Source organism: Mycobacterium sp. ZZG (assembly GCF_054786995.1).
Genome location: NZ_JBTBFV010000001.1, coordinates 1 through 110,457, shown reverse-complemented (window position 1 = coordinate 110,457; position 110,457 = coordinate 1). Strand labels below are relative to the sequence as shown.

At 68.2% G+C, this 110,457-nt stretch carries 116 protein-coding genes and 7 pseudogenes (1 of these 123 only partly in view); 58 read left to right on the top strand and 65 right to left on the bottom strand.

The annotated features are described in order from the left end of the window. Positions 1-369, bottom strand: partial view of an esterase family protein gene (locus ACXMYJ_RS00615; RefSeq protein WP_260752740.1) — the beginning only. 636 nt of this gene lie to the left of the window's left edge; 369 of the gene's 1,005 nt are visible here — the first part of the coding sequence; the start codon lies at positions 367-369; its stop codon lies off the left edge, out of view. 205 nt (positions 370-574) lie between these two features. Between ACXMYJ_RS00615 and ACXMYJ_RS00610 the strand changes: the two genes are divergently transcribed. After that, on the top strand, positions 575-1,003 hold the full coding sequence (locus ACXMYJ_RS00610; protein WP_443187269.1) for a DUF1810 domain-containing protein: 429 nt from the start codon (positions 575-577) through the stop codon (positions 1,001-1,003). Between the two features lie 3 nt (positions 1,004-1,006). Here the strand turns inward: ACXMYJ_RS00610 and ACXMYJ_RS00605 are convergent, their stop codons facing one another. From ACXMYJ_RS00605 to ACXMYJ_RS00580, 6 genes are all read right to left on the bottom strand, one after another. Continuing rightward, entirely contained in the window at positions 1,007-2,311 is a 1,305-nt protein-coding gene (locus ACXMYJ_RS00605) for an alpha-amylase family glycosyl hydrolase (protein WP_460353218.1), read from the bottom strand. Positions 2,312-2,339: 28 nt separating this feature from the next. Further along, positions 2,340-2,819, bottom strand: coding sequence for a nucleoside deaminase (locus ACXMYJ_RS00600; protein ID WP_460353215.1), 480 nt, complete (start codon positions 2,817-2,819; stop codon positions 2,340-2,342). 60 nt (positions 2,820-2,879) lie between these two features. Next, entirely contained in the window at positions 2,880-4,559 is a 1,680-nt protein-coding gene (locus ACXMYJ_RS00595) for a tetratricopeptide repeat protein (protein ID WP_460353212.1), read from the bottom strand. Further along, the gene (locus tag ACXMYJ_RS00590) at positions 4,495-5,556 is read right to left on the bottom strand and encodes a YhgE/Pip domain-containing protein (protein ID WP_260752746.1); all 1,062 of its coding nucleotides are present in this window, start codon (positions 5,554-5,556) and stop codon (positions 4,495-4,497) included. Before ACXMYJ_RS00590 ends, ACXMYJ_RS00595 begins: the two co-directional genes overlap by 65 nt. Next, positions 5,549-6,139 carry a TetR/AcrR family transcriptional regulator gene (locus ACXMYJ_RS00585; RefSeq protein WP_260752747.1) on the bottom strand — a complete coding sequence of 197 codons (591 nt, stop codon included), beginning with the start codon at positions 6,137-6,139 and terminating at the stop codon, positions 5,549-5,551. The genes ACXMYJ_RS00590 and ACXMYJ_RS00585 overlap by 8 nt, the downstream gene beginning before the upstream one ends. A gap of 136 nt (positions 6,140-6,275) precedes the next feature. Then, a complete protein-coding gene (locus ACXMYJ_RS00580) occupies positions 6,276-7,643 on the bottom strand; it encodes an HNH endonuclease signature motif containing protein (RefSeq protein WP_460353208.1) in 1,368 nt (455 codons plus the stop codon). A 186-nt stretch (positions 7,644-7,829) separates the two neighbouring features. On the opposite strand from ACXMYJ_RS00580, the gene ACXMYJ_RS00575 reads away from it, so the two are divergent. Continuing rightward, positions 7,830-8,456 (top strand): PaaI family thioesterase, encoded by a 627-nt coding sequence (locus ACXMYJ_RS00575; RefSeq protein WP_443188198.1) that lies wholly within the window; start codon positions 7,830-7,832, stop codon positions 8,454-8,456. Here ACXMYJ_RS00575 and ACXMYJ_RS00570 read toward each other — a convergent pair. Next, the gene (locus ACXMYJ_RS00570) at positions 8,428-10,431 is read right to left on the bottom strand and encodes an FUSC family protein (RefSeq protein ID WP_460353205.1); all 2,004 of its coding nucleotides are present in this window, start codon (positions 10,429-10,431) and stop codon (positions 8,428-8,430) included. The two genes, ACXMYJ_RS00575 and ACXMYJ_RS00570, sit on opposite strands and share 29 nt — an antisense overlap. A 31-nt stretch (positions 10,432-10,462) precedes the next feature. Between ACXMYJ_RS00570 and ACXMYJ_RS00565 the strand changes: the two genes are divergently transcribed. Both ACXMYJ_RS00565 and ACXMYJ_RS00560 read left to right on the top strand, forming a co-directional pair. Then, positions 10,463-11,182 (top strand): EthD domain-containing protein, encoded by a 720-nt coding sequence (locus tag ACXMYJ_RS00565; protein ID WP_260752754.1) that lies wholly within the window; start codon positions 10,463-10,465, stop codon positions 11,180-11,182. Continuing rightward, complete coding sequence (locus tag ACXMYJ_RS00560; RefSeq protein WP_460353203.1) at positions 11,179-11,937, top strand: enoyl-CoA hydratase/isomerase family protein; 759 nt, start codon at positions 11,179-11,181, stop codon at positions 11,935-11,937. Before ACXMYJ_RS00565 ends, ACXMYJ_RS00560 begins: the two co-directional genes overlap by 4 nt. Before the next feature lie 3 nt (positions 11,938-11,940). Here the strand turns inward: ACXMYJ_RS00560 and ACXMYJ_RS00555 are convergent, their stop codons facing one another. Next, positions 11,941-12,129 carry a (2Fe-2S)-binding protein gene (locus ACXMYJ_RS00555; RefSeq protein ID WP_260752756.1) on the bottom strand — a complete coding sequence of 63 codons (189 nt, stop codon included), beginning with the start codon at positions 12,127-12,129 and terminating at the stop codon, positions 11,941-11,943. A 5-nt stretch (positions 12,130-12,134) separates the two neighbouring features. Continuing rightward, positions 12,135-12,767: a fatty-acid--CoA ligase gene (locus tag ACXMYJ_RS00550; RefSeq protein WP_443188195.1), complete on the bottom strand. Its 633-nt coding sequence runs from the start codon at positions 12,765-12,767 to the stop codon at positions 12,135-12,137. A gap of 241 nt (positions 12,768-13,008) precedes the next feature. Between ACXMYJ_RS00550 and bfr the strand changes: the two genes are divergently transcribed. The 7 genes from bfr to ACXMYJ_RS00515 all read left to right on the top strand — a co-directional run bounded on the left by bfr (position 13,009) and on the right by ACXMYJ_RS00515 (position 19,510). Beyond that, positions 13,009-13,488, top strand: coding sequence for a bacterioferritin (gene bfr / locus ACXMYJ_RS00545; protein ID WP_260752758.1), 480 nt, complete (start codon positions 13,009-13,011; stop codon positions 13,486-13,488). Between the two features lie 109 nt (positions 13,489-13,597). Next, a complete protein-coding gene (locus tag ACXMYJ_RS00540; protein ID WP_460353199.1) occupies positions 13,598-15,652 on the top strand; it encodes an MDR family MFS transporter in 2,055 nt (684 codons plus the stop codon). Between the two features lie 19 nt (positions 15,653-15,671). Next, complete coding sequence (locus ACXMYJ_RS00535; protein WP_260752763.1) at positions 15,672-16,154, top strand: carboxymuconolactone decarboxylase family protein; 483 nt, start codon at positions 15,672-15,674, stop codon at positions 16,152-16,154. Positions 16,155-16,183: 29 nt separating this feature from the next. Next, positions 16,184-17,524, top strand: a complete 1,341-nt coding sequence (locus ACXMYJ_RS00530) for a type I glutamate--ammonia ligase (protein ID WP_460353196.1) — start codon at positions 16,184-16,186, stop codon at positions 17,522-17,524. Further along, complete coding sequence (locus ACXMYJ_RS00525; protein ID WP_460353194.1) at positions 17,525-18,637, top strand: amidohydrolase family protein; 1,113 nt, start codon at positions 17,525-17,527, stop codon at positions 18,635-18,637. Positions 18,638-18,677: 40 nt separating this feature from the next. Beyond that, a complete protein-coding gene (locus ACXMYJ_RS00520) occupies positions 18,678-19,034 on the top strand; it encodes an ArsR/SmtB family transcription factor (RefSeq protein ID WP_443188190.1) in 357 nt (118 codons plus the stop codon). Beyond that, positions 19,025-19,510 (top strand): SRPBCC family protein, encoded by a 486-nt coding sequence (locus tag ACXMYJ_RS00515; protein WP_443188189.1) that lies wholly within the window; start codon positions 19,025-19,027, stop codon positions 19,508-19,510. Before ACXMYJ_RS00520 ends, ACXMYJ_RS00515 begins: the two co-directional genes overlap by 10 nt. Before the next feature lie 75 nt (positions 19,511-19,585). Here ACXMYJ_RS00515 and ACXMYJ_RS00510 read toward each other — a convergent pair. From ACXMYJ_RS00510 to ACXMYJ_RS00500, 3 genes and pseudogenes are all read right to left on the bottom strand, one after another. Then, positions 19,586-21,339: pseudogene (locus ACXMYJ_RS00510) on the bottom strand (N-acyl-D-amino-acid deacylase family protein). Between the two features lie 10 nt (positions 21,340-21,349). Next, a complete protein-coding gene (locus ACXMYJ_RS00505; RefSeq protein WP_443188187.1) occupies positions 21,350-21,820 on the bottom strand; it encodes a nuclear transport factor 2 family protein in 471 nt (156 codons plus the stop codon). Continuing rightward, positions 21,810-23,609: an N-acyl-D-amino-acid deacylase family protein gene (locus ACXMYJ_RS00500; protein ID WP_460353191.1), complete on the bottom strand. Its 1,800-nt coding sequence runs from the start codon at positions 23,607-23,609 to the stop codon at positions 21,810-21,812. The genes ACXMYJ_RS00505 and ACXMYJ_RS00500 overlap by 11 nt, the downstream gene beginning before the upstream one ends. A 101-nt stretch (positions 23,610-23,710) precedes the next feature. Between ACXMYJ_RS00500 and ACXMYJ_RS00495 the strand changes: the two are divergent. From ACXMYJ_RS00495 to ACXMYJ_RS00480, 4 genes and pseudogenes are all read left to right on the top strand, one after another. Then, a pseudogene (locus ACXMYJ_RS00495) lies at positions 23,711-24,656 on the top strand (dienelactone hydrolase family protein). Positions 24,657-24,739: 83 nt separating this feature from the next. After that, positions 24,740-25,845: pseudogene (locus ACXMYJ_RS00490) on the top strand (glycosyltransferase). Between the two features lie 14 nt (positions 25,846-25,859). Then, positions 25,860-26,258 carry a hypothetical protein gene (locus tag ACXMYJ_RS00485; protein WP_260752781.1) on the top strand — a complete coding sequence of 133 codons (399 nt, stop codon included), beginning with the start codon at positions 25,860-25,862 and terminating at the stop codon, positions 26,256-26,258. A 92-nt stretch (positions 26,259-26,350) separates the two neighbouring features. Then, positions 26,351-26,788, top strand: a complete 438-nt coding sequence (locus ACXMYJ_RS00480) for a hypothetical protein (RefSeq protein ID WP_260752784.1) — start codon at positions 26,351-26,353, stop codon at positions 26,786-26,788. Here ACXMYJ_RS00480 and ACXMYJ_RS00475 read toward each other — a convergent pair. The 4 genes from ACXMYJ_RS00475 to ACXMYJ_RS00460 are packed head-to-tail and all read right to left on the bottom strand — an operon-like array spanning position 26,785 to position 29,949. Beyond that, positions 26,785-28,080, bottom strand: coding sequence for a cytochrome P450 (locus ACXMYJ_RS00475; RefSeq protein ID WP_443188183.1), 1,296 nt, complete (start codon positions 28,078-28,080; stop codon positions 26,785-26,787). The genes ACXMYJ_RS00480 and ACXMYJ_RS00475 overlap by 4 nt on opposite strands. Before the next feature lie 17 nt (positions 28,081-28,097). Next, positions 28,098-28,493: a hypothetical protein gene (locus tag ACXMYJ_RS00470; RefSeq protein WP_460353186.1), complete on the bottom strand. Its 396-nt coding sequence runs from the start codon at positions 28,491-28,493 to the stop codon at positions 28,098-28,100. A 39-nt stretch (positions 28,494-28,532) separates the two neighbouring features. Then, a complete protein-coding gene (locus ACXMYJ_RS00465) occupies positions 28,533-29,699 on the bottom strand; it encodes a serine hydrolase domain-containing protein (RefSeq protein ID WP_460353184.1) in 1,167 nt (388 codons plus the stop codon). Between the two features lie 40 nt (positions 29,700-29,739). Continuing rightward, a complete protein-coding gene (locus ACXMYJ_RS00460) occupies positions 29,740-29,949 on the bottom strand; it encodes a hypothetical protein (RefSeq protein WP_460353182.1) in 210 nt (69 codons plus the stop codon). A 316-nt stretch (positions 29,950-30,265) separates the two neighbouring features. Here ACXMYJ_RS00460 and ACXMYJ_RS00455 point away from each other — a divergent pair, with 316 nt between their 5' ends. Further along, complete coding sequence (locus ACXMYJ_RS00455; protein ID WP_460353179.1) at positions 30,266-31,153, top strand: cyclopropane mycolic acid synthase family methyltransferase; 888 nt, start codon at positions 30,266-30,268, stop codon at positions 31,151-31,153. On the opposite strand, the gene speB is transcribed toward ACXMYJ_RS00455, so the two are convergent. Both speB and ACXMYJ_RS00445 read right to left on the bottom strand, forming a co-directional pair. Further along, the gene (gene speB, locus ACXMYJ_RS00450) at positions 31,131-32,153 is read right to left on the bottom strand and encodes an agmatinase (RefSeq protein ID WP_396885497.1); all 1,023 of its coding nucleotides are present in this window, start codon (positions 32,151-32,153) and stop codon (positions 31,131-31,133) included. The two genes, ACXMYJ_RS00455 and speB, sit on opposite strands and share 23 nt — an antisense overlap. Positions 32,154-32,205: 52 nt before the next feature. Beyond that, complete coding sequence (locus tag ACXMYJ_RS00445; protein ID WP_443188179.1) at positions 32,206-32,634, bottom strand: acyl-CoA thioesterase; 429 nt, start codon at positions 32,632-32,634, stop codon at positions 32,206-32,208. A gap of 51 nt (positions 32,635-32,685) precedes the next feature. Here ACXMYJ_RS00445 and ACXMYJ_RS00440 point away from each other — a divergent pair, with 51 nt between their 5' ends. From ACXMYJ_RS00440 to ACXMYJ_RS00430, 3 genes are all read left to right on the top strand, one after another. Beyond that, a complete protein-coding gene (locus tag ACXMYJ_RS00440) occupies positions 32,686-33,639 on the top strand; it encodes a threonine ammonia-lyase (RefSeq protein ID WP_460353176.1) in 954 nt (317 codons plus the stop codon). 203 nt (positions 33,640-33,842) lie between these two features. After that, complete coding sequence (locus ACXMYJ_RS00435) at positions 33,843-34,457, top strand: Pr6Pr family membrane protein (RefSeq protein WP_260752808.1); 615 nt, start codon at positions 33,843-33,845, stop codon at positions 34,455-34,457. 123 nt (positions 34,458-34,580) lie between these two features. Further along, complete coding sequence (locus tag ACXMYJ_RS00430) at positions 34,581-35,327, top strand: L,D-transpeptidase (protein WP_443188204.1); 747 nt, start codon at positions 34,581-34,583, stop codon at positions 35,325-35,327. A 9-nt stretch (positions 35,328-35,336) separates the two neighbouring features. Here ACXMYJ_RS00430 and ACXMYJ_RS00425 read toward each other — a convergent pair whose 3' ends face one another. From ACXMYJ_RS00425 to ACXMYJ_RS00415, 3 genes and pseudogenes are all read right to left on the bottom strand, one after another. Next, positions 35,337-35,762: a lipoprotein LpqH gene (locus ACXMYJ_RS00425; protein WP_260752810.1), complete on the bottom strand. Its 426-nt coding sequence runs from the start codon at positions 35,760-35,762 to the stop codon at positions 35,337-35,339. A gap of 11 nt (positions 35,763-35,773) precedes the next feature. Next, positions 35,774-35,881: pseudogene (locus ACXMYJ_RS00420) on the bottom strand (peroxidase-related enzyme); the annotation flags it as partial. A 17-nt stretch (positions 35,882-35,898) separates the two neighbouring features. Next, positions 35,899-36,633: a helix-turn-helix domain-containing protein gene (locus ACXMYJ_RS00415; RefSeq protein WP_460353516.1), complete on the bottom strand. Its 735-nt coding sequence runs from the start codon at positions 36,631-36,633 to the stop codon at positions 35,899-35,901. A 148-nt stretch (positions 36,634-36,781) separates the two neighbouring features. On the opposite strand from ACXMYJ_RS00415, the gene ACXMYJ_RS00410 reads away from it, so the two are divergent. Then, positions 36,782-37,087: a hypothetical protein gene (locus tag ACXMYJ_RS00410; protein ID WP_443188177.1), complete on the top strand. Its 306-nt coding sequence runs from the start codon at positions 36,782-36,784 to the stop codon at positions 37,085-37,087. Here ACXMYJ_RS00410 and ACXMYJ_RS00405 read toward each other — a convergent pair. Continuing rightward, a complete protein-coding gene (locus ACXMYJ_RS00405) occupies positions 37,077-37,721 on the bottom strand; it encodes a TetR/AcrR family transcriptional regulator (protein WP_443188176.1) in 645 nt (214 codons plus the stop codon). The two genes, ACXMYJ_RS00410 and ACXMYJ_RS00405, sit on opposite strands and share 11 nt — an antisense overlap. A 55-nt stretch (positions 37,722-37,776) precedes the next feature. Between ACXMYJ_RS00405 and ACXMYJ_RS00400 the strand changes: the two genes are divergently transcribed. Beyond that, positions 37,777-39,105 carry an FAD-dependent oxidoreductase gene (locus ACXMYJ_RS00400; protein WP_460353172.1) on the top strand — a complete coding sequence of 443 codons (1,329 nt, stop codon included), beginning with the start codon at positions 37,777-37,779 and terminating at the stop codon, positions 39,103-39,105. Here the strand turns inward: ACXMYJ_RS00400 and ACXMYJ_RS00395 are convergent. After that, the gene (locus ACXMYJ_RS00395) at positions 39,102-40,355 is read right to left on the bottom strand and encodes a cytochrome P450 (RefSeq protein ID WP_460353169.1); all 1,254 of its coding nucleotides are present in this window, start codon (positions 40,353-40,355) and stop codon (positions 39,102-39,104) included. The genes ACXMYJ_RS00400 and ACXMYJ_RS00395 overlap by 4 nt on opposite strands. Positions 40,356-40,513: 158 nt before the next feature. Here ACXMYJ_RS00395 and ACXMYJ_RS00390 point away from each other — a divergent pair, with 158 nt between their 5' ends. Beyond that, a complete protein-coding gene (locus ACXMYJ_RS00390; protein WP_460353514.1) occupies positions 40,514-40,996 on the top strand; it encodes a hypothetical protein in 483 nt (160 codons plus the stop codon). Here ACXMYJ_RS00390 and ACXMYJ_RS00385 read toward each other — a convergent pair. Both ACXMYJ_RS00385 and ACXMYJ_RS00380 read right to left on the bottom strand, forming a co-directional pair. Further along, entirely contained in the window at positions 40,993-43,239 is a 2,247-nt protein-coding gene (locus ACXMYJ_RS00385; protein ID WP_460353166.1) for a molybdopterin-dependent oxidoreductase, read from the bottom strand. The two genes, ACXMYJ_RS00390 and ACXMYJ_RS00385, sit on opposite strands and share 4 nt — an antisense overlap. Next, entirely contained in the window at positions 43,236-43,817 is a 582-nt protein-coding gene (locus ACXMYJ_RS00380) for a TetR/AcrR family transcriptional regulator (protein ID WP_460353163.1), read from the bottom strand. Before ACXMYJ_RS00380 ends, ACXMYJ_RS00385 begins: the two co-directional genes overlap by 4 nt. Positions 43,818-44,037: 220 nt before the next feature. Here ACXMYJ_RS00380 and ACXMYJ_RS00375 point away from each other — a divergent pair, with 220 nt between their 5' ends. After that, complete coding sequence (locus tag ACXMYJ_RS00375) at positions 44,038-44,181, top strand: hypothetical protein (protein ID WP_443188171.1); 144 nt, start codon at positions 44,038-44,040, stop codon at positions 44,179-44,181. On the opposite strand, the gene ACXMYJ_RS00370 is transcribed toward ACXMYJ_RS00375, so the two are convergent. Further along, complete coding sequence (locus ACXMYJ_RS00370) at positions 44,178-45,308, bottom strand: nitronate monooxygenase (protein ID WP_460353160.1); 1,131 nt, start codon at positions 45,306-45,308, stop codon at positions 44,178-44,180. The genes ACXMYJ_RS00375 and ACXMYJ_RS00370 overlap by 4 nt on opposite strands. Before the next feature lie 53 nt (positions 45,309-45,361). Then, the gene (locus ACXMYJ_RS00365) at positions 45,362-46,126 is read right to left on the bottom strand and encodes an HAD family hydrolase (RefSeq protein WP_460353158.1); all 765 of its coding nucleotides are present in this window, start codon (positions 46,124-46,126) and stop codon (positions 45,362-45,364) included. A gap of 207 nt (positions 46,127-46,333) precedes the next feature. Here ACXMYJ_RS00365 and ACXMYJ_RS00360 point away from each other — a divergent pair, with 207 nt between their 5' ends. Further along, entirely contained in the window at positions 46,334-46,717 is a 384-nt protein-coding gene (locus ACXMYJ_RS00360; protein ID WP_460353155.1) for an STAS domain-containing protein, read from the top strand. 45 nt (positions 46,718-46,762) lie between these two features. Next, positions 46,763-47,209: an ATP-binding protein gene (locus ACXMYJ_RS00355; RefSeq protein WP_460353153.1), complete on the top strand. Its 447-nt coding sequence runs from the start codon at positions 46,763-46,765 to the stop codon at positions 47,207-47,209. Here ACXMYJ_RS00355 and ACXMYJ_RS00350 read toward each other — a convergent pair whose 3' ends face one another. After that, on the bottom strand, positions 47,210-48,286 hold the full coding sequence (locus ACXMYJ_RS00350; RefSeq protein ID WP_460353151.1) for an NAD(P)H-dependent amine dehydrogenase family protein: 1,077 nt from the start codon (positions 48,284-48,286) through the stop codon (positions 47,210-47,212). An 80-nt stretch (positions 48,287-48,366) separates the two neighbouring features. On the opposite strand from ACXMYJ_RS00350, the gene ACXMYJ_RS00345 reads away from it, so the two are divergent. Genes ACXMYJ_RS00345 through ACXMYJ_RS00335 form a run of 3 tightly spaced genes read left to right on the top strand, consistent with a single transcriptional unit; the run spans position 48,367 to position 50,700 of the window. After that, positions 48,367-49,113, top strand: coding sequence for a glucose 1-dehydrogenase (locus ACXMYJ_RS00345; RefSeq protein ID WP_460353148.1), 747 nt, complete (start codon positions 48,367-48,369; stop codon positions 49,111-49,113). A 43-nt stretch (positions 49,114-49,156) separates the two neighbouring features. Further along, on the top strand, positions 49,157-50,425 hold the full coding sequence (locus ACXMYJ_RS00340) for a competence/damage-inducible protein A (protein WP_460353146.1): 1,269 nt from the start codon (positions 49,157-49,159) through the stop codon (positions 50,423-50,425). Positions 50,426-50,475: 50 nt separating this feature from the next. Continuing rightward, on the top strand, positions 50,476-50,700 hold the full coding sequence (locus tag ACXMYJ_RS00335; protein WP_460353144.1) for a hypothetical protein: 225 nt from the start codon (positions 50,476-50,478) through the stop codon (positions 50,698-50,700). 19 nt (positions 50,701-50,719) lie between these two features. Here ACXMYJ_RS00335 and ACXMYJ_RS00330 read toward each other — a convergent pair whose 3' ends face one another. The 3 genes from ACXMYJ_RS00330 to ACXMYJ_RS00320 form a co-directional block, all read right to left on the bottom strand. Next, positions 50,720-51,637, bottom strand: coding sequence for an alpha/beta fold hydrolase (locus ACXMYJ_RS00330; protein WP_460353142.1), 918 nt, complete (start codon positions 51,635-51,637; stop codon positions 50,720-50,722). A 138-nt stretch (positions 51,638-51,775) separates the two neighbouring features. Next, positions 51,776-52,135, bottom strand: coding sequence for a hypothetical protein (locus ACXMYJ_RS00325; RefSeq protein WP_460353139.1), 360 nt, complete (start codon positions 52,133-52,135; stop codon positions 51,776-51,778). A gap of 10 nt (positions 52,136-52,145) precedes the next feature. After that, positions 52,146-52,388 (bottom strand): hypothetical protein, encoded by a 243-nt coding sequence (locus tag ACXMYJ_RS00320; protein WP_443188166.1) that lies wholly within the window; start codon positions 52,386-52,388, stop codon positions 52,146-52,148. An 88-nt stretch (positions 52,389-52,476) separates the two neighbouring features. Here ACXMYJ_RS00320 and ACXMYJ_RS00315 point away from each other — a divergent pair, with 88 nt between their 5' ends. After that, positions 52,477-52,989: a hypothetical protein gene (locus ACXMYJ_RS00315; RefSeq protein ID WP_443188165.1), complete on the top strand. Its 513-nt coding sequence runs from the start codon at positions 52,477-52,479 to the stop codon at positions 52,987-52,989. 21 nt (positions 52,990-53,010) lie between these two features. On the opposite strand, the gene yaaA is transcribed toward ACXMYJ_RS00315, so the two are convergent. The 6 genes from yaaA to ACXMYJ_RS00285 all read right to left on the bottom strand — a co-directional run bounded on the left by yaaA (position 53,011) and on the right by ACXMYJ_RS00285 (position 58,968). Continuing rightward, entirely contained in the window at positions 53,011-53,757 is a 747-nt protein-coding gene (yaaA, locus tag ACXMYJ_RS00310) for a peroxide stress protein YaaA (RefSeq protein ID WP_443188164.1), read from the bottom strand. 57 nt (positions 53,758-53,814) lie between these two features. Continuing rightward, the gene (locus ACXMYJ_RS00305; protein ID WP_443188163.1) at positions 53,815-54,354 is read right to left on the bottom strand and encodes an NlpC/P60 family protein; all 540 of its coding nucleotides are present in this window, start codon (positions 54,352-54,354) and stop codon (positions 53,815-53,817) included. Positions 54,355-54,622: 268 nt separating this feature from the next. After that, positions 54,623-55,756: an alkaline phosphatase family protein gene (locus tag ACXMYJ_RS00300; protein ID WP_460353135.1), complete on the bottom strand. Its 1,134-nt coding sequence runs from the start codon at positions 55,754-55,756 to the stop codon at positions 54,623-54,625. A gap of 1 nt (position 55,757) precedes the next feature. Next, positions 55,758-56,198: a response regulator gene (locus tag ACXMYJ_RS00295; RefSeq protein ID WP_011780199.1), complete on the bottom strand. Its 441-nt coding sequence runs from the start codon at positions 56,196-56,198 to the stop codon at positions 55,758-55,760. Continuing rightward, positions 56,195-57,796, bottom strand: coding sequence for a sensor histidine kinase (locus ACXMYJ_RS00290; RefSeq protein ID WP_443188161.1), 1,602 nt, complete (start codon positions 57,794-57,796; stop codon positions 56,195-56,197). Before ACXMYJ_RS00290 ends, ACXMYJ_RS00295 begins: the two co-directional genes overlap by 4 nt. After that, positions 57,793-58,968, bottom strand: coding sequence for a PP2C family protein-serine/threonine phosphatase (locus ACXMYJ_RS00285; RefSeq protein WP_260752850.1), 1,176 nt, complete (start codon positions 58,966-58,968; stop codon positions 57,793-57,795). The genes ACXMYJ_RS00290 and ACXMYJ_RS00285 overlap by 4 nt, the downstream gene beginning before the upstream one ends. A gap of 274 nt (positions 58,969-59,242) precedes the next feature. Between ACXMYJ_RS00285 and ACXMYJ_RS00280 the strand changes: the two genes are divergently transcribed. Then, positions 59,243-60,463, top strand: coding sequence for an acyltransferase family protein (locus ACXMYJ_RS00280; RefSeq protein ID WP_460353131.1), 1,221 nt, complete (start codon positions 59,243-59,245; stop codon positions 60,461-60,463). A 60-nt stretch (positions 60,464-60,523) separates the two neighbouring features. Further along, positions 60,524-61,207: an Rv0518 family GDSL lipase gene (locus ACXMYJ_RS00275; RefSeq protein ID WP_260752853.1), complete on the top strand. Its 684-nt coding sequence runs from the start codon at positions 60,524-60,526 to the stop codon at positions 61,205-61,207. Here the strand turns inward: ACXMYJ_RS00275 and ACXMYJ_RS00270 are convergent, their stop codons facing one another. Beyond that, positions 61,208-62,584, bottom strand: coding sequence for a hypothetical protein (locus ACXMYJ_RS00270; protein ID WP_443188159.1), 1,377 nt, complete (start codon positions 62,582-62,584; stop codon positions 61,208-61,210). Then, complete coding sequence (locus ACXMYJ_RS00265; RefSeq protein ID WP_443188158.1) at positions 62,581-63,171, bottom strand: TetR/AcrR family transcriptional regulator; 591 nt, start codon at positions 63,169-63,171, stop codon at positions 62,581-62,583. The genes ACXMYJ_RS00270 and ACXMYJ_RS00265 overlap by 4 nt, the downstream gene beginning before the upstream one ends. 220 nt (positions 63,172-63,391) lie before the next feature. Here ACXMYJ_RS00265 and ACXMYJ_RS00260 point away from each other — a divergent pair, with 220 nt between their 5' ends. Next, on the top strand, positions 63,392-63,685 hold the full coding sequence (locus ACXMYJ_RS00260) for a Dabb family protein (RefSeq protein ID WP_260752856.1): 294 nt from the start codon (positions 63,392-63,394) through the stop codon (positions 63,683-63,685). A gap of 24 nt (positions 63,686-63,709) precedes the next feature. Here ACXMYJ_RS00260 and ACXMYJ_RS00255 read toward each other — a convergent pair whose 3' ends face one another. Continuing rightward, complete coding sequence (locus tag ACXMYJ_RS00255; RefSeq protein WP_443188156.1) at positions 63,710-64,453, bottom strand: glutamine amidotransferase; 744 nt, start codon at positions 64,451-64,453, stop codon at positions 63,710-63,712. Between the two features lie 35 nt (positions 64,454-64,488). Here ACXMYJ_RS00255 and ACXMYJ_RS00250 point away from each other — a divergent pair, with 35 nt between their 5' ends. After that, complete coding sequence (locus ACXMYJ_RS00250) at positions 64,489-65,265, top strand: O-succinylbenzoate-CoA synthase (protein WP_460353127.1); 777 nt, start codon at positions 64,489-64,491, stop codon at positions 65,263-65,265. A gap of 16 nt (positions 65,266-65,281) precedes the next feature. Here ACXMYJ_RS00250 and ACXMYJ_RS00245 read toward each other — a convergent pair whose 3' ends face one another. Together ACXMYJ_RS00245 and ACXMYJ_RS00240 are read right to left on the bottom strand one after the other, a co-directional pair. Continuing rightward, positions 65,282-66,022 carry an enoyl-CoA hydratase/isomerase family protein gene (locus ACXMYJ_RS00245; protein ID WP_460353125.1) on the bottom strand — a complete coding sequence of 247 codons (741 nt, stop codon included), beginning with the start codon at positions 66,020-66,022 and terminating at the stop codon, positions 65,282-65,284. Between the two features lie 2 nt (positions 66,023-66,024). Continuing rightward, positions 66,025-67,005: an aldehyde dehydrogenase family protein gene (locus ACXMYJ_RS00240; RefSeq protein ID WP_443188153.1), complete on the bottom strand. Its 981-nt coding sequence runs from the start codon at positions 67,003-67,005 to the stop codon at positions 66,025-66,027. Between the two features lie 10 nt (positions 67,006-67,015). Here ACXMYJ_RS00240 and ACXMYJ_RS00235 point away from each other — a divergent pair, with 10 nt between their 5' ends. Then, the gene (locus tag ACXMYJ_RS00235; RefSeq protein WP_460353122.1) at positions 67,016-67,813 is read left to right on the top strand and encodes an SDR family NAD(P)-dependent oxidoreductase; all 798 of its coding nucleotides are present in this window, start codon (positions 67,016-67,018) and stop codon (positions 67,811-67,813) included. A gap of 117 nt (positions 67,814-67,930) precedes the next feature. On the opposite strand, the gene aceA is transcribed toward ACXMYJ_RS00235, so the two are convergent. The 5 genes from aceA to tenA all read right to left on the bottom strand — a co-directional run bounded on the left by aceA (position 67,931) and on the right by tenA (position 74,204). Beyond that, positions 67,931-70,219, bottom strand: coding sequence for an isocitrate lyase ICL2 (gene aceA, locus ACXMYJ_RS00230; RefSeq protein ID WP_460353119.1), 2,289 nt, complete (start codon positions 70,217-70,219; stop codon positions 67,931-67,933). A 45-nt stretch (positions 70,220-70,264) separates the two neighbouring features. Further along, positions 70,265-70,906, bottom strand: a complete 642-nt coding sequence (gene upp / locus ACXMYJ_RS00225; RefSeq protein ID WP_260752866.1) for a uracil phosphoribosyltransferase — start codon at positions 70,904-70,906, stop codon at positions 70,265-70,267. Beyond that, positions 70,906-72,159 (bottom strand): URC4/urg3 family protein, encoded by a 1,254-nt coding sequence (locus ACXMYJ_RS00220; protein ID WP_460353116.1) that lies wholly within the window; start codon positions 72,157-72,159, stop codon positions 70,906-70,908. Before ACXMYJ_RS00220 ends, upp begins: the two co-directional genes overlap by 1 nt. Then, the gene (locus ACXMYJ_RS00215; protein WP_460353113.1) at positions 72,156-73,427 is read right to left on the bottom strand and encodes a GTP cyclohydrolase II; all 1,272 of its coding nucleotides are present in this window, start codon (positions 73,425-73,427) and stop codon (positions 72,156-72,158) included. The genes ACXMYJ_RS00220 and ACXMYJ_RS00215 overlap by 4 nt, the downstream gene beginning before the upstream one ends. 78 nt (positions 73,428-73,505) lie before the next feature. After that, on the bottom strand, positions 73,506-74,204 hold the full coding sequence (gene tenA / locus ACXMYJ_RS00210; RefSeq protein WP_460353110.1) for a thiaminase II: 699 nt from the start codon (positions 74,202-74,204) through the stop codon (positions 73,506-73,508). Positions 74,205-74,292: 88 nt separating this feature from the next. On the opposite strand from tenA, the gene ACXMYJ_RS00205 reads away from it, so the two are divergent. The 6 genes from ACXMYJ_RS00205 (at position 74,293) to ACXMYJ_RS00180 (ending at position 79,809) form a co-directional block, all read left to right on the top strand. Continuing rightward, positions 74,293-74,979 carry a DUF899 domain-containing protein gene (locus tag ACXMYJ_RS00205; protein ID WP_460353107.1) on the top strand — a complete coding sequence of 229 codons (687 nt, stop codon included), beginning with the start codon at positions 74,293-74,295 and terminating at the stop codon, positions 74,977-74,979. Between the two features lie 48 nt (positions 74,980-75,027). Next, positions 75,028-75,525: a thiol peroxidase gene (gene tpx / locus ACXMYJ_RS00200; protein WP_460353105.1), complete on the top strand. Its 498-nt coding sequence runs from the start codon at positions 75,028-75,030 to the stop codon at positions 75,523-75,525. 197 nt (positions 75,526-75,722) lie between these two features. Then, the gene (gene ripD, locus ACXMYJ_RS00195; protein WP_460353103.1) at positions 75,723-76,346 is read left to right on the top strand and encodes an NlpC/P60 family peptidoglycan-binding protein RipD; all 624 of its coding nucleotides are present in this window, start codon (positions 75,723-75,725) and stop codon (positions 76,344-76,346) included. A 96-nt stretch (positions 76,347-76,442) separates the two neighbouring features. Continuing rightward, positions 76,443-76,583 (top strand): hypothetical protein, encoded by a 141-nt coding sequence (locus ACXMYJ_RS00190; RefSeq protein WP_260752875.1) that lies wholly within the window; start codon positions 76,443-76,445, stop codon positions 76,581-76,583. Positions 76,584-76,733: 150 nt separating this feature from the next. Further along, a complete protein-coding gene (locus ACXMYJ_RS00185; RefSeq protein ID WP_460353100.1) occupies positions 76,734-77,921 on the top strand; it encodes a PE-PPE domain-containing protein in 1,188 nt (395 codons plus the stop codon). Between the two features lie 73 nt (positions 77,922-77,994). Then, complete coding sequence (locus tag ACXMYJ_RS00180) at positions 77,995-79,809, top strand: fatty acyl-AMP ligase (RefSeq protein WP_460353097.1); 1,815 nt, start codon at positions 77,995-77,997, stop codon at positions 79,807-79,809. A 4-nt stretch (positions 79,810-79,813) separates the two neighbouring features. Here the strand turns inward: ACXMYJ_RS00180 and ACXMYJ_RS00175 are convergent, their stop codons facing one another. Both ACXMYJ_RS00175 and ACXMYJ_RS00170 read right to left on the bottom strand, forming a co-directional pair. Then, the gene (locus tag ACXMYJ_RS00175; protein WP_460353094.1) at positions 79,814-80,533 is read right to left on the bottom strand and encodes a lysostaphin resistance A-like protein; all 720 of its coding nucleotides are present in this window, start codon (positions 80,531-80,533) and stop codon (positions 79,814-79,816) included. A 21-nt stretch (positions 80,534-80,554) separates the two neighbouring features. Further along, positions 80,555-81,094, bottom strand: a complete 540-nt coding sequence (locus ACXMYJ_RS00170) for a YdcF family protein (RefSeq protein ID WP_460353512.1) — start codon at positions 81,092-81,094, stop codon at positions 80,555-80,557. A gap of 193 nt (positions 81,095-81,287) precedes the next feature. Between ACXMYJ_RS00170 and ACXMYJ_RS00165 the strand changes: the two genes are divergently transcribed. Both ACXMYJ_RS00165 and ACXMYJ_RS00160 read left to right on the top strand, forming a co-directional pair. Further along, positions 81,288-81,854 carry a hypothetical protein gene (locus tag ACXMYJ_RS00165; RefSeq protein ID WP_460353509.1) on the top strand — a complete coding sequence of 189 codons (567 nt, stop codon included), beginning with the start codon at positions 81,288-81,290 and terminating at the stop codon, positions 81,852-81,854. 293 nt (positions 81,855-82,147) lie between these two features. Further along, the gene (locus ACXMYJ_RS00160; protein ID WP_260752879.1) at positions 82,148-83,596 is read left to right on the top strand and encodes a hypothetical protein; all 1,449 of its coding nucleotides are present in this window, start codon (positions 82,148-82,150) and stop codon (positions 83,594-83,596) included. A 56-nt stretch (positions 83,597-83,652) separates the two neighbouring features. On the opposite strand, the gene ACXMYJ_RS00155 is transcribed toward ACXMYJ_RS00160, so the two are convergent. Further along, positions 83,653-84,405 (bottom strand): alpha/beta hydrolase family protein, encoded by a 753-nt coding sequence (locus ACXMYJ_RS00155; RefSeq protein ID WP_260752880.1) that lies wholly within the window; start codon positions 84,403-84,405, stop codon positions 83,653-83,655. Between the two features lie 101 nt (positions 84,406-84,506). On the opposite strand from ACXMYJ_RS00155, the gene ACXMYJ_RS00150 reads away from it, so the two are divergent. Then, positions 84,507-85,388, top strand: a complete 882-nt coding sequence (locus ACXMYJ_RS00150; protein ID WP_460353090.1) for a TIGR03854 family LLM class F420-dependent oxidoreductase — start codon at positions 84,507-84,509, stop codon at positions 85,386-85,388. Here ACXMYJ_RS00150 and ACXMYJ_RS00145 read toward each other — a convergent pair. Next, a complete protein-coding gene (locus ACXMYJ_RS00145; RefSeq protein WP_460353087.1) occupies positions 85,360-86,901 on the bottom strand; it encodes a class I adenylate-forming enzyme family protein in 1,542 nt (513 codons plus the stop codon). The genes ACXMYJ_RS00150 and ACXMYJ_RS00145 overlap by 29 nt on opposite strands. Positions 86,902-86,989: 88 nt before the next feature. On the opposite strand from ACXMYJ_RS00145, the gene ACXMYJ_RS00140 reads away from it, so the two are divergent. Genes ACXMYJ_RS00140 through ACXMYJ_RS00130 form a run of 3 tightly spaced genes read left to right on the top strand, consistent with a single transcriptional unit; the run spans position 86,990 to position 88,332 of the window. After that, positions 86,990-87,472, top strand: a complete 483-nt coding sequence (locus tag ACXMYJ_RS00140; RefSeq protein ID WP_260758132.1) for a DinB family protein — start codon at positions 86,990-86,992, stop codon at positions 87,470-87,472. 59 nt (positions 87,473-87,531) lie between these two features. Next, on the top strand, positions 87,532-87,900 hold the full coding sequence (locus ACXMYJ_RS00135; RefSeq protein WP_260752883.1) for a SpoIIAA family protein: 369 nt from the start codon (positions 87,532-87,534) through the stop codon (positions 87,898-87,900). A gap of 51 nt (positions 87,901-87,951) precedes the next feature. After that, on the top strand, positions 87,952-88,332 hold the full coding sequence (locus ACXMYJ_RS00130) for a DUF4267 domain-containing protein (protein WP_460353083.1): 381 nt from the start codon (positions 87,952-87,954) through the stop codon (positions 88,330-88,332). A gap of 10 nt (positions 88,333-88,342) precedes the next feature. Here ACXMYJ_RS00130 and ACXMYJ_RS00125 read toward each other — a convergent pair whose 3' ends face one another. Together ACXMYJ_RS00125 and ACXMYJ_RS00120 are read right to left on the bottom strand one after the other, a co-directional pair. Continuing rightward, positions 88,343-88,891 (bottom strand): class I SAM-dependent methyltransferase, encoded by a 549-nt coding sequence (locus ACXMYJ_RS00125; protein ID WP_260752885.1) that lies wholly within the window; start codon positions 88,889-88,891, stop codon positions 88,343-88,345. Beyond that, positions 88,888-89,226 (bottom strand): DUF3253 domain-containing protein, encoded by a 339-nt coding sequence (locus tag ACXMYJ_RS00120; RefSeq protein WP_260752886.1) that lies wholly within the window; start codon positions 89,224-89,226, stop codon positions 88,888-88,890. The genes ACXMYJ_RS00125 and ACXMYJ_RS00120 overlap by 4 nt, the downstream gene beginning before the upstream one ends. Before the next feature lie 165 nt (positions 89,227-89,391). Between ACXMYJ_RS00120 and ACXMYJ_RS00115 the strand changes: the two genes are divergently transcribed. Next, positions 89,392-89,658 (top strand): hypothetical protein, encoded by a 267-nt coding sequence (locus ACXMYJ_RS00115; protein WP_260752887.1) that lies wholly within the window; start codon positions 89,392-89,394, stop codon positions 89,656-89,658. Between the two features lie 85 nt (positions 89,659-89,743). Here ACXMYJ_RS00115 and ACXMYJ_RS00110 read toward each other — a convergent pair whose 3' ends face one another. Continuing rightward, positions 89,744-90,703, bottom strand: a complete 960-nt coding sequence (locus tag ACXMYJ_RS00110; RefSeq protein ID WP_260752888.1) for an alpha/beta hydrolase — start codon at positions 90,701-90,703, stop codon at positions 89,744-89,746. A gap of 181 nt (positions 90,704-90,884) precedes the next feature. On the opposite strand from ACXMYJ_RS00110, the pseudogene ACXMYJ_RS00105 reads away from it, so the two are divergent. Further along, positions 90,885-92,204 (top strand): annotated as a pseudogene (locus ACXMYJ_RS00105) (NAD(P)/FAD-dependent oxidoreductase); the annotation flags it as partial. Between the two features lie 292 nt (positions 92,205-92,496). On the opposite strand, the gene ACXMYJ_RS00100 reads toward ACXMYJ_RS00105, so the two are convergent. Both ACXMYJ_RS00100 and ACXMYJ_RS00095 read right to left on the bottom strand, forming a co-directional pair. Then, complete coding sequence (locus tag ACXMYJ_RS00100; protein WP_460353078.1) at positions 92,497-93,288, bottom strand: DUF6498-containing protein; 792 nt, start codon at positions 93,286-93,288, stop codon at positions 92,497-92,499. 10 nt (positions 93,289-93,298) lie between these two features. Further along, positions 93,299-93,664: an RNA-binding S4 domain-containing protein gene (locus tag ACXMYJ_RS00095; protein WP_260752891.1), complete on the bottom strand. Its 366-nt coding sequence runs from the start codon at positions 93,662-93,664 to the stop codon at positions 93,299-93,301. Between the two features lie 68 nt (positions 93,665-93,732). On the opposite strand from ACXMYJ_RS00095, the gene ACXMYJ_RS00090 reads away from it, so the two are divergent. Beyond that, positions 93,733-94,197 carry an SRPBCC family protein gene (locus ACXMYJ_RS00090; protein WP_260752892.1) on the top strand — a complete coding sequence of 155 codons (465 nt, stop codon included), beginning with the start codon at positions 93,733-93,735 and terminating at the stop codon, positions 94,195-94,197. 21 nt (positions 94,198-94,218) lie between these two features. Here ACXMYJ_RS00090 and ACXMYJ_RS00085 read toward each other — a convergent pair whose 3' ends face one another. Continuing rightward, on the bottom strand, positions 94,219-94,800 hold the full coding sequence (locus ACXMYJ_RS00085; RefSeq protein WP_260752893.1) for an FKBP-type peptidyl-prolyl cis-trans isomerase: 582 nt from the start codon (positions 94,798-94,800) through the stop codon (positions 94,219-94,221). 283 nt (positions 94,801-95,083) lie between these two features. On the opposite strand from ACXMYJ_RS00085, the gene ACXMYJ_RS00080 reads away from it, so the two are divergent. Together ACXMYJ_RS00080 and ACXMYJ_RS00075 are read left to right on the top strand one after the other, a co-directional pair. Continuing rightward, a complete protein-coding gene (locus tag ACXMYJ_RS00080; protein WP_460353074.1) occupies positions 95,084-95,425 on the top strand; it encodes an ArsR/SmtB family transcription factor in 342 nt (113 codons plus the stop codon). An 89-nt stretch (positions 95,426-95,514) separates the two neighbouring features. Then, positions 95,515-96,009: an SRPBCC family protein gene (locus ACXMYJ_RS00075; protein ID WP_260752895.1), complete on the top strand. Its 495-nt coding sequence runs from the start codon at positions 95,515-95,517 to the stop codon at positions 96,007-96,009. Here ACXMYJ_RS00075 and ACXMYJ_RS00070 read toward each other — a convergent pair. The 3 genes from ACXMYJ_RS00070 to ACXMYJ_RS00060 form a co-directional block, all read right to left on the bottom strand. Beyond that, complete coding sequence (locus ACXMYJ_RS00070; RefSeq protein WP_460353071.1) at positions 95,995-96,957, bottom strand: carbon-nitrogen hydrolase family protein; 963 nt, start codon at positions 96,955-96,957, stop codon at positions 95,995-95,997. The two genes, ACXMYJ_RS00075 and ACXMYJ_RS00070, sit on opposite strands and share 15 nt — an antisense overlap. Positions 96,958-97,019: 62 nt before the next feature. Then, entirely contained in the window at positions 97,020-97,685 is a 666-nt protein-coding gene (locus tag ACXMYJ_RS00065) for a sterol desaturase family protein (protein ID WP_460353068.1), read from the bottom strand. Next, positions 97,685-98,404, bottom strand: a complete 720-nt coding sequence (locus ACXMYJ_RS00060) for a FadR/GntR family transcriptional regulator (RefSeq protein WP_260752898.1) — start codon at positions 98,402-98,404, stop codon at positions 97,685-97,687. Before ACXMYJ_RS00060 ends, ACXMYJ_RS00065 begins: the two co-directional genes overlap by 1 nt. Before the next feature lie 275 nt (positions 98,405-98,679). Here ACXMYJ_RS00060 and ACXMYJ_RS00055 point away from each other — a divergent pair, with 275 nt between their 5' ends. The 5 genes and pseudogenes from ACXMYJ_RS00055 (at position 98,680) to ACXMYJ_RS00035 (ending at position 102,285) form a co-directional block, all read left to right on the top strand. Further along, positions 98,680-99,732 (top strand): S1C family serine protease, encoded by a 1,053-nt coding sequence (locus ACXMYJ_RS00055; protein WP_460353506.1) that lies wholly within the window; start codon positions 98,680-98,682, stop codon positions 99,730-99,732. A gap of 246 nt (positions 99,733-99,978) precedes the next feature. Beyond that, positions 99,979-100,565, top strand: a pseudogene (locus tag ACXMYJ_RS00050) (low temperature requirement protein A). A 23-nt stretch (positions 100,566-100,588) separates the two neighbouring features. Then, positions 100,589-101,185 (top strand): low temperature requirement protein A, encoded by a 597-nt coding sequence (locus ACXMYJ_RS00045; RefSeq protein ID WP_460353065.1) that lies wholly within the window; start codon positions 100,589-100,591, stop codon positions 101,183-101,185. Between the two features lie 131 nt (positions 101,186-101,316). Then, entirely contained in the window at positions 101,317-101,769 is a 453-nt protein-coding gene (locus tag ACXMYJ_RS00040; RefSeq protein ID WP_260752901.1) for a DUF1931 family protein, read from the top strand. 60 nt (positions 101,770-101,829) lie between these two features. Next, the gene (locus tag ACXMYJ_RS00035; protein WP_260752902.1) at positions 101,830-102,285 is read left to right on the top strand and encodes an Hsp20/alpha crystallin family protein; all 456 of its coding nucleotides are present in this window, start codon (positions 101,830-101,832) and stop codon (positions 102,283-102,285) included. A gap of 1 nt (position 102,286) precedes the next feature. Here ACXMYJ_RS00035 and ACXMYJ_RS00030 read toward each other — a convergent pair whose 3' ends face one another. The 4 genes from ACXMYJ_RS00030 to ACXMYJ_RS00015 form a co-directional block, all read right to left on the bottom strand. Next, entirely contained in the window at positions 102,287-103,618 is a 1,332-nt protein-coding gene (locus tag ACXMYJ_RS00030; RefSeq protein WP_460353061.1) for a PucR family transcriptional regulator, read from the bottom strand. A 726-nt stretch (positions 103,619-104,344) separates the two neighbouring features. After that, positions 104,345-104,533: a hypothetical protein gene (locus ACXMYJ_RS00025; RefSeq protein ID WP_460353057.1), complete on the bottom strand. Its 189-nt coding sequence runs from the start codon at positions 104,531-104,533 to the stop codon at positions 104,345-104,347. A 159-nt stretch (positions 104,534-104,692) separates the two neighbouring features. Beyond that, positions 104,693-105,352, bottom strand: coding sequence for a TetR/AcrR family transcriptional regulator (locus tag ACXMYJ_RS00020; protein WP_460353054.1), 660 nt, complete (start codon positions 105,350-105,352; stop codon positions 104,693-104,695). 96 nt (positions 105,353-105,448) lie between these two features. Beyond that, on the bottom strand, positions 105,449-106,678 hold the full coding sequence (locus tag ACXMYJ_RS00015; protein ID WP_460353050.1) for a cytochrome P450: 1,230 nt from the start codon (positions 106,676-106,678) through the stop codon (positions 105,449-105,451). Positions 106,679-106,826: 148 nt separating this feature from the next. Between ACXMYJ_RS00015 and ACXMYJ_RS00010 the strand changes: the two genes are divergently transcribed. Beyond that, the gene (locus tag ACXMYJ_RS00010; RefSeq protein ID WP_460353047.1) at positions 106,827-109,826 is read left to right on the top strand and encodes an MMPL/RND family transporter; all 3,000 of its coding nucleotides are present in this window, start codon (positions 106,827-106,829) and stop codon (positions 109,824-109,826) included. A 243-nt stretch (positions 109,827-110,069) separates the two neighbouring features. Then, a pseudogene (locus ACXMYJ_RS00005) lies at positions 110,070-110,390 on the top strand (transposase); the annotation flags it as partial. Positions 110,391-110,457 lie beyond the last annotated feature (67 nt).

Here is a 110,457-nt window from a genome sequence, read left to right as displayed (position 1 = left end):
CCAGTCGCTGTAGAAGCTGGACTGGCCACCGACGGGCATGACGGTCGACAGGCCGGACTGGTAGAACCACTCGAACGCGGGAGTGTTGATGTCCCAGCCGTTGTAGTCGTCCTGGGCGCGCAGGCCGTCGAGCAGGTAGACCGCGTGCGGCCCACCGCCCTGGAACTGGACGCGGATGTTGCGGTTCATCGACGGGGAGAACACGTCGAGATATTCGACGGGAAGACCAGGACGGGAGAATGCTCCTGCCGTTGCCGAACCCCCGGCGAAGCCGATCAGCCCGGGCATCGCAACGGCGGCCAGGGCGGCAACCGCCACCCTGCGCATCGCCGCTTTTGCGGTACCCCGCCACTTCTCTGTGAACTTCATAACGGCAACCAACCCACCTTTCTCATCAAGTCTCGTACAGCTCGCAAAATTGCCGTCGCTTTGCAGTCGTAATGAAACACGTTGGAACTGAGCCCATACCGCCCCGACACGGCGAACCCATATCGCGGTTGGGCAACGATTGCGACTCGGGCCGGACTCACCGCAGGTTGATGAGCGGACCCCGGCGTGCCAGCCTGAGAAGACGATGGCCGATTCCGATGACCCGTTCGATCTGGAACGTTTCGTGACCGCACAGCAGCGGGTCTACCCCGCGGTGCTGGCCGAACTCCGCGCCGGAAGCAAGCGCTCGCACTGGATCTGGTTCATCTTCCCGCAGCTGCGCGGCCTCGGCCGCAGCGCCACCGCGCAGCGATACGGTATCTCCTCGCTGGAGGAGGCCGGGGCTTACCTGAGCCATCCGGTGCTCGGTCCGCGCCTGCGCGAGTGCGCGACGCTACTGATGACTCACCAAGGGCGTTCGGCGACAACCATTCTCGGACATCCCGACGATCTCAAGGTGCGGTCGTCGATGACGCTGTTCGCCCGGGCCGGTGGGGACGGGGTGTTCCGCACCGTGCTCGACGCGTTCTACGACGGCCACGAAGATCCCGCGACGCTGGAGCTGCTCGGCTGACCTTTACCGTGGCGCCAGAATCAGCCAGCCGTGCGGCGGCACCGCGGTGTCGGTGACGATCTCGGCCGGCGGTGCGCCGGACCCTGCGACCACCTCGGCACGACCGATCCCGAAGTCCGCGAGCGGCACCGGCAGCGGATCGTCGGCGACATTGAGCGCGACGACGAGCTCGTCACCGCCGTGACGGGAGGAGTAGACGTATCCGGTGTTGGTGACGCGCAGCGCCGTGGTCCTGGCGGTGTGCAGCCACGCGTGCCGGCGTCGCAACCCGATCAGGTGCTGATGTGAACGGAACATCTGGTGCCCGTGCTCGCCGACTCCGTCGAACGGCGAACCGAATTCGGGACGGACGGCGTCGTCGCCGCCGAATCTCTCCTCCTTGTCCCCGCGGTAGGCGACCTCGTCGCCGGCATAGACGCTGGGGGTGCCGCCGGTGGTCAGCAGGAGCACCAGCGCCTGCTCGACATGCCGGGGGTCGGTGAGCCGGCTGGCGATGCGGGTGACGTCGTGGTTGCCGATGAACGTCATCGGCACGAAGCTGTCGAGGAACTCGTTGTGCCGGGTCAGTGCCCAGTCCAGCTCGTGGAAGTTGCCGTCGTTGAGGCTGCTCCAGATGGCCTTCCACAGCTCGTACTGGGTAACCGAATCGAACCCCGAGTCACGCACCCGCGCCTGGTAGTCGCCGTGGATGACCTCGCCGACGATCCACGCGTCGGGGTGCCGCTGCCGCACCCGCGGCAGCACCTGCGACCAGAACCGGTCCGGGGTGGCGTACGCGGCGTCGAGCCGCCATCCGTGCGCGCCGCGGTCCAGCCAGTGCTCCATCACCTCGACGGTGTAGTCGATGACCTCGGCGTTGCCGTGGTTCAGTGCGATCAGCCCGTCGTGCCCCTCGAACGTGGCGAACCCGTCGCCCCGAGCGCGGAACCACGACCGGTCACCGCCGGCCAGGGCCTCGCGGTAGCGCGGGAACTCGGTGCCCACGTGGTTGAAGACCCCGTCGAGCAGAATCCGCAGTCCGCGCTTGCCGGCCTCGGCCACCAGGTGGTCGAAATCCTCGTCGTCACCGAGCCTCGGGTCGATGCGGTAGTGGTCGGTGGTGTCATAACCATGGGTGCGCGACGCGAACACCGGGCCCAACGCCACCCCGGACGCACCGAGCTCGATCGCGTAGTCGAGCCAGTCGACGACCCGGCGCAACCGGTGCCCGTCCGGTCCCGGGGCAGGGTCGGCCGGATAGGCGCCGACGAACCCCAGCGGATAGATCTGCCACCAGATGACGTGTTCCACCCAGCCGGGATCGGTCACTTCGGCTCCTCGCGTGAGCGATGGTCGGTCACGGTCGAAACGCCCTCTGGTACAACGCCTTCATCTCCTCGGTCAACTCCTCGGCCGGTCCGTGCACGTCCACCCCCGGCGCCACGGCCGTGATCGGCAGCGCCGCGACCGGTGGCGCTGGCGCGGCCCATTCCTGCAGCCATCGGGTCAGTTGCGCCCCCGACGCGGCGTAGACGATGCGCCCGAGGCCTACCCAGGCATGCGCCGCGGCACACATCGGGCAGTGCTCGCCGGAGGTGTACACGGTGCAGCGGGCCCGCTCCTCGGGGGTGAGGTGCGCCACCGCCCAGCGGGCGATCGCGAACTCGGGATGACGGGTGGCGTCGCCGTCCTTGACCCGGTTGTGGTCTTCGAACCGGACCGAACCCTGAGGATCGACAAGCAGGGAACCGAAAGGTTCGTCCCCGTCGTCGAGCGCCTCGCGGGCGAGTTCGACACATCGGCGCAGGAATGCCAGGTCGTCGTCGGTGACCGCCACAGCCGGAGTCTACGGTCGGACTGGTGCACTTGCGGCCCGGACGTGTCGCGTTCGCCTGAGTCAGTCGCAGCAGTGCGCCTGCAGCCGGCAGGCGCAGGACGCTTCGATCGGCACGTCGGCGCGGGCGGAGGCCAGCTCGAGCTGTTTGCCGATGATGGCCGCTTCGGCTCCGCGGCCGAGCCGGGTCAGGCATTCGTGGTATCCGTGCAGGCTCCACACGTTGCCGGGGTGCTGGCAGGGGCGGCTCAGCGTGGGGTCCAGCCCGAGGTCGGCGGCGTACACCTGGGCGGCTTCCTCGACCCGGCCCCGCTCGAGGAGCAGGGCGCCCAGGGCGTGCCGGGTCGGCTGCATCCAGCCCCACGGTTCGTCGTAGGGCAGGTTGTCGTCGAGGTCGACCGCGCGTCGCAGATGCGCAAAGGCGTCATCGAATCGTCCTGCGCGGTAATCGATCTCGCCGTTCAGCATCGCCGCTGCGACGGCCAGGATATCGCGGCTGGTGTTGTTGAACAGATATCTGGTCTCCGGGATGCGGTCGTAGGCAGCGGCGAACAACTCCCGTTCGGCGGCGGCCCGGTCCGGGTGGCCGCTCGCGGCGTGCGCCACCCCGCGCCCGTAGTGGATGGTGGCCGTGGTGGTGCAGTACAGCGCGGGGTCGTCGGGCAGCGGCGTGGCGATCAGCTCGCTCCAGCGGCCGAACCGCACCAGCACGTGCACCCGCAACGGTACGAACGCTTCCAGCCAGTCCGCCATCGGCGGCGAGTCGATGGCCAGCAATTGGGGGGTCAGCTGGCCGGCGAGCTCGTCGGCGGCCTGCAGCGCCACCCTCGAATTGCCTTCGAACATCGCGGAATACACGATGAAGTGCAGGTTGTGCGCCCGGTACAGCGAGTAGAAGTTCAACGGGCCCCGGTGTTCGACGAAGCGCTGATCGACCGTCGTCGCAGCCACATTCGCCGTCACCGAGTCGTGGTAGTTGCCGCACAGCACGTCGATGTGACTTGGCATGTGCCGCAGGTGGCCGGCGTCGGGCACCAGTCCACGCAGCAGGTCCGCTGCGGGCAACGCGTCCTGGGGAGTCGCCGACATCTCCATGGTGTGCAGATAGAGGTGCAGAACGCCGGGATGGTCACGCCCGGCCGGGGTGGCCAGCGCGTCGTCGAGGATGCGTTTGGCCTCCACCACCCGCGACCCGGGTGCCGGTTGACCGGTCCGGCTGTCCCACAACGCCCACGCGGTCACGTTGACCAACGCGTCGGCCGCCAGCGTGGCCACGTCGATGTCGTCCGGATAGTCCTGGGCGAGAGCCGACATCGCGTCGGCGTAGGCGCTGTGCCCGGCCTGCAGCGCCTCGGCGTCAGCGGGGTCCTCGGTGGGGAAGCGGGCGGTCAGCGCGGCGATCAAGCGGCGTTCGACGGCGGTCGCCCGGCCGTGTGCGGCCAAGCCGAGTTCGGTCCGCGCCCGCTGCAGCGACGCCGCGAGATCCACCGGGTCGAAGGCTTCCCAGCCCTTGTTGTAGTTCGGGCCGACGGCGTAGGCGATGCCCCAGTGTGCGAGCGCAAAGTCGGGGTCGAGCTCGAGGGCGCGCTCGAAGCAGCGGATCGCCTCTTCATGGTTGAACGCATAGGACCAGACCATGCCGCGGTCGAACCAGACCTGGGCGGCGGGCGATGGGGTGTCAGTCGGCCGATGGAAGGAGCCGAGGTCGTAATACGGCTCGGCGGTGCCCGGCTCGGCGCTCATACCAGGCACGATAATTCAGCCGCGCGGCGATGGCGGCAACTGCGAGAAAACAGCCGGCGCCGGCCCAGATCCCCAGCGTGACCAGGGGAGTGGCCGCGCCGTTGCCGCCGAAATAGGAGATGCTGCGCAGCAGCGAGACACCGGAGCCCTGCGGCACCACGGCGGTCAACGTGGCGTAGAAACTCGACAGCAGCGGCCGGCCGACCGGACCGGCGGCGGCCGCGTTGCCGACGACCACCAGGAAGACTCCCAGCGCGATCGAAGCGGCGGACCCGAAGGCGGCCGCGACGCCGGTGATCGCACCACCGACTGCCATCGCATAGAGCCACAGCCCGCCGAATACCTGCCAGGTGTGCCCGGTGAGGGCACCGAGCACCGGCCCGACGTAGGCGGTGACGACACCGGCGAGCACCGTCGAGAACACGGCCAGCGACGCTGTGCGCAACGCGAAGGTGGCCGGTGTGCGGACGCTGCCCATCAGCCGGCCGAGCAGCGCCGCACCCAGCGATGCGCCGATCGACAGGAAGATCACCGCGTAGAACTCGACGGTGCCCGACGGGTCGGCGGCGGTGGTCGGGGCGACATCCTCGACGACGGTGGTGAGGCCGGCGCGTTCGGCGGCGGCGCGGCCGACGCTCTCGGCGGCGGCCGCGGTACTGCGGCCACCGCCGCCGGCGACGTAGACGGTCAGCTGGTGATCGGAGGTCACCGAAAACGCGGTGTCGGCAACGCGCTCGTACACCTGGGCTCTGGCTGCGGCGGCGTCGCCGACTTCGTTGACCGACAGCGCATCTTGGGCACGCAGTCCGTCGACGATCGGCTGGGGCGCCGACACGGCGACGGTCATGTGATGCAACGTCGGTTTCGCGAATGCCCCGGCATAACTGGCCACCATGGCGAGCACGAAAACCGTCAAGGCGGTCAGAGCCAGCACGGTGATGCGCAATGCGGAACGATCACGCACCGGCGGGATTTCGGGGACGTGATGTCTACCCATGGGTGGAGCCTTTCGTCGGTGAGGAGATGCCCAGCAGCGCGTCGACGGTGTCGAGAGCCGCGCTGACCCGGGCTCGGAGATCGGTGACGTGGTCGTCTTCCATCCAGGACCGCAGCACCTCCATGAGCCCGCCCACCAGGAACCGGGTGACCGACTCGGCAGGCACGTCAGACACGATGTCCAGGACTGTCATGCCCTGTTCGGAGATCTGGCGGCAAGGCGTCAAGAGCGCGTCGCGGTAGGCGGCCAGCACGTGCTGGTGCACGGTGCTGGAGGCGACGTGGCGGCACAACCGTTCATGCCGGGCCGCGAAGCCGAAGAGGTCCTGGATCCGTGCGCGGGCGTCGTCGTGCTCGACTTGGGCGATCGTGCCGAACGCATGCGAGAAAGCTTGCGCCACCGCGTCGTCGCGGTCACGGAAGTGCCGATAGAACACCTGACGGCTGACCCCGGCCCGGGCAACGAGATCGCCGACGGTGATCGCCTCGACGGGATACTCGTGCGCTAGCGCGAACGCGGCCTCACGCAGTCGGGTGTGGACCCGTTCGGCGCGTGGGTCGGCACTTCGGCCGCGTTCGGTCATTCCACGAGACTAAAGACTTCGTTTACAGTTGTCTACGACAACTTAGGTAATCTATGCCACCGCTCCGCGGCCGGTGTGATCCTGGTCGCTGGACCGCAGTTCACTTGGCTGTCAATGCATTTCACCGGCCAGCGCCTCAGGGTCCTTGGTCATCTTCTGGGAGTAGGTGGCGTTCGGGGTGGTGGTAGCCGTTGATCAGCTGCGTGCGGTGCTGGCCGGTATCGAGCTCTGGTGGTGGAATCCATTCGGTCTGGTTTTTGGCGTTTTTGCTTGTGGTCCAGCCGGTGGTTTCGATCATCCGGTTGTGCGGTCCGCAGGCCAGGGTGAGGTCGTCGATGTCGGTCTGGCCGTCGTTCTTCCAGTCGGCGACCGCGTGGTGGACCTGGCACCAGTAACCGGGCACGGTGCAGCCCGGGCGGGTGCAGCCGCGGTCACGAGCGTGCAGCACGATGCGTTGCGCGGCGTTGGCCAGCCGTCGGGCCCGGCCCAGGTACAGGCTTTGACCGGTGTGCTCGTCGAAGACATACAGATAGTGATGGGCCTGGGCGGCCATGCGGATCAGGTCGGGCATCGGTAGCAGTGAACCGCCGCCGGTGACCGCCACCCCGGCACGTTTTTCCAGCTCCTGCAGGGTGGTGGAGACGATCACGGTGACCGGTAACCCGTTCTGGCTGCCTAGTGCCCCGGATTCGAGGTTGCGGCGCACCAGGGCTTTGAGGCCATCGTGATTGCGCTGCCCTTCGGTGCGGGTATCCCGGCACGCGGTCTCCGGTGCCCCATCCTCGCCTGGCTCCTTGTCCTGGTCGGGCATGTTGGCTCCGGGGGCGGCTTCTTTGGCCAGGGTCGCCTCCAGGTAGGCGCGGGTTTCGGCGTCGAGGTAGCCCGAGATCGTGCTGAACCCGTCGCGTTGCTGCTTGCCGATCTTCAGCCAGCGTTTCCGGGCCAGGTCGGTGTCGGGGGGTTCGGGGCCGTCCTGATCGATCATCATCAACAACCGCCCCGCGGCCTCATCCAGCTCTTCCGGGCCCATCCCCGAGCCTTTGCGCGCCAACTGCGCGTCGGCGTGCGCGCGGGTGTCCGCATCCACCCAGGCGGGCAGCTTCTTGTGGAACTTGGCGATCACGGTGATGTGCTCTTCGTCCAACAGGCCAAGGGCCTGGGCGGCGGCGGTGGCTTCCCACCGCGGCGCCAACGGTTGCCCCGTCATCGCCCGCCGGGGCCCCAGCATTTCGGCCCGTCGCAACCGCCGCCCGGCTTCGGCGCCACTGACCCGCAGCGCGGTAGCCAGCACGCCCTTCCACGATCCTTCACCGAGTCGGTGGGGTTGGGTCTCCTCGATCAAGCGGGCCAACACCTTGTGCTCCAGGGCCGGCACGCTGCGCAGCACCGTGGTCAGCTCGACCAGCAGCCCGATCAACTCACGGTGCGAGAGCTCCTCGGCCGCCTTGGACAGCACAGCGATCTGCTCAGCGATCGCCCCCACCGCCTCCGACACCAACTCCATACATCGAACACTAGTTCGAAGGTCTGACAAGCGAATTCGAAAAAGTGACCAATGATGCCGTAGCGACCAAAGAAGTATCTGAGGCGCCGAACGCGACGCGCACGAACAGCACATCCGAGATCGGCGACCTGCTCACCGGACCACCCCCGGCGTGACCCGTTTCTTGACACATGTTCTAGTCGAGGGGTGCTGGAGTACACCCAAGTCGACGGTATGAGCGCCACCGACGTCGCGCGGCTGCGGGCCGTGTACGAACCCCTGACCGAATCGGTGCGCGCCCTGATCGACGCGACCATCCGCACCGAGGCCGATGCCGACGCCGTCGTCGCAGCGAAAGCCGAAATCGACTCGGCCACCGCGCGGTTGCGTGCGGCACAGCTCGACGGCGCGTTCGGGGTGCAGTACGCCGCCGACGGAACCATGATGCCGTGGGGCAACGCGGTGATCGGCGTGCGCAACCCGAGCGCCCCGCCGGTGGTGATCCGCAAGGATCCCGACGGTTCGGTGCGCAGCGACTTCTACCTCGGCGCCGCCTTCGAAGGCCCACCCGGGCACGTGCACGGCGGAGTGTCGGCGATGATCCTCGACCACGTGCTCGGAGACGCGGCCAGTGCGCCCGGCGTGCACCGGCTCACCGGCACCATCTCGGTACGCTACCGGCGGTTGACGCCGCTCGGACGGCTGCGCTGTGAAGCCCGGATCACCCACACCGACGGGTTCAAGACCTACGCGGTAGGCCACATCGCCGACGGCACGGGTGTCACGGTCGAGGCCGAGGCCGTGTTCATCGAACCGAAATGGGCACGGGGCTGACGCTGATCGACGACACGCTGCGGGTGATGGCGCCGATCTCGGCGACCAGCATGCGTGCCGGACCCTCGCCGGCGCCCTGACGCGGCACGGCGTCGCGCAGCCGCTGTTCGGCGACCGCCAGCTCCGCCCCGTCGACCGTCCACGGCGACGCAGCCGTCGGCGGGTCCCCACGCAGCGCCTCGACGTATTCGTCGACGGCGATCACGAAGTCGCGGTCGTCGGTGATCGGGTGCCCGGGCAGCTGTTCTTCCAAGGTTGCGCAGGAACTGGTCACGGTGTTCAACGCGGTGCGGTAGGCGCGCAGCCAGTGCCGCAGTTCGCGGGACTCCATCCGCATCGCGCCGGAGGTCGCCTCGAATGACGCGCGCGCGCGAAACGCTCGCTGCCAGGCGGCTGTCATCGCTTCTCGAGGATTACCGTCGTCGTGCACATAACCCTTGATCACCGTTGCGGCGTAATCGATCTCGGTTTTCAGCAATTCCCCGGCACGCTGTGAGAGCCGCGTCATGGCATCGTCGGGCACCACCACGTGGGCGACCAGTGCCAGCGCCCCGCCGAAGAGAGTGGCCAGCAGCGGGTCGCCCAGCGCCGGAGGCACGTCGGGCCGGCCGGCATCGACGAGGAACATCGCTGCCGCGGCCACCGCGGCGGCCAGCGCGATATAGCCCGAACCCGACAGCACGCAACCCACCCCGATCGCCACCACGGCCAGCGCGGTCCCCATCGCGACCCCGGGGTCGAGGATCAGCAGCACCGTCGACGCGGCGAGGATCCCCACGACCGCGCCCGCCAGCCGGCCCACGGCCCGTGTGTAGGTGTGCGCGGTCTCGGGCCGGAGCACCAGCAGCACGGTCAGCGGAATCCACACGCCGTAGGCACCCTCGGCGTACCGGTCGATCGCGCAGCCGACGGCGACCGCGGCGGACAACCGCACCGCGTGCCGCAACACCTGTGACTGGCGGTCGAAGTGATCGCGCACCGCGGCTACGGCAGAACGCACAGAGGTGCGCAACTCGGGACGACGCAGCCGCACCGCGTCCGGCGCGGACGGCACGAAATCGCCGAGTCGCATCGCCACCGCCTCGTGCAACAGCACCGACAACCGGTGCCCGACTGCCCGTTCGGTGCCGCCGACCGCGGACGCGACGGTGTCGAACCGGCCGATGGCCACATCGGCACGTACCCGACCCAATCTGTCGGTGTCGGCCACGGCGGCCAGCGTGTCCGCCGCCTCGGCGAGCGCGAGATTCAGCGCCTCGGACCGGTCCGGCATGTTCGCCGTGTCGGTCAACACCGCGGCGATGCGTTCGGGCAGGGCGTACCACCCGCGGTAGGACACGGGGCGGCGCTGATGACCGACGGCGGTGAACACGTCGCGCAACAGTGTCAGCGGTGCGGTGTCCACCACCGGCCCCTGCGCGCCGCCGCTGATCGTGCGGGCGTCGGCGGCCAGCGCACGATAGGCGCCGACCAGTGCGTCGCGCTGCCTGCGCCAGCGCACCGGCGGCCACAGCGCGATCACCCACACCTGGAGCAGTCCTCCGGCGACGGCCAGCAGCGTCGTGACGAGCGCCGAACCCGGCCCCGCGGCGACCGGCGAGGCCGCCACCACCAGCGCCACCGACGCTGCGCCGATCAGCCCCGCGTTGGCGCCCAGGGTCCACAGCATCGACGCGAAGAAGCACCACAGGGCCGCCACCGCGATGAAGACGGGCGAGAACCCGGCTGTCAGAGTGCCCAGGGCCACCGCCGTCCCCGTCACCGCAGAGACCAGCAGCAGCACCGTGACCCGTCCACGGGGACGGTCCTGCAGCGCGGTCGCGCATGTGACCGCGGCGGCGCCCACGACAGGGGTCACCGCCCCCGGCGGTCCCCACTGCACGGCCGCCACCGCCACCACCGCGACACACAGCAGGCTGCGCAGCACCGCTGCGAGGTCCGGCATCGCCCACCGCAGCACCAGCCCTCTGATCACGGATCCATTCTGACCCGGCTATGTTCGCCGGGTGGAGAAAGTCATGTTCGCCCTGCGTGGCGCGTCCGGCGACGACGACTGGTGCACCAGGCTCCGCACGGACGTCGCCGAGACCCTGCTCGGGACGGGGGTGCCGGGGCTGACGGTCCACGTCCGGGACGCATCGGTACGGGATTCGCTGATGACGCTGACCACGCTGGATCCGCCGGCGCTGGCATTCGTCACGCTGTGGACGCAGCAGTATTACGGCGATCAGATCCGCACCGCGACAACGCTGTTGAGTCAGCACTGCGATCTGCTCGCCGCATACCTGGTGACCGAGTCGGTGCCGCTGGCCGCTCCTGCCACCGAGCCGGGCGAGCGCACCCCGGGCCTGGCCAACATCGCGCTGCTGCGCCGGCCCGCCGAGATGGACGAGGCGACGTGGCTGCACCGGTGGCATCGCGATCACACCCAGGTCGCCATCGACACCCAGTCGACGTTCGGCTACACCCAGAACTCGGTGGTGCGGCCCCTCACCGACGGGGCGCCGGCGATTTCGGCGATCGTGGAGGAGCTGTTCCCGATCGAGGCGACCGCGGATCTGCATGCGTTCTTCGGCGCGGCCGACGACGCCGACCTCGACGACCGCATGCGCCGGATGGTGGCCAGCACCACGGCGTTCGGAGCCAACCGGAACGTCGACACGGTGCCGACGAGTCGCTACGTGCTCCGCGACCCGTTCACCGCGGCGGATAGGCTGCGGCCGTGACACTGCAGATCAGCGACGAGAACCGGGTTCGGACCCTGGTCCTGAACCGTCCTGAGGCGCTCAACGCGTTCAATCAGGAGCTCTATCTCGCCACCGCGACCGCACTGCGGGACGCCGACGCCGACCCCGACGTTGCGGTCGTGCTGCTCACCGGCGCCGGGCGGGCGTTCAGCGCGGGCAACGACCTCAAAGAGATGCAGGCGGGTATCGCCGACGGGTCGTTGACCAACGAGGGCAGCCACTTCACCACGATGATCGACGCGCTGACCGAACTGTCCAAACCGCTGATCTGCGCGGTCAACGGCGTCGGGCTGGGCATCGGTGCCACGATCCTCGGCTACGCCGACTTGGTGTTCATGTCGACGACCGCGCGGTTGAAGTGCCCGTTCACCAGCCTCGGCGTCGCACCGGAGGCCGCGTCGTCCTATCTCCTGCCGCAGCTGATCGGCCGGCAGAACGCCGCGTGGCTGCTGCTGTCCTCGGAGTGGGTGGACGCCGCCGAGGCGAAGCAGATGGGGATCGCGTGGAAGGTCTGCGAACCCGAGGAGCTGCTGGCTGACGCTAGCAGGCACGCGGAAATCCTTGCGTCCCGGTCGATTCCGAGTCTGGTCGCCGTCAAGAAGACGATCGTCGCACCGCTGCGCGCCGAGATCGCGGCCGCCACGCAGCGGGAGAACGCGCACTTTCAGGAGCTGCTCGGCGGAGCCGCCAACGCTGCGGCGCTCGCGGACTTCACCGGCCGGCGCAACAGCTGAAAGCTACTGCGCGACCCGCTCCGGCTTCCCGGCGAAATGCGCCTCGATGATGGCCCGCAGCGTGCGCCTGCAGCGCCCGCAGTCGCCTCCCGCGCCGCACGCCTCGGCGATCTCCTTGGATGTCCGGGCGCCGTTGGCCACGACCTCGCCGACCACGTGACTGGTGGCTCCGGTGCAGAGGCAGACGAACATGACGGCTAACCCGATTCGCCGACGCTCATCAGGTGGGCGAACCGGCCCACGAAGCGGGTCGGATAGGGCCCCATGCCTGCACTGGTCATCCATTCGGCGGCGGCGTCGGGATGCTCGATCCACTGCCTGGCACTGGCCTCGTCGGCGATCTCCTGCAGGATCAGCACCTCGTGACCGTCGTCGAGCGCGCGGTACACCCAGATCTTGCGCACGCCGCCGCTCTTGAAGCGCTCGAGGCCGTCGTGCACCTTGATCATGAGCTGCGAGACATCCTCGACGGAGGACATCACGCCGACGACCACCCGTCCGATCCGGCCCTCGGATTCGGTTCCGTCCATATCGATCTTCTCGACGACCTCACCCCCGAAGATCGGCGGGATGTCGTCGGCGCCGGAGATGTCGAACCATTCGAATATCGCGGTGGAGCGCAGCACATCGCGGATCGAATGAGCGTTTCGAATTCCGATCGTGACGAGCACGCGCCGCGGTTCCCAAATCGATTCATAGACCACCACGTGATGGGCGCCGATCGAGGAAAGTCCGTCGCGGTGCTTTTTCAGCCATTTCCACATACGGTCGAGGTCGTCCACGCGAAAATCACAGGCAAGGATGAATGAGTGCAGATCGTACTCACCCATGTGGTCACCCTTACCTCGGAACGGCCGCAGACACTTAGCGCAGTCTAACCTTACTTAGCGTAGGCAGTCCAGATCTCGGCCTCGATCCGAGGCCCGTTCCCGCGCCGGCACGCCGACAACACGTCTCCCACACCGAGGTTCGCGCTCACTCGAGGCGTGAAGTGGACTAAGTTGGAGGTGCTCGTACACAGCCCGTGCAGATATCGCACGCCTCACCCAGCTAGGCCTTTAGGAGCAAGTCATGCAAGGTGATCCCGAGGTTCTCAAATTGCTCAACGAGCAATTGACGAGCGAATTGACGGCGATCAACCAGTATTTTCTGCATTCCAAGATGCAGGACAATTGGGGCTTCACCGAATTGGCCGAACACACGCGGAAAGAATCATTCGAAGAAATGGTTCACGCCGAGGAGATCACCGACCGCATCCTGCTCCTGGACGGGCTGCCGAATTATCAGCGGCTGTTCTCCCTGCGGGTCGGACAGACGGTGCGGGAGCAGTTCGAGGCCGACCTGGCGATCGAGTACGAGGTGGTGGCCCGACTCAAGCCGGGCATCATCATGTGCCGGGAGAAGGGCGACTCGACCTCGGCGAACCTGTTCGAGAAGATCCTCGCCGACGAGGAACAGCACGTCGACTACCTCGAGACCCAGCTGGAGCTGATGAACAAGCTCGGCGAGGAGCTGTATCTGGCCCAGTGCGTGTCTCGCCCGCCGTCCTGACGGTTCGGCTCCCACACCCGCGGGAATGACACCTGCCGGACAAGCGTAACTTTCATAGCTCATCTAACGATGTCCTATGCGGAGTTCTCGCTCGACCAGAAAGGCAGGCATGGCGTCCCCTGCAGCGCACCCAGAGACCACCGAGCCGGCGGAACCGGCGCCGGTCAGCCCGCAGCGCCGCAACGTCATCTTCATCGCGGTGGCGCTCGGCATGCTGCTCGCGGCGCTGGATCAAACGATCGTGGCGACCGCGCTGCCGACCGTGGTCGCCGATCTGGGCGGTGCGGGACATCAGTCCTGGGTGGTCACCAGCTACCTGCTGGCCTCGACGATCGTCACCGCGATCGTCGGCAAGCTCGGTGACATGTTCGGCCGCAAGGTGATCTTCGCCGCGGCCATCCTGTTCTTCCTGGCCGGTTCGGTGCTGTGCGGCATCTCCTCGTCGATGGAGATGCTGGTGGCCTCGCGCGCGCTGCAAGGCGTCGGCGGCGGCGCGCTGATGGTCACCGCCGCGGCGCTCATCGGCGAGGTGATCCCGCTGCGCGACCGCGGTCGCTACCAGGGCGCGCTCGGCGCCGTCTTCGGCGTCACCACGGTCATCGGCCCGTTGCTCGGCGGCTACTTCACCGATCACCTGAGCTGGCGCTGGGCGTTCTGGATCAACGTGCCGATCGGGATCGTGGTGCTCCTGGTGGCGCTGACGGCGATCCCGGCGCTGGGCAGGCGCGGCAGGCCCGTCATCGACTACGCCGGCATCGTGCTGATCGGGCTGGGCGCCTCCGGCCTCACACTGGCCACCAGCTGGGGCGGCAGCACCTATGCCTGGTCCTCGCCGACGATCATCGGTCTGTTCGTCGGCTCCGCCGTCGCGCTGGCGTTCTTCGTGCGGGTCGAGATGCGCGCCACCGAGCCGATCCTGCCCATCCGGCTGTTCGCCAGCCCGGTGTTCACCGTGTGCTGCATCCTGTCGTTCATCGTGGGTTTCGCGATGCTCGGCGCGCTGACGTTCCTGCCGACGTTCATGCAGTTCGTCGACGGGGTGTCGGCGACCGAATCCGGCCTGCGCACCCTGCCGATGGTCGGCGGCCTGCTGCTGACCTCGATGGGCAGCGGTGTGCTGGTCAGCCGCACCGGCCGCTACAAGATCTTCCCGGTGGTCGGCACCGCGGTGATGGTGCTGGGCTTCGTGCTGCTGTCGCGGATGGACGCGACGACGCCGATGCTGCAGCAGAGCGCGTACCTGTTCATCCTGGGCACCGGCATCGGCATGTGCATGCAGGTGCTGGTCCTGATCGTGCAGAGCACCGCGAAATTCTCCGATCTCGGTGTCGCCACGTCCGGTGTGACGTTCTTCCGCACCATCGGAAGCTCGTTCGGCGCCGCCATTTTCGGCTCGCTGTTCGCCAACTTCCTGGACGCCCGCATCGCCCCGGCTCTGGCCGCGGGCGGAGCGCCGCCCGAAGCAGCGCAGTCGCCGCAGGTGTTGCACCGCCTTCCGGACGCCGTCGCCGCGCCGATCGTGACCGCCTACGCGGACTCGTTGGGCCTGGTCTTCCTGTGCGCGGCGCCCGTCGCGGCGATCGGTTTCTTCGTAGCGCTGACACTCAAGCAGGTGCCGCTGCAGGAGCTCGAGACGTCCGCGGCACTGGACATGGGAGAGGGCTTCGCGATGCCCTCGAGCGGCACTCCCGAAGAGATGCTGGAGACCGCCGTGGCCCGGATGGTGCGCCAGTCACCCGAGATCAGGTTGCGCAGCATCGCGGGCACCCGCGGATGCGAGTCCGACGTGGCGCTGTTATGGGCGCTGATCCAGATCTACCGGCAGAGCCAGGTGTTCGGCTCGGCGCGACTGAGCGAGATGGCCGAGCGGCTGCGCGTACCGCCGGAGGTGCTCGAGCCGACGTTCGACCGGCTGGCCGCGTCCGGGCACGCGCTGCGCACCGGCGACCAACTGTGGCTGACGCAGTCGGGCGCCCGTCAGGTCGACGCCGCGTCCACGGCACTGGTCAGCCGGATCGTGGCGAAGCTGGAAAGTTCACCGAGTTTCGAGGGCCGTCCGGACCGCGCCGAGGTGGAGGCCGCGCTGGAGAAGATCGCGCAGCGTCTGCTGGTGCAGCGCGACTGGGACGACGAGCGGACGCAACTCGCCACCGCGGCAAGGTGACCCGGCTACGATGCGGGCCATGAGCCGAATCGGAGATTTCGCCGACGACGATGTGACCGGCTTCGCGGTGAAGTCACCCGAGTTGGGCACCGCGATGGCGCAGTTCACCAACGCCGTCTACACCAAGAACCGGCTGCCCATGCGGGTGCGGGAGGCCGCGCGGATCGTGATCGCCTATGCCAACGAGTGCGTGGTGTGCCAGAACACCAGGGACTCCGAGGGCGAGGCCAACGGCATCAGCGAGGAGTTCTACGACTACGCCACGCAGTGGCGCACCTGGCCGGGCTACAGCGATCAGGAGCGCATCGCGATGGAGTATGCGCACCGCTTCGCCACCGATCACACCGGGCTGCGCGACGACGACGACTTCTGGGAGCGGGCCGCGGTCCACTTCGACGACGAGTTGCTCACCGACCTGGCGATCTCCTGCGCCATGTGGGTCGGCATGGGCCGGATGCTGCGCACCCTCGACATCGGTCAGGCCTGCAAGATCACCCTGTAAGGAACCCGGATCGGCTGCAGAATGGCGAGATGGCAGCCAAACCCCTGGCCGCTGCGGCCATCGCCCAGTTGGAGGCCGACGGCGTCGCCACCCTGATCGGCACCGTCGTCAATCCCGCCGGCCTGATCCACGCCAAGACGGTGCCTCTGCGGCGCATGGGATCGTTCGCCGACCCCGGTCTGGGCGCCAGTCCGGTGTGGCACGTGTTCGCCATCGACCAGACCGGCATCGTGTTCAGCGACGCCACCGGCGTCGTCGGCGATCAGCGGATCCGTATCGATCTCGCGGGGTTGCGCATCCTCGGGGACGGATTGGCCTGGGCCCCGGGCTCGTTCTTCGGTCAGGACGGCTCGCCCGATCCGTACTGCACCCGCGGCGCGCTCCACCGGGTGCAGGAGGCCCTTGCCTCGGCCGGGATCGAGGCACTGGTCGGGCATGAGATCGAGTTCGTCCTCGTCGGTCCCGACGGCGCACCGCTGCCCGGGCACCTCTGGGCGCAGTACGGCCTGGCGGGGGTCCTGGAGTTCGAGGGTTTCGTCCGGGACGTGACCGCCGCGGCGACGGCCTCCAGCGTCAGCATCGAGCAGTTCCATCCGGAGTACGGCGTCAACCAGTTCGAGATCTCACTGGCACCACAGCCGCCGGTCATCGCCGCCGATCAGGTCACGCTGATGCGCATCATCGTGGGCCGGATCGCCAGAAAGTACGGCATGCGCGCGAGCCTGTCCCCGGTGCCCTTCGCGGGTAGCGTGGGAAATGGTGCGCACCAGCACTTTTCGCTGAGTCGTGAAGATGGGCCGATGTTCTCCGGTGGCGACGGACCCGCCGGCATGACGGCCGAGGGCGCCTCGGCCGTGGCCGGTGTGCTCGCCGGGCTTACGGACGCCCAGGGTGTGCTGGGCGGCTCGGTGTTGTCCGGAATGCGGATGCAGCCCGGACACTGGGCGGGCGCCTACGCGTGCTGGGGAACCGAGAACCGGGAGGCCGCGGTGCGGTTCCTGACCGGCGGGGAGGCCAACCCGTACGGCGCCAACGTCGAGGTCAAGATCATCGATCCGTCGGCGAACCCGTACCTGGCTTCGGCGGCGATCCTGGGGCTGGCACTCGACGGCATCGAGCGCGGCCTCACCCTGCCCGGGGAGGTGACCGTCGACCCGTCCAGCCTGGCCGGTGACGCGGGTGTGGCCCTGCTGCCCACCGACCAGCCCGAGATCCTCGACGCGCTCGACGGTTCGGCGCGGATGCGCGCCATCCTGGGCGACGCGGTGGTCGATGCCGTCGTCGCGGTGCGGCGCTACGAACAGCGCAACTACGGGCAGCGCAGCGCCGACGAGCTCGCCGACAAGTTCCGGCTCGCCTGGAGCGTGTAGGTGACGGCACTGGTTGAGCACGCCGCGACCGTCCGGCTCGTCGACCACCATGTGCACGGCTGCCGGCTCCGATCCGGCGACCGGTCGTGGTTCGAGAACGCCCTCAACGAGGCGAACCCCGAGCCGGTGGCGGCGTTCGACTCCGCGTTCGACACCCAGCTCGGCTTCGCGGTGCGCGCGCACTGCGCGCCGTTGCTCGGGCTCGACCGGCACGCCGATGCCGACGTGTACTGGGCGGCGCGCTGCGCATTGCCTGAAGATGTTCTGGCGCAACGGTTCCTACGTGCGGCTGGGGTGTCGGATTGGCTGGTGGACACCGGGTTCGCCGGCGGGGTGGCCGATCTGTCAGAGCTGGGCGCCCTCGGCGCCGGGCGGGTGCACGAGATCGTGCGGTTGGAGACGGTCGCCGAGCAGGCCGCCGCAGCGCCGGGGGATTACGCCGCCGCGTTCGACGAGCTGCTCTGGCAGCAGACCGCAACCGCGGTGGGCACCAAGTCGATCCTGGCCTACCGCGGCGGCTTCCTGGGCGAGCTGTCCGACCCGCCCCCGGCGGAGGTGGCCGACGCGGCCGCCCGCTGGCGCGACGCGGGCGGGACCCGGCTGACCGATCGGGTGCTGTTGCGCTTCGGGCTGCACCGGGCGCTGCGACTGGGCAAGCCGCTGCAGTTCCACGTCGGGCTCGGCGACCGCGACTGTGATCTGCACGCCGCCAACCCCGTTCACCTGCTGGACTTTCTGCGAGTCAGCGGGGACACGCCGGTGATGTTGCTGCACTGCTACCCGTATGAACGGGAGGCCGGTTACCTGGCGCAGGCGTTCAACAACGTCTACCTCGACGGCGGATTGTCGATCAACCATCTCGGCGCCCGCTCGGCGGCGTTCGTGGCCCGGCTGCTGGAGCTGGCGCCGTTCCGCAAGATCCTGTACTCGTCGGACGGGTTCGGTCCGGCCGAACTGCACTTCCTCGGCGCCCGGCTGTGGCGCGACGGAATCGCCGCGGTCCTGCAGTCTTTCGTCGACGCCGACGAGTGGAGCCAGAGCGACGCGATCCGGGTGGTCGACTTGATCGCGCACCGCAACGCCGAGCGCGTGTACCACCTGGACCGGCGCTGACCCTTGACAACATACAACCAATTGGTTGTATGTTGTAGGCGTGATCGACCTGGACGACGACCGGACCGACGCGCTGTTCCACGCGCTGGCCGACCGCACCCGCCGCGACATCCTGCGCCGGGTGCTGACGGGGGAGCACTCGGTCTCGTCGCTGGCGTCCAACTACGACATGAGCTTCGCCGCGGTGCAGAAGCACGTCGCCGTACTGGGTAAGGCCGGTCTGATCACCAAGCGGCGCAACGGCCGTGAGCAGTTGGCCAGTGGGGACGTCACCGCCGTGCGGTCGGTGGCGTCTCTGCTGGCCGAGTTGGAACAGATCTGGCGCGGGCGCGTCGCACGCATCGACGAGCTCGTCGCCGCCGACCCGGAAAAGCAGGAGGAACCACCATGCCCGTGACCGACGTCCACCACGACCTCGACACCGCGACGCTGACCATCATCGCCGACTTCGCGGCGCCCGTGGAACGGATCTGGCAGATCTACGCCGATCCGCGTCAGCTCGAAAAGATCTGGGGTCCACCGGAATACCCCGCGACGGTGGTCGACCACGACCTGCGCCCCGGAGGTCGCGTCACCTACTTCATGACCGGCCCGGAGGGCGACAAGCACGCCGGGTACTGGCACGTCACGGCGGTCGACGCGCCTAACCGGTTCGAGTTCGACGACGGGTTCGCCGATCTGAACTTCGATCCGAACCCCGATCTGCCGGTGTCGAAAAACGTGTTCACCTTCACTGCCCATGACGGCGGGACCCGGTCGACGTTCGTGAGCACCTACGCGTCCGCCGAAGCGCTGCAGCAGGTGCTCGACATGGGCGTGATCGAGGGCGCCTCGTCGGCGATCAACCAGATCGACGGCCTGCTCGCCGGCTGACCGTTGCGCCGAAATCGCATTCCACGCGGTCTCATTCGAGAAAGCGCCACGTGGAATGCGATTTCGGCGCAGAACTCAGCGCACCCCGCGGATGAGCCTGCCCGGCCGGGCGCCGGTGTCGACGCCGTGGCGCCGGGTCACCACGCCGCTGACCACGGTCGCGTCGTACCCCGAGGCGCCCTGGATCAGGCGGCGTCCTCCGGCGGGCAGGTCGTAGACCATCCGCGGCACGTCCAGCCGCAGTGCGTCCATGTCGATGACGTTGAGGTCGGCCTTCTTACCGGTCGCGATCACCCCGCGGTCGGACAGCCCGAACAGCGTTGCAGTGTCCAAGGTCTGCTTGCGCACCACGTATTCGAGCGAGAACTTCGGGCCGCGGTGGCGGTCCCGGGCCCAGTGGGTGAGCAGGAACGTGGGGTAGGAGGCGTCGCAGATCAGGCCGCAGTGGGCGCCGCCGTCGGACAACCCCGAGACCGCAGCCGGGCTCTGCATCATCTGATGGATCGCGCTGTGGTCGCCCTCGGCGTAGTTGAAGAACGGCAGCATCAGCATCGCCCCGGCGTCGGCCTCGAGCATCAGGTCGTACATCGTCTCCAGCGGGTTCTGGCCGCGGGCCGCCGCGATGGCCGCCACTGTCCTGTCCGGCGTCGGTTCATAGTCCGGGGGATCGCCGATGGCGTAGATGCGGTCGGTGCTGTACTGCGCCAGCGCGAACAGACCGTCGAGCAGGGCACCGGGCGTCGGAGGCAGATCCTCCTCGGCGAGGATTGCCGCCTTGACCGCCGGGTCGGCCAGCCGCGCCGCGAGTTCGTCGCGGGCCGACCCTGCCGACACCGCACGGAACGTGGGCCGGTGGGTGAAGGCGTGGTAGCCGGGAAAGCCCAGCAGCATGCCGAACGGCCGCGCCGCGAACTGTGCATAGAGTTCGACGCCGTTCTCGTGAGCCTTCTCGGCCCGGTCGAGCTGCTGACGCCACAGATCCGGTGCGTGGGAGGCCTGGATCAGCGTGAACGACACCGGCCGGTCGATGTCCTCGGAAAGCTTTGCCATCCATTCCATCTCACGCATGCACGCGTCGGCCGGACTCTCGCCTGCGGTGCCACCTCGAAGACCGCCCGGCCACCGGCGGCCATGGCACGACCCAGCCCGAACAGCTCGGCCTCGGCGGCGTAGGTACCCGGCACGGCCTGGCCGTCGACCGCGCGGTGCGCCTCGGTGCGCGAGGTCGAGAAGCCCAGCGCGCCGGCCTCGATCGCGTCCTGCACGATGCGCGCCATCGCTGCGATGTCGTCGGCGGTGGCTTCCTCGTTGTTGGCCCCGCGCTCACCCATCGCGTAGCCGCGGACCGCGCCGTGCGCAATCTGGGTTCCGTAATCGACTGCCAAAGTGCGCTTCTCGATCGCGTCAAGGTATTCGGGAAAGCTCTCCCACCGCCAGGTGATGCCTTCGGCCAGCGCGGAGCCCGGGATGTCCTCCACACCTTCCATCAGTTCGATGAGCCACTGCTCGCGGCCGGGACGCACCGGCGCGAACCCGACGCCGCAGTTGCCGCTGACGACCGTGGTGACGCCGTGGCGGCTCGACGGCTCCAGCGTCTCGTCCCAGCTGACCTGCCCGTCGTAGTGGGTGTGCACGTCGACGAAGCCCGGTGCGACGATGCGTCCCGTCGCATCGATCTCGTGTGCTGCTCCGGTCTGCAACCCCGGGTCGTCACCGTCGCGGCGGCGCACCTCGACGATCACGCCGTCCTTGACGCCGATGTCGGCTCGGAACCGGTCGGCGCCCGTGCCGTCCACGACCGTGCCGCCGGTGATCTTCAGATCCAGCATCGATCGCCCCTCACACCAGTCCGGTCGCGTCGAAGACCCACGACATGTCCGCCTCGGCGAAGTCCGCCAACCAGCTCGGCGGGGCATGGTCGGCCAGCGCGGCCATGTCCCAGTAGTCCTTCCACAGCGTGATCGCACCGTCCTGCACGCGGTGCACGCTGACGAACTTCAACAGCGCGAATTCTCCTGTGGCCCAATGCCACTCTTCGCTGTGCTCGTACATCACGTCGACGCCGTCGCTGACCATCAGCCCGGGGAAGTTCCGGTAGGCCGCCAGCGGCTCGATGCCGATCTTCAGCCGTTTGACGATGTCCTCGGGGCCGCGGGCGGCCACGGCCGGGCCGACCGGCACGTCGAGATAGATACACCCGGGGGCGAGGAAGGTCTTGAGCGCATCCCAATCGCGATCCGACAGCGCGGCCCACATGCCGTGCACGGTGGCTTCGACCTCTGCGGTGCGCGCCGCCTGGTCAACCGGCATGCGCCAGCGCCTCTTCCTGTGCGGCCGGTGCGGGCGCCCTGTGCGCTGCGCGCAGGAACCGCCCCGTGCGCCGGGTACCGACCAGGGCGGTGGCTTCACTGTTGAGGAACACCGCGCGGCCCCCGACGAATACGGCGTTGACGGTGTCGTCGTTGCGGTTCACCATCCGCGAGAGCCCGCCGTACTGCGCGACCGGCTCCTCGGCATAACGGTTCAGCGTGTCGTCGAGCTTCGCGGGATCGACGATCACCACGTCGGCACGGTCCCCGAGGCGCAGGTGGCCGGCGTCGATGCGGTACCAGTCGGCGAGTTCACCGGTGAGCCGGTGCACCGCCTGCTCGACGGTCATGAACGGCCGTCCGGTCCGCTCGGCGTCGTGGACGTGACGGAGCAGTCGCAGTCCCATGTTGTAGAACGCCATGTTGCGCAGATGCGCGCCCGCGTCCGAGAAGCCCATCTGGATACCGCCGTCGGCGGCGAGCTTCTTGAGCATCTCCGGCCGGTGATTCGAGATCGTGGTGCGCCACCGCAGCGCCTTGCCGTGCTCGAGCACGAGGTCGAGAAACGCGTCCACCGGGTGCAGGCCGCCGCGGTCACGTCCCACGTCGCCGAACGACTTGCCGACCACCGACGCGTCGGGGCAGGCGACGATCTCGGCGTCGAAGAAGTCGCGGTGCCATACCCGCATGCCGAACTTCGCGTCGTAGTCCTTGCGGAACCGGCGGCGGTAGGCCTCGTCGCGCAGCAGCGCGTTGCGCTCCACCTCGTCGGCGAGGTGCAGCGCCGCCGCACCCGACCCGAACTCCTCGAAGATGACCAGGTCGATGCCGTCGGCATACACCTCGAACGGCACCGGCAGGTGTTGCCAACGGAAATTGCCGCCCAGCCGGTTCACCAGCCGGGCAAGGGGTCCGAGCGTCTTGACCGCCACCGGGTTGGACTTGATGTCGGCCGCCGAGAGCAGGCTCGTCTTGAGCGGGTTGCGGAACAGGCCGAGGGACTGGAAGACCTGCGAGCCCACGTTGACCGGGTTCGTGATGTCCGGTCCGGCCTGCAGCACCCGGCCGGACCGGCGCAGCAGCGATTTCAGCCGGCGCAGTTCGCGGGCGCTGGCATAGGTGGACGGAAGTGTGCGCGACCGGCACACCTGGCCGTCGAGCTTGTCGAAAAGCAGTTGCTGCGAAGACATCCCGACGAACCCCGCACGCAGCGCCTCGGTGAGCATCTGCTCCATCCGTAGCTGTTCACCACTGGTCGGCCGTTCGTCCTTGCGGGTGGCCCGGTCCAACCCCATGACCGCCGTGCGCATGTCGGAATGCCCGAGAAACGCCGCGACATTCGGGCCGAGCGGACGCGATTCCAGTGCCGCGATGTACTCCTCACCGCTCGACCAGTTCTTGTTGCGGTCCACCGCGTCGATCACGTGCTCGCGGGGGATCGCCTCGACCCGGCCGAAGATGTCGCCTGCGTCCACGCCGTCGACGTACACGGTGGACAGCGAGCACGATCCGAGCATCACGGTGGTGACACCGTGCCGCAGCGACTCTGACAGGGCCGGCCCGTCGAGCACCTCGATGTCGTAGTGGGTGTGGATGTCGATCAACCCGGGCAGCACCCACTTGCCGGCCGCATCGATCACCTGCGGGCACCCTGTCTCGTCGAGGTCGTCCTCGCTGATGGCGGCGACGTGCCCGGCCCGGATGCCGAGGGTGCGCACCGCCGAGGGCGCACCGGTGCCATCGAACCACCGGCCGTTGCGGATGATCGTGTCGTAAGTCACAACGCTCATCGAACAGCCCCCGCAGACGGGTGTCAACGAAATCGTGAACAGAATTTTCCGAGTGTCTACTCGCGGTCGCCGAGCTGGCCGAAAGCGCATAATCAGGGCTTGTGACGCCTCTGCAGCGCTACATCGCCGAAGAGATCGCGACCGACCACGTGGACGGTCTGATGTCCCGACGCGAGGCGATGCGCCGGCTGGCACTGCTGGGGGTGAAGCGCCGCGGCGGCCTCGGCGCTGATCGCGGCGTGCGGGGAGAACAGACAGGAGGCCGAGAGCGCGGCGGCGCCCCCCGAGTCCGGCACGCCCCCGGCCACCCCGCCGCCCGGCATGGACCGGGCCCTGCCCACCACGCCGGTCACCTGGGCCGGCCCGCGCGGGGAACTGCAAGGGGCCTGGGCGCCGGTCGGAGGGGACCAGGCGACGGCATCTGACACCACGCCCGGCGCCCGCGGCGGCATCCTGGTCATCCACGAGAACAAGGGGCTCAACGACTGGGTGCGCTCGGTGGCGGGTCGGCTCGCCGGGGCCGGCTATTCCAGCCTGGCCATCGACCTGCTCTCGGAGCAGGGTGGCACCGCGACCTTCGCCGATCCGGCCGAGGCCACCGCCGCGCTGGGCAACCGGCCACCCGAGGACATGGTGGCCGATCTGAAATCCGGGATCGCCGAGGTGGCGCGCCGCACCCCCGGGAAGAACACGGCCGTGATCGGCTTCTGCATGGGAGGTGGGCTGGTGTGGCGACTGCTCGCTGCCGGCTCACCCGAACTGGCGGCGGCCTTTCCGTTCTACGGGCCCACACCTGACAATCCGGACTTCGCCGGGTCGAAAGGCGTGGCCGTTCTGGGCTTCTACGGCGAACTCGACCAGCGCGTCAACGCCACCGAACCGGTCGCCGCTGCCGCGCTGCAGAAGGCCGGCCTGGTTCACGAGCTCGTCACCGAACCGGGCGCCAACCACGCCTTCTTCAACGACACCGGTGACCGCTACGATCCGGCCGCCGCAGCCGACGCCTGGTCACGCACCCTGGACTGGCTGGCCGCCCACGTCGGCTAGCGGCACCGGCACGACACCGCCTGTTCGGCCCGCGGCCGACCTGGCGTTGCTCCCCGAACACCCGTACACGCTCTGATGCAGCCATGCGGGTGGTCCAGGTGGCGAACTTCTACGGTCCACGATCCGGGGGGCTGCGCACCGCGGTGGATCGGCTCGGCGCCGAATACCGCGCGGCCGGGCACACGGTGTTCCTCGTGGTGCCCGGACCCCGGCCGGACCACACCGTCCTGCCCTCCGGTGTGGTCCGAATCGGCGTGCCCGCGCGACTGATCCCCGCCACCGGCGGCTACCGCGCGGTTCACCCGCGGCCGGTGGTCGAGCTGCTGGAGCGGCTGCGACCCGACGCTCTGGAGGTGTCGGACCGGTTGACCCTCAGGTCGCTGGGCACGTGGGGGCGCGGGCGCGGCGTGTCGACAGTGATGATCTCTCACGAACGCCTGGACCGTCTTGTCGGGCAGGCACTTCCGGGCGCTGTCGCGCGGGCGGTGGCCGATGTCGCCAACCGGCGCACCGCGGCCGGTTACGACGCCGTCGTCTGCACGACGGCGTTCGCGCGGGAGGAGTTCGACAGGATCGGCGCGACCAATGTGGTGACGGTGCCGCTGGGCGTCGACCTCGACCAGTTCCACCCGCGCCGGCGCTGCGCCCAGACCCGGCGTCGCTGGGCAGCGCCCGACGAGCTGCTGCTGGTGCACTGCGGACGGTTGTCGGTCGAGAAACAACCACACCGCAGCGTCGACGCTGTTGCCGCGCTGAGGAATCGGGCGTAAATGCCAGACTCGTGGTGGTCGGCGAGGGGCCGCTGCGCGCCCGGCTGCAGCGCAGGGCGGCTCGACTGCCGGTCGAGTTCGCCGGGTTCATCGGCTGCCGCGACACCGTTGCGACGATCATGGCCAGCGCCGACGTCGCCCTGGCTCCCGGGCCGCACGAGACGTTCGGCCTTGCCGCGCTCGAAGCGCTGGCGTGCGGCACGCCCGCAGTGGTGTCCCGCACCTCGGCGCTGGCCGAGATCCTCACCCACGACAGCGGCGCCACCGCCGACAACCACGCCGACGCGATCGCCGCCGCCGTGGGCACCGTGCTGACCCGCCCCGAGCACCTTCGCAGGCACAGCGCACGACGGCGCGCCGAACACTTCACCTGGCCCCGAGCAGCCGCCGGAATGCTGACCGCTCTCGGCGCCGGGTGACCTACGATCCATAGATGTTCCGGACGTTCGCAGCGCTGGCCGCCACCGCGTCGCTGCTTGGATCGACGGTGGCCTCCGCCGCCGCGCAACCCGCTCCCGTCTCTGCCTGCGCCTATGAGCTCAGCTCCCCGGCCGTGGTGAACGTCTCCGGCACCGACATGGTGGCCGCCGCCCTGACAATCGGGGCCTGCGACGGCGCAGTCACCTACGCCACCACCGTCTGTATCCAGATGCAGGGCGACGCCGGACCCGGGCAGTGCGCGCGGGGCTTCGGCCTCGTCCCCGCGCAGGTGTTCTTCCAGCCCTATCGACCGGGGCTCACCTACACCGCCACCGGCCGCGGGTGCGCGTCGAAGGGCAATCCGCCGCAGCAGCACTGCCAGGAGAGCGGTCCGCTCACCGCCACCCTCTGAGCCGGCCCCCGGTTTAGCGCCGGCACCGCCCGGGCACCCGACGAATCAACGGGGCCGTCAGTCGCGGCGTCCCGCGAGCTAAGGAGCCGGGCATGGACACCAACAACGTCGTCTGGATCGTGATTGCCGCCGTGATCGCGATCATCGTCATCGGGGTCATCGTCTTTCTGGCGCGCAAGACCCGAAACCGGCGCCGCGCCGAGGAAGCCGACCGCATCCGCGAGGAGGTCCACCACGACAGCAGGCGTGTGCAGCGGCAGGCCTCGATCGTGGAAGAGACGGAGGCCAAGGCCCGTGCTGCCAAGGCCGAGGCCGAGGCGAAGGCCGCCGAGGCGGCGCGTCTGGCCGACACGGCCGCCAGCCGACGCGACGCGTTGAGCCACTCGCAGGAGCACCTGGACGCTCGCCGCGAGCACGCCGACCAGCTGGACCCGCGGAACACCTCGAACGACAAACTCGACGACACCGCGCGCGATGGAAAGCACTCCGGGACCGCCCAGCAGATGCACCCGGACGTGCGCGGCCGCTAACGGCGCCAGGAAACCGGCAGCCGCTTGATGCCGTGGATGAAGGCCGAGTGCAACCGGTCCGGTTCCGCCACGGCGTGGATGTCGGGCACCATCCGGTGTAGTTCCTCGAATGCGACCGTGATCTCGCGGCGCGCGAGATTGGCGCCCAGACAGAAGTGGGCTCCGCCGCCGCCGAAACCCACATGCGGATTCGGGTTCCTGCCGACGTCGAACAGCCACGGATCCGCGAACTTGGCCTCGTCCCGGTTCGCGGATCCGTACCACAGCGAGACCTTGTCTCCCGCGGCGATTTTCACGTTCCCCATGTCGACGTCGCGGGTGGCGGTGCGCCGCATATAGGCCACGGGGGAGGCCCACCGGACGATCTCCTCTACGGCGGTGGGCGCCATACCGGCGTAATCGGACCACCACCGGTCGCGCTGCTCGGGATAGCGGCTCAGCGCGAGCACGCCGTGGCTGATCGCGTTGCGGGTGGTTTCGTTGCCGGCCACGACCAGCAGGATGAAGAACGACGCGACCTCGGCGGAGGTCAACCGCTCACCGTCGAGCTCGGCGCGGACCAGACTGGTGGTCAGGTCGTCGCCGGGACGGTCCCGGCGATCGTCGGCGAGGGCCGTCGCGTAAGCCCCGATATCCATTGCGACGGAGACGAACTCGTCGAAGTCGGTGGCGATGTCGGGGTCGCCGAACCCGAGGATCACGTTGGTCCAGTGGAAGACCTTCTGGTGGTCCTGCTCGGGGATGCCCATCATGTCGCAGATGATCTGCAGCGGTAGCGGCCCGGCCAGTTCGGCGACGATATCGCCCCGGCCGTCGGGATGGGCGGCCACCATGTCCTCGACGAGGCTGCGGGCCCGCTGCCGCACCGAGTCCTCGATCAGGGCCAGCACTCGCGGGGTGAACGCGCTGCGCACGATGTTGCGCAGCCGGGTGTGGCGGGGGTCATCCATCGCGATCATCGAGCCGAAATACTCGGCCAGCTCAGGGGTTTGATCGCCGACGGTGATCCCCAACGCGGAACTGAAGATCTCCGGATGCCTGCTGGCGAAGAAGACGTCCTCGTGTCGGGTCAGCGCCCAGTGTCCGGCGACTTCGGAGTCGGTGTCGACCACGTAGGCGGAGTGGAACGAGATCGGCGCCTCGCGGCGCAGCGTCGCGAACGCGCCGTCGCGGTAGTCGTCGTCAAGACCCCAGAAATCCCATGACCCCAGATCGATGTCGGCCAGCGGCACCGGGGGCGGTGCCACCCCGTTCGGCCGGATGACCGCCGCGTCGTCGATGCCCAGGCCCATACGGCCCCAGCGTAGCTTCAGGGCAGGCGTTCATGACCCTTTCTGCCGTGCGTGCGCCGTTGTTCCTTCATGCGCGCTTCGTGCGTATGCCGTTCGCCGCCCACCAGTTCGTCGCGGACCCGGCGCACGTGCTCGCCGAACAGCGACCAGTATTCGTCGTCGAACTCCTCGACGATCTGGAAGGTCCACCGCCCGTGGAGCACGTTGCGTCCCACCACGTCGGATTCAAGCCGCTCGGCGATCGCGTCGTGGCCGGCCGCACGCAGCGCCTCCGCACCTTCACCGAGCAGAAGATCGGCCCGGCCGATCAGCTGATGGAACGAGTACAGATGGCCCCGGGCCCGTTCCACGTACTCCAGAGCCTCGCTCACCTTGCCGACGGCATCGACCGTCTCGTCACTCGCGTCAGTCACCGAGGCGAGATACCCGCCGGGAGGCCCCGGCAACCGCGCTCAGTCCGTCCGGTACACGTGGTCGGGGGTCAGTTCGGCGGTGACCGCGGTGGCCAGCAGCGCGCTTGGCTGAGCGCCCCGGAACGCGATGTCGGTGTTGGTCATGATGACCAGTGTGGTCTGCCGTCCGGGCAGGTGCACCGACACGCACTGGTAGCCGGGCACGCTGCCTGCGTAACCCACCCACCCGGCGAAGTTGGACACTCCGAGCCCGTAGCCCTCTGGGGCGGGCCCTCCCGAACCGTCCACCAGCCGCTGCCGCTGCATCGCGGGGCTCAGGAGCGTCCCGTTCGCCAGCGCCGGGGCCCAGATCCGCATGTCGTGCAGTGTGGAGACCATATTGCCGGCGGCCCACGATCGGGACGGATTCCAGTCGGTGGCGGTGGTCTCTCCGTCATCGGGCGTCTGCACGGTGTAGCCGGCGGCATGAGGCCTGGGAAAACTGGCGTCGGTCGGGAAGCTGGTCGCCTCCATACCCAGTGGCGCACTGATGTGCTCGCGGATGTAGTCCGCCAGCGACTGTCCGCTGACCTTCTCCACCACGAGGCCGAGCAGCACGGTGTCGGTGTTGCTGTGGTGGTAGCCGGCACCGGTGGCGAACACCGTCGGTGGGAAGAACGCGAGCTCGAGCAGTTGCGCGGGTGTGAACGCCCGTGCAGGATCGGCGAACGCCGCGGACACGAACTCCGGGTTCGTCGTGTAGTCGGGCAACCCGCTTCGCATCCTGGCGAGCTGGCGCAGCGTGACGGCCTCCCCACCGGGGATGCCGTCGAGGTGTTCGGCGATCGGGTCGTCGAGTCCGAGCTTGCGCTGATCGGCCAGCAGCAGCACCGCGGTGACAGTGAAAGTACGTGTCAAGCTTCCGATCCGGCTGTAGAGATCGGTCTTCATCGGCGCCCGGGTCTTCTTGTCGGCCACTCCGAACGCGCGGACGTAGTCTCCGTCGGGGGTCCAGATCCCGATGATCGCCCCCGGTATGCCGGCCTCGGCCATCACCCGCTCGACCGCACCGTCGAGCCGGTCGGCGAGTGGGGCGGCCATCGTGGCCGCGGTCGCGGTGAGGCCGGGACGCTCCCGGTGCGCCGGGTGCGGCGCCTCTACCGGCTGTGCGCACCCCGCCGCGCCGAGGGCCACGGCGAGCGCAGCGGTGGCGACACGGGTGATCATCGGGCTCAGGGTAGTGGCCGCGACACCGTCGCCGTGCCGGTCAGCGATCGAATTCCGGCTCGTCCTCGGGCACGGGGATGGACTGCTCGATCAGATCCGCCTCGCTGGCCTGCCAGTCGCGCTCGGCGCCGACCCGCTCGGCGTCCGGCCAGGTCTCCTCGTCGACGTCGACGTCGACGGCCGGGGTGAGTTGTTCGACCACGTCGGCCTCGGCGGCGTCTATGAACTGGTCGTTGTCGGGGGTGGTCATCGGCGATCTCTCCCAAGAATGGTCGGGGACTTTCGGGGGACGTTGAGGACATGACGCGCTGCCTCCACGATAGGCGCGTCCGGGCGCCGGCGGATGCCGGACCCGACCCGATTACCCGCTTGCACCCGCCGCACACGGGGGCGGCCCGACAAGATCACCCGCTTTCGTTCCGGTCTTGCTCTGGGGGTGTGGCTGGTGATTCACGGGTCCGTGGGGCTCTCGGGTACGCTACGTAAACTGCGACAACGGGACAGGCCCTCAAGCCCGGTGGGGCCGCCCCACCCGATCAGCTTCTGAGAATCTAAGGGCCTGTATTTTGCCAGAAACCACGAGCGGCTCTTCGGAACTGCAGCCTCACTTCGAGGACGTCCAGTCCCATTACGACCTGTCGGACGATTTCTATCGGCTGTTCCTGGACCCCACCCAGACTTACAGCTGCGCCTACTTCGAGCGCGACGACATGACGCTCGAAGAGGCGCAGCTCGCCAAGATCGACCTGTCGTTGGGCAAGCTCGGCCTCGAACCCGGTATGACGCTTCTCGACATCGGATGCGGGTGGGGTGCGACGCTACTGCGCGCCATCGACAACTACGACGTCAACGTCATCGGCCTGACGCTGAGCCGCAATCAACAGGCGCACGTGCAGAAGCGACTCGATGCGCACCCGAGCCCGCGCAACAAGCGTGTCCTGCTGGCCGGTTGGGAGCAGTTCGACGAGCCCGTCGACCGGATCGTGTCGATCGGGGCGTTCGAGCATTTCGGCCGCGACCGCTACGACGAGTTCTTCAAGAAGGCCTGTCAGGTGCTTCCTGAGAACGGTGTGATGATGCTGCACACCATCATCAAGCCCAGCGACGAGGAGTTCGCCGCGAAAGCGCTGCCGGTGACCATGAAGCTGATCCGGTTCTCGAAGTTCATCATGGACGAGATCTTCCCGGGCGGTGATCTGCCCAAGCCAGAGACCGTCGAGGAGCACGCGACCAAGGCCGGGTTCACGCTGACGCGGCAGCAGCGTCTGCAGCCGCACTACGCCAAGACGCTCGACATCTGGGCCGAGGCGCTGAGCAAGCGGGAAGACGACGCGGTGGCCATCCAGTCCCGCGAGGTCTACGACCGGTACATGAAGTACCTGACCGGCTGCGCGGATCTGTTCCGTGACGGCTACACCGACGTCTGCCAGTTCACTCTGGAGAAGAAGGCCTGATTTCCCGGTAGGAACGCGCCGGCTGGCCCGGCTCGGCTCCCGCCACGTCGCGCCGCCGGGCCGCCATCCCGGCCAGCGCCTCGAACACCACGCGGTGCGCGGCATTGACGGTCAGTTCGGCGTGGTCGTAGGCGGGCGCCACCTCGACCACGTCCACTCCGACGACGTCGTGTTCGCGGCACAACTGCCGCACCATCCGGAGCAGGTCGGCGCTGGTGATGCCACCCGGTTCCGGGGTGCCCGTGCCGGGCGCGTGCGCCGGGTCGAGCACGTCGATGTCGACCGACACATACAACTTCTCGGCCTTGGCCAGCGCCTCGCCCACGGCGTCGGCCATCACCGCTTTGAACCCGCGCTCCCAGATCTCCTGCATCGTGTGCCAGGTCATCCGCTGTTCGAGCATCCACTCGAAGGTGTCCTGCGGCGGCCAGTAGCCGCGCAGACCGACCTGAACGAACTGCGATCCGGGCACCGCGCCCGATTCGATCAGCCGGCGCATCGGGGTGCCGTGGCTGGCCAGGTTGCCTTCGATCTCGTCGGCGGTGTCGGCGTGGGCGTCGAAATGCACGATGCCGACGTTGCCGTAACCGTGGACGTCGGCCACCGCGGTCGCCGCCGGCCAGGTGATCGAGTGATCACCGCCCAGGATCACCGGGACGATGCCGCGGCTGGCCACCGCGTGCACGCGCTCGCGGATGTTGCGGTGGGACACCTCGGTCTGGCCGTGCGGACAGTAGGCGTCACCGAAGTCCACAACCTCCAGCCAGTCAAAGATCTCCAGGCCCAGATCCAAGTGGTAGGTGCCCGGCTCGTAGGCCGTGGCCCGGATCGCCCGCGGCCCGAACCGCGCACCGGGACGGTTGGTGGTCCCGATGTCGAACGGCGCCCCGACGATGGCGGCGTCGGGCTGCCAAGCGTCGAGCTGTTCGGGCTCGGTCAAAAACGGGCGGTGCCCGAAAGAAGCCACGCCCGCGTAGGGCAGATCCAACTGCTCCGCCATCCCCGGCGGGAGCTCACGTCGAGGTCCGTGCTCGTGGCCCATGCGAACGACGCTACCGGTCACTCGCCGCGCTCACATCCAGCGCCGACCGCAGCCTGTCGGGGATCGTCCGCTTGGCCCAATCCGTCGTGGACACCAGCACATAGACGTTGTGTCCCCGCACCGCGACCCGCTCCGCGTCGGTGCCCGAGCGGGCCAGCACGGTGAAGCCGATGGTGAAGCTCGTCGTGCCCACCCGGGTGCAGCGTGCCTCGACCCGCACCTCGTCTCGCCAGCGCACCGGCGCCGCGAAGTCGATCTCGGCGTGCACCACCTGGAAGTCGTACCCGTCGGCGTTCAACGCGGGATAGCCGATGCCGAGCGAGTCGAGCAGCCCGGTGCACGCCTCGTCGAACCACGTCAGGTAATGGCCGTTGAACACCACGCCCTGCTGGTCGATCTCCGCGTAGCGCGGCGCGATCGCCAGCGAGAAGTCCGTCACCCGACTCACCCTAGAGATCGGGGACGGGCGGTATGCAGGACACTGGGATCCATGAAGCTGGTGACGATCGACGATGTCCGGGCGGCGGCTGACCGGGTCCGATCGCATGTGGTGCGTACGCCACTGCTCGCCGCCCGCTGGGGCGACCCGGACCGGCCGCTGTGGATCAAGCCGGAGAACTTGCAGCCCATCGGCGCGTTCAAGGTCCGTGGCGCCTTCAATGCCGTGGCGGCGTTGACGTCGGCCGGCGAAGGCGCCGTCACCGACGTCGTCGCCTATTCCAGCGGCAACCACGCGCAGGCCGTCGCGTACGCCGCGGCGGCGTTCGGGTTGCGGGCCCACATCGTGATGCCGGAGGAGACGCCGACGGTCAAGGTGCAGTCCACCCGTGATCTCGGCGCGCGGGTGGTGTTGTGCGCGGCAGGGCAACGCGAGGCGGTCGCCGAGCAGGTGCGCAGCGACACCGGCGGGGCGATGATCCCGCCGTTCGACCACCCGGATGTGATCGCCGGACAGGGCACGATCGGCCTGGAGATCGCCGAGGACCTGCCGTCGGTGCGCACCGTGCTCGTCCCCGTCAGTGGCGGGGGACTGGCTTCGGGCATCGGCACCGCGATGCGTGCGCTGTGCCCGGACGCCGCGGTCTTCGGGGTCGAGCCCGAGCTCGCCGCCGACACCACCGAGGCATTGCGCCTCGGCCACCGGGTCAACTGGTCGATCGAAGACCGTAACCGCACGATCGCCGACGGGCTGCGGTCGCAGCCCTCGGAGCTGACCTTTGCCCATCTGCAGCAGGTTCTCGACGGGATGCTGACGGTGTCCGAGGACGAGATCCGCGCGGCGGTGCGCGAGTACGCGTACCGCGCGCACCTGGTCAGCGAGCCGAGCGGTGCGGTGCCCCTGGCGGCCTACCGGCAGGGCATGACACCGCCGGGGCCGACCGTGTTGATCCTGTCCGGGGGCAACATCGACGCGCGCATGCTCGCGCAGATTCTCGGCGGGTAGGGTCCACCGGGTTTTCGACTCAGTGGTGTGTGGGCGCGGCGCTGGCGTGCTCCGGCAGCGAAGGACTCGACCCGTCCCGACCCTTCGAGCCCTTCGAGCACGACGAGCGCAGGGCGTACCGGGCAGGTCCGCCGGCCGGCCGTGGCCGGGTCGCGCTGCTCTCCGCGGCTGCTGCCGCTGCCGCAAGTCATATCCTGGCGGGAATGAGCCTCCCCGTCGCCCCCACGCACCCGTCGCTCGTGCGCACCGTTCTCAGGCTGGCGATCGTCGGCTGTGTCGCGGCCGCGCTGCTGCTGGTGGAACTGACCTCCACCCGGGGAGTGGGATGGCGGCTGATCACGTTCACCTACCAGGCCAATCTGCTGGCCGCCGGATACTACCTGTGGACTCTGTGCTCACCGCGGGCCGACAGTCGGATCGGGCTGCGGGGCGCGGTGGTGCTGTATGTCGTCATGGCCGGGGTGATCTGGAACCTCCTGTTGACCGAGCACAGCATGGGGTACACGCCGGCGAACTTCCTCCTGCACGTCGCGGTCCCGGTGCTGGTGCTCGGTGACTGGCTGCTCGTCGGTCGCGGCGCGATCCCGATGGCGTGGTGGCAGCCGGTGGCGTGGCTGACGTATCCGGCGGCATATCTCGCGCTGGCCCTGCTGGTGCTCAACGATGCCGGCCGGCGCCCGCCCTATTACTTCCTCGATCCGGACAGCGTGGGCACCGCCACGGTGGCGATGAACGTCGCCGCGCTGTCGGCGTGCGTGCTCGCACTGGGATACACGCTGCTGGCGCTCAACCGCGCGGCGTCCGAGGCCCGGGCCTGAAACATCGCCGCCTGCGGGACCGATAGAAGGGGAGACAGTTGTCGTTTGCCGAGCTCGTGTTCGGCCGCGGCACCCGCCACGACCAATTAGGATGGCAACGTGCTGAGACGTCGTCTGCAGCAAATGGTGAGCGCGCTCGGGTGCGCTGCGCTGCTCACGGGCGGCTCGCTGCTCGGGCCGCTTCCCGCGGGCAATGCCGGGTCAACCGCCGGAACGCGGGTCGCCGGGGTGACCCCCGCGCCCGGCCAGACCGTCGGCGTCGCGCATCCGGTCACCGTCAGGTTCGCCGGGGAGGTGCCGAACAGGTCGGCCGCGGAACGGTCTGTGGCCGTGGTCCCGGCCGGGTCGCCGGTCCCGGCGTCCGGATCCTTCACCTGGCTCGACGACCGAGTCTTGGAGTGGACACCCACTGACTTCTTCCCCGCCCATACGCCGATCTCGGTCACGGTGGGCGGCTTCACGACGAGCTTCCAGACCGGATCGTCGGTCGTCAGCGTGGCCGACATCGGCGACTACTCGTTCACGGTCAGCATCGACGGTGAGGTGGCGCGCCGGATGCCGGCATCGATGGGCAAATCGAAGTTCCCGACGCCCACCGGCCGGTTCACCGCGCTGGAGAAGCAGCGCAACGTCACCTTCGACTCCCGCACGATCGGCATCCCTCTCGACGATCCCGAGGGCTACCTGATCAAGGGGGAGTACGGCGTCCGGGTGACCTGGGGTGGCGTGTACGTCCACTCCGCACCGTGGTCGGTCGGATCCCAGGGCTATGCGAACGTCAGCCACGGCTGCATCAACCTCAGCCCCGACAACGCCGCGTGGTATTTCGACACCGTCCGGGTCGGCGACCCGATCATCGTGCAGGCCTGAGGATCCCGGTCAGCAGTTGGTCTGAATCCGGAAGTCTGCGGTGACGGCGTCGCTGGGCTTGTCGTCGAACGCCCCGTCGGCCTTTCCGGTGATCGTGTAACGCCCGTTGTTGCCGCTGACCTCCGCCTGGCCGATGTTGTCGCTCCAGAACGTGCCACTGAAACCGCCGACGCCGCGGAATTCGACGGACTCGGCGGTGAGATCGCCGTCGGTCGACAGCACCGCGGTGAAGCCGTTCTCTTCCCCCGGGGTCTCGATGTACCACGACCATCCGGTCTGCCGGCATTGCACGGCCTGCGCGCCGCCGGTGTCGTTGCCGTCGATCGTCACGGTCGCCGTGGTACCGCCCAGGGCCGGCTCGGGTGTCGCGCAGCCGGCCACGCCGAGTACCGCGACGCCGCCGACGACGGTCGCCATGAAGTGTCGAGTCCCCATGGCGCCCGACTCTATTCGCTCGACCGCCCGTTCCCGGCCGGAATGCCGGTGTATTCGGGATTGGGTGGTACCGACAGTGCGATCCCGATGCGGTTGGTGGCGCCGATGAACGCCGCGAGGCATGAACGGGGTGGAGTCAACGCAATGCGGCGGCGGTGGCGTCGTCGGCGGGCAGGAACGCTTCGATGCTCAGCTCGGCCGCCGTGAGGTCGAGGGCGGTGCCGAATGTGGTGACCGTGCTCAGAAACCTCAGCACCCGGCCGTCCGCGGCCTCCAGCTCCAGCGGCACGGCGACGCCGCCGAGGTCGAGGGAGTCCTCGAAACCTCCGGGATAGGACTCGATTTCACACAACAGCTCACCGAGTTCTGCATCTCCGGCGCTGCCGACCTCGCGGCGGAGCCGCTCGACGAGGTGGGTCCGCCACTGCCCGAGGTTGCTTATGCGGGGGGCCAGCCCGCCGGGGTGCAGCGCGATGCGCAGCGCATTGGGCCGCTCGAGCAGCTCCGGCGCCACGCCGTCGAGCAGCACGCCGGCCCCTGCGTTCGCCTGCAGGATCCACCAGCCACGGTCGACCACCACGCACGGGTACGGCTCGTAGGCGGTGAGCACCCTGCGCACCCCGTCCCGCACCGCGACCATCTCGGGCGCGTCCAGAGAGCGCTCGGCGTACACCGGGGCCAGGCCCGCGGCGACGAACAGCCGGTTCTGTTCTCGTTGCGGCACACCGAGAGCCGTGGCCAGCCGCAGCACCATCGCCCGGCTCGGTGAGGAGCGGCCTGTCTCGATGAAGCTGACGTGGCGCGCGGATACGCCGGCGGCCAGCGCGAGATCGAGCTGGCTGAGCCGGCGCCTACGCCGCCATTCACGCATCAGCGCCCCGAACGGAGCCGGCCGCTCGACAGTGGTCACTTCTTCAGTTTGACCGGTGCTGCGCGGCCGGGCCATGACCTCCGAGGTAATTGCGGTGGTTACCTCCCTGGGCGCACGGTGAAGGTAGGCACCCGAGGAGGCGAGCGACATGACAACCGCACACCCGAACGCCGACCCGATTCCCCGGTGGTTGCGCTTCGTGCTGATCTGCGACCGCGCCGGGTCGTCCTGGTACATCGGTACCGGATTCTTCTTCGCGCCGGTGCTGGCGCTGGTGTCTCCGTGGCCGGCACTGACCGCTGCGCTGTGGGTGTTCATCGCGCTGGCCGGGCTGTGGCTGGGCCTGCTCGGTGTCGCGATGGCCACGGGTCTGGCCATGGTGCTCCGCTCCGACGCCGAGATCCCGGAGGACTACTGGCGTTCGCTGCTGGATTACCCGAAGCTCACCCGGTGAGCAGTTGGTGGGCGAGTGTCGCGGCCAGCCAGCTCTCGAAGCGGCTCCCGGACCAGCCATGGCCGGCAACGAGATGACGGTGCATCGCGGGATCGCTGAACAGACACGCCAGATCGATTGCGGCCGAACGACTCAACCCGGCCTGTAGCGCATCCCGCGCGGTCAGCGCATCGACCACCGCACGGGCGCCGGCGCGACGCTGGGCGTGCAGCTTCTCCAACAGCTCCCGCGCGCTGTCGTCCTCCGACGCCGCGGCCTCCAGCGCGGCGAACAGCGCTGAGACCCGCGTGTCGATGTCGGCGATCATCCGTGCCCACGCGGTCAGCAGAGCACGGGCATCGTCCAGCTCCAGCAGCGCGGCCACCTCGGGCCGCTCGGCCAACGGCAGCGGCTCGTCGTCTCCGGCGATGGCGAAGTTCAGTGCCGCCGAGAGTAGTTCGGCTTTGCCGCCGACCGCGGAGAACACCGTCTTACGGCTCACCCCGGCCGCCGTAGCGATCGCGTCGACCGAGGTGCCTCCGTAGCCGGTGGCGACGAACAACTCGGCCGCCGAGGCGACGATCCGGCGCCGGGTGCCGCGCGCCTGCGCGGCGCGCAGATCCGACCGATACCTGCGCTTGACATCCTCACCCATTTGGAGTGACCCTCAGTGTATTCATTACATACGATGCTACCTGAAATGAGGCACGATGCGCATAGTCGTCGTCGGCGCGGGACCGGCCGGCCTGTTCACCGCAGTCGCACTGGCCCGTCGAGGTGGGCACGTCACCGTCGTCGAGCGCGACGCCGGCCCCGGCCGGGACGGCGGCTGGCCGCGCAGGGGGGTCATGCAGTTCGACCACCCCCACACGTTCCGCGGGCCGGTGGTCGACGCGCTGCAAGCGGAGATCCCCGATGCCCTGCAGGCAATGCTGCGCGTCGGGGCCTCGGTCGAGACCGACCCGGGCGGCGCCCCGGCTGCCCTGCGCATCCGGCGGGTGACGTTCGAACGGGCACTGCGCGACGTCGCGCTGGCCGAACCCGGGCTGACGCTGCTGCCCGGTTGTCACGTCGACGGGGTGTTGCGCGACTCCGGACGAGTGGCCGCTGTCGATGCGGGGGGCCGGCGCCTGACGGCCGACCTGGTCATCGACGCGTCCGGGCGGTCGAGCCGGGTGATGCGCGCGCTGTTCGGCGCCGGGGAGGTGCGACCGTGTGGCGCGACGTACGTCAGCAGGCAGTACCGGCTGGCCGACGGCGCCGCGCCGGGCCCGGTGAACTCGCCGGTCGGTCTGTCGCTGCAACTGGCCGGATATTTCGCGGTGGTGTTCCTCCACGAGGCCGGGATCTTCTCGGTCACGATCACCCACGCCGGCACCGATGACCGGCTGCGACTTCTGCGGCACCGTCGGGTCTATGACGCCGCGGCCGAGGCGATCCCGATGCTCGCCGATTGGATCGACCCGAGTCGCGCGCAGCCGCTGACCCCGGTGCTCGTCGGCGGCCGCGTGCACAACACCTTCCGTTCCCCACTCGGCGTGGACGGCCGTCCCGCCGTTCCCGGGCTGATCGCCGTCGGAGACTCCGTCTGTACCACGACGCCGTTGGCCGGCAGAGGCGTCACGCTGGCGTTCCGCCAGGCACAGGCGCTGGTGCGCGCGCTGGCTGCAGACGACGTCCCGGCCGCCACGGTGCAGTTCGCCCGGTGGTGCGCCGCCGAGGTGCGTCCGTGGTTCGTCGACCATGTGCACTGCGACGATGACCGGATGCGGCGGTGGGCCGGTGGCGATGTGGATCTGGGAAGGCCGCTGCCCTCGGACCTGGTGGTCGCTGCGGCCGTGGCCGACCCGGCGCTGCGGCCGGCCGTCCGCGGGTACGAGCAGATGACTGCGCTGCCGTCGAGTCTGGACGCGGTGCGGGAGGGGGCCCGCGCCGTCTACGCCGCCGGCTGGCGACCCCCGGTGGCCGAGGGTCCCGACCGACAACAACTGGCTCAGTTGTGCGTCACCGTCGGCAGCCGGACGCTGGCCACGGTCTAGTGCGCCACCGGGCAGCCGCCCGAGTAGTCGACCTGCCAGTGCTTGATCCCGTTGAGCCAACCGGACCGCAGCCGGTCGGGAGGGCCGGCCGAGGTGAGATCGGGCAAGTGGTCGGCGATCGCGTTGAACATCAGCTCGATGGTCATCCGCGCCAGGTTGGCGCCGATGCAGTAGTGCGCACCGGTGCCGCCGAAGCCGACGTGCGGGTTCGGATCGCGCAGGATGTCGAACCTGAACGGGTCGTCGAAGACCTCCTCGTCGAAGTTCGCCGACCGGTACGACATGACTACGCGCTGCCCCTTCTTGATCTGCACGCCGGACAGTTCGTAGTCCTGCAGCGCGGTGCGCTGGAACGAGGTGACCGGGGTGGCCCAGCGCACGATCTCGTCGACGGCGGTGGTGGGGCGCTCGCGTTTGAACAACTCCCACTGGTCGGGGTGCTCGGTGAACGCGATCATGCCGTGGGTGATCGAGTTGCGCGTGGTCTCGTTGCCTGCGACAGCCAGCAGCACCATGAAGAAGCCGAACTCGTCGTCGGTCAGCTTGTGTCCGTCGACGTCAGCCTCGATCAGCGTGGTGACGATGTCCTCGCCGGGATGCTCGGCCCGGGCCGCGGCCAGCTGCATCGCATACATGATCAATTCGGTTGCGGCATTGCGGTTGTCGTGATGGGCGAACTCAGGGTCGTCGTCGCTGACCATCTGATTGGACCAGTCGAAGAGCTTCTTGCGGTCTTCCAGAGGCACGCCCAGCAGACCGGCGATGGCCTGCAAGGGCAGCTCGCAGGACACCTGTTCGACGAAGTCGCCGACTCCGGCGGCCGCCGCGCCCTTGGCGATGCGCTGCGCGCGCTGGTCGAGGTCCTCGCGCAGACGTTCGACCGCACGGGGCGTGAATCCGCGCGAGATGATCTTGCGGAGGTGGGTGTGCCGTGGCGCATCCATGTTGAGCAGCACCAGACTTCCGGTCTCCACCTGCTCGCCGGTAGAACCCTCCGGGTAGCGCGGCAGTGCGGTCTTCTCCTGGCTGGAGAACACGTCGCTGCGCTTGGAGATCTCCTTGACGTCTTTGTGTTTGGTCACTACCCAGTAGCCGCCGTCGCCGAAGGGACCCGCGCCGCCGGAGGTCTGCGCGTTCCACCAGATCGGGGCGCAGCGGCGCAGTTCGGCGAGTTCCTCCACAGGCAGACGCTCGCGGTTCAGGTCGGGGTCGGTGAAGTCGAATCCGGGCGGGAGCGTGGGAGTCGCCATACATTGGCTCCTAAACGTCAATTGGCGGTACCTCATTGCTACACCACCGGTCGGTTACGGCGAGCGCAGATGAGCGAAGAAAATCCGTCCCTCCTGTAACGAATCCGCTGCGAAGGCGGATGGATCCTGTGACCATGAAGAAACCGGGAGGGTGCATCGTGAGGTTCGGTTTCCACGCAAAGACCGCGTCCATCATCGGGGCGGCAGCGGTTGCGACACTGCTCGCAGCCGCACCGTCGGCTGCCGCCGACCCGGCAGCACCACCGCCGGTTCCCGCGCCGGCGCCCGCACCCGCGCCTGCCCCGATGCCGTCACCCCCGCCGGCCGAAGCCGCGGTGGTTCCGCTCGCCGCCGCCCCCGCCGCTGAGGGCGTGCCCCACCTGGCCAGTCCGGAGAACCTGCCGCCGGGTACGTCGACCACTCCGACGCAGCAGTCGCGGCTGGGTTACCTGCGCGACCTCTGGCATGCGATGCAGACCCAGGAAGTCAGCGGGAGCAACGCGCTGCTGCTGCTGACGCAGCGTCCGTTGAGCTCGTCGGCGCCGATGGGCATGCCCGCGGGCCCGCAGCCTGCGGCGCCTCCCGCCGCGGCCCCCGCACCCGCCGCGGTACCGGTAGCGCCCGCACCGGTCGCCCCTTAGCCCGACAGCACTTTCTCCAGCCGCGCCGGCACATGCTTGTGCCACGGCGTCCCGGCGTACGTGTCACGCCAGCCGGTGGAGGTCAGCGCGTTCGGCGCGACACCCGGGGTCACCACGCCACCGTCCCCGTCGGCGAAGTCGACGCCGTAGCCATTGGGTAAGGACGCATGACCGGCCAGCATCGCGTCGCTGATCTCGACGGTGCCCTCCGCGCTGCCCGCGGCGGTGGTGATCCGCACGCGGTCGCCGTCTCGCAACCCCAGTGCCGACGCGTCGGCGACGCTGATCCGCAGAGCGCCGTCGGCATCGCGCTGGCGCCAGGCCGGGTCGCGCATGATGTCGTTGGCCGTGTCCGCCCGCCGTTCCCCGGCCGACAACACGATGGGGTAGTCGGGTGAGGTCAGCTCGGCCGGCGCCGCGGCCAGCGCCCGGACGTCGGCGAGCAGTTCCGGGATCTCGATCGCGATCTTGCGGTCGGGGTGGGTGATCAACGCGAAGTCGTCCTCGTAGTCGTGGACGGTGAACGTCACCCCCGACCGGCCTTCGAGAATCGCGTCGAACAGCGCGTTGCCGTCCGCGTGGCCGGCCCGCCGCACCGCGTCGGGATAGGTCATCGCGGCCTTCTGGGCCAGACCCCACAACGCGGCGGCGCCGGCCAGTCCGTCGGGCAGAGTCGGCCCGAGCGTCTCGTACAACACGAACGGCAGCACCTTGCCCAGCCCCGGGTTGGCCCCGACCGCGGCCAGGAACGCCTCGGTGAACGCCGGGCGTCCCTGTTCGGCGGCGCGGCGCAGCGGCGCCAATTCGGCATCGTCGACGACGCCCAGGGCCCGCGTCAGCCGGGCCCAGATCTCGGGTTCGGGCAGGGTGCCGGACATCGGCTCCATCAGCCGGTGCCGCAGATGGAAGGTGTTGTGCGGGAACTCGAGGTTGAAGAACGTCGCCTCCGGCTTCTCGAACTGAGTCGCCGCGGGAAGCACGTAGTGTGCCAGCCGTGCGGTCTCGGTCATCGCCACGTCGATGACCACGATCAGTTCCAGCCGGCCCAGAGCCGTTGCGACGGCGGCCGAGTCGGCGACCGAATGCGCCGGGTTACTGCTCTCGACGATCATCGCGCGGAACCGGTCCGGATGGTCGGTGACGATCTCCTCGGGAATGACGTTGCTGGGAATCAGCCCGCCGATGATCGGGGCGCCGGTTACCGGGGTGCGGCCTACCCCGCCGGGTCGGAACAATGGCGTGAACGACGAATGAAGGTGCTGCGCACCGCGTTTGGCGAAATTGCCGGTCAGGATCCACAGCATCTTGTTCAGGTACGAGCACAGGGTGCTGTTCGGTGACTGCTGGATTCCGAGGTCTTCGAACACCGCGACGCCGGCGGCTCCGGCTATCCGGCGTGCGGCCGAGCGCAGCAGTTCCTCGTCGACGCCGCAGCGCCGGGCGTAGTCGGAGACCGGCACCTCGGCGAGCACCTCGCGCACCGCGTCGCCGCCGGTGACGTGCGCGGCCAGGAAGGCTTCGTCGCACAGGTTCTCCTGCACCAGCACCGCGGCCAGCGCGGCCAGACACCACGCGTCGGTGCCGGGCCGGACCCGCAGGTGGTAATCGGCCAACTTCGCGGTTTCGGTGACCACCGGATCGATCACGATCATCGACCGAGCCGGGTCCTTGGCGATCTCGTGGAGCACCACGCGGGCCCGCGGAAAGCTCTGGGACATCCACGGGTTCTTGCCGACGAACACCGCGACCTCGGCGTGCTCGAATTCGCCGCGGGTGTGCCCGCCGTAGAACTGTGCGTCGACCCAGTGCTCCCCGGTCTTCTCCTGGGCCAGCGCGTTGGAGCGGTAGTGCGAGCCCAGTGCCTTGAGGAACGCGCCGCTGTAGGCGCCGCCCAGGTGGTTACCCTGCCCGCCGCCCCCGTAGTAGAGGATCTTGTCGCCGCCGTGCGTGTCAGCGATCGCGCGGAAGCCCGCGGCGACCTCGGAAATCGCGGTGTCCCAGTCGATCTCCTCATACGTGCCGTCCGGCCTGCGCCGCATCGGCGACGTAAGCCGGTTGCGGCTGTTCTGGTAGTGATCCAGCCGTAGCGCCTTGTTGCAGGTGTAGCCGCGCGAGGCCGGATGGCTCTTGTCGCCGCGGATGCGGACCAGCGACCGGTCCTCGACCTGAACCACGATGCCGCAGTTGCACTCGCACAGGATGCACGCGCTGGGATGCCATTCACCGTCCCGGCCGCTCGTCACTTCCGCCCACCCGTCTGCGCACCGATCACCTGGCGCAGTTGTTCCTGGACCAGAGTCAGCGGTTGCACATCGCGTGAGGCGCGCGCGACGACGAGGGCGCCCTCGAATGAGGCGAGCACGAGCATGGCCAGTGCGGCGGCATTCTCCTTGTCCACACCGTCGGCGATCAGACGCTGCCTGATCACCTCGCGCCAGCGGTCGAAAGCCGCCGCGGCACGCTCGATCACCGGCGCCGACTGGTCGGGCTTGCCCGGATCACCGGCCTCCACGGCGACAGCGACGACAGGACAACCTGCCCGGAAGTCGCTGTCGCGCAGTAGTTTCCGGTAATCGTCGAAAAGCCTGTCCAGCGCTTCACGGCCCGAAGACGCCTGCGCCAGTCGGTCCGCCATGAAGTCGGCCGCGTAGTCGACCGCCTCGCAGAGCAGCTGGGTGCGGCCGCCGGGAAAGTAGTGGTAGGCCGAACCGCGCGGCGCGCCGCTGTGCTCGAGCACGTCGGCGATGGCGGTCGGGTGCGCGCCGCGCTCCCTGATCAACAAAGCAGCGGAGATGATCATCCGCTCGCGGGGAGTCGTCACGACGCGGCCCCTTTCACCCGGCTATGTATGCAACTCTACATAATCCCGGGACGCCCGTATAGCCCGTCCGTAGATTCCCGGGTTGCCGTCACCGGCTCGGCCCGGGGGGCGATCAACGACATCGACCTGAACGCCCCCTACGACGGCACCAAATCGCTCAACGGCCGATCCTGGACCGGATGTCCGATGTCGGGCTGGGCTATCTCACGCTCGGCCGGCCATGGCCCACGCGGACTGGATCATCGAGCTGAGTCCAGGGGCGGGCCACGACGGTGGCCGCATCGTCTTCGCGGGCACCCCACGCGAATTGGCCGATTCGGCGTGCACTCTCACCGGCCAACACCTCGCGCCGGCGATCTGCTAAACGCTGGCGGCCTCGTTGAGCTCATTGAGCGTGTTGGTGGCCTCCAAATACTCCTGCACCCAGCGCTCGATCACTGTCGCGGTCTTCTCGACCTTGGTGAACTGACCGACGACCTGGCCGATCGGGTTGAACGCGACGTCGACGGTCTCGTTCGGGTACTTGTGCGTCGCGGCCACGGCCATCCCGGAAACCATGTACTGCAACGGCATTCCGAGCGGCTTCGGGTTGTTCGGATCTTCCCACGCCTCGGTCCAGTCGTTGCGCAGCATCCGTGCCGGTTTGCCGGTGAACGACCGGCTGCGGACGGTGTCGCGGCTGGTCGCCTTCGCGTAGGCGGCGTGCTGGACTGCGGTGTTCTCCGACTCCTCGACCATCACCCACTGCGAACCGGTCCATGCGCCCTTCGCGCCGAGCGCCAGCGCCGCGGCGATCTGCTGCCCACTGCCGATACCGCCGGCGGCGAGCACCGGAACCGGCGCCACCTCCTTCACGACCTGCGGCCACAGCACGATCGAGCCGACCTCACCGCTGTGCCCGCCGGCCTCACCGCCCTGGGCGATGATGATGTCCACCCCGGCGTCGGCATGCTTGCGGGCCTGCGACGGCGAGCCGCACAGCGCGGCGACTTTGCGGCCCTCGGCGTGGATGTGCTCGATCATGTCCTTGGGCGGCGTGCCGAGCGCGTTGGCGATCAGTGTCATCTTCGGGTGCCGCAGCGCGACCTCGACCTGAGGGGTGGCCGTGGCCTCGGTCCAACCGAGCAGCTGCAGGGCGTTGTCGTCGCTGTCGTCGGTGGGCACCCCGTGGTCGGCCAGGATCTTCTTGGCGAAGTCGAGGTGCTCTTGCGGGACGAGCGCGTTCAGCGTCGACTTCAGTTCCTCGGCGGACATGTTGGAATCCATGCCCTCGTACTTGTTAGGGATCACGATGTCGACGCCGTAGGGGTGGTCGCCGATGTTCTCGTCGATCCAGTTGAGCTCGATCTCCAGCTGCTCGGGCGTGAAGCCCACCGCGCCCAGCACGCCGAAGCCCCCCGCCTTGCTGACCGCGACGACCACATCTCGGCAGTGGGTGAACGCGAAGATCGGGAACTCGATGCCGAGCTGATCGCACAGGGGAGTATGCATAGTTGGCTCCTGTATGGCCATGGGGACACAAAAGGTCAAAACTGAAACGTGTTCTACTTTAGTACACCGAGCAGGCCGCCCGTGTTGCCCTTTCCCGGCGTGCTGACCCGCAGCACCGGCCAACCCCGCTCCACGGCCACCGCCGCGAGTTCCCGGCGCGGATTCACCGGCCGCGGGTGGCCCACCAGCGACATCAGCGCGATGTCCTCGTTGCCGTCGGCATAGAAGTAGCTTCGCGCCAGGTCGACCCCGCCGCTGGCGCAGAACCGCACCACCGCGGCTGCCTTCTGTCTGCCCCAGATCACCGGCCGGGCGATGCGGCCGGTGAGCCGGCCCTGCCCGTCGAGCTCGAAGTGATTGCACAGCACGTGATCGATCTCCAGATAGCGGGCGACCGGTTCGGCGTGGATGGTCAACGCCGAGGAGCTGAGCACCACCGTGTGGCCGCGGCGCTGATGGGCCAGCACGATCTCGTGCATCACCGGGAAGACCCGGGACCTGACCCGCTCGGAGAACAGACGCTCACCCACGACGTCGAGGTCGGCCAGCGGTTCACCCCGCAGGTACCCGGCGGCGCGCTCCAGCAGTTTCCCGAAGTTGACCCGACCGATCTTGTAGCGCATCGCGGCCTCGATGACTCCGGTGACCTCGCCGATACGGGCCTGACGGCGCCGGATCCGGTCGCCGGCATGCGCCGTGGCGGTGAACCCGTCGACAAGCGTGCCGTCGAGATCGAAGAACGCCCCGACCTGCGGCCCGGGCGCGGAAGCGGCGATGTCGGCGACCGGGTCCACCGGAGTCGCGGCGTCGGCGGTCACATTCCGCTCCTCATATCACGGGGTCGCACGGGTGCTGACAAGCCATGCTACGGGCGGCGCCCTCACTCCTGGTTTAATCTGTGGCCTGGTCGCTGCAGCAGCCGACCACGGTAGTTTGGTCTTGCCGGGTTCAGGATGCAGCCTGCGTGAGAAGCACTGATGTGCTCTCGCAGTATGCGAAGAGCGGCCTGACATGGAAGGTGAACCTTGGACGAACAAGCAGCCGAAGGCACGGGCGGCGCGGGAGCGTCGAATTGTGTCGTCACTGAACACTGGGTCGATCGAACGGCCGTCGTCGGTGTGTCCGGGGTCGTCGACATGCTCACCTCGCCCCAGTTGGAGACGGCTATCGATGCCGCCCTCAAGCAGCAGCCCGCCGCGGTGGTGATCGACTTCACCGAGGTCGAGTTCCTCGCCTCCGCAGGCATGGGCGTGCTCGTGGCCGCACACGACAAGGCCGGCTCCGACGTGACGATCAGCGTGGTCGCAGACGGTCCGGCGACGAGCCGGCCGCTCAAGCTGGTCGGCATCGCCGACATCGTCGCGCTCTACCCGAACCTCGACGAAGCCCTCGCCGCGCGCGACACGTAGGAAGCCCGCTTAAGAAGAAGCTTTGTGGGGTAGCCAGCGACTGCCATGATCGATTCCATGCCTCCGGCGCAGGTAGCCAATGCCGAACGTTTCGAGCGGTTCGGCCTCGACGCTGATGCTGGCGCGGTCGCGCGGGTGCGTCAGGAGTTCTCCGAATGGTTGCGCCAGTTCTTCGCGCTCGATGACGTCCGTACCAGCGACGTGGTGCTCGCGATCAACGAAGCACTGGCGAACGCCGCGGAGTTCGCCTACGTCCAGTCCGACCAGCCCGGCACCATCGACATCCGCGCAAGCCACGATCCGCAGGCACAGACGCTGACGGTGTGCATCGAAGACCGCGGCATCTGGCGGAAGCGCCAGACCGAGCCCGCCCCCCGCACCCGCGGCCGGGGCATTCCGCTGATGGAGACGCTGTCCGACTGCGCGACGATCGAACCCTCGGCCGGCGGAACCACCGTCCGGCTCGAGTGGCGCGACGTCAGCCGGAGCTGATCAGGACGCCCGGTAGGTGCCCTTGCCGGTGACCAGCGGAAGGTCCAGCGTGCTGCGGATCCCCGGCTCGGCGGCGACGACGTCCGGGATCGCGTTGACGATCCGGCCGGCCGCCGCGAGGATCGCTGCGTAGTTGTGGTCGCCGTTGCGGCTCGTCGGGCAGATGTCCATCACATAGGACGGTTCGCCGGTGATCTCGACGCGGTACGACCCGCCGGCCTGGGCGGGTTGCGCCCAGTCCGGACGCAGATCCCCGCGCAGCCGGGTGATGTGTTCGACGACCACCGCCGATCGCCCCTCGACCTTGCCTTCGATCAGGAACCGCACGGCGGCCACGGTGCCCTTCTTGATGGTGCCGACCGCGACGTCGAAGTCCTCCGGCGCCGGTTCCTGCTCGACCGAGTCGGTGATCTCGTCGACCTCGATACCCAGTCCGGCGGCCAGCTGACGGATGCCCACGCCCCACGCCAGGCTCAGCATGCCGGGCTGGTACAGGAAAGGCAGGTCGCCGATCTCGTTCCCGAAACCCATCACGTCGAACATCACCGTCGCGCCGTCGTAGGTGGCGTAGTCGGCGATCTCCATCGTCCGGATCTGTTCGATTCTCTGGCAGGTGCCTGCCAGCGCCAGCGGCAGCAGGTCGGTGACGAAGCCGGGGTCGACGCCGGTGATGAAGACGCTCGCATTGCCTTGGCGCGCAGAGGCTTCCACCCGTTCGATGGAGTGGTCGGGAATCACGCCCCACGGGTACTCCAGTACGCCGGGAGCGGAGCCTACGACGTTGATGCCCGCCTCGAGGAGGCGGCGGACGTCGGCGAGGGCCTCGCGGGTGCGGATGTCAGCCATCGCGCAGTACACGACGCAGTCCGGTGCGGCCGCGATGATCTCGTCGAGGTCGTTGACCGCGGACACACCGGTGGTGACGTCCAGCCGGGCCAGCTCGCCGGCGTCCTTGCCCACCTTGGCCTCCGAGGACACCCAGACCCCGGTCAGCTCGAACCGCGCATCCTCGATGAGCTGACGCAGGGCCAGGCTGCCGCAGTTGCCGGTTCCGATGAGCCCCACACGAATTGCCATGCGCAGCAGTATGCGGGCTCCGATGGAAAATTGGAACAGGTTCTAATTCATCTCCGCGGCGTGCGGTACCCTGACGCCCCATGGGACGCGTGGACGGAAAAGTGGCACTGATCAGTGGCGGCGCTCAGGGAATGGGCGCCGCCGACGCACGGGCGCTGATCGCCGAGGGTGCCAAGGTGGTGATCGGGGACATCCTCGACGACAAGGGGCAGGCGCTGGCCGACGAGATCAACGCCGAGACACCGGATTCGATTCGCTACGTCCATCTCGATGTGACCCAGGCCGACCAGTGGGAGGCAGCGGTCGCCACCGCCGTCAACGACTTCGGCAAGCTCAACGTGCTCGTCAACAACGCCGGCACGGTCGCTCTGGGGCAGATCGGCCAGTTCGACATGGCCAAGTGGCAGAAGGTCATCGACGTGAACCTGACCGGGACGTTCCTGGGGATGCAGGCGTCGGTGGAGGCGATGAAGACCGCCGACGGCGGGTCGATCATCAACATCTCCTCGATCGAGGGCCTGCGCGGGGCGGTGATGGTGCATCCCTACGTCGCCTCGAAGTGGGCGGTGCGCGGTCTGACGAAGTCTGCGGCCCTGGAGCTCGGCGCGCACAACATCCGCGTCAACTCGGTGCATCCCGGGTTCATCCGCACCCCGATGACCAAGCATTTCCCGGACAACATGCTGCGCATCCCGCTGGGCAGGCCCGGCCAGCCCGAAGAGGTCGCGACGTTCGTGGTGTTCCTGGCCAGCGACGAGTCGCGGTACTCGACCGGCGCCGAGTACGTCATAGACGGCGGCCTGACCAACGACGTCCCGCACAAGTAGCACGCCGCAGGCCCACACCCGGGCCTGCGTAAGGTCGTCTCTCGTGAGCGCACGCGCGGGAATCGTGGTGACGGGGACCGAGGTCCTCACTGGACGAGTACAGGACCGCAACGGTCCCTGGCTGGCCGACCGGCTGCTCGAACTCGGTGTCGAGCTGGGCCACATCACGCTGTGCGGCGACCGTCCCCCCGACATCGAAGCCCAGCTCAATTTCCTTGCCTCCCAAGGGGTGGACCTCATCATCACGAGCGGAGGCCTCGGGCCGACCGCCGACGACATGACGGTCGAGACCGTGTCCCGGTTCTGCGGTCGCGAGCTCGTGCTCGACGCCGGGCTGGAAACCACGATCGGCGGCATCGTCACGGGCATGATGGCCCGGTTCCCCGGTATCGACGCCGAGGCGGTGCTGGCCGCCAACCGCAAGCAGGCCCTCGTACCGCAGGGCGCGGTGATCCTGGACCCGGTGGGCACCGCGCCCGGAGTCGTCGTCCCCGGCTCCCCGACGGTCGTGGTGCTGCCCGGCCCGCCCCGCGAACTGCAGCCGATGTGGCAGGCGGCTGTCGCCACCGATGCTGTGCAGCACGCGATCGCCGGCCGCACCCGCTACCAGCAGCAGACGATCCGGATGTTCGGCCTGCCCGAGTCCGGGCTGGCCGACACACTGCGCGACGCCGAGAACGCGGTGCCCGGATTCGACCGGCTGGAGATCACGACCTGCCTGCGGCGCGGCGAACTGGAGATCGTGACCCGCTTCGAACCCCAGGATGCGACCGCCTACGCCGACCTGGTCGCGGTGCTGCGCGACCGGCACGCCCGCGAGATCTTCTCCACCGACGGTGCTCTCGTCGACGACCAGGTGGCCGCGCTGCTTGACGGGCGCAGCATCGCCACCGCCGAATCCTGCACCGCGGGACTGCTGGCGGCCCGGCTGACCGAACGTGCCGGCTCGTCGGCGTACGTCGCCGGCGGGGTGGTGGCGTACTCGAACACCGCCAAGATCGGACTGCTGGGGGTCGACGCCGCGCTGATCAACCAGCATGGCGCGGTGTCCGAGCCCGTCGCCGAGGCGATGGCCGCCGGCGCGCTGCGCCGGTTCGGGGCCGACACCGCCGTGGCGATCACGGGTATCGCCGGACCCGGCGGCGGAAGTGAGGCCAAACCCGTCGGCACCGTGTGTTTCTCGGTGGCTCTGGCCGACGGCGCACCGCTGACCAGGACCACCCGGCTACCCGGGAACCGTTCCGATGTCCGGGAGCGCTCGACGACGGTGGCGATGCATCTGCTCCGGAGGGTGCTCAGCGGTGAACGCTAGGGTGGTCGACAGCATGGACAACCCGCCCGAAACAGTTGGAGAACTCACCGATGGTTGACACCGACGAGCGGCAGGCGGTCTCGGCGCTCGCCGAGCAGGCCGGCTGGAATCACCGCGTAGCCGATCGCAGCGACTACTTCGACAAGGGCGTCGTGCGGATCCACGTGGTGTGGCAGGGCGACTCCGCGATCAGCGGCGGCACGCTGTACCACGACGACCTCATGCAGACCTACAGCAAGGATCTGCCGACGGTGCGGGGCTGGCTCAAGCGCTGAGCCGCGGCCGGCACCCACGCTAGGGCTTTTCGGCGTTGTCCCACAGGTCGCTCATCGCCTGCATGATCGCTTCTGCCTCGCCCAGGCCGCCGAGGTGGCTCTCGCCGGGCAACGGGTAGAACTCCGCGTCGGGCAGCAGCGACACGACGTGCTTGCCGTGGGCGAACGGCACGATGTGGTCGCAGTCGCCGTGCCACCAGCGCACCGGCACCTTGACCTCGTCGAGCCGGAAGCCCCAGTCGCGCGCGAACACCACGACGTCGGCGAACGGCGCGGCCAGCTGACGTCGGCTTCCGTTGAGCAGATCGTCGAGGAACATCGCTTTGAACTCGGGGCGCACCAGCAGCCGGCGGTCACCTTCGGGCGAGATGCTGGCGTACAGGTACAACGCGGGCTCGGCGACGGGCTTGATCAACCGGATCAGCCCGGTGGCGACGACGCTGAGCGGGGTGCCGACGTGTTCGAGCACCGGCGCCACGGGCAGACCGACATTGCCCATGATGCCGCCGCCGATGGCGTCGGAACCCTGTGTCGGGGCCACCCCGCCGAGCACACCGACCGCGACCACCCGGTCCGGCATCGCGGCGGCGCATCCCAGCGTGTAGGGGCCGCCGCCGGACAGGCCGATGATCTCCATCTTGTCGATGCCCAGGGTGTCGGCGACGGTGCGCAGATCGTCGGCGAAGTCGATGACCCGGTGGTACTCGTACGGGGTGGACGACCCGATGCCCGGGCGGTCGACGCCGATCAGCCGGATGCCGTTGCGTTCGGCGAACACCCGCGCCTCGACCGGGATCTGGCGGCGGGCGCCGGGAGTGCCGTGCAGCCAGAAGATCGCCCGGCCCTGCGGGTCGCCGAACTCGGCGAATCCGAGCTGGCGATCCGAACCGACGAGGACCTTGCCTTCGAGTTTGGGGCGAGCGATGTCGACAGCCATGCGCGAAAGTGTCGCACGCCTCAGTCAGCCGCCTGATCGGCTCTGGCGAACAGGTATGACCCGACTGTGGTGGGTCTGTCCTCGGCGCCCTTGTCGTTCCCGGATGTCTCGCAGCGTCCGTGTCCTCTCTGTCACGGGTCAGCCCACTGCCGAGGAGTAGCCGACGACGCCCAGGCCGACCGCCAGCACGCACAGCACGAACGTCCCGACGGCGAACGGCCAGGCGGTCTTGCGGCGCAGCAACGCCACCAGGGTCGCCACGAGTCCGGTCACACCAACGGCGGCGGCGCCCAGCAGAGAGGTGAACACGGCGTTCACCGCACCGTCGATGCTGCAGGCCGGCGGTGGGCAGTGGTCGAGGAAGGCCAGTGAGAACAGGCCGAAGAACGCGGCGACGGCGCCGAAGAGCACCGTGAGAACCAGCAGCACGATCGAGATCGCGATGTCGGCGCCCGATCTCCGCGCAGCGGCGGGCACCGGGTATCCGGGGTATCCCATCGCGTCAGTATCACCGGGACGACGACGGCGCGGCGGAATTCGCGGCGAGGTCGCGAGGACGACTGACCATCGAGTCGGTGATGGCAAGCGCGATCAGCACGTCGGCGGCGGTGATGAGCAAACCCCACCAGTACATCCAGCGCACGGTGGGATCAGGCTGGAGCACGAAATACACGACGAGAAAGATGGGCCCGACGATCCCGAAGACCAGGGTCATTCCCTGGATCCGCGCGTAGAGCCACAATGTCGACATCGGGGCGAAGTCTCCCGTGTCGGCATTCGGACGTCAACGGTTGGGCCGAGGTGGTCCGCTCCCGCGGGTGGGGTGAGAGAATCCACGGATGCGCCGTCTGGACAGAATCTCCCTCACCGTCGCCGCCGTCGTCGCCGCCTCCGGGTTGGGTGTGATTCCGGGCGGGTCCGGAACCGCCGGGGCCCGGCCGGACATGTCGGCGGGCACCATCACGGCGCCGTTCAGTCAGACGTGGCGGCGGTGCGACTTCAGCAAGTTCGCCTACACCGGGCCCACCTCCTACGGTCGGCTCGTCGGCCAGTTCCGGACCGAGGGCGGCACTGTGGTGGCCGACCTGCAGATGGCGACCGGTGCGCCGAACGCGCAGTACGAGGTCCGAGTGGTGCAAATGCCGCGAGCCTCCGCGGAAGGCTGCGGTGCCGGTGACCCGGGGGTGATCGCCGCGACGCTGTTCACCGACGCCGCAGGAGGGGGAGCGGTCAGCGTGCGCGGGCCGATCGCGTCCGGCGCCACCGGGGTGTGGGCTTCGGTGAGCCGGCCGAGCCCGATGTCGCAGACCCCCGCGGAGTTCTATACCACCGACTTCGTGATCTCGATCTAACCTCTGCCGCAACGACTCTCGTCAGGCGGGCACCACGACCGTCAGATGGTCGCCGTGACGCTCGACACGCATGTCGGCCCGTCGGGCCACCGCGGCGACGGCCGCGGCATCGGCAGGCTCGGAACGGGTGCTCGCCAATACGCGGGCCAGCCGTCCCTTGTGTGCCTTGTTGAAGTGGCTGACGGTCGTGCGCCGGCCGTCGTCGTGTTCGGCCACCACGTCCACTGATACGGCGTGGGGCAGCTTGCCCAGCGCGGCGTAGGACCCCGACCGCAGGTCGACGACCAACTCATTTGCGGCGATCTCGGCGAGCACGGGTTCGAGCACCGGTTTCCAGCGGGCCGCCAGCGTCGGGCGTCCCGGTAGCTTCGAACCGGCCGACAGCCGGTAGGCCGGGATGTGGTCTCCGGCCCGCAGCAGCCCGAACAACGCAGATCCGACGGCCAGCCTCGCCTCGGCGCGGGCTGCGGCCGCCCCCTTCAGCGATTCGGCATCCAGTGCGTCGTAGAGCACGCCGGTGTATCGCCGGATGGCCGGCAGCGTCGGCGCGGTCCGCAGCGCGGCGTTGCGGTCGATCTCGCCGTCCTGGGACGGCGAGATCGAGAGGGCCTTGCGGCTGGCAGGCCGATCGGCGGCCAGGTCGACCAGTTCGTCGACGAGCTCGGCGCGGAGGCCACGCAGCTCTGGTGAGCTCATCGACTCCAGCGACAGCGGCGGTCCGTCCCCGCCGGAACGCTTGGTCTCCGAAGGCGGCAGCAGCACGATCACCGCACAGAGGCTAGTGCCCGTGCCGTCGGTCCCGGCTCAGGGTGTCGGTGCGCTGACTCACGGTGCCGGCGGCGCCGCGATCTCCTGGCCGGCCAGCATCACCGGTTGCGCCGGCGGGGGCGGGGGCGGCACGGCGCCCGGCGGGGCCATCGGCGGGGGCGGCACGGCGGCCGGCGGCGGGGCCATCGGCGGGGCGAGCATCGGGTCCGGAACCGGCGGCACCTCGGCCGGCATCGGCAGGAACATGTGATTGGTGAACTGGTCCTGGTAGGCGCCGCCGCCGCCGACCTTCACGCCGCCGCCCTCGCCCGAGGACACCGGCGTGCCGTCGGGCAGCGTCACCGCGGTGTGCCCACCATTCCAACCCACCACCAGCGCGCCGGGCTGGCTGCCGTACTGGAAGCCGCGGGCCAGCAGAGCGCTCTCGATGTTGCCGGTGTGGAACCTGTCTCCATAGACCGGCCTGCCGGTGGCGGCATTGGTCACCCAGGACACCAGGCCCGAACAGTCGGTGCCCGCGGGGGAGTCCCCGCCGGACACGTACGGCGTGCCCGACACCTGGCTGACAAGCGTCAAGAGTGTTGCGATGGCAAACATGCGGACGCACGTTAACAGAGGGTCTCTAATACACCCAAAATCTGTGACGGCAGGCACAATACACGTTCAATCGGCCCACATCTCACGAAAAACGTTGTGCAGCGCCCGTAGTCGCAGGACATCTCGGTAGCACTTTTCGGTTCTCAATCCCATTGCAGTTCAGGGCATTACGCGAATTTCCAGGGAATGCGAGAGCACTCGCGCATTCTCCGGCGCGGATGGTGTGCGGGTTTGCTGCAGGATGGACCGCGAGGTGCTGTGCGGCCGCTCAGCGATGCGCCAGCAACAGCGGGATCCGCTGCTCGGCGTCCGTCAGCGACCCATGCTGTCCCACCAGCGACGACTCTAGGGGTTCGGCACTGCGGCGCAGCAGACCCGAGCAGCCCCGGGCGGCGGCCACCACGTCACCGATCCGCGGTCGGACCTCATCGGTGACGCGTTCGCCGAACCAGCCCGCCGCCACCGCCTCGTCGCGGGTGACGACCCACGCCCTGTCACCGAGAGCGGTGCGCCAGGTCGCCAGCACCTCGTCGGTGGCACCGGGCCGGGTATAGATGTGGCGGGCCCGCACCTCGCCGCCGAGCGCGTCCACCCCGTCGGAGAGTTCGGAGACTGCGTCGAGATCCACTGCGCTGTCGTCGAGCTCGACCATGCCGTGGTCGGCCACCACCGCGAGCAGACCCCCGACGGGCAGATTCTCGACGATCGATTCGACCATGGTGTCCACCTGCCGCAACTGCAGGCGCCACGCCGGCGAACCGGGCCCGTGCAGATGTCCGACCAGGTCGAGGTCGGCGTGGTACCCGTAGCAGAAGCCCCGACCGGTGATCACCGCACCGATGGTGTCCGCCAGGTCGCCCATCGCGTGCACACCTCGGTAGGTGCCACCACGCAGCACCGCGCGGGTCAGTCCCGAACCGGCGAACTGGGCGCCCGAGATCACCGAGACCGCAGCACCGGCCGATGAGGCCCGTTCGAACACCGTGGCCTGCGGTTGCACGGCCTCCGGAACGGCCTTCTCACGCAGGTCACCGCCCCAGGGATGCGGCCGCCATCGCAGCGCGTTGATCACCCCGATGTCGGGCAGACGGAAGGACATCCCTACCATGCCGTGCTGCCCGGAGCGGCACCCGGTCCCCACCGCGGCCAGCCCGGCCGCGGTGGTCGAGGGGAAACCGACCTGCAGGGTGGCACCGCGCAGTCCGGCGAGCACCGGTGCGTCGGCAGCGTAGGTATCGAGCAGTTCGGCGCCCAGCCCGTCGATCAGCAGCACACACGCGCCGGCCACATCGTAGGGCAGCGCGATACGCGGTTCGAACCCCGTCACGCCCATCGCCGCCAGCACCGAGGGCGCGACGTCGGCCAGGTGCGGTAGCGCCGGATCCGGACGGGGCAGCTCCACGTCAGAACTGTGGAAGCCGGACCACCTGCACGAAGAACTCGTCGATCTGGCGTACCGCGTTCATGAACTGGTCCAGGTCGACCGGCTTGGTGACGTAGGCGTTGGCGTGCAGCTTGTAGCTGCGCAAAATGTCCTCTTCGGCCGACGAGGTGGTCAGCACCACCACCGGGATGTGGCTCAGGTCAGGGTCGGACTTGATCTGCTCGAGCAGCTGGCGACCGTCGTACTTCGGCAGGTTCAGGTCTAGCAGGACCAGGTCCGGACGAGGCGCATCGGTGTAGGCGCCGCGCCGGTACAGAAAGTCCAGGCCTTCCTCGCCGTCGTGGGCGACGTGCAAGGTGTTCTTGATCTTGTTGTGCTCGAACGCTTCCCGCGTGATCAGCTCGTCCCCGGGGTCGTCCTCGATGAGCAGGACGTCGATGGCGCGTTCAGCCGGAGTCATGTGGTCGATCCTTCCAGGAGTCTGGGTGCCGTGTCATCCGCGGTGATCGGCAACGTGAAATGGAACCGGGTGCCACCGGTGTGCGCCGTGTCGATCCAGATGGCGCCGCCGTGGTGTTCGACGATCTTCTTGCACAGGGCGAGCCCGATGCCCGTGCCGGTGTACGCGTCGCGGCCGTGCAGGCGCTGGAAGATCACGAATACCTTGTCGGCGAACTCGGGCGCGATGCCGATGCCGTTGTCGGTCACGGTGAACGACCAGTTGTCCGCCTGGTTCCCGTCGCCGTCGGCGACCTCCCGGACCACGTCGATGACGACGCGCGGGGCCACCCCCTCGCGGCGGAACTTCACCGCGTTGCCGACCAGGTTCTGCCACAGCATGGTCAGCAGCGTGGGGTCGCCCTTGACCGTCGGCAGCCCGCCCGCCGGCCGCTGGATGACCGCTCCGGACTCCTCGACCGCGGTGGACAGGTTGCCCAGCGCGGTGTCGAGCACGGTGCCGAGGTCGACGTCGGCTTCGGTGGCGTTGAGCCGTCCCACCCGCGAGAAGGTCAGCAGATCGTTGATGAGGACCTGCATGCGTTTGGCGCCGTCAACCGCGAACCCGATGTACTCGACACCGCGTTCGTCGAGCTTGTCGCCGTAGCGCTTCTCCAGCAGCTGGCAGAACGAGGCGACCTTGCGCAACGGCTCCTGCAGGTCGTGGGAGGCCACATAGGCGAACTGTTCCAGCTCGGCGTTGGACCGGCGCAATTCCTCGGCGTGGATGTCGAGGGTCTCGTTGGCCTCGCGCGACGCCTCGAGTTCGGCGACAATCCGTTGGCGCATGTGCTCGACATCAAGACTGATAAGCCGGATATCGCGCGGCCCCTGCGCGACGATCCGCTCACCGAAGTTACCCTCGGCGATGCGCCGGCACGCGGCGGCCAGCCGGGACAGCGGCCGCACCAGCGCGACGCGCAGCAGCACCGCCAGCGCCACGATGGTCACCACGAATGTCACCGCTATCGCCAGCAGCACCGCGTTGCGCAGGGTCCGCACCCGCTCGAGCTCGGCGACACCGTCGGTGCGGGCCTGTGCCAGGTGCTCGTTCTGCGTGGCGAAAAGCGCGCGCAGCGTGTCGAAATCGTTCTTGCCGATCTCGGTCAGGGCGGGGTTGACCGGGCCGGGGGCGCCCGGGCGAACCTCGGCGATCACCGGCTCGGCGTACTCGACGCGCCACGCGCCAGAGGCCTGCTCGATCGCGTCGAGATCGTCGAGCAGGTCGGGACGATCCTGCTCGAGTTGGCGGATGTCGGCCGCGGCCTGTTGTTCGAGGGCGCGGCCCTCGTCGTAGGGCACCAGAAACTGACGGTCCGCGGTGATCAGGTAGCCGCGCACCGCGGTCTCCTGGTCGCGCAGCGCGGCCTGCAGCTGGTAGGCGGCCACCCGCGCCGGCTGGATCTGGTTGATGACCTGACCGGACAGGTGATCGGTGCGGTTGAGCAGCACCGCCACCGTCACACCGCCGAGCAGCACCACCAGGCCCATCACCGACAGCACCAGGTACTGCCAGCCCTGCACCGTGAGGGCGCGCACGCCGCGCTGGTCGGGGCTCATGCGCGTGCCGTCCGTTCCACCCGCACCACCGCGATGTCGTCGGCGATCCCGCCGTGCGACGCCGCCCGCTCCTCGACGGCGTCGATGAGCGCGTCGACGAATGCGCGTCCGGGTAGCGCGGCCAGCGAGCGCGCCAACTCGAGCAGGCCGTGTTCACCGAGACGCTCGTTGCCACGGCCGATGTGTCCCTCGAACAGGCCGTCGGTCAGCAACACCAGCCCCTTGCCCGGCGGCAACTCGATCTGCTGGGGCTCCCAGTCGCGTCCGTGCAGGCCCAGCGCCGGGCCGCCCGGCGGTTCGACCCAGTCGACGGTGCCCTGGCCGTGCAACAGCATGCCCGGATGGCCGGCCCGCACCGCGGTGATCATCGGACCCTCCGGCGGGATCGCGAGGCTGAGCACCGTCGCGAAGATGCCGCGACCAGCGCGCTCGGCGCGCAGGATCCGCTCCAGCTGTTTCATCCGGTCCGCGCCGCGCAGCCCGGCGAAGGTCAGCGCCCGCCACGCGATGCGCAGCGCCACCCCGAGCGCGGCCTCATCGGCGCCGTGACCGGCCACGTCGCCGATCATCACGTGCACCGTGCGGTCCGGCGTCTGGACGAAATCGTAGAAGTCGCCGCCGAGCAGCGCGTTCTCCCGGCTGGGCCGATACTGGGTGACGATCTCGACGCCTGGATCGTCGAGCAGCAGCGGCGAGGGCAGCAACCCGCGTTCGAGCCGGGCGTTTTCGCGGGCCCGCAGCTGGCTGGCGTGCAGGTCGACCGCGGTGAGCTCGGCCCGCTTGCGTTCGATCGCGTACAGCACCGCGCGGCGCAGCACCTCGGGATCGACCCGGTCCTTGACCAGATAGTCCTGCGCGCCCGCCGAAACCGCCGACACGCCGACGTGTTCGTCGTTGAGTCCGGTGAGCACGACGATCGGGATGGCCGGGTCGTGTTTGGCGATGCGGTTGACCCCGTCGATCCCGTGGGTGTCGTGCAGGTGCAGGTCCAGCAGGATGCAGTCGGGCCGGGCGATCGAGATCTCCTGCTCGGCCCGCGCCATCGATTCGGCCCAGACCACGCAGATGTCGGCCCCGGCGTCGGCGATCAACTCTTCGACCAGGATCGCGTCTGCGCGATCGTCCTCCACGAGGAGCAGCGACAGCGTGTCGCCGTTACTCGGGGCGAGCATGTGAACCGACACCCCCGTTGACCCGCGCCGCACGGACGCGGGGATCTGTTTGATTGACAATTTCTGGAGAATACCCGGGCGCGTCCCACGCGAAGGACAAGGCGTGCCGCGGCGTTGCGTCCCCTGTGCGCGGGACGGTCGCTGGTAACCTGCGACCGGTCGCCGGTATGAGATCACGGGGTGGGCGGCCCTGCCGCGTTCGCCGTCTCCCGAGTCACGGCCGGGACCGTCACCGACGACGCTGACCGCGAAAAGCTGCCTGGAATCTTACGAAATGAGTCGTGTGCGCACCGGAGAGATCAGAGCCTTGTCCGGCTTGCGCATCGTCGCCGCGCTCTGGGTGGTGCTGTTCCATTTCCGGCCGATGCTCGCCGAGGCGGCGCCCGGCGCCACCACCGCGCTGGCGCCGATCCTGAACGCGGGCGCCCAGGGCGTCGACCTGTTCTTCATCCTCAGCGGGTTCGTGCTGACGTGGAACTACCTGGATCGCATGGGGGAGAGTTGGTCGACACGGTCGACCCTGCGGTTCCTGTGGCTGCGGCTGGCCCGGGTGTGGCCGGTGTATCTGGTGACGATGCACCTGGCCGCCGCGTTCGCGGTCTTCACGCTCTACGTCGGCGGATACCCGCTGCCGCCGCCGGTGATCGAGTCGCTGAACGCGTTGAGCTGGCTCAAACAGGTGCTGCTGACCCAGCTGTGGTTCCAGCCGTATTTCGACGGGTCGAGCTGGAACGGGCCCGCCTGGTCGATCAGCGCGGAATGGTTGGCCTACCTGTTGTTCGGCGGACTGGTGCTGGTCATCTTCCGGATCGCGGCCGCGTCGCGGGCCCGCGGGCTGATCTGGCTGGCCGTGGCCGCCGCGATGGCGCCGACCCTGCTGCTGCTGGCGCACGGGGTGTTCTACACGCCGTGGAGCTGGCTGCCACGCATCGTCATGCAGTTCACCGCCGGGGCGCTGGCGTGCGCGGCCGTGCGCAAACTCGTACTCACCGACCGGATGCGCCGGACCGCGGGCGTGGCATCGCTGCTGCTGGGCGCCGCGATCGTCGGCGGGTTGTACCTGCTGGACGCGAACCCGCCCGGCGACATGCTCGACGGCGGCGCCCTGGTGGACGTGCTGTTCGTGCCGCTGGTGATCGCATTGTCGATCGGCGCGGGCACGCTGCCGGCCCTGCTGTCCACCCGGGTGATGGTCTACCTCGGGCACATCTCGTTCGGCCTCTACATGATTCACGAGATCGTGCACACGGTGTGGAACTGGACTGTCCTGCAATTCGACATCCATCTCGTCCCGAGCTGGTGGGCCAAACTCGTCGTCGTCGGGCTCATCCTGGTGTCGGGTGTCGCGTCGGCCATGCTCTACCACCTGGTCGAGGAACCGGCCCGGCGGTGGATGCGCCGCATGGTCGAAGCGAAGGAGCCGCGTTCCGCGCAACCGGCTGAGCGCACCGAGCCGGCAGCGGTACGGCTGCAATCAGTCGCGCGGGCCGGATAGCGGTGCCCCCGACGGCGAGTCGAACGGCGGTCGCGGCGCCGGTGAAATTAGGCTGGTCCGGTGAGTCGCCTTCTGACAGTGGTGCTTTCCTTCGCGGTGCTGCTCGCCTGCGGGTATGCCCACGCTCCGCAGCAGCGCGAGGTGCGCCTCACCGAGTTCGCCGGAAACCGCGTCTCGGTGATCGGTGATTCGTACACCACCGGTAGCGACCAGGGCGGCAACGGTTCGAAAGGCTGGTCGCCCCAGGTGTGGAGGATGCTGACCGAGCACGGGATCGCGGTGACGCCGACGGTGGCCGCCGAGGGCGGCGCCGGGTACTGCACGCGCGGCAACCGCGGCAGCGTGTACGAGGACCTGACCGTGCGCGCGGTCAAACCCAGCGACGTGCTGGTGGTGTTCTTCGGTTCCCGCAACGACATGAAGGCCGACCCGACGCGGCTGTCGATCGCGATGTATGGCACGTTCTCCCTGGCTCGCCGGATCGCGCGCACTGCCGACCTGCTGGTGATCGGACCCCCTTGGCCGACAGCGGATCCGCCGCCGGAGATCGTGCGCGTGCGCGATGTGCTGAAATATCAGGCCGAGTTGGCCGGGGCGACGTTCTTCGACCCGATCGCCGCGCGCTGGTTCGTCGGGCGCCCCGAGCTGATCGGCGCGGACGGCGTGCACCCCACCGACGCCGGGCACGCCTACATGGCCGGGAAGATCGCGCCGCTCATCAGCGCCAAATTGCATCCCTTCTGATCAGAGAGTGAGCACCTGCACGGCGTACGCGTCGAGGCACAGCGAGCCGGGGCCCGACGGTGGGGATATCTCCACGGGTGCCGCGGTCTTGTTGATCAGCAGAAGTCTGCGTGTGCCGTCTGGGCTCACGAAGCCCTGTGCGCACACCCGGGGGTCGGGCATCTGCGGTTCGCCGGTGGCGGTGGCGGTGGACACCACGGAATCACCCGGTCCGAAGTGCTGCATCAACAGTTCGAGGGCGCGGTAGCGCGCATTGGGCTCGCCGGTGGCCCAGTCGAGCAGCGTGACACCGGGGATCATACCGGGGTAACCGACGAACTCGGCGACACCGACGAGATCGACGCCCAGCCTGACCAGTTGCGCCCAGAGGTAGGACTGCACGGCCGCGCTGAGCTCCCAGTACTCGTCCGGGATGTCGGGTGCCGGGTCCATCACCTCAGGGGTGAAGGTGCCGATCTCGTTGACGAAGGTCTGGGTGGCCGGGGCGATCCGCCGGCGGATCGATTCGATGAAGCGTGCCTGCTCGACGAATGCGTCGGCCTGTGCGAAGAACACGTCACGCCACTGTTTGAACGGTGGATTCCCTTCGCGGGAGTAGGGATTCACGATCTCCGGGTGGGCGTAGAAGTGGTAGGAGATGGCATCGGGCGCTGCGCCGTCGTCGTGATTGGCCGGATCGAGGAACTGCCAGAAGTATTCGGGATCCCGGTGCAGGTGCGTCAACGACAACCCGACGAACTTCATCTCGGGATCCAACGGGCGGAGCCGGGTCACCACCGCGTCGTACAGCTTGGTGTAGGTCTGCGGTGACATGCCGCGCATATCCGGCTCGCACAACACCTCCCAATAGTCGAAGCGGTAGCGGTGGCCGGATTCGTGCCACTGCCCGAGTTCATCGGTGAATCCGCCGGCGATGTACCAGCTGGCGATCCGGAAGAAGTAGTCGGCCACCTCAGCGCAGGTGGGATCGCGCAGTTCGGCACCTGCCTCGTAGTTCCAGACGATCTCATCGGGGTCCTCGGGGAGATTTGGGACATCTGCGGTGAACATCCATGCCGGGATGGTGGCGAAGTTCATCACCACCTGCCGCCCCTGCGTGGCCTCCATGAAGTCGGCCACGAAGGGATCGAGAAGCTCGAAGTTCCACGATGTTTCGGTCGTCGTCGGCGGGTTCAGCGCCGGGACCGAGATCCGCGGATGTGAGAACCAGGGCAGGAATCGGGCCAGGTCGGCGTTGAGGTCGCGTAACGCCCGGAAGGCCTTGTCGTGGATCGGCGAGCTCCGCCGCAGCGGGGGAGCAGTCCACAGGTGTGTGGTGAGGGTGGTCTGCGATATGCGCTCGACAGTGTCCCAGTCCACGTCGATCCGGATCGTCACCGCGTTCCTTTCCTGGGGCTGAACCCGACTGCGGGCAGGATCGCCTGGTCGACAATGGCGGCCCGGACGGCGTCGTCGGGCAGGTCGCCGGTGTCGATCTGGTGCTTGATCACCAGCGCCTCACCTATGTCGCAGACCACCGGTGTCACCAGCCGGCCGTCGATCTCGCCGAGGGCGGCGTAGTGCTCGAGGACCACACGCGTGAAGCGTCCACCGTGTGAGTGGAAGACGCGGCTGTACAACGCCTCGGCGAGATCAGGCCGTCGTCGACGGTCGGCGAGGACGGCGGCCACCGCAGGTGCCGACGGCCCGCTCAGCCACGCCGTGAGCAGGTCAAGCGACCGCAACAGGTCGGCCCGTAGATCGCCGCCCGTCGGGGAGGGCTGCTCGACGGGGTAAGCGTCGTCTAACGCGTCGAGGAGCAGGTCCTCGACCGTGGGCCAGTGCCGGTAGATCGACGTCTTCGCCACTCCGGCGCGCCGGGCGACGCCCTCAACGGAGAGCCGGCCGATCCCTGACTCGGCAGCCTCCGTCAGGACCGCGGCTCGGCAGTCGCCGATCAGCTGATCCAGCGTCCGTCTGTGCACGCCCCTCACTATAGAAACTATGGTGTAGCTACACAACCGTTTCTATCTGACAAATAGCGCCAAGTGCCGGGCGCCCCTTGTCGGCGTCCATCACCTTGGGCCCACGCGACTTGGCGATGTGGATGCGCCGTAACCGCCTGCAGTACAGCAGGTCTCGGACCGTCACACGCAGCTGCGCAAGAAACTAGGTAGGTGCGTGTGGCCCTGTTAGGGTTCGGCCGTGATCCGAAACGTGGTTCTGGCGAAGTTGACGACCGGCTACGACGCCGCCGAAGTGGAACGCATCCAGAACGGCCTGCGGGCGTTGAACTGCCCCGGCACCGTGCGCTACACCGTGGGCTCCGACGCCGGCCTGCGCGACGGCAACTGGGACTTCGTGATCGTCGCCGACTTCGAGGACGTCGCCGCCTACCGCGGTTACGACGAGGATCCCGCGCACAACGAATTACGGTCGCGGCTGGCGCCTTTCATCGAACAGATCGCCCGCGCGCAATTCGAGATCCCGTCGAGCTGAGACCGGACGGGCCGGCGCAACCCGCTAGCCCGCCCGCCGGTACCGCTGCACGAACCGCCGCAGGACCGTCATCGGGTGCATCACGGACCGTTGCCGCGCATCGTCTTTGAGCGCCTGCGCCGTCTCGGGGGCGAAGTAGCCGTGGTTCTTGTAGACCTCGATGCGGGTGCACAGGCCGTCGACGTCGAGCTCGGGATGGAACTGCGTGGCATAGACGTTGGCCCCGACCCGGAACGCCTGCACGGGGCAGTCCACCGAGCGCGCGAGCCGGACGACATGAGCCGGCAGCCGCGTCGCGGCCTCCTTGTGTCCGCCGAACGCGTCGAAGGTGTGCGGCAATCCGGCGAACAGCGGGTCTCGGTGGCCGTCGTCGGTCAGATGGACGGTCATCCCGCCGACCGGCTCGCTGTAGGACCGGTCGATCACCGCGCCGACCGCCGCGCCGACGGTGCCGATGCCGTAACAGCAGCCCAGGAACGGAAAGTCCGTCGCGATCACCTCGGCGAGCAACGCGGCCAACTCTGCCTCCACCCGGCGCTGCGTCGCAGATTTCGCACCGGGCTCGTCGCTGACGTTGTAGGGCCCGCCGCCGAGGATGATGCCCGACCACCTCGCGAGGTCGACCGCACCGAGTTCCTCGTGGGTCAGCCGGACGCGGCGCAGTCCAGCCTCGTCCAATCCGGAGAACCGCATCATCGCCGCATACTCGTCGTCCGCGGCTTCGTCCTCCCCGCGGATCGACAACAGCAGAAACGCGGCGTCGGCCACGGCGTAAGCGTATCGACGGGCTACGTTGTCGGTCAGTGAGAACCTTCATCGATTTCGACGACGCCCCGGTGTTCGCCGTCCCCACCGCCGCCGGCACGCGGGAGGGAGTGCTGCTCGACGGACCCCAGGGCTGGGGCGAGTTCAGCCCGCCCGCCGGTGCCGACGACGCGCTCGCGGCACGCTGGCTGACCGCGGCCATGGAGCCGAGCACGGTCGGCTGGCCGGACGCCGTTCGGGGCCGGGTGCCGGTCGGTGACGGCGCTGGGCGGGCCGTGGTCGAGGTCGACGACGTCGACGCCGCCCTTTCCCAAATCGCGCGGCACGCCCATGTCGGGCTCGTGGAGCTGGTCTGCCGCGACGCCGCCGACGCCGGCCTGATCCGGCGGCGCGTCGACGTGCGCCTCGCCGTCGATGCGGAGCTGCTGGCGGTGGATCCCACGTGCGCCGACGTCGCGATCCTGCGGTGCGGGGCGCTCGGGGGAGTGCGGCGCGCGCTGCGACGGGCCGAGCGGCTGGGCATGCCGTGCGCGGTGGCGTTCACCGGCGTGACGAGCATCGGGCTGGCCGCCGACCTCGCGCTGGCCGCCGCGCTGCCCGAGGCACCGATGCTCCTCGGGCCGGTGCCGCAATGGCTGGCCGATCACGATGTCGTCTCCGTGTCACGCTCCCTCGTGCCGACAGACGGTTTTCTGCCTGCGGCGCCGATGCCGGCAGGGCCGGACCCGCAACGGCTGGCCCGCGTCGCGGTCAGCGACCCTGCCACGCTGGGGCGGTGGCGCGCCCTGCTGCACCGCGCCGCCGCGCTGCTATAGCGGTGGCCAGGCCGCGTCAGCCGGCCGAGGTGTGCAACCTACGCAGCGAGCCCAGCACCAGCCGATCGGCGGCCAGTTCGTAGGACTGGCGTTCGGACAACGATTCCACCGAACGCAGCATCGCCCGGATCTCGGTGTGCACTCGCGGCGCAGCCGCCAGCAGCACGTCGACCTTCTGGGCGATCACCGCGTCGAGCGTGTCCACGTCGCCGACCGCCTCGTTGATCAGGCCGATGCTGACAGCCTCCTCACCGCTGACCGGTGCGCCACTGGCGGTCAGCCAGAATGCGGCACGACGGCCCACCATGTGGGGGAGCCAGGCCAGCACCAGAGCCGGCGCCAGGTTGATCCGCACCTCGGGGAAGCTGAAGCGGGCGGCACGGGTCGCGACGGCGACGTCGCACAGCGCCGCCAGGCCCACCCCGAACCCGGCAGCGTCACCGTGGACCCGGGCCACGGTCACCAGGGGTGTCGCCGCCAGCGCGTCGTTGACTGCAATCAGTCGGCGAACCTCGCCCGGGAGATCGTCGGGTGTCGCTGCGGTTCGCTCCCGCCCGAGGCAGAAGCTGTCCCCGGCGGCAGACAGCACCAACACGTGCACCCCGTCAGGTGGCGTGGTGAGGATACCGGCCAAGGCATCGCACATGTCCATCGTCATCAGATTGCCGCCGGGACTGTCCAGACGGACCGTCAGCACGGCGCCGTCCCGCTCGACCTTAAGCCCCGGAACGGTCCAGACATCTTGGGTGACAGTCATTTTCAGTTCAGCCTTTCCAACGCTACGCCGCCGTACCAGTCGACGTCGTCCGGGGCGGTCCGCACCGTCACCGCGCGCACATGGGTGAAGTCGTCGAACGACTCGGTACCGCCTTCGCGGCCGTGGCCGCTTTCACGCACACCGCCCCACGGTGAACACGGGTCAAGCCGGTGGTGGTCGTTGACCCATACGATGCCGTGCTCCAACTTCGAGGCGACGCGGTGCGCCCGCGCCACGTCGCGAGTCCAGATCGACGAACCGAGACCGTACGGGGAGTCGTTGGCGATGGCGATGGCATCGGCCTCGTCCTTGAACGGGATCACCACCAGGACGGGGCCGAAGATCTCCTCCCGCGCGACGCGCATCTGGTTGGTGACGTCGGCGAGCACGGTCGGCGCAACGAAGAAGCCGTCGAGACCCGGCACGTCGACGGCCACACCGCCGGTGGCCAGCCTCGCCCCTTCGGAAACGCCGATCTCGACGTAGTTCAGGATGCGCTGGCGGGCACGTTCGGAGATGACCGGGCCAAGCTGGGTCTGCGCTTCACTCGGATCACCGATCCGGATTCGTTCGGCCTGGGCCGCCAGCGCGGCCACGAAATCGTCGTATACGGTTTCCTGCACCAGGATTCGGGTTCCTGCGATGCAGGTCTGTCCGGCGCCGACGAAACCGCCGAACGCGGCGCCCCGCGCCGAAACCTCGGTGGGCACGTCATCGAACACCAGGACCGGGGTCTTGCCGCCCAATTCCACCGTCGACTTCGCGAAACGCGACGCGGTGGCCACCGAGATGATCCGGCCGACCTCCGTCCCGCCTGTGAACACGACTTTGTCGACCATCGGATGCTCGGCCAGACCCGCGCCGGCCACCGGCCCCAGACCGGGGATGACGTTCAACACGCCGGGCGGGATCCCCGCCTCCAGCGCAAGCTCGCCGATCAGCAGCGCGGTCAGCGGGGTCTGCTCAGATGGCTTGAGTACCACGCTGTTTCCCGTGGCCAACGCCGGGGCGACGCTCTTGAGCGACGCCGCGGTCGATGCCCTCGTCGGCGGGGCGTCCCTGACCGGTCGGCATGCGTGGGTGACCGGCGCGGGGTCGGGCATCGGCCGCGCCTCGGCGGTGGCGCTGTCGCGACTGGGCGCAACACTGCACCTGGTCGGCCGCACGGCCAAGTCGCTGGACGAAACAGCCGAGCTCGCAACCGAATACGGCGGCGCGGCGAACGTCCACGTCGGCGACGTCACCGACATCTCGTTCGTGAGGTCGGTGATGGCCGGTCACCGCGTCGACGTATTGGTCAACAGCGCCGGACGCAACATCCCCCAGCGCCTGGACGAGATCACCCGGCACACCTATTCGGCGGTGATGGCGGTGAACGTCGAAGCCGCGCTGTTCGTCACGCAGCAGGCCGTCGCGCGCATGCGCGAGCACGGCCAGGGCGGATCGATCGTGTCGATCAGCTCACAGATGGGACATGTCGGAGGACCGCAGCGCACGCTGTACTGCGGCTCGAAGTGGGCTCTCGAGGGCATGACCAAGGCGCTGGCACTGGAACTGGCCGGCGAGCGGATCCGGGTGAACACCGTCGCGCCGACGTTCATCGAGACCGAGTTGACCGCGCGCAGCCTCGCAGAGCCGCAGTTCCGGGACTGGGTGCTCGGCGAGATCCCGCTGCGCCGGCTCGGCACGGTGGACGAGGTCGCGGCGGCGGTGGCCTACCTGGCCAGTCCGGCGTCGTCGCTGACCACCGGTACGTCGTTGCTGGTCGACGGCGGTTGGACCGCGCACTGACCCACCTTCCAGGCTGCAGGACACAGCAGCCACAGGTATCCACCTTTTTCAGACGGCTACTCGCACTTTCCCTGCAGAACGTGGATACCTGTGATTCGCCGGGCCTGGAACCCCCGCTCAGTCCTGCTTGCTGATCAGCCGCAGCAGCGCCTTGCGGTCGGGGGCCAGCAGTTCGTCGATGCGCGGCTGGTTCACGTCGGCGACGATGATCTCGCCGACCTCCTGGTAGACGTCGCTGAAGATGCCGTGCGACTTCATCTTCTCGGTCTGATAGATGTTGTCCTCGGTCGGCGTCACGTAGTAGACGATCTCGGCCTTGAAGCGGTGGATCAGCCACAGATGGATCAGGTCCATCAACCGCTTCTTCCGCATCTGCTCGGCGAACGTGTTCTGGTCTCGGACGGTCAGAATGCTGCGGCCGTGCCGGTCCTTGATCGGGTCGACGACGACGTTGGCCAGCGGATCCTCGCTGTCACCGAGGATCTGCAGGTCCAGCACGTCCGAACCGGCACGCCGCGGCCGTAACTGCACATGCAACCGTTCCGGCAGCTCGTAGTGCTCACTCCACAGTCCCAGCCACTCCTCAAGCAGCTTCTTGGGCACCTCGGTCTGCACCAGATGCTGGTGCTGGGTCGAACCCTTGCCCATCGCCTTGGTGGTCGCCGTCCGTCCCGACGACGCAGCCAGCGCCGCATCGCTGCGCGGCCCGCCGACGAGTGTCTGCGGTGTGCGGTACGGAGATTCGACGAGCCGCATCTTGCGCTGCAGCCGGGCCAGCGCGAGCATGCCCTCCTGGCGCAGCGACGTCGCGAACTCCTCGGAGGCCACGCCGTCGACCTGATGGCCGCCGTAGGTGATGAAGTTGAAGACGAACCCCATCTTGCCGATCTCCTCGGGAAACGCCCGCATCTCCTCGTCGGACATGCCGGTGGTGTCCCAGTTGAACGACGGCGACAGGTTGTAGGCGAGCATCTTGTCGGGGTAGACGGCGTGGATGGCGTCGGCGAACTGCTTGGCGTCGGCCAGATCCGCGGTCTTGGTCTCCATCCACAGGACGTCGGCGAACGGGGCGGCCGCCAACGACTTCGCGATCGCGTACGGGATGCCGCCGCGGACCTGGTAGTAGCCCTCGGGCGTCTTGACCCGCTCGCAGTCCCAGGCCACGTCGGCGCCCAGTTCCTTGGCTTTCTCCCTGGCCGTGTACAGCGGCGCCCGCTCGGCAAAGGCCCGCCATTCGGCCACGCTCATCGCCGAGGGCTCACCTTCGCGTTCCCGGAATTCCAGCAGCTCGGCCACGGCGCCGCCGTAGGTGTTGAGTCCGGCGTCGTCCTGCCACGCGTCGACGAAGCGCGACTCCACCTCGTCGAACACCGCGTCCAGTGACGGCTCGGTGCCGTCCTGCCATCCCGCGGCAGCATCGTCGATGACCGCCAGCAGCCCCTGGCGCTCCAGCCACGCCTCGGCAGTGGCGTACTCACCGTCGGGCAACGCGTAGAGCAGATGGCCGTTGAGCTCGGTGACGCCCTTGTCGTAGAACCTGCGCATCATCGCCAGGTAGCACGACTTGTACGACGGGGTCTTCAGGTTGGTCGCGCCGAGCAGGAACGGCTGGTCGCGTTCGTCGGCGCGACTGTCGATCAGGTTGGCCGCCTCGGCGTCGGTGCGGGCGACGATGATGCCCGGCACTCGCATGACGTCGAGCTGGAACCGCGCGGCATTGAGCCGCTTGATCTGCTCGTCCGACGGCACCAGCACCTTGCCGCCCTGATGTCCGCATTTCTTGGTGCCGGGACGCTGGTCTTCGATGTGGTAGCCCGGAACCCCGGCCTCGACGAAACGCCGGATCAGGTTGCGTACGTGCGGGTCCCCGCCGTGTCCGGTGTCGGCGTCGGCGATGATGAACGGCCGGTAATCGTAGGCCGGTGTCGTCTTCCGCTGTTCCTCGCTCATCTGCAGACGCAGGTACTGCTGGTTGCGGTCCGCGGTCAGCAGTGCCCGCACGATGCCGGCGGCCTCCTCCGGCACCTGGCTGAGCGGATAGCTGGCCAGGTCGGGGCCCGGGTCCTCGGAGATGGAGCCTTTGGCCGAGGTCGCCCAGCCGCCGAGGTAGATGCCCTCGATGCCCATCCGCTTCATCACCACGGCCTGGCCGGGGGAGTAGGGGCCGAACGTGGTGATGCTCCTGCCGTTGGCGAACAGTTCGCGCAGGTGCGGGTAGAACGCGGTCGCCGCCTCACGGGCGGTCGGATAGTCGGCAGGGATCGTGCCGCGCTGTTCGGCGACCTGCCGCGCCGTATAGAGACGGATGATGCCGTCGAATCGCGGGCTGTCGAAGTATCGCTGCGTCTCGGCGACATCGTGCTCGAACGGTGTCTGGGGCTGAAGGTCAGCTTCGATGATGGCCATGACACACCCTACGGCGCAAGACGGCGCGGGTGAACACTACTGGCGTCATTTGGTACCGAAGATCCGGTCGGCGACATCGCCGAGGCCCGGCAGGATGTAGCCATCGGGGTCAAGCTCGCGGTCGACGGCCGCGGTGAAGATCGGCACGTCCGGATGCGCGCCGGCCAGCGCGGCGACGCCCTCCGGGCAGGCGAGCAGGCACATGAACTTGATCGACTTCGGGTGGTACTCGCGAAGCCGCTCGACGGCCGCGATCGCGGAGTTCCCGGTGGCCAGCAGCGGGTCCAGCACGATCACGTCGCGTTCGTGCAGATCGCCCGGCATCTTGAAGTAATACTCCACCGCGACAAGGGTTTTCGGGTCCCGGTAGAGGCCGATGTGGCCGACCCGGGCTGACGGCACCACCTCCAGCATCCCGTCGAGGATTCCGGTGCCCGCGCGCAGCACCGAGACCAGGACCAGTTTCTTCCCGTCGATCACGCTGCCGGTGGTGATCTCCATCGGCGTCTGGACCTCCACCTCGTGCAGTGCGACGTCGCGCAGCACCTCGTAGGCCATCAGCGCCGAAACCTCGTGCGCCAAGCGGCGGAAACTGTTGGTGGACAGATCTTTCCGGCGCATCAGCGTCATCTTGTGCTGCACCAGAGGATGGTCGACGACACGCACCCCGCCCGGACCCGCCGCCATCAGAACACCGTCCCGTCACTGGTCACCGGCAGCGGCGGCAGCCCGCCGCGTAGCCGCTGCGCCGACGCGCGCCCGGCTGCCCATGTCCCACCCTCGAGCACACTTCCCAGCGGCATCCGCTGCGCGTCGACCCCGAGCCGGTCGCGCACCCGCGGCGCGATCTCGTCGAGCAGCGCCACCGTCAGCGCCCGCCACTCGACCACCAGCTCGTCAGCCGGCTCCCAGGTCCGCGCCGACGCCTCGCGGTCTCGCAGCCGCAGCACCCCGTGATCGAGCAGCAGCCCGCCGTTGCGGTACTCCGGCAGTCCGGTCAGGGTGTCCGCGCCGGTCACCGCGACGCCGCCCCACTCGAACGGTTCCAGCAGCGAATAGGTCAACCACTGCGACAGTTTGTGCAGCGGCAGCCAGCCGGCGGTCAGGCCCGGCCCGCAGACCGCGCCGTGACGCCAGCAGTCACCCACCGGTTCGTCGCCGATCACATTGCCGGACAACCAGATCCGGGACAATGACGACAGTAGGCAGGCCAGGATGTCGTGGGCGTGCACCCCGCCCGCTGCGGCCGGTCTGTCGTACAGCCCGCCGGGGCGGCTCTGTTCGCCGAACACCTCGGGTTGCGCGGCCAGCGCGTCGCCGAGGCGGTGCAACAGCGCGACTCTGCCGGCCAGCCCGACCAGCGGGTTGGCCTGGCTGACCTGGAACGCGGCGGCCAGCCGGTCCTCGGTGACCGAGCGCAGCCCGGTGGCATCGGCCTGCAGCGGCCGCGTCGGATCCCCGGAGAACATGCCGGAGACGAAGGCGTGCCAGCTGGCCACCGCCAGCCCCTCCGACCGGGTGAACTCCGCCCGGGCATCACCGTGCGACTCGGTGTAACTCCATCGGGGGCCCGCGCCGGCGTCGAGCAGCACGCTCACCACGGTCAGGTCGATCATCGCGCGTGCCCGTTCGTCGGCTCCTTCGTCACCGAGGAGCACGAGCAGTTCGGCCCGCCGGTCCACCCCGCCGGCCTCGAAGTGGCGCCACCTGCTGTGCAGCGGAACCCGCAGGTCCGGGAACCGCGCGCGGGTGACGGCGGCGACCTCGGCGGCGGCGCCGTCGAGTGCGACGTCGTCGACGGTGAACCACCGGGAATCCCCCGAACGGGCCCGGGCCAGCAGCTGCGCGGACCGGGTCCGCACCGCATCCGTGGACCGCAGCAGCGCGGCGGCGCCGGCGGGCCGGGCCGGGTCCGGCGGCGCGGTCACCGGGACCGTCATCCGTCGAGCCCCCGGCCCTTGGCCTTGCGCAACTCGTCGGCGTCGGGCACCTGCCCCGGGGTGAAGTAGCCGGCCGCCATCTTCGCGTCGATCTCGACCCGGGCGTCGGCGGGGATGAGCTCGTCCGGAATCGACACCCGCTCACCGACGTCGATGCCCGACCCGGTGATCGCGTCGTACTTCATGTTGCTCATCGACACCAGGCGGTGGATCTTGCGGATCCCGAGCCAGTGCAGGACATCGGGCATCAACTCCTGGAAGCGCATGTCCTGCACGCCGGCCACGCATTCGGTGCGGGCGAAGTACTGATCGGCCGTGTCGCCGCCGGCCTGGCGTTTCCGGGCGTTGTAGACCAGGAACTTGGTCACCTCACCGAGCGCCCGGCCTTCCTTGCGGGAGTAGGCGACCAGGCCCACGCCGCCGCGCTGCGCGCCCAGGATGCACTCCTCGATCGCGTGCGTGAGATACGGCCGGCAGGTGCAGATGTCCGAACCGAACACATCCGAGCCGTTGCACTCGTCGTGGACGCGTGCGGTCAACTCGACCGACGGGTCGGCCAGGTCCCGCGGATCACCGAAGATGTAGACCGTCTGCCCGCCGATCGGCGGCAGGAATACGTCGAGATCCGACCGGGTGACCAGTTCCGGGTACATCCCGCCGGTCTCTTCGAAAAGCACTCGGCGCAGGTCGGTTTCGCTGCAGCCGAATCGCTGCGCCACCCCGGGCAGATACCAGACCGGCTCGACCGCGGCCTTCGTGACCTGCGCGGCGCCGGTGCCCAGCAGCACCCGGCCATCGGGGTGCAACCGCCCCTTGAGGAGCGCGTCGTGCACCTCCGGCAGGATCACCTGCGCCTTGGTCACCGCGATCGTCGGGCGGATGTCGACACCCGCGGCGATCTCGCCGGCGAAGACGTCGGCGACCATCGCACCCCACGGGTCGAGGCTCACGATCGCGGCGGGATCGGCCCACTGCGGATGCGGCCCGATCACGTCCGTCGGCGCGGTGTCGGTCAGATCGGCACGGTGCTCGCGCGAGAGCTTGCCCGCGGCGACCGCCAGTGCCCGGTACACGCCGTAGGCGCCGCTGTGGGTTCCCACGACGTTGCGGTGCCCGCGGCTGGTGGTGGTGCCGACCACGGGGCCGCGCTCGGCGGCGGTGGGAGCGCCCCAGCGCAGTCGCGGCGCATCAGCGCCCGCGCTGTGTGACGTCAGCCTGATGTGGCCGCCCGGAGACTTGGCGGGTGGCGGCGCGGCATCGGCGGACATCGGCCTCCTCGGCGAACGGCACGCTCAACAGGAAGCCGCCAGCTTAATCACTGCGAGCCTGTCACGCCGGTCATCCGCTCAGACCGGCCACTGCTCGCGCCGGTACCCGGCATCGAAAAACATCCACTCGTAGCGCGACGTCGTGACGAAATGCGCACGCGCACATGCCTCCTCGGCGGGAGTGAGCGCCGGGCCGATGTGGTCGGCGAGGGTGAGCACCTCGGTGACCGTGGCGGCGAACTCGTCCCCGCCGTAGCTGTCGATCCAGCGCTGATAGCGGGGATCGGTGGAGCCGCGCTCGAGCAGTTCGGCCCCGACCTCGGCGTAGATCCAGTAACAGGGCAGCACCGCGGCCAGTCCGTCGGCGAAGCTACCGTCGTACACGGTCGCCAGCAGATAGCTGTTGTAGGCCTGCGTGGTCGGGGACACCGGCACGCGGTCGACGCTGTCGGGGGACAGCCCGAGGGCGGGCAGCAGTTCGGCGTGCAGCGCCAGTTCCACGTCGAACACCTCGGCGGCGTGCCGGGCGAACATCGCCGTGTCGGCGAGCGTCGGCGCCTTGCCGCCGACCAGCGCCAGGGCTCGGGCGTAGGTCCGCAGGTAGTGCACGTCCTGGGCGACATAGCCGGCGAACGCGTCCGGCTCCAGGCTGCCGTCGGTCAGACCGGTGACGAACGGGTGGGCCACGATCGCATCGAAGATCGGTGCGATGTCGGTCCACAACCTCGTCGTCCACGAGTCAGGATGGTGGGAACCGATGCGCGGGGCGACGCTCATTGCGGTGTTCCTTTCCAACGATGAGTTCTGCGCAGCCGCTGAGTCGATATGGGTGTCATACCGACCGATCTGCCGGAGGCCGACTGTAATGACCGACACCCACGCCCTGCCGCCCGTGGTCGACGCCCAGACGTGGCGGGCGGCCCTCGACGAGCTCCGCAAGCGCGAGAAGGCCGCCACCCGCGAGCTCGACGCGATTGCCGCCCAACGCCGGCGCCTGCCGATGGTGCAGCTGCCGGACTACACCCTGACCGGTGCCGACGGCCCCGTCCGGCTGGTTGACATCTTCGAGGGTCGCGCGCAGCTGATCGTCTACAACCACATGTGGTCCGACGGAGCGGAATGGCAGTGCGGCGGCTGCACCGGATACACCTCGCAGTTCACCCGGCTGGACTTCCTGGCCAACTACGACGCGAAATTCGTGATCGTGACATCCGGGCCGATCGAGGAGGCCCTGGCCTATCGGACGAAGGTCGGCAACACGATGGAGTGGTACTCGTCGGCGCACAGCGGGTTCGCCACCGATGTCGACGCCGCGCCGAACACCGGATTCGCGGTCAACGTGTTCCTGCGGCACGGCGACACCGTGTACCGCACCTGGCACACCAACGGCCGGGGCACCGAGCAGCTGAGCTACACGTTCCCGCTGATCGACGTGCTGCCGTGGGGACGACAGGAAGAGTGGCAGGATTCGCCCGAGGGCTGGCCGCAGCGCCCCACCTATTCCGGCTGGCTGGATTCCCCTGACGTCGCCCGCCTCTACGGTCACCGCTGAACCAACCCCGTCGCGACCGACCGCGTCAAGCTTGGCAGACTGTGCGGCATGGCACAGATAACTTTGCGTGGAAACCCGATCAACACCGTCGGCGACCTGCCCGCCGTCGGATCTGCGGCACCCGGCTTCACCCTCACCGGAACGGATCTCGGCACCGTCGAGGCCGGTCAGTTCAGCGGCAAACCCCTGCTGCTCAACATCTTCCCGTCGGTCGACACCCCGGTCTGCGCCGCCAGTGTGCGCAAATTCAACGAGAGCGCGGCCGGCGAGGGTGTGACGGTGCTGTGCGTCTCGAAGGATCTGCCGTTCGCGCAGAAGCGGTTCTGCGGCGCGGAGGGCATCGAGAACGTCACGACCGCCTCGGCGTTCCGCGACAGCTTCGGTGACGACTTCGGCATCACGATCGCAGATGGACCGATGGCCGGACTGCTGGCCCGCGCCGTGGTGGTGGTCGGAGCCGACGGCAACGTCGCCTACACCGAACTGGTGCCCGAGATCGGCCAGGAGCCGGATTACGACGCCGCACTCGCGGCGCTGCGGTCCTGAGACGCGCGCCACACCATAGAGGGCGACGCGCCGCGATAGGTCACCGTTCGGTTCCAGTCCCGCATCTTCTTGATCGACCGTCCTGCGACGACATCAAAACACCATGTCACGTGGTGTAGAAGTGGTTGTAGTGACTGTTGTTAATCGATGAGACCAGCGCCCGCGACGGTGCTGGCAGCGGAAAGCGGTGGACTGCAATGCGACGCGTCTTCGTCTTCATGATCGGTATCGCCCTGGTACTGGCGACACCGGGCCTCGCGTCGGCACAGCCCGCGCGATCGGCGACCAACCAGAAAGCGGTCGAGGTCGTGATCGCGCGGGCTCTGTCCCAGCGCGGCGTGCCGTTCGCCTACGGCGGCGGCGGCGCGTCCGGCCCCAGCAAGGGCACGGTGGCGGCGCCCCTGCCGGAGTCGGCCACACCCGCTGCCCCGGACCAGGCCGAGATCGACGCGCAGTCCCTGGACCTGACCCCCGGACTGAACCTGCCGAGCGTCACTCCCAACTTGGCCGTCCCCGCTCCGGCGCCGGCCCCCCGCATCGAGGTGGTCGGGTTCGATGCCTCCGGCCTGATGGTCTATGCCTACGCCGGCGTCGGGGTGAAGCTGCCGCGGTCCTCCGGCGAGATGTACAAGGTGGGCCAGAAAGTCCTTCCCGCACAAGCACTGCCGGGCGACCTGATCTTCTACGGACCCGAGGGGACGCAGAGCGTGGCCCTGTTCGTCGGCAACGGTCAGATGGTCGAGACCACCGATTCCGGGGTCGCCGTCTCGCCGGTGCGCACCAACGGCATGACTCCCTACCTGGTGCGCATCATCGCGTAGAACCGCAGCGCGCGACGGCTCATCGCCCTAAGGGGCGACGGCTCCCGGCACCCGGTAGGCGAACGATCGCCAATCGGTGCCTGGCTGTGCTTCAACATGGCCGTTTCGACCACACTGCGCTACATCGAGTCCGACGACCCGATCAGCCTCGAAGAGCTCCGCGCCGGCCTGAAGTTCGCGTCAGCCGGCCTGTTGGTGGGCGATCCAGGTGCAGCAAACACATTTCCGGCGGGTTAACCCCCCGGTACATATTGGTGACGGTGTTCGCTGACAGCGTCTCGCGCGTCCCGCGGACCTGTTGTGGGATCGACCCCTGTCGATTAGGGTCGTCTCGCCTGACTACCTTTATTTCGTTCTGGTAGCCCACTCCATGCGAAGGAACCACACGTGCGCGGAATCATCGCCGCGGCCGGTTTTGCATCGGTTGCTGCATTGGCCGGTTCCTGCCCACCGCCGTATGCGCTCGCAGCAAACGTCCTGACGGTGACGGGATATACCGCGGCCGGGACGCTCGAGTGGGACATGAGCAAGGTTTTCCAGGGCGGCTACTGCGACGCCGACTCGGGAAACACCTGCACCCCGGTCCCGTACCTGTCCGGGCTGCCGCAGGTCGGAGAGTACGACGGGTTGCGAGCGCTGCGATCGGCGATCAGATCATCGACGGGCGAGACGATCGTGATGGGGTACTCCCAGGGGGCGCTGATCGCCGCGGACTGGATCGAGCAGCACAGGGGCAGGGCGGGCAGCCCGTCGCCGGAGAACCTGTCCTTCGTTCTCCTTGGGAATGCGCTGCGCAAGTACGGCGGGGTCCGCCCGATCTACGACATCGATCCGCCGACGCCGCACAGCGATTACCACGTCACCGACATCGCGCTCGAATACGACGGCGCAGCCGACTTCCCGGACAATCCGTTCAACCTGCTGGCGCTCGCCAACGCGTTCGCGGGCTTCCAGTACGTCCACATCTACGGATACGACGACGTCGATCTGGACGTTGCCGACAAGCTCGTCTGGATCGACGGCAACACCACTTATGTGCTGATCCGCAGCCAGAACCTTCCCTTGCTGGAGCCGTTGCGCCGGCTGGGCCTCGACGACCTGGCCGACAGACTCAACGGGCCGCTCAAGGAGATCGTCGACTCCGCCTACGACCGGGACTATCCCGGTCTGGTCGACCCAGAAACCGTTACACTGCACAGCATTTCGGATACCTCGGGCGATGACGCCGAGGTCGAGATCGCCGACACGAGCGGCACCAACCCCGCGCCGACCGCCCGGTGGGTGCCGGAATCCGACGCCGCACTCCACGACTCCGTCGACCACAAGGACGAGAACCTCTTGCAGACAGTCGAAGTCGACGACCGAGGGCAGGACGGGGATGAGGAGCCAACCGACGCGACCGTCGAGGAGGACACACCCGAGGAACCGTCCGGCGCTACCGAACCTGCCGACGCCGACGAAACCTCCGAAGCCGAGGACGCTCCTGAGCCCGGATCCGGCCACGCGTTTCAGGGCGCCGCAACCGAACCGGACGGCTCGCCCAGCTCGGACCAGCCGGACAGCTCGGAGCAGTAGCTTTCGTCACTTCACAAGTCCTGCTGCACAAGGAGATTCCGGCGGGGTCCGCCACCCTGCCTAGACTGCAGACATGCACCGCGACACGACGCGAGAGGCCGTCCCAGAGGGGCTGCTGCGGATCGAGGACTGTCTCGACGACGCCGGCGAGATCGTGTTGCCGCCCGGAGTCACCCTGATCTCGCTGATCGAGCGCAACATCGCCCACGTCGGAGACACCGTGGCCTACCGGTTCCTGGACTATTCGGGCGGGGACGACGCACACACCGTCGAGATGACCTGGAAGCAGCTCGGTGTCCGGATGCAGGCGATCGGCGCGCACCTGCAGCAAGTGGCCGGCCGGGGCGACCGGGTGGCGATTCTTGCGCCGCAGGGGCTGGAGTACGTGGCGGGTTTCTTCGCCGCGGTGAAGGCGGGGACCATCGCCGTGCCGCTGTTCGCCCCCGAATTGCCCGGGCACGCCGAGCGCCTCGATGTCGCGCTCCGTGACTCGCGCCCGGCCGCCGTGTTGACGACGGCTGCCGCGCGCGGACCCGTCGAGGACTTCCTGGCGGCGATGGGCGATGCCGAGCGGCCCGCGGTCGTCGTGATCGACGACGTCGCCGACTCCGCTGCCCGCGATTTCGCCCCGGTGATCATCGACGTCGACGACGTGTCACACCTGCAGTACACCGGCGGCGCGACGCGCCCACCTGTCGGTGTGGAGATCACTCACCGCGCCGTGGGCACCAACCTGCTGCAGATGATCCTGTCGATCGACCTCCTGGACCGGAACACCCACGGCGTCAGCTGGTTACCGCTCTACCACGACATGGGGTTGTCCATGATCGGCTTTCCCGCGGTGTACGGCGGGCACTCCACGCTGATGTCGCCGACGGCGTTCATCCGCCGGCCGCTCCGGTGGATCGAGGCGTTGTCGGCCGCCGCACGCAGCGGACGGGTGGTGACGGCGGCCCCGAACTTCGCCTACGAGTGGGCCGCCCGGCGCGGAGTGCCCGACCCCGACGCCGGTGTCGATCTTCGCGACGTCGTGCTGATCGTCGGCTCCGAGCCGGTCAGCATCGACGCGATCAACGCCTTCAACGCCGCCTTCGCACCGTTCGGCCTACCCGGCACCGCCTTCAAACCGTCCTACGGCCTGGCCGAGGCGACCCTGTTCGTCTCTACGATCGCGCCGGATGCGGAAGTCACCGTCCGATATGTCGACCGGCAGCAGCTGATCGAGGGCCGCGCGGTGCCGGTACGACCGGACCACGAGCGGGCCGTCGCCCAGGTGTCCTGCGGTCAGGTTGCGCGTAGCCAGCGGTGCGTGATCGTCGACGGCGACGGCATTGAACGCCCCGATGGCGTGGTCGGGGAGATCTGGCTGCACGGTGACAACGTCGGCCGCGGCTATTGGGGACTGCCCCAGCAGACTGCAGCCACGTTCGGGGCGCGGCTGGCCGGCACGCAGCCCCACGGCAGCCACGCCCTCGGCGTCGGCGTCGATGAGAACTGGCTGCGCACCGGCGATCTCGGGTTCTATCTGGACGGCGAGCTGTACGTGAGCGGGCGGATCGCCGATCAGCTCTTCGTGGACGGGCTCAGTCACTATCCGCAACACATCGAGGCCACCGCGGCCGATGCCTCGCCGGTGGTGCGGCGCGGGTATGTCACGGCGTTCACCGTCGACGGGGACGTGGTCGTCGTCGCCGAACGCGCGGCGGGCACCGCGCATGTGGACACCGCACAGGCCGTCGAGGCGGTGCGATCGGCGGTGCGGCGCCGGCACGGGCTCCCCGTCGCCGACGTGCGGGTGGTGCCGGCGGGCGCGATCCCGCGCACCACCAGCGGCAAGCTCGCCCGGCGGGCATGCCGCGCCGAGTATCTCGGCGGCGGCTTCGGCTGACCGGTCACGCCGCGGGCAGCACTCCTGCGACGGTGAACATCAGCACAAGGCCCGGCAGCAGGTTCGTCACCTGGTGCGCGACGATGCTCGCCGTGAGGTTCCCGGTGTAGAGACGGGCCAGGCCGATCGGGATCGCGATGACCAGCAGCAGCGGGACGCGGCTCCATTCGAGGTGCGCGACGGCGAACACCACGGTGCTGACCCCGAACGCGGCCCAGCGCCCCCAGCGCTGCTGCACCGCACCCCACAGCAGTCCGCGGTAGACGATCTCCTCGAAAACGGGCGCGATGATCGCGATCAGCAGGAACACCGCGATCGCCCACGCCCAGTCGCTCCGGATTTCGCCGAACACCTGGCCGGCCGCCGAATTCGCGTCCTCGCCGACGATCTGGATCCACAGCACCGAGGCCGGGATCGTGACCAGTAGGCCGCAGACCCCGAACAGCAGCCCGGCGCCGGCGCTGCGCCAGGACCATCGGAGGGCCAAATCTGCGCGAGGCCCGTTTCCGCGCAGTCGGGTGATGACGACCGCCACCGCCGCCGCGCACGCGCTGGGCACCCCGACCGCCAGCAGGATCACCGCGACGTGCACCGTGCCGGCCCCGGAACGGCCTCCGAACAGATAGCCCAGCAGCAGCGATGTCGCAAGATAGACCGCTTCGACGAGCACGAAGGCTCCCAGTCCCCAGCGGTGCCGGATCTCGGTCCGGTGTGCGTCGACCACGGTCGAACGCTAGTTCACGTCTCAGGTGATGGTGATGAACGGGCTGAGGACGTCACGCACGAACTGCGCGACATTGATCGACGGGTTGCCGTCGGGGAAGCTCACCGTCGCCAGCACGTTCCCACCGGCGGCGGCGAAATTGCCGTCTGCGCGGTCCTGATGGGACGACGAGGTCACCAGGATGATCCCTGACGTGCTCGCTTGTTCGGCAAGCGGCACCGAGAACGCGGCGTTCTGCACCGTGCTGTTGGCTCTGTCCTCGACGATGATGCGGTGGTCGGGGATGCCGTAGAGGCGCAGCATCTTGCGCATCTGACCGGCTTCGGTGTTGCCGTTGCGTGGGTTGCCGCCGGTGACGATGATGGGCGACTGCGGGAACATGTGTCCGATGGCCATTCCCGCGAGCACACGGGTGTGCAGGATCGTGCGCATGGTGCCGTCGGGTTTGAGCCCGTACCCCAGAATGACGATCGCCGGCTTCGAGAAGTCCTTGACCACGAAGGTCGGGGGAGCCGCCACGGCGGTGCCGACGGGCCCCAGGCTCAGCAGCCCGATCGCCATCGCCAGCGCGACGATCACCACGTTGCACCGGGCCACCAGCCGGCGACGTGTCACTGCCAATCGCGGAGTCATCAACCGGTTCATCGCCGTGGCGGCCGATGTCATTACGGTCGGGTCTCGAACCGTCAACAATGCGTGATCATCGGCGATGCGGGTTCGCACGGCCGGCCGAGGCGTGGTCTGGTGGATGGTGATGTCTGTCCACCGCTGTGCCTTCCGCCGTGCGGCGCTCGCCGCGACCGCCTCGCTGGCGTGCGTCCCGTGGGCGCTCGCCGCCGCCCCGACCGCCACCTCGGCGCCTCCGCCCTACGACGGTCAGGGGTACCTCGAGTCGACGGCTCGGTGCACCGCACCGGCCACCCTGGTCGTGTTCGGCAGCACCGCGGGGTCGCGGGTGGCGATCTGCCGCGACACCGACGGCGATTACCAGTACCGGGGTGTGCGCATACGCGACGGGGCCAGGTTGATCACCTCGGCGACGCAGTCGCCGGACGGCGCGTTCACCGCCACCAATGACGGCGTGGACTACATGGTGACCTCGGAGGCATTGGTGATCAGCGTGGGGGAGAAGGTGATCCGCGACGAGCCGATGGTGGACTTCCACCGGGCGGGTTCATCGGCGCCGTCGACGACCTCCCCCCGGACACCGTCGAGCACCTCGACCCCAGCACCGTCGTCGACCGCGAAGCCCACCCCGCTGCCGCCGCCGTTGCCCGCGGAGGTCGGCGGGGCCGAAGCCGACGGGTCAACCGGCGGGTAGCACCTCCACGTCGTCTCCGACGCGGAGCGCGACGACCTGCACGATGAACCGGTGAATTGCGAGCTGGAATCGCGTTTTCGCTCGAATCCCAGCGGCGCGTCCAGCGAAACGATTCGAAATTCGTCGCGAAGCCCCGGCAGAGTTTGCTGCATATCACACCTCAATTAACTGACGCACACGTCAGCAAATGACCAAATGGTGAGAATTTGTCTCATCCAGCTAGACAGAAGGTTCCATTCTGGATACTTTTCTTGCGGTCGGGGCCGATCACAGCAACATAGGAGGGGCGCGTCATGCCCGCAGTCGCACGTACCTACGTCACCGCCGGGGTCGCCCTGGTGGGGGCGGGTGTCATCTCCGCGGCACCGATCACCACACCACAGCCGCTGCACCGCACAGCAAGCTTTGAGGTCGGCCTGGTCGCTGCCACCGCAAGTTGCGAGCCCGGCGACTCCAGCGCCGTGTGCAGCAGCCCATCGGGGCTTCCTTCGGCGACCCCTTTCACCCCGACCGCCGACAGCACGAATGTATTCAACATTCCGGCCAACCTGTTTATCGCGCTGGCGAATACGCCGTACAACTTCTTCACCGCACTCGGCCCGGGAAATGTGCAGCTCGGATCCGAACCCGATGGTGGCCCGAGCTTCCAGCCGACCTACGAGGGCGTCACCCTGAACCAACCCGACGGCAACGTCGTCGGCCTGGGCGCAAACTTGCACTACGGCGGTAGCTGGTGGGTGTACAGCCCCACCAACATCCTCGGAACCGACGCCGCCGACGTTCCGAGGTATCAGGCCATCACCAACCTGCTGGTGCCCTTCCCCGCCTTGTCCGTGCCGCTGGGAAACATGGTCGCCGCCATCGCCGCATCCCAGCTTCCGATGGACGAAGGCTGCACCGGAACCGGTTCCGGCGCCTGCGAGAATCCCTCCGGCATCACCAGCAAAATGTTCGATGTTCGTGCTATCGCGGCGCTGTTTTCGCCCGAGGGATATACCTATCCCGAGGCGCGTGAAGGCATCACCTGCAGCGAAGACGGCCAGTGCTACGTCAAGGATCCCGACGGCCGGGAGGTCCCGTGGTCCGGCCAGACCGTCAAGCTGGATCCCACCACGCCGTTCACCAGCTTCTACAACAGCCTGACCGGCACCCCTGACGTCTCGTCGATCAAGTTCGTGACACCCGAGCTCGTGTTGGCGAGCCTGGCCAGCATCTCCCGCGGGCTGAACACCGCCTACAACCCGTTCGTGCCGGGCACCCAGTGCGCGATCTGCGCGCCGTTCGTCCCGAATCCCGACAACGAGCCGGTGCCCGGACCGGTGTTCGAGGATCCCGACACCACGCCAGCTCCGGAGGCGCTCGTGGCCGGTCCGGCCACGGACAGCGCCGTCGACGCCCTGGCGGCTTCCACCCCGGCCACGGACAGCGCTGTGGTCGCCCAGGAGGCGCCCGCAGCCGCGGTCGCCCAGGACGAGGACCTCGACGCGCCGGAGCAGGCCACCGGTCCGAAGCACCGCAAGCCGACGGCCACCGGCGTGGCGGTGAAGAACGTGCGCGATTCGATCAACTCGACGATCTCCAAGCTGACCGACGGATTCAAGAAGCCCAGCTCGAAGAGCAGCGAGACGGACGGCAAGAAGGCCGAAGAGAGCACCTCGTCGAAGCAGCGCGAGTCCGGATCAGGTTCGGGTAGCAGCGATTCCGGCAGCAGCGATTCCGGCTCGGGCGGCTCGCAGGACTAGCACCTCGGTCCCGAGGACCGGCCCTTCTGCGCTCGTGACGGCGCCGACCGGCCTGCTCACAGGTACGGGTCAGCCCACGCACTGATGATGCGGGCCGCCCGTGCCGCCTGGTTCTTCCCGGTGAGCAGGTGGTCGGCGCCCTCGAGCGAGACGAAGCTGCGCGGGTGCCGCGCGGCGCGGAAGATGTCGCTGGCGTTCGCGATCCCGACCGTGTTGTCGGTCGGGGAGTGCATCACCAACAGCGCCCGGCGCAACGTCTTGATCCGCCCGTGCAGGTCCGCTTCGCGGACGTCCTCGACGAAGTCGCGGCGCAGCGTGAGCGCCTTGCCGCCGATGTGCAGAGGCGCTTCCCCCTCTGCCTCGACACGGGCCACCAGCGCGTCGTAGATGTGTTCGACGTGGGCAGGCCGGAACGGCGCGCCCACACTGGCCACGGCCGCGACCGACGGGCAGTGGTGCGCGGCCGCGATGGCGGCCGCACCGCCGAAGGAGTGCCCCACGAGCAGTCGCACCCCGTGACCGCGCTCGTTCATGAACTCGACGGCACGCGCGGTGTCGGCGACCTTGTGGGAGAACGACCCGTCGCCCCAGTCGCCTTCGGAGTCGCCCAGGCCGAGATTGTCGAACCGCAGCATGCCGATGCCCTCCCGGGCCAGCTCCTTACAGATCCTGCTGGCCGCCGGGCTGTCCTTGCCCAGGGTGAAGCCGTGGGAAAACACCCCCCACCCACGGGTCGGTCCTTCCGGCGCGTCGATCAGCCCGGCAAGCGTGGGGCCGCTGCTGCTGAGGAACGTCACGCGTTCTGCCACGGGCTCATCCTGTCACCCGGTGCGTGCCGGTGACGGGCACAAACCCGCCCCCCACTGCGTTGCCTGACGGGAAAGCAGCGACGACAGACGAGGAGTCAGCGGTGAAGGTCCGGTTCGGAGTCAGCCTCGGCGTCGATGTGGAACACGAGCAACTGCCCGCTGTCGTCGACCATCTGGAGAGCACCGGGGTCGACTCGCTGTGGTTCTCCGAACTGGTGTACGCGCCTGCGGTGGAGCCCTTCGTCGGCATGACCTACGCGTTGGCCCGCACCACGCGGCTGAAGGTCGGCACCTCAGTGGCAGTGCTGCCCGGCCGGCATCCGGTGCTGGTCGCCAAGCAACTGGCGTCGCTGGCCGCGCTGGCCCCGAAAAGGGTGCTGCCGGTTTTCGGTCTGCGTTCGGCCCTGCCGGCCGAGCGGGATGCGTTCGTGGTGCCGCACAACCAGCGGGCAGCGGTGTTCGACGAGTCGCTGCGGCTGCTCCGCGCGGCGCTCACCGAGGACCTCGTCACATTCCGCGGCGAGTTCTTTTCTGTCCGCGATGTCGACATCTACCCCAAACCGGCTCCCGGCCTCGATATCTGGCTGGGCGGATCGTCCCCGGCCGGATACCGGCGCATCGGCGAGCTCGCGGACGGCTGGCTGGGCAGTTTCGTCACCCCGGCCGAGGCAGGCCGGGCCGTCGAAACGATCCGGGCGACCGCCGAGGCGGCCGGCCGGGAGGTGCCCGAGGACCACTTCGGCATCAACCTCGCGGTCGGTGACGGCGACCTGCCCGAGCCGGTCCTCGCCGCGATCCGCCGGCGACGCCCCGACCTGGACCCCACCGAGTTGGTCGCGGCCGACTGGGCGCAGCTGCACCGCCGGATCGACGCCTACGTCGGGGCCGGGCTGACCAAGTTCGTGATCCGTCCCGCGGCCCGGATGCCTACGTCCGATTTCCTCGATAGCTTCGTCAAAGAGCTTCTGCCGCGGCAGAACTGACAAACCAAGAGCCGAGTGCACGCCGATTCAGCTTGCCGCTGGGCAGGATCGGTAACTGGTCGTCGGTGGCGGTGAGCCAGCGGGTGGGAACCTTGCAGGACGACAGGGCATCCCGCGCGCGTCGCGCGACCGACTCCACGTCCACCTCGCCCCGCGCGGGTACCAGCACCGCGCAGACCTCTTCACCACGCTCGGGATGAGCGGTGCCGACGACCACACACTGCGCCACGTCGTGGAAGCTCTCGATGACCGCTTCCACCTCCAGCGGTGAAACGTTGGCCCCGGCAGTCTTGATCAGTTCGCTGGTGCGGCCGACGTAGAACAGCCGGGGATCGTCAGACCGGCGGTAGACGCGGTCGCCGGTGTGGTACCAGCCGTCGGCGTCGAACGTCTCATGGCGTTCGCGCTTGTTGTATCCCGCCATCACCCCGATGCCCCGGACGAGGAGTTCACCGACATCACCGTCGGGAACCGGTGTTCCGGTCTCGTCGACGATCTTGATGTCGGTGTAGCCGAATCCGCCCGCGGTCTCGGACATGGTGCGGTGCACCGGGAATCCATCCGGGACATCGGTCATCGCGATGTCGAGCGGGCCCTCACGCAGCATCGGGGCCGAACTGAGGTCCCGCCCCGCGAAAGTGGGGTGTTGACGCAGCTGCTGGGTGAACGCGGGCCAACCGACGAGGCCGGTGGCCCGTTCGTTCTCCGCGAGGTCGAGCGCGGCGCCGGCATCGAGCCTCGGCAGCACCAGTAGCGTGACCGGTTCGTGCAGCGCACCGGTCACGGCGAGCACCCCGCCGATCCAGAAGAACGGCATCGCCGACAGGATCACCGGGTCGGCCTCCGATCCCGTGATCGCGCGGATCGCCGCGGGCCAGGTGGAGGTCTGACGCACCAGCGTGCCGTGAGTGTGTAGGACGCCTTTGGGATCTGCTGTCGACCCGGAGGTGTGCACCATGATCGCGAGGTCGGCGGGGGACACCGCGGTCTCGGCGGCCGTCAGGATCTCCGACGACACGGAGCCGGCACCGTCCAACGCTGTCGCCCACCCGAGGTCGCTGTCTCCGGTGAGCACGATGCGCCGGAGAAAAGGCGCTTCGGGCAACATGATTCGGGGGCCGTGCGCCCCGCTCAGTCCGGGTAACGCCTCCTGCAACCGGTCGGCGACGTCGAAGTCGAGAACCCGGGTGGGGGCGATCAGCATCGCGGCGTCGGACAGCCGCAGCACCTTCGCCAGCTCGACGGGCCGATACATCGTGCTCAGCGGGACTGCGACGGCACCCACGCGTGACACCGCCAGCCACCAGAGGACCCACTCGGCGCTGTTGGGAAAGAACAGGCCGACCCGGGTGCCCTTGCCCACGCCCTGACCGAGCAGCCAGCGCGCCAACGCAGCCGAACGCCGGTCCGCGTCGGCATAGGTGAGTCGTTCGGTCGGGGTCACCACATACGGGCGTTCGCCGCAGGTGCGCGCCGCAGCCACCAGGAGGGCCGGAACGGTGAGAGCTTCCACCCGATGATCTTCCCCAACGGCTCCGCAGACCCGTTGTCGGGTGCCGGTGGCAGGATCGGCGACCGTGACCGAACGCACGACACCGCCGATGAACAGCGACGAGCGCGCGCAACTGGAGGGCTGGCTGGACTTCCAGCGGCACACGCTGCTGCTGAAATGCGAAGGGCCGGCCGAGGCGCAGTTGCGCACCGCGTCGGTGCCGCCGTCGCCGCTGACGCTGCAGGGTCTGGTCCAGCACATGGCCGAGGTGGAGCGCAACTGGTTCCGCCGCATCCTGGGCGGTGAGACGGCGCCGCCGATCTACGCCGCCGGGGCCGGCACCGACGGCCACGACGGGGGGTTCGAGCTTCGCGACGCGGTGTCGTTCGCGGATGCGACCGCGACGTGGCGTGCCGAGGTCGCGGCGGCTCAAGCCATCTGCGCGGCCCGGCGCCTGGATGACACCGCTCCGTTCATGGGCACCGACGTATCGCTGCGCTGGGTCTATCTGCACATGATCGGGGAGTACGCGCGCCACATCGGGCACGCCGACCTCATCCGTGAACGGATCGACGGTGTGACGGGCGTCTGAGTGGGACACTGCGTCTGAGTGGCACCGAGGCACGCAGCCTGCGAGATCCGGAGGTTCCGATGATCGAAATCCTCGATGACATGCCCGACGGTGTCGCGGGTTTCCGCGTATCGGGTCAGGTGAGCGGTGACGAACTGCGCGACTTCGGCACCACGCTGGCGACCATGCTCGGCGGCGACGAGATCAGGCTGGTCGAGGTGGTGGCCGACGATTACCGGGGTTTCGGCCCCGGCGGATTCCTTCAGGATCTGAAGATGGGGCTGGGCACCCTGGTGCACCGTCACTCGGCCTTCCGCCGGGTCGCCGTCGTAACGGACAAGGACTGGGTCGCGCACGCGCTGCATGCCGTCGGCTGGATGGTCCCCGGCGATCTGAAGCTGTTCGGGATCGATCAGCTCGCCGACGCCAAGACGTGGGCAGCGGGCTGACCTCGGCGAAACCGCCACTGCTGCTGGCGAAGTCCGCGTAGGGTGCCCGGCATGGCCGCAGACCGCGCAGCCGTGATCGCCGGCGGTATCCGGCTGGCGTCAGGCATCTCCTTCCTCGTGGATCCGCTTCGGGCGAACAAGCTGTGGGGTGACCCTTCCGAACCACCGCCCACGGCCAGGCTCCTACTGCGCTCGATGGGGTACCGGGACGCGTTGATCGGCGGGCTACTGCTCGCGGCCGGGCTGCGGGGCCAGGACACCCGGGGCTGGTTCCTCGCTTCCGGTGGCGCCGACGCGTCCGACCTCCTGGGCGGCATCGGCGTTCACGATCAGATGCGCCGGTCCCAACGGGTGATCGGCCTCGGGGGCGCGCTCGTCGGCATCGGAGTCGGGGTGTGGGGTGCCGCCCGCCCGCGGCGCCGGGCGCGCTGAACGCGCGCTGTCACCGCCGCCGGGCCAGCAACCACGCCTCGCCACCGGCTTCGCCGTACGCAATCGTGTCCAGGGCGGCGAACGCGACCCTCAACTCTTTGGGCCGAGCCCGGAACCGGCCGGGCGCCGCGCCCACCTCACTGAGCGCGCTGACCGCGAGCAGACCCCCTGGCGCGAGCCGGTCCACGATCGGCCCGTCGAGCCGAGGATCGCGGAACATGTTGCACAACACCATGTCTGGACGCCCGCCCGGGGGTAGTCCGGCATCGAGGTCGATCACCTCGAACCGGCAACGGGCTGCCACGCCGCAACGCTGCGCCAGGTCGCGGGCCTGGTCGACCGCCACCTCAGAGGCGTCGCAGGCCCACACGCTCAGTCCCCGCCGGGCCAGCCACACGGCGGCGGCGCCGGACCCGCAGGCCAGTTCCACGGCGTGGCCACGGGTGGGGAACAGGTCGGCGAACGGCCGGAACCGCTCCGGCAGCGCGACGTCGGTGACCGCGACGGGTCCGCGCGCGGCGTAGCGGCGGTTCCAGCGAATCGCGTCGTCGGCGGTCATGGACGGATCCGGATCCTGATCGGGCCGCGCCACTCGCCGTCGGGGTCGAGCACCTCGCCGCGCTGGGTGATCTCCACTTTCCCCGCCCGGGCCAGTTCGCGGGCGAGGTCCCGGGCGTCGACCATGACGTCGCGCCAGCGCGCGCCACCGACCGCTCGCGCGGCGTCCGACGGGCAGGTGCTGCTGCCGGGTCCGCGATGCGCGGCCAGTGCGAGGATGCCTGCGCGTAGGCGCTGCCTGATCGGAGCGTCCCCCAGCGCCAACCTGGCCCTGGCCGCCCCCGGACCGCCGCCGCCGGCAATCCGCTCCAGCTCTGCCCGCCGTTGCTCAGCCATCCGCCTCAGTGTGCACTAGGCCACACCGCGGGCCGGTGATCAGGGCGGACTGACGAACCTGTGAACCTCCCAGAGGCAGATGTGTTTACCAGCGTGCGGTTGCGGCTAGTTGTCAGCTGTTTTCCGAAGGACTGCGGGTCGTCACCCGGGATTGGAGTTCTCACGATGAAGTTGAACCACGTCCTTGCCAGTGCAGCTGTTCTCGGTGGGCTCACCGCGGGCGCGATGGGCGTTGCGGCCACGGCCGCCGCCCAGCCCGGCTGGACGCCGCCGCCGGCTCCGCCTGCCGGGCCCAACGAGGGCACCGCGCCCGCCTGGGCACCGCCTAAGCCGATCGATCCGCTGTGGGCTAACGGCCAGCCACAGGTTTGGGATGAGGGCTGGCAGCACTGGGGCGTGTGGCTGAACGGCGTGTTCATCCCCACGTACTGATCTTCGAACCGACACACCGGCAGCCGCCGACCCCCCGGTCAGCGACGGCCGGTGCCGTCTGTCGGGCTCCGGACACCGGAGTCTGTCAGGTCCCCAGCACCCGCTGGATGTCGGGCCTCATCGCGTTGAGCTGCGAACCCCAGTAGCCCCACCCGTGGGTGCCATTGGGCGGGAAGTTGAACACGCCGTTCCCGCCGCCGGCCGCCCGGTACTGCCGCTGGAACTCCTTGTTGCTGTCCAGCGTGATCGCTTCGAGCACCTGCCCCGGCACGTCGCCGCCGCCACCGAGCTCACCGGGCCGGCCGGTGCCGCAGTACACCCAGAGACGGGTGCCGTTGGCCACCAGTCGTCCGACGTTGACCGTCGGGTCGTTGCGCTTCCACGCCGGGCCACCGCCGAATCCCCACATCGCCGTCGAGCTGAAGCCACCGGCGTCGCGCATCGCGATGCTGACCAGCAGCGGCCACACGCCTTCGGAGAGGTTGAGATAGCCCGACAGCGATCCCGCGTAACTGAACTGCCCCGGGTGGTAGGCCGCCAGGATCAGCGCCGCACTGCCTGACATCGACAGTCCGACAACGGCATTGCCGCTCGGCGAGATGCCCTTGTTGGCGGCCAGGTAGGCCGGCAGCTCCGAGGTCAGGAACGTCTCCCACTGGTAGTTGTACGTGGCGCCGTTGCCGACGGCCGGGCCCTGCCAGTTGGTGTAGAAGCTCGACATGCCTCCCACCGGCATGACCACCGACACGCCGGACTCGAAGAACGTCTCGAACGCCGCCGTCTCGATGTCCCATCCGCTGTTGTCGTCGCGGGCCCGCAATCCGTCGAGCAGGTAGACCGCTTTCGGACCGCCGCCCTGGAACCGGACGGGAATGTCGCGGCCCATCGCCGCCGATGGCACCATCAGCGTCTCGACGGGCAGTCCCGGTCGCGAGTACGCCGCCGCCGTCGCCGACCCGCCGGCCACCGCGATCAGACCTGACAAAAGAAGAGTGATCACTGCGCTCACCGACAACCGTCGTGCCACGCCTCGTATCGGGTCCATTCGTTACCGCCGTCCTCTCGGCGCGCCAGAGGCGCGCATGCCTGGAAATGCACGGCCCCTGCAGACCGTTGGTTTGGCCTGCATTGCCCGTGCCGCATCCGTTACTTCGTCATGTGACGATTCGGTGTTACGGTCGGCGGGCGCTTCGGCTGGAAGACGGGCGGGTACTAGCCTCGGCGTGATGAGCCAGAGTCGTCCCAAGGTGTTGATCATCGGCGGCGGGTTCGGGGGGCTGTTCTGCGCGCGCCGACTGGCCCGGGCCGCGGTGGATGTGACCGTATTGGATCGGTCGGCCGGGCACCTTTTCCAGCCGTTGCTTTACCAGTGCGCGACCGGAACTCTGAGCATCGCGCACATCAGCAGGCCGCTGCGCGAGGAGTTCGCCCGGCACGCCAACATCCAGACGCTGCTCGGGGAGGCGATCGGAATCGACCCCGACCGGCGCGTCGTGACGGCTCTGCGCCCCGACGAGACCTCCTTCACGGTGGACTATGACGTGCTGGTCGTCGCGTCCGGAATGCAGCAGTCTTACTTCGGCAAACCTGAGTTCGCGCAGTGGGCGCCGGGGATGAAGACCCTCGACGACGCACTGGGCATCCGGCAGCGCATCTTCACCGCGTTCGAGATCGCCGAGACCCTGCCCCCTGGACCGGAGCGCGACGCTTGGTTGACCTTTGCCGTCGCCGGCGGCGGACCGACCGGGGTCGAGCTGGCCGGCCAGATCCGTGAGATGGCCACCCGGACGCTGGCCAACGAGTTCCACAGCATCGAGCCGGGGGAGTCCCGGGTGCTGCTGTTCGACGGCGGGGACCGATTGCTGAAGAGTTTCGCACCGGACCTGTCGAGCAAGGCGGCCCAGACCCTGCAGAGGCTCGGGGTGGAGATGCATCTAAGCGTCCACGTCACCGATGTGCGGCAGGACGGAGTGACCGTGACCCCGAAGTCGGGCGGGCCCGGGGAGCAGTACGCGCCGCGCACGGTGTTCTGGACCGCCGGTGTCGAGGCGGTGCCGTTCGCGCGGCATCTGGCCGAGGTGCTCGGTGTGCCGACCGACCGCGCCGGCCGCCTGGCTGTCGGGCCCGACCTGTCGGTGCCCGATCGCCCCGAGATCTTCGTCGTCGGCGACCTGGTGGGCCGCGACGACCTGCCCGGCGTCGCCGAGAACGCGATGCAGGGCGGCCTGCACGCGGCCAACTGCATCCGCCGCGACCTGGCCGGCCGGCCCCGGCGCCGGTACAAATACCGCGACCTCGGATCGGCGGCCTACATCAGCCGCGGCCACGCACTGCTGCAGGTCGGCCCGGTCAGGATGTCGGGGTTGCTGGGCTGGATCGCATGGGGCCTGTTGCACATCGCGTTCCTCACCGGGATGAGCAACCGCATCAGCACCCTGACAACGTGGTTGGCCGCCATTGCCCGCGGAGGCCGCTACCACCGGGCGTTCATGTTGGGCAGTGCCACCACTCCCGAACACCGCTACACGTGGTCGAGCTGGGATCTGCCGACCTCGCCGACGCAAGCAGGTGTGAACAACGGCGCACCGGGCATACGTTCGGCCATGACGATTTCACCGGACGACGTGCGGCGCCTTCTCGACTCCGACGACGACGGTGCGACGCTCGTCCTGATCGAGGGCCGTGCCGAAGTGATCAGCGGCGAACAGAAGGCCGGCGACGCCTACCGCGGCGCGCTCGAAGTGATCTCCCGCCGGGAACTGCTTGACCGCACCGGCGGCGCGAGCCGGCTGACCGATGACCAACTGACCGCGCAGGCCGCATCGCTCGACACCGCGGTCAACGAACTGGGCGGTTAGCCCGCCCCGGCCAGGGTTGCTCGTTGCGTTCCCACCTGGCGCGCTCCTCGGCCTGGCTGTCGGTCCAGAAGTCCTCGAAGCGTTGTCCTGGTCGGGTGTTCGGCACGCGGTTCATGGCGCGGCGCAGCCACTCCGGCGGCCGGGATGGCTCCCATTGGGGCACAACGAAACTCAGTGAGGCCATGGTCTTCAGTGTGACGAAGACCCCGAAGAACGTGCTCGGGGCATCGGTGAGCGCCACCGCGAGGAGGCCTAAGATCAGCGTCAGGTGTACGACGATGACGCGGCTGAACCCGCGCTGGGCGAGCGTTTCGAGCTGACGGAACGACCACGCACGTAATCCGGCCAGGTCGACCACGAAATCGACGCACAGGAACGCCATCACGAACAGGCATCCGTATCCGACACTGCGCCAGTCGATTTCGGCGAGACCCTGCTGCCCGTTGCGGCTGAGCAGGAACAGGATGACCGCCATGAACACGCCGTGCGCCGCGGTGAAGCTGAGATTGGCGACCAGGAAACCGGACAGGAAGGATGCTGAACTCTTCGACCGTTGCCGGTTGGTGGTCGCCGCGATGTACTCGTGGTGACCGCGCCGAGGCGCCCACCGTTGATGAAGAAGGATGCGCCCGGCGATGAACAGGGAACCGGCGAGCGTCTCGAACCAGTAGACCACCAGCGTGGTCGCCCCTGACCAGCCCTCGACGAACCAGCCGACCGCAGGCACCGCGACGACGCCCAGCACCGCGAGCACATGAGCCAGACGCGTCATGACGGCGCGCTCAGCCGTGCCCTGCGCGCCACTTGTCCAACATCCGGCGATCCCGTTTGGTCGGGCGGCCGGCGCCCCTGTCCCGGACCGCGAGCGGCACCGACAGCGCGGGAGGCGGCGGGGGAGTCCGGTCGAGGTAACACGTCACGGCGTCCGCAGCGCCGACGCGCTTCTGGATGATCCTGGCGACCTCGACGATGCGGGTGGTCTCCCCGACACGGGCACGGACTTCGTCGCCGGGGGACACCGGGGTGGACGGCTTGGCCGGCCGGCCGTTGACTTTGACCTGGCCGCCACGGCATGCCGACGCGGCGTCCGGTCGGGTCTTGGTGAGCCGGACCGCCCACAGCCAGCGGTCCACGCGAGTGGACTCCATGGGATTCATCATCGCCTACCGGCTCTGCCAGGTTTGGGCGACAGGCGTTTGTGGGCAGTGTGACGGGTATGAGCGACGACAAGAAGGTCACGGTGGAGCGGACCATCGACGCACCCGCCGACGCGGTGTTCGATGTCCTGTCCAACCCGCAGCGGCACCAGGTACTCGATGGCTCCGGCTTCGTCCGCGGCGTGGATCACGCCGACCGGATACAAAAGGTGGGCGACGTGTTCACGATGAACATGCAGGGCGACCACATGGGCGGCGAGTACAAGACCGACAACCACGTCTGCGGGTATGTGAAGGACAAGCTGCTGGCGTGGCAGACCGCTCCTGCGGGCACCGAACCTCCGGGATGGGAATGGCTGTGGGAGTTGGAGGCCCACGGACCCAACGAGACGCTGGTCCGTCACACCTACGACTGGTCGAAGGTCACCGACAAGCGGCTGCTGGAAAAGGTCAAGTTCCCGCTGGTCACCGAGGACCAGCTCAGCGATACGCTGGCTCGGCTCGCAGCCGAGACCTCGTCATAACCCAACCCGTCACGACATCGCTCAACCGGTGACTTCGAGGATCTTGATCGCGAAGATCAGCGAGTCACCGGGCAGGATGCCCGCGCCGGGCTGGCCCTCGGGGTAGCCGTCGGCGGAGGTCATCGCCACCGCGACGGTGGAGCCGACGTTCTGACCGGCGATGGCCTTCTGGAACCCGGGCACGACCCCATCGAGCGGGAACTCCACCGGCGCACCGCGCTCATAGCTGCTGTCGAACACCGAACCGTCGCGACCGTTCACACCCATGTAGCAGACGGACACGGTGGCGGTGTCGGCCACGACAGGCCCTTCGCCGGCCTGCAGCGTCTGCACCTGGGTCTCCGCGACGCTGAACGGTGGCGTCACGGTGATCAGCGGAGCTGTCGTATCGGTCGAACCGGTCACCGCGACGTCGCCGGCGGTGCCGGGCAGCGTCCACTCCGGCGAGCCGGTGCCGTCGGGGGTCGCGGTCGGGCAATCCGGCGCCTGGGCGTCCGACGAGGGCACCAGAGTCGAACCGCAGGAGGTGAGGGTCATGGCCGAGACAGCGCCGGCGGCGAGCGCGACGGCGGAACGCAGACGAAGGGATTTCACCGGCGCCACGCTACCGGCATGCCACGGGTGCGCCTGCACGCCGGCGTCATCGGCGACGAGCTGACCGGGCTGTTCTGCACGGCCGACGTGGTGGTCGCGCCGGCGGTGGCAGCGAGCGATCTTCGGTGGTGACGCCAATGGCGTTGCTGCTGAACGGTGATCGCGGTGTTGACGATCAGCCGAGCGGACGTCGCGCATCTACGGAAACCCCGCAATACACGCCTGACGCTCTCCCAACCGGCCCCTGAAATATTCCTTGACAGGAATATCTCACGACCTTAGGGTTGGCGCCATGCAGCCCACCGTCTTCGCGGCACTCGGCGAGCCGAGCCGCCTCCGGATGGTCGAACTGCTGCGCACCGGACCGATGTCGGTGGGGGAGATCGCCGAGAAATTGGACATCCGCCAGCCGCAGGTGAGTAAACACCTTCGGGTTCTTGGGGAATCGGGGATCGTCTCTGGTGAGGCTGTGGCCCGCCGGCGGATCTATCACCTCACCGCCGAGCCCTTCGAGCAGATCGCCGAGTGGATCGAATCCTTCGAAACGTTGTGGGAGACCCGTCTCGATTCGCTGGGCAGCTACCTCGATTCCATCACCGATCAAGGGAATGGCCCTGCCCCGGAAGACCTTTGACACGGCAGCCACCGCCGGCACGCCCACCGGAACGCTTCATCGAGAGATCGTCACACGAGCCGTCGGCGGACGGCAGATCGGAGATCACCATGCTCTTGCAGCTCCTGAAACCGAAGAACCTCAGCTTCGAGCGCACCTACCGCGCTCCAATGGAGACGGTCTGGCGGGCCTGGACCGATCCCGACATTTTGCGGCAGTGGTGGGGACCGGAGAAGACGGTCGTTCCCGAGTGCCGTGTCGACCTGCAGGTCGGCGGTGAGCTCTACATCGTCATGGAGGCCGGCGAGGCGATGGGCAAATACCAGGGCACCCGGTGGCCCATGGCGGGCACGTTCACCCGGATCGATGCGGGCGCCGGCCTGACCTACGACGCCCGGTCATGGACCGAGGGAGAGGAGGAGGGGACCACCATCCACCACACCAACGACGTCACACTGTCCGCGGGTGACGGCACCACCACGGTGCGCCTTCAGGTCACGATCACCAAGATCGGTCCTAAGGCCAAGCTGGCGGCGTTCGGCATGAAGTGGGGATACAAGGCGCAATTCGACAAGCTGGAGAAGTACCTTTCAGCCCACGCTTGAACCCGGTTGGTCAGCGCGGCGACCCGCTCCTGGCCGCACCACGTGACGGCGGTACCAGCGCCGCCCGTGCCAGCGCTGATAGTGCCAGGCCGCCGCGGGGAGCGGACCACGCCGGTGCAGCCAATACCGCTGGGGCAGGTCGAGCTCCGGTGTGCGACGGCCGATCTCGATCTCTGCGAGCACCACGCCGGGGCCCTCGTCGGCGCGGCGTTCGGCGATAACCTGACCGCGGGCGTCGGCGATCAGGGTGGAGCCCTCGAAGTGGCCGCGATACGTGACCGGCAGCCAGGGCATGCGGCATGTCAGACCGCCGGAGTGCGCCGCGTGCAGGATGGGTGCGCCCACATACCGGGCGAACATCGGCGCGACAGTTCTCGCCGTCGTGGAGTTGTCGTGTTCCCAGCGGTCGAACACGGCGCGGGGGTGCCACCCGGGGATCGACCACCACCCCGAACCTGTCATGAGCAGATCGACTCTCGAGCGCAGGCGCGCGGCGGTACGCGTGCGCATCAGCTCCCAGCACACCGCGGCGCCCACCTGATAGCCATCTGCTGTGAACACGCCGTCGTCGCGTCCACCGGTGTAGAACGCGTTCTCCCACATCGTCGGGAGGTCTTTGTCATGCCGTCCTACAAGTCCGTTCGGCCCGACCGCCAAGTAAGCATTGCGCACGTGCCCGTCGGCGTCTCGACAGAGAAAGGAACCGCCGACCAGAGCCTGATGCCGACCGGCGAGCGTGATGAGCAACTCGGTCGCCGCACCGTCCGCAGGGAGCGCGGCGTCCTTGAGTGAATCGACGAAGCCGATACCCGTTGAGAAGAACTCGGGAAGCGCGATGATCCGGGCGCCGGCGCGGCCCGCCTGGTCGGCGAGTTGTTCGCATGCGGCCAGGTTGGCGGACACGTCGCCGAGAACCGCCTCCAATTGGACTGCCGCTACCCGCACCATGACTGGACATAGTAGAGAACACACGCAGCGGGCCGCCTGGCAGAACCCGCGACGGGTAAGACCTACCGCTGCCCGTGCAGGTACTTCGCCGTGGGGGACGTGGGGACCGTGACCGGATCGGGGTAGGTGCCCAGCACCCGGTCGGCTGTGCCGGTGCTGGTGACCGTGTACCAGTAATGCTCGTTCTTGAAGTGGTGCTGGCGGTGGTTGCGCCAGATCGCCCGATAGACGGCGGTCTTGGGCTTGTAATCGGTGTGGACGAGGAAGTGACACCACTCGTAGCACAGGCCCAGCACTGTCAGGAAGGTGAGGAAGGTGAGGCCGAGCGCTGTGCGCGGAAACGCCAGCAAAGCGATCCCCAGTGCGACGGGCAGCACCCAGACCACGGCTTGCCATGGGATGAAGATGAGCGCGATGTCCCTCGGATCGACGTGGTGTTCCCGATGTTTGCGTGCCAGCAGAGGGTCGATACGCAGCATGCCGAGCTGGCGTGGTCGCCAATGCAGGATGCACACGTGCACAAGCCATTCGAAGAACGGGAAGGCTGCGAGCATGACTGCGGGCACGAGGACGTCGGTGATCTGCCAATCTCCGAGGGCGATGCGGACGCCGGCCGCCACGACGAGCGTCGCGCCGATCATCCAGGGTGAGGGATGACGCCAGAATTCGCGCCCCGCGTCCAACAGCGTGAATCGTCTGCGGGCTGATCGGGCCGGGGTGGTCGTCATCAGCGTTCCTCCAGGGTGTGCAGTGCATCCAGCAGAGCGTTCGTCGCAGGTTCGAGGAGTTGGTGAGCCTCGGCGTGGGCCGCGGCGGAGTCGCCGGCCAGGACCGCGTCGGCAACCGCTCGGTAGGCGTCCACACGGCCGACTTCGGCGGCCATCATCGTGGCTAGGGCGGACAGCGCGGGTTCGTAGGTGGCGCGCAGCGTGTTGAACATGAGCCGGAATGCGATGGAGTCGGCTCCGTCGACGAGGTGGTCCCAGAAGTCCAGCGCGTGTCGTTGCGCGGCAACGGGATCGGTTTCGTCGTTGAGCGCACGTACGGTGGCATTCAACTCGTCCGACAGCTCGGGGCCGCGGCGCTGCGCCGCGAGCTCGGCCACTTTGGGTCCGTTGTGCAACCTGGTCTCGAGGATGCTGCCGACGACGGCAAGGTCGAGTTCACCGGCCCGGATCAGCAGCCGGGGGAGTAAATCGAGCCCTGCGGTGCGCCGGAAGTCGCGCACTGTGGTGGCGTCGCCCTGGCGAACCTCGATCAGTCCCGCGGCGGCCAGCCGCTTGAGCGCCTCGCGAATCGCGGGCCGCGAGACCCCCAACACCTCGGCGAGCCGCCGCTCGCTCGGCAGCGTCTCACCCGGCCGCATCTCACCACTGAGGACATCGTCGATGATCTGCTCGAAAACGTCCTCCGGGACCGAGCGACGGTTCACCGGTCGCAGTGCCATGCCACCGAGGATTGCAGGACCGACGGTCAGACGTCAACTGGTCAGGCCAATCCGCAGGGCGTTGTCACCGCTGCCTGGCCTCTACTATGTCGATCTCCTGCTGCCCCGGTGCTGGGTTTTTTCGGCCTGACAGGCCAACTGTGTGCATCGGGCTTGGGACCGGCAGGACCATGTCGATCGCGCGTCGAGGTGGGAAGGTTCTTTTGCAAACGGTGGGCGCCGGTGATTGCCCCACGGGACACACGACCCCAATAAGGTTGGGAGGCGCGGAGTTGCTGCACTCATCGTCGACCGTACGCCCCTGGGTCTGGATGCTGCGACTGCTCGCCGTCACGGCCACCCTTCTCGCCGGATGCAGTAGCTCGACCAACTCCGCCGAGACCGGTACCCCCGCCCCACCCAACGGCTCGCCGGCCCCAGCCCCGGCAGCCGGCACTGACATACCGGCACTCGTTCGACAGGTTGAGCCATCGGTCGTCACGGTGCTCACCGAGACCGGTGTGGGCAGCGGCATTGTGTACAGAGCCGACGGCACAATCGTCACCAATGCGCACGTGGTCGCGGGCGCGCAGGACGTCACGATAGCCCTCGCCGATGGGCAACAGGTTCAGGGAAAGGTTCGTGGCGTCGACGAGGTTTCCGACGTCGCCGTCATTCAAGCCGACCGAAAGAGCCTGCCCGCCGCGAAATTTCAGAATCCGCTGCCCCAGGTCGGCGAACTCGCCGTCGTCATCGGCAGCCCACTGGGATTCGAGGCGACAGTGACATCCGGCATCATCTCGGGATTGCACCGCCAGATCCCCGGGTCGGCGTCCACCGGCGCGTCGCTCGTCGACCTGATCCAGACCGACGCCGCCATCTCCCCGGGCAACTCAGGGGGTGCGGTTCTCGATGCGCAAGGAGAAGTTGTCGGCATGAGCGTGGCCTACATTCCGCCGACGGCGGGTGCGGTGGCCCTTGGGTTCGCAATCCCGACGGCGACCGTCGTCGACGTCGCCGATCAGCTGCTGACCACCGGTACCGTCCGCCACTCGTATATTGGCATTCAGCCCGCTACCCTCACCCCCGAGATCGCACGCCTGCTGGGAGTCAACCGCACGAGCGGAGTGGTGGTCATGCGGGTCTCCACCCCGAGTCCCGCTGCGGAGGCAGGCATCCGACCGGGCGACATCGTCATCGCATTCAACGGTGAGGAAACCGCGACAGCGGAGGAACTCATAGCAGCGCTTCGCGGCACCAAGCCAGGCGACCGCGTCCGGTTGACGGTCCTGCGCGGAACCGAGACCCGAGAGATCACAGTGGTAGTGGCGGAGCGTCCCGCCGCGTAGAGCGATCGTGCCGTATTCGGAGTCGGCCTTGTGCTGAGGGGGCGAACTCGGCGCCGAAAATTCGGCTCGTCGGCCCCACTCCGTGGCTCCCCTCGGCATCGCACACTACGGGGAGGACGCAGACACTCGAAAAGGAAGCAGTTGTGAACGACGGACCGCGGAGATGCTGCTGACTCGGATCACCCTCGAGAACGTCATGCCGGAGAACGACATTGCACGGGCAATGATCATGACCGCCGGTCGACGATGACGGTCGACGACGGCAACGCTCTTGGGGGACCGGCTGGGCGCGAACCCAACACCGACGAATTGCGGGGGCCGCAGGAGGTTGAGGGGCGGTCGGTCGGCTACCTGGAGTTGTTCTTCGACCTCACATTCGTATTCGCGATGTCGCAGGTCACTCACCTAATGCTCAGCGACATGTCCTGGCAGGGTTTCGCCGGGGCATGCTTGCGCTCTTCGCCCTCTGGTGGGCGTGGGTCTGCTACGCCTGGCTGACCAACATGTTCCCAACCGCGCGGGTGATCTACACCGCCCTGATCGTCCTCTCGATGGCGGCGATGATGATCGCGGTGATCGTGCTGCCCATTGCATTCACCACGGGGACCCTCATTTTCGGGCTCGCGTTGCTTGCTGTCCGGCTCATCAACGCCGGGCTGTTCATCACCTCGGCATCCCGAGGCGAGGCTGAATTGATGTCGACGATCCGGCGGCTGAGTGTGGGCCTGCTTGTCGGGCCGACCCTGATCGTCGCCGCCGCGTTTGTGGACTCCCCTTACCGCGAGCTGCTGTGGGTAGCGGCGGCCGCAGCCGATTTCGGCAGTCCCTTGTAGCGGGAACCAACGGACTTCTGGTCGTGCCTTCGTATTTCGTCCATCGCCACGGTTTGGTCATCATCATCGCGCTGGGCGAGGCGATCATCGCGCTGGGAGGCGGTGCATCCGAACACCATCACCATCCCGGTGTCCTGAGCGCTGCGGTTCTCGGAGTGCTGATCACGGCCACCCTGTGGTGGACCTACTTCGGCCTCGCCGCGGGCGCCGAAGAACGTCTTCGACGAACACCCCCTTCCGAGCGGGCGGCGTTGGCCCGCGACGCCTACAGCTATCTGCACCTGCCGCTCGTCGCGGGGATCATCTTCTTCGCCCTCGGGGCACGGGTTTCGGTGGAACACCTCGACAAGCCGCTGGCGCCGCTGGCCGCCCTCGCCCTCACTGGTGGATTGGCGCTGTTCTACGTCGGCGAGGTCGCCTACCGATGGCGTGATCACCACCAGTTGGTAGTCGATCGGCTCCTCACCGCGGCCGCCTACCTCATGGTGTTTCCGGTGGCGACCGAAGTCCCCGCGCTGGTATCGCTGACCCTCCTTACCACGATCGGAGCCTTACGACTCGCATGGGAGCTGTGGCGGCGCCCCCAGATCGGAACCGTCAGAGCGGGAACAGTGCATTGACATGACCTGCCGGGCCGAACCGGCTCGGCGAGATTGCGCCTGCGGGTCCGGTTCGGTGTCGCCGACGACAATGCCAAAGTTGAGCGTTGGCCTGCTCGGGCCGGTCTGGATCTTTGGAGCGGAGGTATCGAGTGACCCATCCCTCAGGTATTCCGGTGTTGGAAAGGTTCTTCCGCTCGGTGGGCGGCATCAAGATCGACAAGAACGATGTGCGCCGCTTCCGCGAGTTCATCGACGAGAAGATCGATGACATTGCCATCGCCGGGCGTAATTCGGCCAAATGGAACGGGCGTGACGTGATCGTGCCGCAGGACCTTCCGATCACCAAGGGCGTTCAGGAGCGAATGCGCGAGTTCGACAAGCTCGAGGAGGCCGAGGAAATCCGTGAGCTGCTGCGCCAGGCGGTGAGGAATCCACCCGGGGACGTCATGTTTGCCGAGGATACCGAGCAGCTGCTGCCAGAGTTGTTCGGCGGGTTGAGTATTGCGGTGGCCCGCTCGTTTCGCGTGGTGGACGCCACCGTGTCCAACCCGTCGACCGAAGATTGGGATCGGGTGTATGAGCTCTTTCGGCTGGTGTTCTGATGTTCGCCGTGTCTCGCCCGTCGTGACGGACTTACCGCTGATTCGTAAAGGGGAAATGACATGACTTCGGCACTGCAACGTTCCGCCGGCCAGGCGGAGAGGCGCCCATGGCGCGAGCTCGAGAATCTTTATGCCGAGATGGGTCGGCTCGCGCAGTCGGTGTTCGGTGGATCCACGAGTGAGGGTGCGTGGATGCCCGCGGCCGATATCGTTGAGACCGACAGCGCCTACATCATCGAGCTTGAGCTTCCGGGGGTGCGGAGCGAAGACGTGGACGTCACGATGAACGGCAACGAGTTGGTGGTCACCGGCGAGGTGAAGGAGCGCAAGCGCGAGGGCCTGTTCCGTCGCCGGACACGAAAGGTCGGTCGATTCGAATTTCGGGTAACGCTGCCGGGCTACCTGCGCAACGGCGACGTCGAAGCAACGTTGGCGTATGGCGTCCTCAAGGTTTATGTGCCCAAAGAAAGCACACAGTCGAACAAGATCACAGTGAGTGAGTCAGTCGAAGGCTGACCTAGAGACCCGTGGGACCGGGCCGCTGGTCAGCCTCAGGATTGAGGAACCGCCACGCCCGTGTCGCCGCATGGAGGTTGAACCGGGTATCGACTTTGCGGAGGTCGTGGCCGGTGAGTTCGGCGATGCGCGCCAGCCGGTAACGCAGCGTGCTGCGATGGATGTGCAGTGCGGCTGCGGACTCGTCATAGTTTCCACCGCATTCCAGGTAATCGCTGAGCGTCAAGACCAATTCGGAGTTTCTGCTCTCGTCGTAATCCAGGAGTGCGCCCAGCCATTCGCGGACGAAGGCTTCAACCGTCGCGCCCTCATGGGCGGCGGCGATCAGACGATAGAAGCCGAGGTCGTCGAAAGCCGCTGCGCCGTGAGGATTGGCCGAGCGCAGCCGGATGTTCAGGGCGCGACGCGCCTCGATGAAGGACCGCGGCAAGTCGTCGGGCACTTCGCAACGAGTGCCGATGCCGATCACACTACTGGCCTCACCGAGGGCTTCAGTGATCGCGTGGTAGAACGCCCGCGGGTCCGGACGGCCGTCGGTGAGCAGCACCACCAGGCCCTCGCGGAACCCCTGCAGGTAGCTCAGGTGCAACGCAGCCGCTGCGCGCCCAGCGACGGTTGCGACCGCGCTGTCTGCGTGACCGGGGGTTTGCACCGCCACCACGTAGTGCGGGCGCCGCAGGTCATGGCCGAGGGCATCGGCACGCGCGTACGCACCGTCCCGATCGGTGCCTGCCAGCAGATCGTCGACCAGATTGCGGCGCAGATTGAGCTCCATTTCGGCGAGATTTCGCTTGTGGGCAAGCGCCAACGCGAGCACCCTGGCGCCGAAGCACAGCGCGACCAAGCTGTCTTCGGTCACCGTGTTCCCCGAGTCCTGCAATGCCAGGACTCCGAGGACCGCACCTCGGGACTGGACAAGCGCGAGCACGCGGCCTCCGATCCGCGCCGAACCGTTCTGTGCCGCCAGCTCGTGCAGCAACAGCGCGCGCTCGTCCGTTGTCTGCTTGGGGTAGGGGCGGGGCTCTCCAGGTCCGGCCCAGCAGCGCAGGTTGCCGAACCTGTCCTCGAACCCCACAGACAGCCCCGTCAGGGCATACAGCGCATCCGCGACACCCAATTCCCCCGTTCCCGCTGCCACCGCCGAGCTCAGAATCTCCTGCATGTTGGTTTGGCGTTGCAACCGCAAAACAGAGGTGGCGAGCTCGCGATTCGTTTTCTCCAGTTCGCTGTTCGCCTTCGCCAGCAGGCCGGCATAGCCGATGTTGTGGTCGCGCAATGCTGCATACGCCAGGGCGGCGCCGGCTTGCTGCGCAAGGATATTCAGCAACAGCATGTGGTTTTCCGACGGGGCGCTGACGGCACTGAGCACCAGGCAACCCAGAGCGGAGCTCTGGTGACGCAGCGGAAGCCCCCACGCCCACCGTCCGTCCTCTACATCGATCTGCCTGTCGCAGCCGGACTCACGAAGCTGTCGTTCAATTTCGGGATACTCGGGCTGGGAACATGGAAAGCGAGCGAACTCACGGTCTACACACCTGTAACTGGCCTTCACCTCACAGGGTGAGACGTTTCCGACTGCGCCCGCGGCAACCTCGAAGATTCCGCCAGTGTCACAGTCACCGTAGTCGACGCGCGAGAGCGCGGCCAGTTGCGCTGGCGAAACCAGTCCGGCTTGCCAGCTCTGCCCTGGCGGGCTGAGCGATTCGGCATTCATGGTGAAGTGGCCGCGCTGACCGAGTCCTTCTGTTACCACGGCGTAGTCCGCTGATCCGTTACTGCCGAGGGATACCCGTCGCTGGCGACTCGAATCGCGTTTACGGTCCAAAAGTGCCCGCCCGGCGCCCGGCACCGACAGCCTATTCCCACGGGATGCGGTACGGACGAGTTACCGCCAAGAACAATGGGGCGCACCACGAAGCCTCCTGGACCAGCGGCGCATTGGCCGAGAGGCGGCGGCTCACCGCCAGGGCACTACAGCCGGAGCTGTCCGGATGATCATCCCCTGACGAGGCCGGCGCGTTTCGTTCGGCAGGCGCCAGTGCGAACTGCAGCAGGGTGATTAGGGCGTCATCGCATGCGCAGGTGGGCAGTCGCCCCGACGCAGGGTGAGGAATTGATCCGCCAGCCACACCAAAGCCGGACCGTTCGGATCCACGCCGGGGAGCAGGTCCAGCATCGTGTAGGCATCACTTACGCACTTCGTCAGAAAGTCCCGTTCCTTCTGCTCCAGACCAGCCTGTGTCGTCACGGTGAGATTCCTTTCCGAGCCCGTCGAGGAGGCGGCGAAACCCGCCCATCGGTACTCTGCCTCACGATCCGGCCGCAGTCGTCGACCCGTAAGGACCATCAAGCAGCATCCGAATCGTCCTTCGAAGGCAGATGAAGTGTCAGCCTGCGGCTCCAGCTGTCAGCGCTGTGGGTCAGGGTTGAGAATGCCGGGGATGACGAAGTCGCGAAGCAGCGCGCGGCGGTCGGGCCTGGTCTCGTCGGGACGCACCGTGAGGTGTTCCATCAGCAGCATCTGCGCCACCTGCACCAGCCAGTCGGCGACGGCATCGGGGTCGAGTTGTTCACGCAGTTCGCCGCCGGCCTTGGCTGCCTCGACATGCGGTCGCAGCACGTCGCGGATCCGGTCGCGGAACGCTCCCGACGCCGCGGCGGAAACCGTCATGGTCAGGCTTTCCGGGGAAAACAGCACGCTGAGCCAACGGGACTCTTCGACGGCTCCGACCGCGCCGTCCAACGCGTCGAGCAGGCGCTCACCAAAGGGTCCGACTCGCAGCAGCGCCTGTTCGGCGCTGTCGATGACTCCGGCTGTCTCGCGCAGAAGCACGAAAGCAAGGACGTCGTCGCGGGTTCCGAAGTACCGATATACCGTTGTGCGGTGCACCAGGGCCTCTTTGGCGATGTCATCGACGGTGGTCCGACTGACGCCGCGGCGCTCATAGCAGACCTCGGCCGCGTCCAGTAGGCGCCGGCGTGCCTCGTCGTCGTCGACCGGTGGTCGGTCACCCCAGGGAGCCGGACGAGAGACCTGCCCAGTGACGCGAAGTCGGCGCGGTGCCACGATTCTCTCCGTCCGTTGAGGCCACCCTGAAGACAACCTAGCGAACGCCTCGCAGCATCCGGTTCATTCGTCGACTAACCCGACTCCGCGACGCGCCTACATCGCGGCGTCCGGCCGGCTTCTCGTCGGCGTGAATGTCACCCGCAAGGCATTGGGCCCACGCAGCGTGGTGCCGACTTGGCTTGTGATGGTGGAGGTCTCGGCATAGCGGGGGTCGAGCGCGAGATCGGGCAACCGCTCGATCAGGGCCCGCAGCGCGGCGAGAAGTTCGGTGTTGGCCAGCCAGTTCCCGATGCAGCTGTGGCGGCCCTGCCCGAACGACACGGTCGGCATCACGTTGCGGGTGATGTCGAAGTCGTCAGGCCGCGGGTACACGGCCGGGTCACGGTTGGCGGCGTTAATCGCGAAGATCATCGGGGTCAGAGCTGGGATGTCGATCCCCTGCCACGTTGTGGCCTCAGGGCAGGCGCGCGGCAACATCCCGACCGCGGGCTCCCATCGCAGGCCCTCCCAGATCGCGGACTGGAGGTAGCGGTCCGGGTCAGAGCGCAGTAGGTCCAGTTGGTCGGGATGATTGAGCAGCGCCGACAAGATGTTGCCCAGAGCCAGCGTGGTGGTGTCGGCGCCGAGTGGAAACAGCATGCGCAGGAACGTGAGTATCTCCTCGTCTGAGAGATGCTCACCGTCCTCAGTGGTTTCGGTGACCAACATGGAGATCATGTCGTCGCCAGATTCCCGGCGGCGCGCGGCCAGTAGCGGAGCGACGTAGGCGGTGAATTCGGCGGCACAGGTGACCGCCGTCGGCGGGTCGAAGGGGTACTGGATCATCGCCTGCGCCCAGCGGTGGATCTTGGCTTCGTCGTCGACAGGGAACCCCAGCAGGCGGCTGATGATCAGCAGTGAGTAGCGGTGCGTGAATTCGACGACCAGATCGGCGGTGCCGCGGGCAGCGAACTGGTCGATCAGCTCGTCGATGACCGGTTCGATCACGGGCTCCAGGTAGTCCTGGACGCGGCTGCGCCGTAGCGGCGCCGACACCACGCCGCGGCTGGCGCGATGCTCGGCGCCCGACATGCTGAGCACGGTCCTGCCGAACACGGGTTCGGTGGTCATCGCATACACCGGTGCTGCGGGGAATGTCGCTTCGTCGCGGAAGGCCGCCCGGACCAGCTCGTCGGTCAACAACAAGACCGCACTGACTCCGGCAAACGGCACGATCGCGTACGGCCTGCGCTGGCGGAGTCGGGCGAGCACAGCGTGGAGGTCTGGTTGATCGTCGAAAGCGAAGTCGATGCCCTCGACGTCGAGGGATCCCAGGGTGTGCATGAGGCCTCACCCTAGACGCTGTGCAACACTCGACGCAATATGTCGCACGTTGCAAGCGGGCCGATGAGTCGCGATGCCGTAGGCGGCGACCGTCCTCAGGAGGCGAGATGACTGACAGCAGAGCCGACCACACGATGCCGGCGGGGCCATGGTGAAGCGTCCGCCTCACGAGGATGCCTACAGCGTCCGCCTGGCCGGGGTGGTGCGGTTCGCCGTCACGCACAAGGGAATCGTCATCGGCACCTGGGTGGGTCTGGCCGTGGTTCTCGCGATGTTGTTTCCGCAGTTGGAAACTGTGGTCAAACAACAGTCGCTGGACCCGATCCCACGCGACGTGGCGTCGTTCCAGACGCTGGACCGGATGGGCAAGGCGTTCGGCGAGGAGGGGTCGACGACGACGGTGGTCGTCGCGATGGAGAATCCAGAAGGGTTGACCCCGTCGGCGCGGGAGCGTTATGCCGCAATGGTATCCGCGTTGCGCGCGGACTCGGAGAACGTGCCACTGGTCCAGGACCTGCTCGCCGATCCCGTCACCGCCGGCCAAGCAGTGAGCGCCGATGGAAAGGCCTGGTATCTGCCGGTCGGCATTGCGGGGACGCTGGGCGGGCCGCGGGCCGCCGAATCCGTCGCGTCGATCCGCGAGATCGCCGCCCATGCGTTCGACGGCACGTCGACGGTCACCTACGTCACCGGTCCGGCTGCCACCATGAGCGATCAGATCGTCGCGGCGGAACGGGATCTGCTGTTCATCTCGGTGGCCACCGCCGGCCTGATCGCGGCGATCCTGCTGATGGTCTACCGCTCGGTGTTCACCGCGCTGCTGCCGTTGCTCGTCATCGGCGTCAGCCTCGGAGTCGGTCGGGGAGTCCTGTCGGCGCTGGGCGAACTGGGCATGCCGGTCTCGCAGTTCACCATCGCGTTCATGACCGTGATTCTGTTGGGCGCCGGCACCGACTACTCGGTGTTCCTGATCAGCCGGTACCACGAGCAACGACGCCAGGGCGTGGCTCCGGACCAGGCGGTGATCAACGCGACGGCGACGATCGGGCGTGTCATCCTGGCCTCAGCGGCGACCGTTGCCCTGGCGTTCGTGGCCATGGCGTTCGCGACACTGACCATCTTCGCCACGTCGGGCCCCGCATGTGCGGTGGCGGTGATGGTCGGGTGCCTGGCAACGGTGACGCTTTTGCCGCCGGTGTTGGTGCTGGCGGCCAAGCGTGGCATCGGCGAACCCCGCAAGGACCGAACGCGCGCCTACTGGAATCGGATCGCGGTGATGGTGGTCCGCAAGCCGGTGCCGCTGCTGGTGATCAGTCTCGTGCTGCTCCTGGCATTCGGCGGTGTGGCGCTGACACTGCGCATGAGCTATGACGACCGCAAGGGGCAGCCATCCACTACCGCCAGCAATGAGGGTTATCGCTTGCTGGACAGGCACTTTCCCAAAGACGTCATCATCTCCGAGTTCCTCGTCGTGGAGTCGCCGACGGACCTGCGCACCGGCAGGGGCCTGGCCGATCTCGACGAAATGGCGTCACGGGTCTCCCAGATACCCGGGGTCGATCGCGTCGTCGGCGTCACCCGCCCGACAGGGGAGCGGCTGGATCAGGCACAGCTGTCGTGGCAGAACCGACAGATCGGTGACAGGCTCGCGGCCGCCGTCACCGACGGTGACGCCCGCAAGAATGATCTGGCGAGGCTGACGGACGGCGCCGATCAATTGGCCGACGGTCTGACCCAGCTCGACAGCAGCGTGCGGTCTGCGCTGGGACCGCTGACCGGTTCGCTCGATCAGGCGCAGCAGGCCGGCCAGACGATTCAGCGTTACCGGCCGGCACTGCAGCAGTTGACTGCCATGGGGCCCAATGTCGATCGTGTCGTCAAGGACGGACGGCAGATACGTCCGCTGGCTGAACGGGCAGCCGGGGCGATCGCCGTCATCGATCCGCTGGCGGCCCTACTCGGCGCCTCGCCGCTCTGTGCGGCCACGGCGGAGTGCGGGGCGTTGCGCGACCACGTCCAGACGCTGGTGGCGTTGCGCCACGCGGGATTCTTCGACCAGATTGCAGTTCTGGGGGATGAAATGACCGCGCAGGACCCGGATTTCTCAATGTCAGAGGCGATCACCCAGTTGCAGGGTGCCGCGGATTCGCTGGACCGGAGCATGGATGTCCTCGGCGGACCTGGCGCCGACCTACCCGCGCAGATCGCACGCCTGCAGAACGGCATCGGACAGCTCGCCGCGGGGGCGCGGGCGCTGGCGGTCGGAGTGCACACCCTGGTGGACAGCAATATCGAAATGCTGGGCGGGATGAGCCAGATCGCGGCACAACTGCAGGACTCCGCACGCGGCACGGCCGGGTCAGACGCAGCGACAGGCTTCTTCCTGCCGGCCAGCGCGCTGCAGAACGAAGACTTCGCAAAGGTTGCCCGACAATTCATCTCACCCGACGGCAGAACGGCACGGTATGTCATCGAATCTCAGTTCGATCCCTATACCGCAGAGGCGATGACGCTTGGAAAGCACATCACCGACGTCGCAGCAGCGGCGACACCCAACACGTCGCTGGCCGAAGCCAGCGTGGCCATGGCGGGATTCCCGGCCATCAACACCGATATTCAACGGTTGATGGGGCGCGACTTTCTGCAACTGGCCATCGCGACTCTCGTCATCGTGGCCTTGATCCTGGTGGCGCTGCTACGGGCGGTACTGGCACCGATCTACCTGCTGGCCACCGTCGTGCTCAACTACGCCGCCGCGCTGGGCATGGGCGTGCTGGTCTTTCAGTACGGCCTCGGTCAGGACATCGCGTGGCCCGTCCCGCTGTTGTCGTTCATCATCCTCGTGGCCGTGGGTGCGGACTACAACATGCTGCTCATCTCACGCCTTCGCGAGGAATCGGCCAACAACATCCGCGTGGGAGTGATGCGCACCGTCGCCAGCACCGGCTCGGTCATCACATCGGCCGGATTCATCTTCGCGGCGAGCATGTTCGGGCTGATGGTGGGATCCATCGGAATCATGATTCAGATGGGCTTCGTCATCGGCTGCGGTCTGCTGCTCGACACGCTTGTTGTGCGGACGCTGACGGTGCCTGCCATCGCGACACTGTTAGGAGAGGCAAGTTGGTGGCCGAAACACCGCGTGTAGATCGGGAAGGGCGTCATTCCAGAGGTGTCAGGCTGACGCGAGCCGCGGCTTGAGCACCACCTTTGTCCAACCGTTGTCGCGGGCGTCGAAGTGCTGGTACGCGTTCGGCGCATCAGATAACGGCAGCTCGTGAGAGACGATCCACGATGGCTTGGCCCTGCCCTGGTGGATCAGTTCTCGCAATTCGCGGTTTGACCCGTCCCGGCGTTTCCGGAGACTTCCGATCTTGGGAGGATCTGGGTTATGGGACGTGTCAGCAAGTACCCCGAGGAGCTTCGTGAGCGTGCGGTGCGCATGGTCGCCGAAGTCCGCCCGCAGTACCCGTCGCAGTGGGCGGCGATCACCGCGGTCGCGGGCATGTTGGGAATCGGCACCCCGGAGACGTTGCGGACCTGGATACGGCGTTCGGAGGTCGATACCGGCCAGCGGCCGGGGGTGACGACTCAGATCGCCGAGGAGAACAAGGCGCTGCGCAGGGAGATCGCCGAGCTGCGTCGGGCCATCGTTATCTTCGGCCGGGTGTCTGGGGCGGTGCGTTCATCAGGGCGTTCACGTTGTGGACGTTGTCTTTGTGGCAGTAAGTCGGGCGGTGCGGAGTTGACCGTGCAGCTGGGCGACTTGATCGCGTAGT

Excerpts from the sequence above, each read along its gene's own strand:
- ACXMYJ_RS00425 (WP_260752810.1), bottom strand. The coding sequence starts at position 35,762 with ATGGGGACTCGACACTTCATGGCGACCGTCGTCGGCGGCGTCGCGGTA.
- ACXMYJ_RS00350 (WP_460353151.1), bottom strand. The coding sequence starts at position 48,286 with ATGGCAATTCGTGTGGGGCTCATCGGAACCGGCAACTGCGGCAGCCTG.
- ACXMYJ_RS00130 (WP_460353083.1), top strand. The coding sequence starts at position 87,952 with ATGGCCGCAGACCGCGCAGCCGTGATCGCCGGCGGTATCCGGCTGGCG.
- ACXMYJ_RS00405 (WP_443188176.1), bottom strand. The coding sequence starts at position 37,721 with ATGGGTGAGGATGTCAAGCGCAGGTATCGGTCGGATCTGCGCGCCGCG.
- ACXMYJ_RS00345 (WP_460353148.1), top strand. The coding sequence starts at position 48,367 with ATGGGACGCGTGGACGGAAAAGTGGCACTGATCAGTGGCGGCGCTCAG.
- ACXMYJ_RS00115 (WP_260752887.1), top strand. The coding sequence starts at position 89,392 with ATGAAGTTGAACCACGTCCTTGCCAGTGCAGCTGTTCTCGGTGGGCTC.
- ACXMYJ_RS00530 (WP_460353196.1), top strand. The coding sequence starts at position 16,184 with ATGGCAGCCAAACCCCTGGCCGCTGCGGCCATCGCCCAGTTGGAGGCC.
- ACXMYJ_RS00015 (WP_460353050.1), bottom strand. The coding sequence starts at position 106,678 with ATGCACACCCTGGGATCCCTCGACGTCGAGGGCATCGACTTCGCTTTC.
- ACXMYJ_RS00060 (WP_260752898.1), bottom strand. The coding sequence starts at position 98,404 with ATGGCACTGCGACCGGTGAACCGTCGCTCGGTCCCGGAGGACGTTTTC.
- ACXMYJ_RS00440 (WP_460353176.1), top strand. The coding sequence starts at position 32,686 with ATGAAGCTGGTGACGATCGACGATGTCCGGGCGGCGGCTGACCGGGTC.
- ACXMYJ_RS00070 (WP_460353071.1), bottom strand. The coding sequence starts at position 96,957 with ATGGTGCGGGTAGCGGCAGTCCAATTGGAGGCGGTTCTCGGCGACGTG.
- ACXMYJ_RS00100 (WP_460353078.1), bottom strand. The coding sequence starts at position 93,288 with ATGACGCGTCTGGCTCATGTGCTCGCGGTGCTGGGCGTCGTCGCGGTG.
- ACXMYJ_RS00460 (WP_460353182.1), bottom strand. The coding sequence starts at position 29,949 with ATGACCACCCCCGACAACGACCAGTTCATAGACGCCGCCGAGGCCGAC.
- ACXMYJ_RS00475 (WP_443188183.1), bottom strand. The coding sequence starts at position 28,080 with ATGGGCCTGGGCATCGACGACGCGGCGGTCATCCGGCCGAACGGGGTG.
- ripD (WP_460353103.1), top strand. The coding sequence starts at position 75,723 with ATGCGACGCGTCTTCGTCTTCATGATCGGTATCGCCCTGGTACTGGCG.
- ACXMYJ_RS00325 (WP_460353139.1), bottom strand. The coding sequence starts at position 52,135 with ATGGGATACCCCGGATACCCGGTGCCCGCCGCTGCGCGGAGATCGGGC.
- ACXMYJ_RS00140 (WP_260758132.1), top strand. The coding sequence starts at position 86,990 with ATGAACAGCGACGAGCGCGCGCAACTGGAGGGCTGGCTGGACTTCCAG.
- ACXMYJ_RS00170 (WP_460353512.1), bottom strand. The coding sequence starts at position 81,094 with ATGGCGATCGGGCTGCTGAGCCTGGGGCCCGTCGGCACCGCCGTGGCG.
- ACXMYJ_RS00245 (WP_460353125.1), bottom strand. The coding sequence starts at position 66,022 with ATGACTGTCACCCAAGATGTCTGGACCGTTCCGGGGCTTAAGGTCGAG.
- ACXMYJ_RS00290 (WP_443188161.1), bottom strand. The coding sequence starts at position 57,796 with ATGAGCCCCGACCAGCGCGGCGTGCGCGCCCTCACGGTGCAGGGCTGG.
- ACXMYJ_RS00205 (WP_460353107.1), top strand. The coding sequence starts at position 74,293 with ATGACCGACACCCACGCCCTGCCGCCCGTGGTCGACGCCCAGACGTGG.
- ACXMYJ_RS00480 (WP_260752784.1), top strand. The coding sequence starts at position 26,351 with ATGGACACCAACAACGTCGTCTGGATCGTGATTGCCGCCGTGATCGCG.
- ACXMYJ_RS00555 (WP_260752756.1), bottom strand. The coding sequence starts at position 12,129 with ATGTTCGTCTGCCTCTGCACCGGAGCCACCAGTCACGTGGTCGGCGAG.
- ACXMYJ_RS00180 (WP_460353097.1), top strand. The coding sequence starts at position 77,995 with ATGCACCGCGACACGACGCGAGAGGCCGTCCCAGAGGGGCTGCTGCGG.
- ACXMYJ_RS00330 (WP_460353142.1), bottom strand. The coding sequence starts at position 51,637 with ATGGCTGTCGACATCGCTCGCCCCAAACTCGAAGGCAAGGTCCTCGTC.
- ACXMYJ_RS00540 (WP_460353199.1), top strand. The coding sequence starts at position 13,598 with ATGGCGTCCCCTGCAGCGCACCCAGAGACCACCGAGCCGGCGGAACCG.
- ACXMYJ_RS00355 (WP_460353153.1), top strand. The coding sequence starts at position 46,763 with ATGATCGATTCCATGCCTCCGGCGCAGGTAGCCAATGCCGAACGTTTC.
- ACXMYJ_RS00320 (WP_443188166.1), bottom strand. The coding sequence starts at position 52,388 with ATGTCGACATTGTGGCTCTACGCGCGGATCCAGGGAATGACCCTGGTC.
- ACXMYJ_RS00190 (WP_260752875.1), top strand. The coding sequence starts at position 76,443 with ATGGCCGTTTCGACCACACTGCGCTACATCGAGTCCGACGACCCGATC.
- ACXMYJ_RS00075 (WP_260752895.1), top strand. The coding sequence starts at position 95,515 with ATGCTCTTGCAGCTCCTGAAACCGAAGAACCTCAGCTTCGAGCGCACC.
- ACXMYJ_RS00610 (WP_443187269.1), top strand. The coding sequence starts at position 575 with ATGGCCGATTCCGATGACCCGTTCGATCTGGAACGTTTCGTGACCGCA.
- ACXMYJ_RS00465 (WP_460353184.1), bottom strand. The coding sequence starts at position 29,699 with ATGATCACCCGTGTCGCCACCGCTGCGCTCGCCGTGGCCCTCGGCGCG.
- ACXMYJ_RS00065 (WP_460353068.1), bottom strand. The coding sequence starts at position 97,685 with ATGACGACCACCCCGGCCCGATCAGCCCGCAGACGATTCACGCTGTTG.
- ACXMYJ_RS00590 (WP_260752746.1), bottom strand. The coding sequence starts at position 5,556 with ATGGGTAGACATCACGTCCCCGAAATCCCGCCGGTGCGTGATCGTTCC.
- ACXMYJ_RS00505 (WP_443188187.1), bottom strand. The coding sequence starts at position 21,820 with ATGCCGGTTGACCAGGCGGCGCGCACCGCAGAGGTCGAAGCCACCGTG.
- aceA (WP_460353119.1), bottom strand. The coding sequence starts at position 70,219 with ATGGCCATCATCGAAGCTGACCTTCAGCCCCAGACACCGTTCGAGCAC.
- ACXMYJ_RS00550 (WP_443188195.1), bottom strand. The coding sequence starts at position 12,767 with ATGGGTGAGTACGATCTGCACTCATTCATCCTTGCCTGTGATTTTCGC.
- ACXMYJ_RS00215 (WP_460353113.1), bottom strand. The coding sequence starts at position 73,427 with ATGTCCGCCGATGCCGCGCCGCCACCCGCCAAGTCTCCGGGCGGCCAC.
- ACXMYJ_RS00125 (WP_260752885.1), bottom strand. The coding sequence starts at position 88,891 with ATGACCGCCGACGACGCGATTCGCTGGAACCGCCGCTACGCCGCGCGC.
- ACXMYJ_RS00375 (WP_443188171.1), top strand. The coding sequence starts at position 44,038 with ATGGCCCACGCGGACTGGATCATCGAGCTGAGTCCAGGGGCGGGCCAC.
- ACXMYJ_RS00095 (WP_260752891.1), bottom strand. The coding sequence starts at position 93,664 with ATGGAGTCCACTCGCGTGGACCGCTGGCTGTGGGCGGTCCGGCTCACC.
- ACXMYJ_RS00370 (WP_460353160.1), bottom strand. The coding sequence starts at position 45,308 with ATGCATACTCCCCTGTGCGATCAGCTCGGCATCGAGTTCCCGATCTTC.
- ACXMYJ_RS00585 (WP_260752747.1), bottom strand. The coding sequence starts at position 6,139 with ATGACCGAACGCGGCCGAAGTGCCGACCCACGCGCCGAACGGGTCCAC.
- ACXMYJ_RS00120 (WP_260752886.1), bottom strand. The coding sequence starts at position 89,226 with ATGGCTGAGCAACGGCGGGCAGAGCTGGAGCGGATTGCCGGCGGCGGC.
- bfr (WP_260752758.1), top strand. The coding sequence starts at position 13,009 with ATGCAAGGTGATCCCGAGGTTCTCAAATTGCTCAACGAGCAATTGACG.
- ACXMYJ_RS00335 (WP_460353144.1), top strand. The coding sequence starts at position 50,476 with ATGGTTGACACCGACGAGCGGCAGGCGGTCTCGGCGCTCGCCGAGCAG.
- ACXMYJ_RS00515 (WP_443188189.1), top strand. The coding sequence starts at position 19,025 with ATGCCCGTGACCGACGTCCACCACGACCTCGACACCGCGACGCTGACC.
- ACXMYJ_RS00035 (WP_260752902.1), top strand. The coding sequence starts at position 101,830 with ATGACTTCGGCACTGCAACGTTCCGCCGGCCAGGCGGAGAGGCGCCCA.
- ACXMYJ_RS00295 (WP_011780199.1), bottom strand. The coding sequence starts at position 56,198 with ATGACTCCGGCTGAACGCGCCATCGACGTCCTGCTCATCGAGGACGAC.
- ACXMYJ_RS00280 (WP_460353131.1), top strand. The coding sequence starts at position 59,243 with ATGAGTCGTGTGCGCACCGGAGAGATCAGAGCCTTGTCCGGCTTGCGC.
- ACXMYJ_RS00395 (WP_460353169.1), bottom strand. The coding sequence starts at position 40,355 with ATGGCGACTCCCACGCTCCCGCCCGGATTCGACTTCACCGACCCCGAC.
- ACXMYJ_RS00595 (WP_460353212.1), bottom strand. The coding sequence starts at position 4,559 with ATGAGCGCCGAGCCGGGCACCGCCGAGCCGTATTACGACCTCGGCTCC.
- ACXMYJ_RS00435 (WP_260752808.1), top strand. The coding sequence starts at position 33,843 with ATGAGCCTCCCCGTCGCCCCCACGCACCCGTCGCTCGTGCGCACCGTT.
- tenA (WP_460353110.1), bottom strand. The coding sequence starts at position 74,204 with ATGAGCGTCGCCCCGCGCATCGGTTCCCACCATCCTGACTCGTGGACG.
- ACXMYJ_RS00160 (WP_260752879.1), top strand. The coding sequence starts at position 82,148 with ATGCCCGCAGTCGCACGTACCTACGTCACCGCCGGGGTCGCCCTGGTG.
- ACXMYJ_RS00030 (WP_460353061.1), bottom strand. The coding sequence starts at position 103,618 with ATGCTGTTGCTGAATATCCTTGCGCAGCAAGCCGGCGCCGCCCTGGCG.
- ACXMYJ_RS00580 (WP_460353208.1), bottom strand. The coding sequence starts at position 7,643 with ATGGAGTTGGTGTCGGAGGCGGTGGGGGCGATCGCTGAGCAGATCGCT.
- ACXMYJ_RS00305 (WP_443188163.1), bottom strand. The coding sequence starts at position 54,354 with ATGTTTGCCATCGCAACACTCTTGACGCTTGTCAGCCAGGTGTCGGGC.
- ACXMYJ_RS00535 (WP_260752763.1), top strand. The coding sequence starts at position 15,672 with ATGAGCCGAATCGGAGATTTCGCCGACGACGATGTGACCGGCTTCGCG.
- speB (WP_396885497.1), bottom strand. The coding sequence starts at position 32,153 with ATGGCGGAGCAGTTGGATCTGCCCTACGCGGGCGTGGCTTCTTTCGGG.
- ACXMYJ_RS00220 (WP_460353116.1), bottom strand. The coding sequence starts at position 72,159 with ATGACGGTCCCGGTGACCGCGCCGCCGGACCCGGCCCGGCCCGCCGGC.
- ACXMYJ_RS00430 (WP_443188204.1), top strand. The coding sequence starts at position 34,581 with ATGGTGAGCGCGCTCGGGTGCGCTGCGCTGCTCACGGGCGGCTCGCTG.
- ACXMYJ_RS00090 (WP_260752892.1), top strand. The coding sequence starts at position 93,733 with ATGAGCGACGACAAGAAGGTCACGGTGGAGCGGACCATCGACGCACCC.
- ACXMYJ_RS00400 (WP_460353172.1), top strand. The coding sequence starts at position 37,777 with ATGCGCATAGTCGTCGTCGGCGCGGGACCGGCCGGCCTGTTCACCGCA.
- ACXMYJ_RS00165 (WP_460353509.1), top strand. The coding sequence starts at position 81,288 with ATGTCTGTCCACCGCTGTGCCTTCCGCCGTGCGGCGCTCGCCGCGACC.
- ACXMYJ_RS00315 (WP_443188165.1), top strand. The coding sequence starts at position 52,477 with ATGCGCCGTCTGGACAGAATCTCCCTCACCGTCGCCGCCGTCGTCGCC.
- ACXMYJ_RS00110 (WP_260752888.1), bottom strand. The coding sequence starts at position 90,703 with ATGGACCCGATACGAGGCGTGGCACGACGGTTGTCGGTGAGCGCAGTG.
- ACXMYJ_RS00415 (WP_460353516.1), bottom strand. The coding sequence starts at position 36,633 with ATGCGTGAATGGCGGCGTAGGCGCCGGCTCAGCCAGCTCGATCTCGCG.
- upp (WP_260752866.1), bottom strand. The coding sequence starts at position 70,906 with ATGGCGGCGGGTCCGGGCGGGGTGCGTGTCGTCGACCATCCTCTGGTG.
- ACXMYJ_RS00500 (WP_460353191.1), bottom strand. The coding sequence starts at position 23,609 with ATGAGCGTTGTGACTTACGACACGATCATCCGCAACGGCCGGTGGTTC.
- ACXMYJ_RS00285 (WP_260752850.1), bottom strand. The coding sequence starts at position 58,968 with ATGCTCGCCCCGAGTAACGGCGACACGCTGTCGCTGCTCCTCGTGGAG.
- ACXMYJ_RS00135 (WP_260752883.1), top strand. The coding sequence starts at position 87,532 with ATGATCGAAATCCTCGATGACATGCCCGACGGTGTCGCGGGTTTCCGC.
- tpx (WP_460353105.1), top strand. The coding sequence starts at position 75,028 with ATGGCACAGATAACTTTGCGTGGAAACCCGATCAACACCGTCGGCGAC.
- ACXMYJ_RS00010 (WP_460353047.1), top strand. The coding sequence starts at position 106,827 with ATGGTGAAGCGTCCGCCTCACGAGGATGCCTACAGCGTCCGCCTGGCC.
- ACXMYJ_RS00485 (WP_260752781.1), top strand. The coding sequence starts at position 25,860 with ATGTTCCGGACGTTCGCAGCGCTGGCCGCCACCGCGTCGCTGCTTGGA.
- ACXMYJ_RS00080 (WP_460353074.1), top strand. The coding sequence starts at position 95,084 with ATGCAGCCCACCGTCTTCGCGGCACTCGGCGAGCCGAGCCGCCTCCGG.
- ACXMYJ_RS00410 (WP_443188177.1), top strand. The coding sequence starts at position 36,782 with ATGACAACCGCACACCCGAACGCCGACCCGATTCCCCGGTGGTTGCGC.